This is a genomic window from Amycolatopsis sp. M39, from assembly GCF_001651785.1.
Lineage (GTDB): Bacteria > Actinomycetota > Actinomycetes > Mycobacteriales > Pseudonocardiaceae > Amycolatopsis > Amycolatopsis rubida.
Map to the genome: position 1 here is coordinate 145288 of NZ_LWSF01000004.1, position 114360 is coordinate 259647.

General features: G+C 70.8%; 107 protein-coding genes, 2 pseudogenes and 1 riboswitch (1 of these 110 only partly in view). Of the genes and pseudogenes, 38 read left to right on the top strand and 71 right to left on the bottom strand.

Annotated features, from left to right (window positions below; translation table 11 throughout):
- Window positions 1-177: 177 nt before the first annotated feature.
- The 10 genes from A4R44_RS11260 to A4R44_RS11305 form a co-directional block, all read right to left on the bottom strand.
- Window positions 178-900, bottom strand: coding sequence for an HAD-IA family hydrolase (locus tag A4R44_RS11260; RefSeq protein ID WP_067579052.1), 723 nt, complete (start codon window positions 898-900; stop codon window positions 178-180).
- Window positions 890-1852, bottom strand: a complete 963-nt coding sequence (locus tag A4R44_RS11265; protein WP_043840299.1) for a class I fructose-bisphosphate aldolase — start codon at window positions 1850-1852, stop codon at window positions 890-892. Before A4R44_RS11265 ends, A4R44_RS11260 begins: the two co-directional genes overlap by 11 nt.
- Window positions 1849-2862 carry a class II fructose-bisphosphatase gene (glpX, locus tag A4R44_RS11270; protein WP_067579054.1) on the bottom strand — a complete coding sequence of 338 codons (1014 nt, stop codon included), beginning with the start codon at window positions 2860-2862 and terminating at the stop codon, window positions 1849-1851. The genes A4R44_RS11265 and glpX overlap by 4 nt, the downstream gene beginning before the upstream one ends.
- Window positions 2863-2873: 11 nt before the next feature.
- Window positions 2874-3794 carry a LysR family transcriptional regulator gene (locus tag A4R44_RS11275; RefSeq protein WP_043840302.1) on the bottom strand — a complete coding sequence of 307 codons (921 nt, stop codon included), beginning with the start codon at window positions 3792-3794 and terminating at the stop codon, window positions 2874-2876.
- A 28-nt stretch (window positions 3795-3822) separates the two neighbouring features.
- Window positions 3823-4494: a ribulose-phosphate 3-epimerase gene (gene rpe / locus A4R44_RS11280; protein WP_095213281.1), complete on the bottom strand. Its 672-nt coding sequence runs from the start codon at window positions 4492-4494 to the stop codon at window positions 3823-3825.
- Window positions 4494-5492 carry a class I fructose-bisphosphate aldolase gene (locus A4R44_RS11285; protein ID WP_043840304.1) on the bottom strand — a complete coding sequence of 333 codons (999 nt, stop codon included), beginning with the start codon at window positions 5490-5492 and terminating at the stop codon, window positions 4494-4496. The genes rpe and A4R44_RS11285 overlap by 1 nt, the downstream gene beginning before the upstream one ends.
- Complete coding sequence (cbbX, locus tag A4R44_RS11290) at window positions 5489-6481, bottom strand: CbbX protein (RefSeq protein WP_067579056.1); 993 nt, start codon at window positions 6479-6481, stop codon at window positions 5489-5491. The genes A4R44_RS11285 and cbbX overlap by 4 nt, the downstream gene beginning before the upstream one ends.
- On the bottom strand, window positions 6478-6909 hold the full coding sequence (locus A4R44_RS11295) for a ribulose bisphosphate carboxylase small subunit (RefSeq protein WP_043840309.1): 432 nt from the start codon (window positions 6907-6909) through the stop codon (window positions 6478-6480). The genes cbbX and A4R44_RS11295 overlap by 4 nt, the downstream gene beginning before the upstream one ends.
- A gap of 10 nt (window positions 6910-6919) precedes the next feature.
- Window positions 6920-8350 (bottom strand): form I ribulose bisphosphate carboxylase large subunit, encoded by a 1431-nt coding sequence (locus tag A4R44_RS11300; RefSeq protein WP_043840311.1) that lies wholly within the window; start codon window positions 8348-8350, stop codon window positions 6920-6922.
- Between the two features lie 117 nt (window positions 8351-8467).
- A complete protein-coding gene (locus A4R44_RS11305) occupies window positions 8468-9172 on the bottom strand; it encodes a putative 2OG-Fe(II) oxygenase (RefSeq protein WP_067579058.1) in 705 nt (234 codons plus the stop codon).
- A 56-nt stretch (window positions 9173-9228) separates the two neighbouring features.
- Here A4R44_RS11305 and A4R44_RS11310 point away from each other — a divergent pair, with 56 nt between their 5' ends.
- Genes A4R44_RS11310 through A4R44_RS11335 form a run of 6 tightly spaced genes read left to right on the top strand, consistent with a single transcriptional unit; the run spans window position 9229 to window position 13330 of the window.
- Window positions 9229-10173: an XdhC family protein gene (locus A4R44_RS11310; RefSeq protein WP_067579060.1), complete on the top strand. Its 945-nt coding sequence runs from the start codon at window positions 9229-9231 to the stop codon at window positions 10171-10173.
- A 60-nt stretch (window positions 10174-10233) separates the two neighbouring features.
- Window positions 10234-10503, top strand: coding sequence for a hypothetical protein (locus A4R44_RS11315; protein ID WP_043840315.1), 270 nt, complete (start codon window positions 10234-10236; stop codon window positions 10501-10503).
- Window positions 10500-11375 (top strand): MoxR family ATPase, encoded by an 876-nt coding sequence (locus tag A4R44_RS11320; protein WP_043840318.1) that lies wholly within the window; start codon window positions 10500-10502, stop codon window positions 11373-11375. Before A4R44_RS11315 ends, A4R44_RS11320 begins: the two co-directional genes overlap by 4 nt.
- On the top strand, window positions 11368-12525 hold the full coding sequence (locus A4R44_RS11325; RefSeq protein WP_067579062.1) for a VWA domain-containing protein: 1158 nt from the start codon (window positions 11368-11370) through the stop codon (window positions 12523-12525). The genes A4R44_RS11320 and A4R44_RS11325 overlap by 8 nt, the downstream gene beginning before the upstream one ends.
- Before the next feature lie 15 nt (window positions 12526-12540).
- The gene (locus A4R44_RS11330) at window positions 12541-12849 is read left to right on the top strand and encodes a hypothetical protein (RefSeq protein WP_043833785.1); all 309 of its coding nucleotides are present in this window, start codon (window positions 12541-12543) and stop codon (window positions 12847-12849) included.
- A gap of 10 nt (window positions 12850-12859) precedes the next feature.
- Entirely contained in the window at window positions 12860-13330 is a 471-nt protein-coding gene (locus A4R44_RS11335; RefSeq protein WP_067579065.1) for a hypothetical protein, read from the top strand.
- Window positions 13331-13437: 107 nt separating this feature from the next.
- On the opposite strand, the gene A4R44_RS11340 is transcribed toward A4R44_RS11335, so the two are convergent.
- The 11 genes from A4R44_RS11340 to A4R44_RS11390 form a co-directional block, all read right to left on the bottom strand.
- Entirely contained in the window at window positions 13438-13836 is a 399-nt protein-coding gene (locus A4R44_RS11340) for a hypothetical protein (protein WP_051172424.1), read from the bottom strand.
- A 3-nt stretch (window positions 13837-13839) separates the two neighbouring features.
- Window positions 13840-14127, bottom strand: coding sequence for a hypothetical protein (locus tag A4R44_RS11345; protein WP_043833786.1), 288 nt, complete (start codon window positions 14125-14127; stop codon window positions 13840-13842).
- A gap of 1 nt (window position 14128) precedes the next feature.
- On the bottom strand, window positions 14129-14377 hold the full coding sequence (locus tag A4R44_RS11350) for a hypothetical protein (protein ID WP_043833788.1): 249 nt from the start codon (window positions 14375-14377) through the stop codon (window positions 14129-14131).
- 11 nt (window positions 14378-14388) lie between these two features.
- Window positions 14389-14616: a hypothetical protein gene (locus A4R44_RS11355; protein ID WP_043833789.1), complete on the bottom strand. Its 228-nt coding sequence runs from the start codon at window positions 14614-14616 to the stop codon at window positions 14389-14391.
- Window positions 14617-14630: 14 nt separating this feature from the next.
- Window positions 14631-14882: a hypothetical protein gene (locus A4R44_RS11360; protein ID WP_043833791.1), complete on the bottom strand. Its 252-nt coding sequence runs from the start codon at window positions 14880-14882 to the stop codon at window positions 14631-14633.
- 29 nt (window positions 14883-14911) lie between these two features.
- Window positions 14912-15493, bottom strand: coding sequence for an SRPBCC family protein (locus A4R44_RS11365; RefSeq protein ID WP_043833792.1), 582 nt, complete (start codon window positions 15491-15493; stop codon window positions 14912-14914).
- Window positions 15494-15506: 13 nt separating this feature from the next.
- Entirely contained in the window at window positions 15507-17921 is a 2415-nt protein-coding gene (locus A4R44_RS11370; RefSeq protein ID WP_369805874.1) for an aerobic carbon-monoxide dehydrogenase large subunit, read from the bottom strand.
- The gene (locus A4R44_RS11375) at window positions 17918-18496 is read right to left on the bottom strand and encodes a (2Fe-2S)-binding protein (RefSeq protein ID WP_043833794.1); all 579 of its coding nucleotides are present in this window, start codon (window positions 18494-18496) and stop codon (window positions 17918-17920) included. The genes A4R44_RS11370 and A4R44_RS11375 overlap by 4 nt, the downstream gene beginning before the upstream one ends.
- Window positions 18496-19371, bottom strand: a complete 876-nt coding sequence (locus tag A4R44_RS11380; RefSeq protein ID WP_067579067.1) for a xanthine dehydrogenase family protein subunit M — start codon at window positions 19369-19371, stop codon at window positions 18496-18498. Before A4R44_RS11380 ends, A4R44_RS11375 begins: the two co-directional genes overlap by 1 nt.
- 12 nt (window positions 19372-19383) lie before the next feature.
- Window positions 19384-19683 carry a hypothetical protein gene (locus A4R44_RS11385; protein WP_043833798.1) on the bottom strand — a complete coding sequence of 100 codons (300 nt, stop codon included), beginning with the start codon at window positions 19681-19683 and terminating at the stop codon, window positions 19384-19386.
- A gap of 143 nt (window positions 19684-19826) precedes the next feature.
- Window positions 19827-20786: a LysR family transcriptional regulator gene (locus tag A4R44_RS11390; protein ID WP_198545251.1), complete on the bottom strand. Its 960-nt coding sequence runs from the start codon at window positions 20784-20786 to the stop codon at window positions 19827-19829.
- Between the two features lie 26 nt (window positions 20787-20812).
- Here A4R44_RS11390 and A4R44_RS11395 point away from each other — a divergent pair, with 26 nt between their 5' ends.
- The gene (locus A4R44_RS11395) at window positions 20813-21766 is read left to right on the top strand and encodes a LysR family transcriptional regulator (protein WP_067579070.1); all 954 of its coding nucleotides are present in this window, start codon (window positions 20813-20815) and stop codon (window positions 21764-21766) included.
- Here the strand turns inward: A4R44_RS11395 and A4R44_RS11400 are convergent.
- The 8 genes from A4R44_RS11400 to tsaA form a co-directional block, all read right to left on the bottom strand.
- Entirely contained in the window at window positions 21723-23033 is a 1311-nt protein-coding gene (locus tag A4R44_RS11400) for a VWA domain-containing protein (protein WP_095213282.1), read from the bottom strand. The genes A4R44_RS11395 and A4R44_RS11400 overlap by 44 nt on opposite strands.
- A complete protein-coding gene (locus A4R44_RS11405; RefSeq protein ID WP_067579072.1) occupies window positions 23030-23902 on the bottom strand; it encodes a MoxR family ATPase in 873 nt (290 codons plus the stop codon). Before A4R44_RS11405 ends, A4R44_RS11400 begins: the two co-directional genes overlap by 4 nt.
- Window positions 23899-25422: an NTP transferase domain-containing protein gene (locus A4R44_RS50190; protein WP_232791569.1), complete on the bottom strand. Its 1524-nt coding sequence runs from the start codon at window positions 25420-25422 to the stop codon at window positions 23899-23901. Before A4R44_RS50190 ends, A4R44_RS11405 begins: the two co-directional genes overlap by 4 nt.
- A gap of 19 nt (window positions 25423-25441) precedes the next feature.
- Entirely contained in the window at window positions 25442-27820 is a 2379-nt protein-coding gene (locus A4R44_RS11420; protein ID WP_043833807.1) for an aerobic carbon-monoxide dehydrogenase large subunit, read from the bottom strand.
- The gene (locus A4R44_RS11425) at window positions 27817-28326 is read right to left on the bottom strand and encodes a (2Fe-2S)-binding protein (protein ID WP_043833808.1); all 510 of its coding nucleotides are present in this window, start codon (window positions 28324-28326) and stop codon (window positions 27817-27819) included. The genes A4R44_RS11420 and A4R44_RS11425 overlap by 4 nt, the downstream gene beginning before the upstream one ends.
- A 2-nt stretch (window positions 28327-28328) precedes the next feature.
- Complete coding sequence (locus tag A4R44_RS11430) at window positions 28329-29219, bottom strand: xanthine dehydrogenase family protein subunit M (protein ID WP_043833840.1); 891 nt, start codon at window positions 29217-29219, stop codon at window positions 28329-28331.
- A gap of 111 nt (window positions 29220-29330) precedes the next feature.
- Window positions 29331-30380 carry an XdhC family protein gene (locus A4R44_RS11435; protein WP_369805876.1) on the bottom strand — a complete coding sequence of 350 codons (1050 nt, stop codon included), beginning with the start codon at window positions 30378-30380 and terminating at the stop codon, window positions 29331-29333.
- Between the two features lie 103 nt (window positions 30381-30483).
- Complete coding sequence (gene tsaA, locus A4R44_RS11440; protein ID WP_043833810.1) at window positions 30484-30993, bottom strand: tRNA (N6-threonylcarbamoyladenosine(37)-N6)-methyltransferase TrmO; 510 nt, start codon at window positions 30991-30993, stop codon at window positions 30484-30486.
- 807 nt (window positions 30994-31800) lie between these two features.
- Here tsaA and A4R44_RS52290 point away from each other — a divergent pair.
- From A4R44_RS52290 to A4R44_RS50205, 3 genes are all read left to right on the top strand, one after another.
- Complete coding sequence (locus A4R44_RS52290; protein WP_067579075.1) at window positions 31801-32208, top strand: transposase; 408 nt, start codon at window positions 31801-31803, stop codon at window positions 32206-32208.
- A 271-nt stretch (window positions 32209-32479) separates the two neighbouring features.
- Window positions 32480-33181, top strand: a complete 702-nt coding sequence (locus A4R44_RS50200; protein ID WP_232791570.1) for a hypothetical protein — start codon at window positions 32480-32482, stop codon at window positions 33179-33181.
- 38 nt (window positions 33182-33219) lie between these two features.
- Complete coding sequence (locus A4R44_RS50205; RefSeq protein WP_232791571.1) at window positions 33220-33588, top strand: hypothetical protein; 369 nt, start codon at window positions 33220-33222, stop codon at window positions 33586-33588.
- A gap of 89 nt (window positions 33589-33677) precedes the next feature.
- On the opposite strand, the gene A4R44_RS11455 is transcribed toward A4R44_RS50205, so the two are convergent.
- Window positions 33678-34151 carry an ATP-binding protein gene (locus A4R44_RS11455; RefSeq protein ID WP_051172429.1) on the bottom strand — a complete coding sequence of 158 codons (474 nt, stop codon included), beginning with the start codon at window positions 34149-34151 and terminating at the stop codon, window positions 33678-33680.
- Between the two features lie 571 nt (window positions 34152-34722).
- On the opposite strand from A4R44_RS11455, the gene A4R44_RS11460 reads away from it, so the two are divergent.
- On the top strand, window positions 34723-35328 hold the full coding sequence (locus A4R44_RS11460) for a TetR/AcrR family transcriptional regulator (protein WP_067579077.1): 606 nt from the start codon (window positions 34723-34725) through the stop codon (window positions 35326-35328).
- Here the strand turns inward: A4R44_RS11460 and A4R44_RS48940 are convergent.
- Together A4R44_RS48940 and A4R44_RS45490 are read right to left on the bottom strand one after the other, a co-directional pair.
- On the bottom strand, window positions 35325-35462 hold the full coding sequence (locus A4R44_RS48940; RefSeq protein WP_107648840.1) for a zinc-binding dehydrogenase: 138 nt from the start codon (window positions 35460-35462) through the stop codon (window positions 35325-35327). The genes A4R44_RS11460 and A4R44_RS48940 overlap by 4 nt on opposite strands.
- A 243-nt stretch (window positions 35463-35705) precedes the next feature.
- Entirely contained in the window at window positions 35706-36122 is a 417-nt protein-coding gene (locus A4R44_RS45490; RefSeq protein WP_232791572.1) for an alcohol dehydrogenase catalytic domain-containing protein, read from the bottom strand.
- Between the two features lie 161 nt (window positions 36123-36283).
- Here A4R44_RS45490 and A4R44_RS11470 point away from each other — a divergent pair, with 161 nt between their 5' ends.
- Entirely contained in the window at window positions 36284-36490 is a 207-nt protein-coding gene (locus tag A4R44_RS11470; RefSeq protein ID WP_067579081.1) for a hypothetical protein, read from the top strand.
- A 41-nt stretch (window positions 36491-36531) separates the two neighbouring features.
- Here A4R44_RS11470 and A4R44_RS48945 read toward each other — a convergent pair whose 3' ends face one another.
- Window positions 36532-37536, bottom strand: a complete 1005-nt coding sequence (locus A4R44_RS48945; RefSeq protein ID WP_067580112.1) for a YafY family protein — start codon at window positions 37534-37536, stop codon at window positions 36532-36534.
- A 79-nt stretch (window positions 37537-37615) separates the two neighbouring features.
- Here A4R44_RS48945 and A4R44_RS11480 point away from each other — a divergent pair, with 79 nt between their 5' ends.
- Window positions 37616-38059, top strand: a complete 444-nt coding sequence (locus A4R44_RS11480; RefSeq protein WP_067579083.1) for a nucleoside deaminase — start codon at window positions 37616-37618, stop codon at window positions 38057-38059.
- A 1-nt stretch (window position 38060) separates the two neighbouring features.
- Here the strand turns inward: A4R44_RS11480 and A4R44_RS11485 are convergent, their stop codons facing one another.
- Entirely contained in the window at window positions 38061-38714 is a 654-nt protein-coding gene (locus A4R44_RS11485) for an NIPSNAP family protein (RefSeq protein WP_067579085.1), read from the bottom strand.
- 371 nt (window positions 38715-39085) lie between these two features.
- On the opposite strand from A4R44_RS11485, the gene A4R44_RS11490 reads away from it, so the two are divergent.
- Window positions 39086-40057 (top strand): chitinase, encoded by a 972-nt coding sequence (locus tag A4R44_RS11490; RefSeq protein WP_067579087.1) that lies wholly within the window; start codon window positions 39086-39088, stop codon window positions 40055-40057.
- 634 nt (window positions 40058-40691) lie between these two features.
- Here the strand turns inward: A4R44_RS11490 and A4R44_RS11495 are convergent.
- The 9 genes from A4R44_RS11495 to A4R44_RS11535 form a co-directional block, all read right to left on the bottom strand.
- The gene (locus tag A4R44_RS11495; protein ID WP_067579089.1) at window positions 40692-40961 is read right to left on the bottom strand and encodes a hypothetical protein; all 270 of its coding nucleotides are present in this window, start codon (window positions 40959-40961) and stop codon (window positions 40692-40694) included.
- A gap of 102 nt (window positions 40962-41063) precedes the next feature.
- Window positions 41064-41669, bottom strand: a complete 606-nt coding sequence (locus A4R44_RS11500) for a TetR/AcrR family transcriptional regulator (RefSeq protein ID WP_067579092.1) — start codon at window positions 41667-41669, stop codon at window positions 41064-41066.
- 124 nt (window positions 41670-41793) lie between these two features.
- Window positions 41794-42960, bottom strand: coding sequence for an acyl-CoA dehydrogenase family protein (locus A4R44_RS11505; RefSeq protein WP_095213283.1), 1167 nt, complete (start codon window positions 42958-42960; stop codon window positions 41794-41796).
- Window positions 42957-44909 carry a biotin carboxylase N-terminal domain-containing protein gene (locus tag A4R44_RS11510; protein ID WP_067579094.1) on the bottom strand — a complete coding sequence of 651 codons (1953 nt, stop codon included), beginning with the start codon at window positions 44907-44909 and terminating at the stop codon, window positions 42957-42959. Before A4R44_RS11510 ends, A4R44_RS11505 begins: the two co-directional genes overlap by 4 nt.
- Before the next feature lie 5 nt (window positions 44910-44914).
- Window positions 44915-46516, bottom strand: coding sequence for an acyl-CoA carboxylase subunit beta (locus A4R44_RS11515; RefSeq protein WP_067579096.1), 1602 nt, complete (start codon window positions 46514-46516; stop codon window positions 44915-44917).
- A complete protein-coding gene (locus A4R44_RS11520) occupies window positions 46513-47664 on the bottom strand; it encodes an acyl-CoA dehydrogenase family protein (RefSeq protein WP_067579098.1) in 1152 nt (383 codons plus the stop codon). The genes A4R44_RS11515 and A4R44_RS11520 overlap by 4 nt, the downstream gene beginning before the upstream one ends.
- The gene (locus A4R44_RS11525) at window positions 47661-49355 is read right to left on the bottom strand and encodes an acyclic terpene utilization AtuA family protein (protein ID WP_067579100.1); all 1695 of its coding nucleotides are present in this window, start codon (window positions 49353-49355) and stop codon (window positions 47661-47663) included. The genes A4R44_RS11520 and A4R44_RS11525 overlap by 4 nt, the downstream gene beginning before the upstream one ends.
- A complete protein-coding gene (locus tag A4R44_RS11530) occupies window positions 49352-50143 on the bottom strand; it encodes a TIGR03084 family metal-binding protein (protein ID WP_067579102.1) in 792 nt (263 codons plus the stop codon). The genes A4R44_RS11525 and A4R44_RS11530 overlap by 4 nt, the downstream gene beginning before the upstream one ends.
- Window positions 50144-50251: 108 nt before the next feature.
- On the bottom strand, window positions 50252-50617 hold the full coding sequence (locus A4R44_RS11535) for a VOC family protein (protein WP_093574308.1): 366 nt from the start codon (window positions 50615-50617) through the stop codon (window positions 50252-50254).
- Window positions 50618-50676: 59 nt separating this feature from the next.
- On the opposite strand from A4R44_RS11535, the gene A4R44_RS11540 reads away from it, so the two are divergent.
- The 8 genes from A4R44_RS11540 to A4R44_RS11575 all read left to right on the top strand — a co-directional run bounded on the left by A4R44_RS11540 (window position 50677) and on the right by A4R44_RS11575 (window position 63514).
- Complete coding sequence (locus A4R44_RS11540; RefSeq protein WP_067579104.1) at window positions 50677-51510, top strand: enoyl-CoA hydratase-related protein; 834 nt, start codon at window positions 50677-50679, stop codon at window positions 51508-51510.
- Window positions 51507-52112: an acetoacetate decarboxylase family protein gene (locus A4R44_RS11545; RefSeq protein ID WP_067579106.1), complete on the top strand. Its 606-nt coding sequence runs from the start codon at window positions 51507-51509 to the stop codon at window positions 52110-52112. Before A4R44_RS11540 ends, A4R44_RS11545 begins: the two co-directional genes overlap by 4 nt.
- 218 nt (window positions 52113-52330) lie before the next feature.
- Entirely contained in the window at window positions 52331-55294 is a 2964-nt protein-coding gene (locus tag A4R44_RS11550) for a ribonucleoside-diphosphate reductase subunit alpha (RefSeq protein ID WP_067579108.1), read from the top strand.
- A 10-nt stretch (window positions 55295-55304) separates the two neighbouring features.
- Window positions 55305-56378 carry a ribonucleotide-diphosphate reductase subunit beta gene (locus tag A4R44_RS11555; RefSeq protein WP_067579110.1) on the top strand — a complete coding sequence of 358 codons (1074 nt, stop codon included), beginning with the start codon at window positions 55305-55307 and terminating at the stop codon, window positions 56376-56378.
- A gap of 302 nt (window positions 56379-56680) precedes the next feature.
- Window positions 56681-56844, top strand: a riboswitch (cobalamin riboswitch).
- 108 nt (window positions 56845-56952) lie between these two features.
- A complete protein-coding gene (metE, locus tag A4R44_RS11560) occupies window positions 56953-59226 on the top strand; it encodes a 5-methyltetrahydropteroyltriglutamate--homocysteine S-methyltransferase (RefSeq protein WP_067579112.1) in 2274 nt (757 codons plus the stop codon).
- A gap of 256 nt (window positions 59227-59482) precedes the next feature.
- Window positions 59483-60886 carry a cytochrome P450 gene (locus tag A4R44_RS11565; RefSeq protein ID WP_067580119.1) on the top strand — a complete coding sequence of 468 codons (1404 nt, stop codon included), beginning with the start codon at window positions 59483-59485 and terminating at the stop codon, window positions 60884-60886.
- A 264-nt stretch (window positions 60887-61150) separates the two neighbouring features.
- The gene (locus A4R44_RS11570; RefSeq protein WP_067579114.1) at window positions 61151-62986 is read left to right on the top strand and encodes a diguanylate cyclase domain-containing protein; all 1836 of its coding nucleotides are present in this window, start codon (window positions 61151-61153) and stop codon (window positions 62984-62986) included.
- Between the two features lie 69 nt (window positions 62987-63055).
- On the top strand, window positions 63056-63514 hold the full coding sequence (locus tag A4R44_RS11575; protein ID WP_067579116.1) for a peroxiredoxin: 459 nt from the start codon (window positions 63056-63058) through the stop codon (window positions 63512-63514).
- A gap of 400 nt (window positions 63515-63914) precedes the next feature.
- Here the strand turns inward: A4R44_RS11575 and A4R44_RS11580 are convergent, their stop codons facing one another.
- From A4R44_RS11580 to A4R44_RS11595, 4 genes are all read right to left on the bottom strand, one after another.
- On the bottom strand, window positions 63915-64439 hold the full coding sequence (locus A4R44_RS11580; RefSeq protein WP_198545254.1) for a GNAT family N-acetyltransferase: 525 nt from the start codon (window positions 64437-64439) through the stop codon (window positions 63915-63917).
- 73 nt (window positions 64440-64512) lie between these two features.
- Entirely contained in the window at window positions 64513-65706 is a 1194-nt protein-coding gene (locus A4R44_RS11585; RefSeq protein ID WP_067579120.1) for an LCP family protein, read from the bottom strand.
- 108 nt (window positions 65707-65814) lie between these two features.
- Window positions 65815-67068, bottom strand: a complete 1254-nt coding sequence (locus A4R44_RS11590; protein ID WP_067579122.1) for a cyclopropane-fatty-acyl-phospholipid synthase family protein — start codon at window positions 67066-67068, stop codon at window positions 65815-65817.
- An 89-nt stretch (window positions 67069-67157) separates the two neighbouring features.
- On the bottom strand, window positions 67158-67898 hold the full coding sequence (locus tag A4R44_RS11595; protein WP_232791574.1) for an alpha/beta hydrolase: 741 nt from the start codon (window positions 67896-67898) through the stop codon (window positions 67158-67160).
- A 66-nt stretch (window positions 67899-67964) separates the two neighbouring features.
- Between A4R44_RS11595 and A4R44_RS11600 the strand changes: the two genes are divergently transcribed.
- Complete coding sequence (locus tag A4R44_RS11600; RefSeq protein WP_067579124.1) at window positions 67965-68693, top strand: SIS domain-containing protein; 729 nt, start codon at window positions 67965-67967, stop codon at window positions 68691-68693.
- Window positions 68694-68747: 54 nt separating this feature from the next.
- Here the strand turns inward: A4R44_RS11600 and A4R44_RS11605 are convergent, their stop codons facing one another.
- Window positions 68748-70613, bottom strand: a complete 1866-nt coding sequence (locus tag A4R44_RS11605) for an ABC transporter ATP-binding protein (RefSeq protein WP_067579126.1) — start codon at window positions 70611-70613, stop codon at window positions 68748-68750.
- A gap of 257 nt (window positions 70614-70870) precedes the next feature.
- On the opposite strand from A4R44_RS11605, the gene A4R44_RS11610 reads away from it, so the two are divergent.
- Window positions 70871-72181 (top strand): glycosyltransferase 87 family protein, encoded by a 1311-nt coding sequence (locus A4R44_RS11610; RefSeq protein ID WP_198545277.1) that lies wholly within the window; start codon window positions 70871-70873, stop codon window positions 72179-72181.
- Here the strand turns inward: A4R44_RS11610 and A4R44_RS11615 are convergent.
- The 7 genes and pseudogenes from A4R44_RS11615 to A4R44_RS11635 all read right to left on the bottom strand — a co-directional run bounded on the left by A4R44_RS11615 (window position 72168) and on the right by A4R44_RS11635 (window position 79828).
- Window positions 72168-72377, bottom strand: a complete 210-nt coding sequence (locus A4R44_RS11615; protein ID WP_003071237.1) for a helix-turn-helix domain-containing protein — start codon at window positions 72375-72377, stop codon at window positions 72168-72170. The genes A4R44_RS11610 and A4R44_RS11615 overlap by 14 nt on opposite strands.
- A 179-nt stretch (window positions 72378-72556) precedes the next feature.
- Window positions 72557-73531: an ABC-F family ATP-binding cassette domain-containing protein gene (locus A4R44_RS52295; RefSeq protein WP_369805896.1), complete on the bottom strand. Its 975-nt coding sequence runs from the start codon at window positions 73529-73531 to the stop codon at window positions 72557-72559.
- A gap of 75 nt (window positions 73532-73606) precedes the next feature.
- Window positions 73607-74194: pseudogene (locus A4R44_RS52300) on the bottom strand (ATP-binding cassette domain-containing protein); the annotation flags it as partial.
- A 158-nt stretch (window positions 74195-74352) separates the two neighbouring features.
- On the bottom strand, window positions 74353-74493 hold the full coding sequence (locus tag A4R44_RS47845) for a hypothetical protein (protein WP_157904857.1): 141 nt from the start codon (window positions 74491-74493) through the stop codon (window positions 74353-74355).
- Between the two features lie 177 nt (window positions 74494-74670).
- Window positions 74671-77430: a S8 family serine peptidase gene (locus A4R44_RS11625; RefSeq protein ID WP_067580123.1), complete on the bottom strand. Its 2760-nt coding sequence runs from the start codon at window positions 77428-77430 to the stop codon at window positions 74671-74673.
- Between the two features lie 317 nt (window positions 77431-77747).
- Window positions 77748-78248 carry a GNAT family N-acetyltransferase gene (locus tag A4R44_RS11630; protein WP_232791575.1) on the bottom strand — a complete coding sequence of 167 codons (501 nt, stop codon included), beginning with the start codon at window positions 78246-78248 and terminating at the stop codon, window positions 77748-77750.
- 17 nt (window positions 78249-78265) lie between these two features.
- Window positions 78266-79828 carry a deoxyguanosinetriphosphate triphosphohydrolase family protein gene (locus A4R44_RS11635; protein ID WP_067579132.1) on the bottom strand — a complete coding sequence of 521 codons (1563 nt, stop codon included), beginning with the start codon at window positions 79826-79828 and terminating at the stop codon, window positions 78266-78268.
- 38 nt (window positions 79829-79866) lie between these two features.
- Here A4R44_RS11635 and A4R44_RS11640 point away from each other — a divergent pair, with 38 nt between their 5' ends.
- Window positions 79867-80973, top strand: a complete 1107-nt coding sequence (locus tag A4R44_RS11640) for a lycopene cyclase family protein (protein ID WP_067579134.1) — start codon at window positions 79867-79869, stop codon at window positions 80971-80973.
- Between the two features lie 144 nt (window positions 80974-81117).
- Window positions 81118-82797 carry a GGDEF domain-containing protein gene (locus A4R44_RS11645; protein ID WP_067579137.1) on the top strand — a complete coding sequence of 560 codons (1680 nt, stop codon included), beginning with the start codon at window positions 81118-81120 and terminating at the stop codon, window positions 82795-82797.
- Here A4R44_RS11645 and A4R44_RS11650 read toward each other — a convergent pair.
- Complete coding sequence (locus A4R44_RS11650) at window positions 82781-83425, bottom strand: response regulator transcription factor (RefSeq protein WP_067580127.1); 645 nt, start codon at window positions 83423-83425, stop codon at window positions 82781-82783. The two genes, A4R44_RS11645 and A4R44_RS11650, sit on opposite strands and share 17 nt — an antisense overlap.
- On the bottom strand, window positions 83422-84621 hold the full coding sequence (locus A4R44_RS11655; RefSeq protein WP_067579138.1) for a sensor histidine kinase: 1200 nt from the start codon (window positions 84619-84621) through the stop codon (window positions 83422-83424). The genes A4R44_RS11650 and A4R44_RS11655 overlap by 4 nt, the downstream gene beginning before the upstream one ends.
- Before the next feature lie 83 nt (window positions 84622-84704).
- On the opposite strand from A4R44_RS11655, the gene A4R44_RS11660 reads away from it, so the two are divergent.
- Window positions 84705-85430: a class I SAM-dependent methyltransferase gene (locus A4R44_RS11660; RefSeq protein WP_067579140.1), complete on the top strand. Its 726-nt coding sequence runs from the start codon at window positions 84705-84707 to the stop codon at window positions 85428-85430.
- A 53-nt stretch (window positions 85431-85483) separates the two neighbouring features.
- Here A4R44_RS11660 and A4R44_RS11665 read toward each other — a convergent pair whose 3' ends face one another.
- Complete coding sequence (locus A4R44_RS11665; protein WP_067579143.1) at window positions 85484-86032, bottom strand: snapalysin family zinc-dependent metalloprotease; 549 nt, start codon at window positions 86030-86032, stop codon at window positions 85484-85486.
- Window positions 86033-86204: 172 nt separating this feature from the next.
- On the opposite strand from A4R44_RS11665, the gene A4R44_RS11670 reads away from it, so the two are divergent.
- Window positions 86205-88121 carry an AarF/ABC1/UbiB kinase family protein gene (locus tag A4R44_RS11670; protein ID WP_067580129.1) on the top strand — a complete coding sequence of 639 codons (1917 nt, stop codon included), beginning with the start codon at window positions 86205-86207 and terminating at the stop codon, window positions 88119-88121.
- Between the two features lie 337 nt (window positions 88122-88458).
- Here A4R44_RS11670 and A4R44_RS11675 read toward each other — a convergent pair whose 3' ends face one another.
- From A4R44_RS11675 to A4R44_RS11710, 8 genes are all read right to left on the bottom strand, one after another.
- A complete protein-coding gene (locus A4R44_RS11675; RefSeq protein WP_067579145.1) occupies window positions 88459-88881 on the bottom strand; it encodes a hypothetical protein in 423 nt (140 codons plus the stop codon).
- A 127-nt stretch (window positions 88882-89008) separates the two neighbouring features.
- Window positions 89009-89407 carry a metal-sulfur cluster assembly factor gene (locus A4R44_RS11680; protein WP_067579147.1) on the bottom strand — a complete coding sequence of 133 codons (399 nt, stop codon included), beginning with the start codon at window positions 89405-89407 and terminating at the stop codon, window positions 89009-89011.
- An 82-nt stretch (window positions 89408-89489) separates the two neighbouring features.
- A complete protein-coding gene (gene sufU, locus A4R44_RS11685) occupies window positions 89490-89939 on the bottom strand; it encodes a Fe-S cluster assembly sulfur transfer protein SufU (RefSeq protein ID WP_067579149.1) in 450 nt (149 codons plus the stop codon).
- The gene (locus tag A4R44_RS11690) at window positions 89936-91237 is read right to left on the bottom strand and encodes a cysteine desulfurase (RefSeq protein ID WP_067579151.1); all 1302 of its coding nucleotides are present in this window, start codon (window positions 91235-91237) and stop codon (window positions 89936-89938) included. Before A4R44_RS11690 ends, sufU begins: the two co-directional genes overlap by 4 nt.
- A gap of 50 nt (window positions 91238-91287) precedes the next feature.
- Window positions 91288-92058: a Fe-S cluster assembly ATPase SufC gene (gene sufC, locus A4R44_RS11695; protein WP_067579153.1), complete on the bottom strand. Its 771-nt coding sequence runs from the start codon at window positions 92056-92058 to the stop codon at window positions 91288-91290.
- 32 nt (window positions 92059-92090) lie between these two features.
- Window positions 92091-93263 carry a Fe-S cluster assembly protein SufD gene (gene sufD / locus A4R44_RS11700; RefSeq protein WP_067579155.1) on the bottom strand — a complete coding sequence of 391 codons (1173 nt, stop codon included), beginning with the start codon at window positions 93261-93263 and terminating at the stop codon, window positions 92091-92093.
- A 2-nt stretch (window positions 93264-93265) separates the two neighbouring features.
- Window positions 93266-94714 carry a Fe-S cluster assembly protein SufB gene (gene sufB, locus A4R44_RS11705; RefSeq protein ID WP_067579157.1) on the bottom strand — a complete coding sequence of 483 codons (1449 nt, stop codon included), beginning with the start codon at window positions 94712-94714 and terminating at the stop codon, window positions 93266-93268.
- Window positions 94711-95562 (bottom strand): metalloregulator ArsR/SmtB family transcription factor, encoded by an 852-nt coding sequence (locus tag A4R44_RS11710; protein WP_067579159.1) that lies wholly within the window; start codon window positions 95560-95562, stop codon window positions 94711-94713. The genes sufB and A4R44_RS11710 overlap by 4 nt, the downstream gene beginning before the upstream one ends.
- Window positions 95563-95973: 411 nt before the next feature.
- On the opposite strand from A4R44_RS11710, the pseudogene mptB reads away from it, so the two are divergent.
- From mptB to A4R44_RS11735, 5 genes and pseudogenes are all read left to right on the top strand, one after another.
- Window positions 95974-97609: pseudogene (gene mptB / locus A4R44_RS11715) on the top strand (polyprenol phosphomannose-dependent alpha 1,6 mannosyltransferase MptB).
- Window positions 97610-97615: 6 nt separating this feature from the next.
- Window positions 97616-98542, top strand: a complete 927-nt coding sequence (locus A4R44_RS11720; RefSeq protein ID WP_067579161.1) for an ABC transporter ATP-binding protein — start codon at window positions 97616-97618, stop codon at window positions 98540-98542.
- Complete coding sequence (locus A4R44_RS11725) at window positions 98539-99327, top strand: ABC transporter permease (protein WP_067579163.1); 789 nt, start codon at window positions 98539-98541, stop codon at window positions 99325-99327. The genes A4R44_RS11720 and A4R44_RS11725 overlap by 4 nt, the downstream gene beginning before the upstream one ends.
- Window positions 99328-99475: 148 nt before the next feature.
- Window positions 99476-100447: a heme A synthase gene (locus A4R44_RS11730; protein WP_067579165.1), complete on the top strand. Its 972-nt coding sequence runs from the start codon at window positions 99476-99478 to the stop codon at window positions 100445-100447.
- 210 nt (window positions 100448-100657) lie between these two features.
- A complete protein-coding gene (locus A4R44_RS11735; RefSeq protein ID WP_067579167.1) occupies window positions 100658-101587 on the top strand; it encodes an acyl-CoA desaturase in 930 nt (309 codons plus the stop codon).
- Here the strand turns inward: A4R44_RS11735 and A4R44_RS11740 are convergent.
- Window positions 101584-102447, bottom strand: a complete 864-nt coding sequence (locus tag A4R44_RS11740) for a RimK family alpha-L-glutamate ligase (RefSeq protein ID WP_067579169.1) — start codon at window positions 102445-102447, stop codon at window positions 101584-101586. The two genes, A4R44_RS11735 and A4R44_RS11740, sit on opposite strands and share 4 nt — an antisense overlap.
- Window positions 102444-102761: a hypothetical protein gene (locus A4R44_RS11745; RefSeq protein WP_067579171.1), complete on the bottom strand. Its 318-nt coding sequence runs from the start codon at window positions 102759-102761 to the stop codon at window positions 102444-102446. The genes A4R44_RS11740 and A4R44_RS11745 overlap by 4 nt, the downstream gene beginning before the upstream one ends.
- 92 nt (window positions 102762-102853) lie before the next feature.
- Here A4R44_RS11745 and A4R44_RS11750 point away from each other — a divergent pair, with 92 nt between their 5' ends.
- Entirely contained in the window at window positions 102854-103825 is a 972-nt protein-coding gene (locus tag A4R44_RS11750; RefSeq protein WP_067579173.1) for a quinone oxidoreductase, read from the top strand.
- A 1-nt stretch (window position 103826) separates the two neighbouring features.
- On the opposite strand, the gene A4R44_RS11755 is transcribed toward A4R44_RS11750, so the two are convergent.
- From A4R44_RS11755 to A4R44_RS11765, 3 genes are all read right to left on the bottom strand, one after another.
- The gene (locus A4R44_RS11755) at window positions 103827-104342 is read right to left on the bottom strand and encodes an FKBP-type peptidyl-prolyl cis-trans isomerase (RefSeq protein ID WP_067579175.1); all 516 of its coding nucleotides are present in this window, start codon (window positions 104340-104342) and stop codon (window positions 103827-103829) included.
- Window positions 104343-104351: 9 nt separating this feature from the next.
- Window positions 104352-106592, bottom strand: coding sequence for an AAA family ATPase (locus tag A4R44_RS11760; RefSeq protein ID WP_067579177.1), 2241 nt, complete (start codon window positions 106590-106592; stop codon window positions 104352-104354).
- Window positions 106593-106680: 88 nt separating this feature from the next.
- A complete protein-coding gene (locus A4R44_RS11765; protein WP_067579179.1) occupies window positions 106681-107661 on the bottom strand; it encodes a heme o synthase in 981 nt (326 codons plus the stop codon).
- Between the two features lie 440 nt (window positions 107662-108101).
- Between A4R44_RS11765 and tkt the strand changes: the two genes are divergently transcribed.
- The 4 genes in view from tkt to zwf are tightly spaced (at most 18 nt apart) and all read left to right on the top strand, a layout consistent with a single transcriptional unit that may run on beyond the window.
- The gene (gene tkt / locus A4R44_RS11770) at window positions 108102-110201 is read left to right on the top strand and encodes a transketolase (RefSeq protein WP_067579181.1); all 2100 of its coding nucleotides are present in this window, start codon (window positions 108102-108104) and stop codon (window positions 110199-110201) included.
- Between the two features lie 18 nt (window positions 110202-110219).
- Window positions 110220-111329, top strand: coding sequence for a transaldolase (gene tal / locus A4R44_RS11775; RefSeq protein WP_067579183.1), 1110 nt, complete (start codon window positions 110220-110222; stop codon window positions 111327-111329).
- Between the two features lie 10 nt (window positions 111330-111339).
- Window positions 111340-112959, top strand: coding sequence for a glucose-6-phosphate isomerase (locus A4R44_RS11780; RefSeq protein WP_067579185.1), 1620 nt, complete (start codon window positions 111340-111342; stop codon window positions 112957-112959).
- Window positions 112956-114360 carry the 5' portion of a glucose-6-phosphate dehydrogenase gene (gene zwf, locus A4R44_RS11785; RefSeq protein WP_067579187.1) on the top strand. Its footprint extends 125 nt past the window's final position, so only the first 1405 of its 1530 coding nucleotides appear in the window; the start codon lies at window positions 112956-112958; its stop codon lies beyond the right edge, outside the window. The genes A4R44_RS11780 and zwf overlap by 4 nt, the downstream gene beginning before the upstream one ends.

Consider the following 114360-nt stretch of genomic DNA (forward strand, 5'->3'; position numbering starts at 1 on the left):
CCCGCAGCCACAGCATGACCAGCACGCCCGAACGCGCGGAACTGATCGCCGCACCACGGCACCACAGACCCAGTCACCGCGCCGATCGCGCAAACACCGCCAACCCCGCAGCCACAGCATGACCAGCACGCCCGAACGCGCGGAACTGATCGGCACACCACGGCACCACAGTCCTCGTCACCGTGCCGATCGCGTGAACACCGACAACCCCCGCACCGGACCGCTCCGGTCGGAGCGGAACCGGGCGAACCCGGGATACACCGCGAGCGCACCAGTGAAATCCTGCCCGCGCGTGTAGTCGTTGGCGACCACGACGCAGTCGAGCCCGGCGGCCAGCGCGGCACGCAGCCCGACCGCCGAATCCTCGACCGCGAGCACGTCCGCCGCCGGGAGACCCAGTTCGGTCAGCACCTTCAGGTACGCGGCGGGGTCGGGTTTCTTCGCGGGCACGTCGTCGCCGGTCACCACCACCGGGAACGTCGTCGCGCCGAACAGCTTCCCCAGCAGCGGCGCCACCCACTCCCTGCTGCCCGTGGTGGCGACCGCGAGCCGCACTCCGGCCAGCGCGAGGTCGAGGATCAGCTCGCGCACGCCGGGGCGCGGGCTGATCGCGCCCTGCGCGACCATCCACCGCAGCCGCCTGGTCTTGTCGGCGTGCAGTGCCGCGGCGAACTGGGCGACCTGCTCCGGCGGATGGCCCTTGGACTCCAGGTAGCCGGTCAGCCGCTCCCGCCCGCCCGCGACCCCGAGCAGGTCGCCGTACTCCGCGACGTCCCAGCGGTAGGGCAGGCCGGCCGAGGCGAAGGCGGCGTTGAACGCCAGCCGGTGCCCGTCGCGTTCGCTGTCCACGAGGGTGCCGTCCACATCGAACACGACGGCTGCCCAGTCCTCACGCGACACGGTCGTCCGCCTTTCCGTTGAACGCGCGGACATCCGCTCGAAGAACGCGCTGCGCGGCGGCGATCTTGTCCGCGCGACCCCGCCAGACGGCGAATGCCCGGGCGGCGCCGACGGAAAAGGTCACCGGCCACGGCGCCGGGATCGCCCGCAGCGCGGCCACGGTCTCCTGGTCGCCGCGGCGGACTGCCACGCAAGCGACGGTGCCGGGCACCGCGGCGCGCAGCACGCCGATCGTGGCCTCCGCGATCTCGCCGGCGCTCCGGCGCTCGCCGGACTCGTCGCCTGGCGACATCACCGTGGGGGCGAGCACGACGGCGTGCCGCCGCAGCCCGGCCGCGCGCAGTTCGCCGAACACGTCGGACAGGACCACCGCGGCCGCGGCGCAGCAATGTGCGAGCGAGTGCGTACCTTCCGCGGACAGTTCCGGTTCGAGGACCGGCACGATGCCCGTCTCGTGGCACAGCGCGGAGAAACGCGCCATCGCGTGCGCGTTCGCGCGGCTCGCGGGGCGGCTCGGCAACCGGTCCCCTACCCGCAACACCGAGCGCCACGTGGCGAACCGGGCACCCCGCGAGGCGAGGTCGGCGAAGCGGATCCGCAAGCCGTCCAGCCCCTCGGTGACGTGTTCGCCGGGGAGTCCCGCGAGCGGATGGACGCCGGTGTCGACCCGTACCCCCGCCGCGATGCCCGCTCTAATCAGTGCCTCCGCGTACGGCTCCCCATCGGGCAGCGTCCCGCCGAAGGCCTCCTCGGTCAGGACGACCCCGCTGATCCCCGCCGCGAGTCCGGGCGCGGTCAGCACCAGCTCGTGATAGGCGCGGCGGGTTTCCTCGTCTGCGTGCGCGCCCGCCTCGGCCAGCCGCGCGGACACGGTGGCGGCGTCGTCGTCCAGCGCGAGGATCCCGCGGCCGTCGCCGGCCAGGTTCGCCGGCAGCCGGTGCACTCCGCTCATGCCAGCGCCTCCCGTCCGGTCCGCAGGTAGTCGACGGCGCTGTAACTCGCGAGCCGGTCGAGCCGGTGTTCGCTGCGCAGGAAGCGGATCGTGCCGCTGCGGGCCCGCATGACGAGCGACTCGGTCGTGGCCCGGTGCGCGCCGTACCGGACGCCGCGGATGAGATCCCCGTCGGTCACGCCGGTCACGACGAAGAACGCGTCCTCGCCGCGGACGAGATCGTCGGTGACGAGCACGCGGCCGAGGTCGTGTCCCGCGTCGAGCGCGCGACGGCGTTCGGACTCGTCCCGCACGACGAACCGGCCCTGGATCACCCCGCCGAGGCACTTCATGGCGCAGGCGGCGAGCACGCCCTCCGGGGTTCCGCCGACACCGAGCAGCAGGTCGATGCCGGTGCCCTCCCGGGCAGTCATGATCGCGCCCGCCACGTCGCCGTCGGCGATGAACGAGATGCGCGCGCCCGTCTCCCGCACTTGGCGGGCCAGTTCCGCGTGCCGGGGCCGGTCGAGCAGGCAGACCGTGACGTCGCGCGGCTCGCCGCCCTTGGCCTTCGCGACCGCGCGGACGGTGTCGGCGACCGGCGCGTCGAGGTCCACCGCGCCCGCCGCTTCCGCGCCGGTGACCAGCTTTTCCATGTAGAACACCGCGGACGGGTCCAGCATGGCGCCGCGCGGGGCGGCCGCGAGCACCGACACCGCGTTGCCCATGCCCTTGGCGGTGAGCGTGGTCCCGTCGATCGGGTCGACGGCGATGTCGCACTCCGGCCCGCGGCCGTCGCCGATCACCTCGCCGTTGAACAGCATGGGCGCCTGGTCCTTCTCGCCCTCGCCGATGACGACGACGCCCCGCACCGGCAGCGTCGAGGCCAAGGCGCGCATGGCGTCGACGGCCGCTTGGTCCGCGCCGTCTTTGTCGCCGCGGCCCGCCCAGCGGCCCGCGGCCATCGCGGCGGATTCGGTAAGGCGGACGAGATCCAGTGCCAGGTTTCGGTCAGGTGCGATCGTAGGCATGCCGGGCGACGCTACGGACCGGACCGGTCCTCGCGGCTCCCCCGCGCGGTGGAACGGCCGGGGGAACGCCAGCCGTCCTCGGCACCGCACAGGTGCTCGACGAACAGCCGGGAACCCGCGGTGAGCCGTCGCTGCCCGACCGCGTGCCACGGCCTGTGCAGCGGGGTGCCCGCCATGGGCACGGGCACCAGCTCGCCGCTCGCCAGCTGACGCTCGACCGCGTCCCGCGACACCAGCGTGGCGCCGAGCCCAGCGACCGCACCCGCTACCACCGCGCCGTTCGACCCGAGGGTGAGCGCGGGCGGATCGAGGTCGCGCGCGGCCAGCAGCGCCTCGCTCGTCGCACGGGTGCCCGAACCCGGTTCGCGCTGCAGCCAGGTCGTGGTCGCCGGGTCGAACGCGGGCGCCAGCGCGGGCGCGGCCACCACCAGGAGTTCGTTGTCCCGCACCGCGAACACCCGCGCCTCCCGCACGGACGCGGGCGGCCGCCCGCCGATCGCCAGATCGATGTCGTGGTTCGCGAGCGAGGCCCACACCTGGTCGCTGGTGCCGACATTCAGCCGCAGCTCCACCCGCGGGTGCCGGTCGAGGAACCGGGCCAGCACCGACGGCAGCACGTGCTCGCCCGCCGTGGTGACGGCCGCGAGCCGCAACAGCCCGCTCCCGGGATCGGCTTCGCCGCGCGCGGCGACGACCGCTTCCTCGTGCAGGCCGAGGATGACGCGGGCGTGGCCGGCGTAGGACTCGCCTGCTCGCGTGAGCCGTACGCCGCGTCCCTCCCGCTCCACCAACGGCACGCCGACGTCCTTGCTCAGCGCCGACACCGCCGCCGACACCGCGGACTCGGTGAGCGCGAGCCGCCGCGCCGCCGCCCACACCGACCCGGTCTCGGCCACCGCGACGAACGCCCGCAACCGCGCTGATGTCGTCATAGCGGGCAGTATGGAGGACCGGGCGGGGTCAGCGGCGGGCTTCCGCGGCGAGGCGGCGCAACTCGGCGACGCGTTCGCCGATCGCGTCCCGGTCGGCGAACAGGGCGGAGCCCGCGCAGAAGGTGCGCGCCCCCGCCGCGCTCGCGGATCCGATGGTGTCCGGGGAGATCCCGCCGTCGACCTCGACCTCGATGTCCCGGCCGGTGGCGTCCACCAGCTCGCGCACCCGCCGGATCTTCGCCGCCATCGACGGCAGGTAGCGCTGGCCGCCGAAGCCCGGGTTCACCGTCATCACCAGGACCAGGTCGACGAGGTCCAGCACGTGCTCGACGGCCGACGCCGGAGTCGCCGGGTTCAGCGCGACCCCGGCGCTCCCGCCGCGTTCGCGGATGTCGCCGAGCGTGCGATGCAGGTGCCCGGCGGCTTCGGCGTGCACGATGACCATGCCGCAGCCCGCGTCGAGCCACCGCGGCAGCAGCCGGTCCGGATCGGCCACCATCAGATGTGCCTCGAACGGGAGGGTCACCAGCGGCCGGACGGACGCGATGACGTCCGGCCCCATCGTCAGGTTCGGCACGAACCGGCCGTCCATCACGTCCCACTGGATGCGGTCCACGCCCGCCTTCTCCAGCAGCCGGACCTCCTCGCCCAGCCGGGAAAAGTCCGCCGGCAGCACCGATGGCACGATGCGCGTGGTCATCACGGCGCCACGGCGGCTGTTTCGCCGAGCACGGCGGAGTTCGCCCGCACCCGCTGCGAGAGCGCGCGCTGTCCTTCGTGGACACGGCCGGGATCGCCGCGCCACGCGGCCAACGCCGGCTGGACCAGTGCGCGGCCGAAGGAGAAAGTCAGCGGCCACGGCGCGTCGATCTCCTGCAGCGCGGCGAGGTTCGCGGTCGCCTGCTCCGGGCTCTGCCCGCCGGAGAGGAACGCGACCCCGGCAAGGTCGTCCGGCATGGTCTGCCTCAGCACCGCTGCCGTCGCCTCGGCGATCTCGCCCGGCGCGGCCTGCTCGGGGCAGGACGCGCCCGGCACGACCATGTTCGGCTTCAGCACCATCGCGGCGGGATCCACGCCGAACGCGGCCAGTTCGCCCGCGACCGCGCCCAGCACGCGAGTCGTCACCTCGGCACACCGCGCCAGCGAGTGCGTGCCGTCCATCAGCACCTCGGGCTCCACGATCGGAACCAGCCCGGCGTACTGGCAGGCACTCGCGTACCTGGCGAGCGCGTGCGCGTTGGCGTGCACGGCGGCACGGGACGGGCACTGGTCGTCGATCACGTACACGCCCCGCCACTTGGCGAACCGCGCGCCCAGCGCGACGTACTCCCGCAGGCGAGGGAACAGCCCGTCGAGCCCTTCGGTGACCGTCTCGCTTTCGTTGCCGGGCAACGGTTTCGCGCCGGTGTCGACCTTGATGCCGGTCAGCATGCCGAAATCGGCGACGGCCGCGGGGAACGGCCTGCCGTCGGCGAGGCGCTGCCGCAGTGTCTCCTCGCACAGGATGACGCCGCTGACACCGGCAGCCAGCTCCGGCGTGCTGACGAGGAGTTCCCGGTAGTCCCTGCGGTTCTCCTCGGTCGGCGCGACCCCGGCCTTCTCCAGCCGCGCGGACATCGTGGCGACGCTCTCGTCCGCGGCGAGCACGCCCTTTCCCGCGGCGACCAGCACCGCGGCTGTCTCGACGAGCGAGTTCATCCAGTTCCCTCCACTGTGGACATCCGGTCCGCGAATACGGTGCTGGCGAGGAAATCCTCCGGTTCGATGCGCACGAGCCGCGCCCGGTCGGCCGCGCCCTCCCGCACGAGCCGGTTCGCCTGCCGCAGCCGTGCGCGCTCGACGGCGTTGCGCACGCTGCGCGCGTTCGCGAACCGCGGCCGGCGCACGCGCAGCTCCAGGTACTCGCGGAAGACAGCCCGGGCCGCGCCTGACAGCTCGTAGCCGAGCGCGGAGACCATGAGCTGCCCGATCCGCTCCAGCTCCGCGACGGTGTAGTCCGGGAACGCGAGGTGGTGCGCGACCCGCGAGCTGAGACCGGGGTTGGAGGCGAAGAAATCGTCCATCCGGTCCGCGTAGCCGGCGAAGACCACGACCAGGTCGTCCCGGTTGTTCTCCATGACCTGCAACAGGATCTCGATGGCCTCCTGCCCGTAGTCCCGCTCGTTCTCCGCGCGGTAGAGGTAGTACGCCTCGTCGACGAACAACACCCCGCCCATCGCGCGCTTCACGACCTCCGCGGTCTTCGGCGCGGTGTGGCCGACGTACTGGCCGACCAGGTCGTCCCGGGTCACCGCGACGAGATGGCCGCGCCGGAGATACCCCAGCCGCTTCAGCAGTTCCGCCATGCGGAGCGCGACCGTGGTCTTGCCGGTGCCCGGATTCCCGGTGAACGACATGTGCAGATTCGGCCGTGCGGCGCGGATCCCGAACCGCTCCCGGGTGCGGTCCACGAGCAGCAGCGCGGCGATCTCCTCGACCCGCCGCTTGACCGGGGCGAGCCCGACGAGGTCCCGGTCGAGTTCGGCGAGCACCTCGCCGACGCCGGCTCGCGACCGCACCTCGGCGAGGTCGACGACAGCGTCCCCGGGCAGTTCGGCGTCCTCGGCGGGAGGCGGCTCGTCCTGCGCCGTCGCCGCGGGCGAGCCCGGACGGTGCATGACGAAACCGGACCGCCCCGGCTCGCTCATGTCCCCGCTGGGCGGTACCGCTCGCCCACCGGCCGGTCGGCGGCGTAGGCGTGGGTGCGGTACTGGACGCGGCGGTCGCCGGTTTCCTGGCGGTCCAGCCGGAAACCGGGCTCGCCGGCAGGCCGCTGCACGAGGAACGACAGCGCCGTGGTCTGCCGCCCGAGCCGGGCGTCGTAGGCGTTGACCTTGACGTAGTGGTTCGGGAACGCGGTGCGGCAGGCGTCGATCTCCAGCATGATCGCCGCCGCGTCGGTGTTGTCGAACATGGGCAGCCCGAACATCTCCCAGTACACGTTGCGCGGGTGCGGATCGTCGGTGAACTCCACCGAGATCGGCCAGCCGTTGCCGAGCGCGTACTGGACCTGGGTGGTGATCTCTTCGTCGGTCAGGTCCGGCAGGTAGGAGAAGGTGCCCTGGGTGACGCGCATGTCTGGCTCCTCACACGGTGCTCGGCGTCGCGACGACGTCCGGGGTGTCGGTGGACTCGTAGTTGAACGTGATGTCGCCCCACGTCGCGAGCGCCACGTCCAGCTCTCGGCTGCGCTTGGCGGCCGCGCGCAGGATGTCCTTGCCCTCGGCGAGGTAGTCGCGGCCCTCGTTGCGCGCCTTGACCATCGCTTCGAGGGCGACCCGGTTCGCCGTGGCTCCCGCCGCGATGCCCATCGGGTGGCCGATGGTGCCGCCGCCGAACTGCAGCACCACGTCCTCGCCGAGCAGGTGCAGCAGCTGGTGCATCTGCCCGGCGTGGATCCCGCCGGAGGCGACCGGCAGCACCGGGGCGAGCGAAGCCCAGTCCTGGTCGAAGTACAGGCCCTTCACCGGATCCGCGGGCACGTGGTCGAGCCGCAGCGTGTCGTAGTAGCCGGCGGTGGTGTGCGGGTCGCCCTCCAGCTTGCCGACCACGGTTCCCGCGTGGATGTGGTCCACCCCGGCCAGCCGCATCCACTTGGCGATCACCCGGAAGCTCACGCCGTGGGACTTCTGCCGCGTGTAGGTGGAGTGCCCGGCGCGGTGCAGGTGCAGCAGCACGCCGTTCCTCCGCGCCCACGCCGACATCGACTGGATGGCGGTGTACCCGACGGTCAGGTCGATCATCACCACGACGCTGCCCAGCTCGCGGGCGAACTCGGCGCGCTCGTACATCTGCTCCATCGTGCCCGCGGTGACGTTCAGGTAATGGCCCTTGATCTCGCCGGTGGCCGCCTGTGCCCGGTTGACGCCCTCCATGCAGAACAGGAACCGGTCACGCCAGCGCATGAACGGCTGGGAGTTGATGTTCTCGTCGTCCTTGGTGAAGTCCAGCCCGCCGCGCAGCGCCTCGTAGACCACGCGGCCGTAGTTCCGCGCGGAGAGCCCGAGCTTCGGTTTCGTGGTGGCGCCGAGCAGCGGGCGGCCGTACTTGTCCAGGTACTCCCGCTCCGTCACGATCCCGTGCGGCGGTCCCTGGAAGGTCTTCACGTAGTGCGTCGGGATCCGCATGTCCTCCAGCCGCAGCGCTTTCAGCGCCTTGAACCCGAACACGTTCCCGATGATCGAGGAGGTCAGGTTCGCGATGGACCCCTCCTCGAACAGGTCGAGGTCGTAGGCGATGTGCGCGATGTACTGGCCGGGGGTGTTCGGCACCGGCTCCACCCGGTAGCATTTGGCCTGGTAGTGCTCGTAGGCGGTGAGCCGGTCGGTCCACACCACCGTCCAGGTCGCGGTCGAGGACTCCCCCGCGACCGCCGCCCCCGCCTCCTCCGCGGGCACTCCGTCCTGCGGGGTGATCCGGAAGGCGGCCAGTACGTCGGTGTCTTTCGGCTCGTAGTCCGGCTGCCAGTACCCCATCTCCGCGTACGGGATGACGCCGGCTCCCCATCGATCCACCACTGCTCCTCCGGTCTGGCCGGGAACTGCTGACCCGGCTCAGCATGACGGGGGAACAATCAACACGTCTATCAAGGATTTCGCGGAAAGATTGAGCTTTTGTTCAGCAAAAGCCGGGCCTCAGCGGGCGCCGTAGCCGAAGAGCTGGTCGCCGCCGGAGCCGTGGATGCTCGCGTTGAACGAGATGATCACCCGGTCCCTGGTCCCGCTGTAGGCCATCGCCTGGTGCATCAGCCACGAGGGGAAGACCAGCAGCTGGCCCTCGACCTGGTCGACGTCGAGGTGCGGCTGCTGGAGATACGCGTTGCCGACGTCGACGAAGGCGCCGCCCAGCGTGGCGAAGTGCGGGCCGTACAGGCGCGTGACGCCGTTCGCCTCGCCGTACACCGGATGCTGCGCGCGCTCCTCCGGCGGGTCGATCTGCACGATGTAGACCCCGGACCACGAGCAATTGCCGTGGGTGTGGATGTCGTGCGCGGTCCCGCCGGTCGCCGCCTGGAACCACAGGCCTTCGATGTTCACCGTCAGCTTTTGCACCTGCCCGGCCCAGTAGTCGAGGTTGGCCTGTTCGACGGTCTTGGCGATCCCGTTCACGAGGAACTGGACGAGGCGCTTCCACCCGTCCAGCTCGACCCGTTCGAGGAGGTCGTCGTCGCTGGCGAAGAACGGCGCGCCGGGCTCCGCGCCGCGGCTTCGCTCCTGCTCGGAGCGGATCCGGGCGAACTCCTTCACCAGCGCCGGGTTGACCTCCCCGGCGCGGTCGTAGCGGTAGAGGCCGACGGGGGTGGGCCACAGCAGGTGCAGGCCGGTGGACAGAACGCTCATAAGTGGAAGGTTAAGAAGCACTGGCCTCTCGTAAAGAGCGGATTTAGCTTGCCCTCATGTACGAGATCTCGGTGAGCGTCGCGGCGTGTGTCCGATCCGGCACCCACGTCGACGTCGCGTGGATCGTGTCCGCCGACGGCATCGCGGGACGGCGTCCGGACGAGGCGCTGGCGCTGACCCCCGGCGGCGGCCGCATGGGCGGGCTGCTCGGCGGCGCCCTCGACGAGCAGGTGGCCGGGCTCGTCGCCGGCGGCGTCACCCGGCGGCTCGTGGACGTCGCCGTGGACGAAGTGGGGTCGCTCGTCGCCGGGGTGCCCGCCGGTGCGCGCACCCGCTGCCTGATCGTGCCCGCGGCCGGCTTCCCCGAGGGCACGTGGGACGAGCTGTGGGCGGGCCACGCCGTCTGTCTCGTCGTCCGCCTCGACGGCGACCGGGTCACCGGCGTCGAGGCCTACGACTCCACCTCGGTGGCCTCGCTCGGCGAGGAGACCGCCCGGCTCTTCTCGGGCGGCGTCACCGACTCGGCGGTGGCGGCGGACCGGGTCGTCACCGTGCTGTGGCCGGTGCCCCGGCTGGCCGTCGTCGGCGGCGGGCCGATCGGCGACGCGCTCGAATCGGCCGCGGGCCCGCTGGGCTGGCAGGTGCTCCGGTTCGCCAACCCCGCCGAGGCGGCACCGATCCTGCTCGGCCTCGGTGCCCTCGACCTGGTCGTGGTCGGGATGCACGACCTCGGCGCGGCGGGCAACGCGCTCGCCGCCGCCCTCTCCGGCGGCGCGGGATACGTCGGCGCGCTCGGCACGCCCGCGATGAACGACGCGCGCCTGGACTGGCTGACCTCGCGCGGCGTCGAGGGACTCGAACGGATCCACGGCCCGGCCGGACTCGACATCGGCGCGAGCCGGCCGGCGGAGGTCGCGATCGCGGTGCTCGCGGAGGCGCTCGCCGTTCGGGAGGGACGGACCGGACGCCCCTTGCGCGAGGTGAGTTCAGGGGTCGCTTAACACTCGTGGCGTCCGGCGCCCGCCCCGGCCTACCGTGAAGGGCCCGATGAGAGGAACGACATGAACGACGACGCGGACCCCCGGCCCCCGGGCGACGCCGCCTCCGACGTGCTCCGTTCGATCTGGCAGGTCGACCGCGACAACGCCTCCGACGTCGGCGAGCTGTGCGGCAACACGACGGTGTGCCGCAACATGAAGGACGTCAGCTTCGAGGAGATGGTCGGGCAGGGCACCGACCTGCGGACCGCGTGGCGCGAGCAGCTCACCCGCGACGGCAAGCTGAACACCTCCGACGGCACCATCGGCGACATCGTCGCGGGCCGCCGGTGACCGGCCCGGTCACCGGCCTCGCCGAGTTGACCGAGCGGCTGAAGGGCGTCGGCTACCTGGCCGACCGCGGCCTGTCCACCGCCGCGTACGTGTCGCTGTCGCTCGGCCGGCCGCTGCTGCTCGAAGGCGAAGTGGGCGTCGGCAAGACGGAGATCGCCAAGGCGCTCGCGACGGTGCTCGGCCGGAAGCTGATCCGGCTGCAGTGCTACGAAGGCATCGACGTCCACCAAGCGCTGTACGAGTGGGACTACGCGCGCCAGCTGCTGCAGATCCGCGCCCTCACGGGCAACGACCTGGGCGGGGAGGAAACCGTCGCGAACCTCTACGGCCCGGAGTTCCTGCTTGAGCGGCCGCTGCTGGAGGCGGTGCGCGCGGGCGGCTCGGCCGTGCTCCTGCTCGACGAGATCGACCGCGCCGACGACGAGTTCGAAGCGTTCCTGCTCGAACTCCTCTCCGACTTCCAGGTGAGCATCCCGGAGATCGGCACGATCCGGGCGGACAGCCCGCCGCTGGTGGTGCTGACCTCCAACCGCACCAGGGAACTGCACGACGCGCTCAAACGACGCTGCCTCTACCACTGGGTGGGCTACCCGGACGCCGATCGCGAGCTGGAGATCGTGCTGACCCGCGCCCCCGGCGTCCCCGAGGTGCTCGCCCGCAAGGTGGTCGCCGCGGTCAACCGGCTTCGCGAACTCGACCTGGCCAAGCCGCCCGGCGTCGCGGAGTCCATCGACTGGACGCGCACGGTCGAGGTAGTAGGCGGTCACGACCTCGATCCGGGGATCGCCGCGGACACCCTCGGCGCCGTGGTGAAGGACCGCGACGACCTCGACCTGGTCTACCCGCAGCTGGAGCGGGTCGTCGGTGGCTGAGGACGCCGGTTCCGCGACGGGCGCCGGCTTCACGCGGACGCTCGTCGGCTTCGGCCGCGAACTCCGCCGCGCGGGCCTGCCGGTCGGCACCGGCGACATCATGACCTACGGCGCGGCGGGCGCCCTGCTCAACCCGGCCGACCTGGTCGACCTCTACTGGGCCGGGCGCACCACCCTGGTCACCCGGCGCGAGCACCTCCCGGTCTACGACGTCACGTTCCGGCGCTACTTCCTCGACGAGCCGGACGAACCCGAGGACCCGCCGCCGTTCTCGGTGCAGCAGCGGGCGGAAGCGAACGCGACGCTGCAACTGCCGGACCCGGAGCACGGCCCGGAAGGCACCCCGGAGGACGAGCGGCAGGCGCGGATGGGGCTGGTGGCCTCGGCCGCGACCACGGCTCGGCACCGCTCGTTCGCCGACTGCACGCCGGAGGAGCTGGCGGTGCTGCGCCGGATCATGCGAGGCATCCGCCTGGTGCCCCCGCGCCGCCGCTCGCGCCGCACCCGGCCGGCCCGCGCCGGGCGCACCCCCGACCTGCGGCGGGTCGTCCGGTCGGCGGTGCGCCGGCACGGCGAGCCCGGCGAACTCGCGTGGCGCGCGCGGCGGCTGCGCGCCCGGCCGCTCATTCTGATCCTGGACGTCTCGGGGTCGATGGCCGGCTACTCCCGCGCGCTGCTGCAGTTCGCCCACGGCACCAGCCGCTCCGCGCGCAAGGTGGAGGTCTTCTGCTTCGGCACCCGGCTGACCCGGATCACCCGGCAGCTCGACCGCCGCCGCCCGGACGACGCGCTCCGCGCCGCCGCCGAACGGGTCGTCGACTGGGAGGGCGGCACCCGGATCGGCGACTCGCTCGCCGCGTTCGTGCGCGACTGGGGCCGGCGCGGGATGAGCCGGGGCGGGATCGTGGTGATCTGTTCCGACGGGCTCGACCGCGGGTCCCCCGAACACCTCGACGGCGCGCTGCGGAAACTGACCCGGTTGAGTCACCGGATCGTGTGGCTCAACCCGCACAAGGGCGACCACGGCGAAGACTGGGTGCCGAGCAGCCTCGGCATGATGGTCGCGGCGCCCTACATCGACGAGCTGCTGTCCGGGCACGACCTGGCCAGCCTGGAGAAACTGGCCGCGGTGCTGCCGCGGCTGCGATGAGGCGAGGAGACGAAGATGCCGAGCTGGAGCGTGACCGTCGAGGCCGACGGCGATCGGCCGTTGGGCCGCGAGGAGATCGTGGCGCTGGCCGACGCCGTGGCGCGGCACGACGGGGTCGCCTCCGGGATCGGCCAGCAGACCTACGGCGTCCAGATCCTCGTCGAGGCGCCCAGCCGCGACGAGGCGGCAGAGCGGGCGAAGGAGCTTTTCGCCGAGGCGGTCAGGGAGGCGGGCCTGCCCCCGTGGCCGGTGTCGAGCTTGATTCCGATGTCCGAACAGGACGAACTGGAGGAGCTGTTCGCCCACGAGCAGCGCGAGGCGTGAGCGGGCCCCGATGATCCGTCTCGGCACGCTCGCCGGCTACTCGTTCGAAGGACCCCGGGTCCTCGCCGGATGGACCCCGCCCTCCGCGAGCGGGGTGTACGCGATCTTCTACCCCGATCCGGGCCGTCCCGGATCGGAGCGGCTCGCGGTCTGCTACGTCGGGCACACCGACGACTTCACGACCGCGGGCTTCCCGTTCCGGCATCCGGCCGCGCCCTGCTGGATCGCCCGCGCCGGCACCAAGTTCCGGCTCAAGATCGCCACGTTCGAGGTGCCCGGCGGCACCGCCGCGCACCGGGAGCAGATCACCCAGGAACTGATCGCGGTCTACCGCCCCAGCTGCAACGAACAGCAGTACGACCAGGCGTGGGAGCGGCACTGGATCGGCGATTACGACGCGCCGAACACCACCGGCCCCCTCACGACAGGACTCACCCCAGACCAATCGCGGCGCACACCCCGCCTCGACCGCGAGCCCTGACCCACCCGCATTTCGCACGCGGAAAGTCCGTGAGGGGAGCCCTGAAGGAATCTGATTCCTTCAGGGCTCCCCTCACGGACGGCTGCGGAAAAGGAGCGCGCCTGTGGTCAGGCGCCTGAGCGCGGCGGGCCGTGGCCCGCGGCGGCGGGCACGCCCTCGGGGCGGTAGCCCACGCCGTCATGCAGACGCGAGCGGCGAGTGCCCGAAGCCGGACGCGCGGGCAGGCGGTCGTCCGGGTCGGGATCGCGCCGCGGCGAGACGCCGGTGACGATGCCCTCGGCGAACCCGTAGAGCAGCGGCAGCGCGCCCGCGACGACTCCGCCGGTGCGGTTGATGTGGTCGAGACCGGGCCGGATCGGCTCGGCGTTCGCCTTGATCGCGCGCACCAGCTCCGCGCACTCCTCCAGCAGCGCCGCGACCCGGGTGAGCTGGCCGCCGACCACGAACAAGTAGCCGGCCAGCACCGCGATCAGCGCGACGATGACGAGGACGCTCGTCAGGACCATGGCTCAGGACCTCACCTTCTCGTAGACCCGGCCGAGGAACAGGTGGTGCTTGAGGCCCTCGCCCAGCACCGCCTCGACCCCCGCCGCCGTCTCGGCGATCAGGGCCGTGTCTTCGGTGTTGGCGGCGGCCGCCTTGAGCTTGTCGCGTACCTTCGTGACGCGTTTCTCGATGGTGGCGACCAGCACGACCAGGACGGTCAGCAGCCCGGCGACCGCGAGCACGACCACGATGCCGCCGATGTTGGCGATGGTCCAGAGGGTTTCGTCGGTTTCGGTGAGCGCGAGGCTCATGTCAACCACCCAGCCTTTCGCGTCCGCGCCGCAGGCCGGCGACGATGACCCCGGCGTGGTCGATGGTGGTGCGCAGTCCGGACAGGGCGGCGGTGTTGGCGACGGACTCGGCGAGCGAGTCGTCGATGTCGCCCGCCTGGCGGCCGATGCGGCGGGCCAGCAGCAGGATCGGCACCACGAGCGCGACGACGACGAGAACGACGACGATCGCGATCACGTAGCCGAGGGTCCATCCGGCGGTGGAGCTCATCGGAGGCCTCCTCAGATCGTTTCGGTGAAGTCGCGGACGGGCTTGAGGCTGGCGTTGACCGACGGCACGACGGCGGGCACCGGCCGGGTGCGGTCCGCGATCACGCGGACCCCGTCGATGACGCCGTCGAGAGTGGCGGCGGTCGCCCTCAGGTGGAAGATGACGCGGGTCAGGCCGAGTGCGGCGGCCGCGATGATCAGCGCGGCGAGGACCAGGGTGACCCAAGCTTCGGCAGGCATCCTCAGTACTCCCCTCAGCCCAGCAGCTTCGCGACGGAGCCGCCGTACCGCGCGGCGCCGACGGCGACCTCGCGCACGGTCCGGTCGGTCACCGCCAGCTGTTCCGGCACGCCGTCCAGCTCTCCGGCGAGCGCACCGCCGCCGGCGAGGATGTCGTCGGCCGCGCCGCGGATGCGCTCCAGCGCCGCCAGCACGCGGTTGAGCAACGCGACCAGGATGGGCACCACGGCCACCAGCAACAGCGCGTTGCCGATCCACCACAGCATCGGGTTCTCCTTCGATTGAGAGCGGAGCCTCAGCGCGGCTGGGGCTGGTAGGGCAGGAAGAAGCGGCTGAAGACGCGCAGCAACGCGAGCTTCACTGCCTGCAAGCCGATCGCGAGACCGCTCGCCGACTTGGCTTCGAGCTTGGACAGGTCCTCGCCGCGCTCGATCGCCTCGATCCGCCGCTGGGCGTTGTCGGCGAACTGTCCGATCAGGACGGACGTCACGTCCGAAACCATGCCGCGGCCGTACTGCGCCGCGGCACCGGACAAGGTCAGGTCGATCGAGAGATCCACCTTGGTGCCCTTCGCGACCGACAGCAGCTGTGCGGTGAGCATCAGCGAGGCGTTCCCTCGGCCCTTCTCGTCGGAGCCCGCGCCGTCGACGACCAGCTTCTTCGCCGCGTCGTCGCGTTCGAGCACTTTGGCCAGGCCGCCGAAGGCCAGCTTGACCGGGCCCATGCTGATCATGACCTTGCCCTTGTACTGGTCGTCGCCGAGGTCCTCGTTCAGGTCGGCTCCGGGCAGGCTCGCCGCGACCTGCGGGATGTCGTTGAAGAACGCCCACACCTTGTCGATCGGCTGCGGCACGACGACGTCTTTGTTGATGAGCATCGCGCGGCTCCTCTCAGTCCGTCTTCACCGGCGGCGCGCCGGACACGTCGACGCCCCTGGACAGGGCTTCGTAGACCCGGTCCGGCAGCATCGGCATGTCGACGTTGCGCACACCCAGGTGCGAAAGCGCGTTGACCACCGCGTTGACGAAGGCCGCGGGACCGCCGACGGTGGCGCACTCCCCGACGCCCTTGGCGCCGATCGGATGGTGCGGCGAGGGCGTGACGACCTCGTGCAGCTCCCAGCCCGGGGTCTCCCAGGCGGTGGGCAGCAGGTAGTCCATGAAGTTCGAGCCGACGCAGTTGCCGTCGGCGTCGAAGGTGATGAACTGCATGCTCGCCATCGCGTAGGCCTCGGTCAGGCCGCCCTGGATCTGGCCCTCGACGATGAGCGGGTTGATCCGGACGCCGCAGTCGTCGACGGCGACGAACCGCAGCACGTCCCACACCCCGGTCTCGGGGTCGATCTCGACCGTGCAGACGTACGCGGCGAACGGCCAGGTCAGGTTCGGCGGGTCGTAGTAGGAGACCGCTTCCAGGCCGGGTTCGAGTCCGTCGGGCATGTTGGAGTACGCCGCCAGGCACGCTTCCTGGATGGTCACTCCGCGCGAGGGCTGGCTGCGCACGTAGAACCGGCCGAGTTCCCATTCGACGTCCTCTTCGGACACTTCGAGCAGGTGCGCGGCGATCTTGCGGGCCTTGGCCTTGACCTTGCGCGCGGCCATCGCGATCGCGGCTCCGGCCACCGGCGTGCTCCGGGACGCGTAGGTGCCCATGCCGAACGGCGCGGTGTCGGTGTCGCCCTCCTCGACGACGATGTCGTCGGCGGGCAGGCCCAGTTCGTGGGCGACGATCTGCGCCCACGTGGTCTCGTGGCCCTGGCCCTGGGTCTTCGCGCCGGTGCGCAGCAGCGCCTTGCCGGTCATGTGGACCCGCAGTTCGGCCGAGTCGAACATCTTGATGCCGAGGATGTCGTACTCGCGGCTGTTGCCCGCGCCGAGCGGCTCGGTCATCGTCGAGATCCCGATGCCGAGCAGCCTGCCCCGCTTGCGGGCCTCGGCCTGTTCGACGAGGAAGCCCTCGTAGTCGATCTCCTTGAGCGCCAGGTCGAGCGCCTTGCCGTACTGGCCGGAGTCGGTCAGGAAGCCGTACGGCGTGCGGTGCGGGAAGTCGTCGTCCTTGACCAGGTTGAGCCTGCGGAACGCCGCCTGGTCGATGCCCGCGTCCTCGGCCGCGGCCTGGACCATCCGCTCCTGGAAGAACATCGCCTCGGTGACCCGGAACGAGCACCGGTAGGCGACGCCGCCGGGCGCCTTGGTGGTGTAGACGCCGCGCGCCGCGAGGTGGGCATACGGGACGTCGTAGGCCGCGAACGCCGAGTGCATCAGCCCGATCTTGAACTTGCTCGGCTGCGCGTCGGCGAAGAACGCCCCGTGGTCGGAGGTGGTGTTCATCTTGACCGCGAGGATCTTGCCGTCCTTGCGCATCGCGACCTGGCCGTCGAGGTAGACGTCCCGGCCGAACCCGGTCGAGATCAGGTTGCCGGTGCGGTCCTCGACCCATTTGACCGGACGCTCGGCGAGGATCGAGGCGAGGATCGCGACGACGTAGGACGGGTAGACCGGGACCTTGTTGCCGAAGCCGCCGCCGAGGTCCGGCGAGATGATCCGGATCTGGTGCTCGGGCAGTTCGGCGATCAGCGCCACGGCGGCGCGCACGATGTGCGGCGCCTGCGTGGTGAGGTAGACCGTGAGCTTCCCGGTCGACCGGTCGAAGTCCGCGATCGCCCCGCAGGCCTCCAGCGGGGAGGGATGCGAACGCGGGTAGTGCAGCTTGACCCGGGACACGACATCGGCCTCGTCGAAGGCGCGCTCGGTGCCCGCCTTGTCGCCGACCTCCCAGTCGAACACGACGTTGTCTTCCTGGCCGAGCTTGTCGTCGCGGATGAGCGGCGCGTCGGCGGCCAGCGCCTGCTCCGGGTTGACGACCGGCGGGAGGGGCTCGTACTCGACCTGGATCGCGGTGACCGCGTCCTTCGCGATGTACGGGTCGTCCGCGACGACCGCGGCGACCTCCTGGCCCTGGAACCGGACCTTGTCGGTGGCGAGCACCGCCTGCGTGTCGTAGCTGAGGGTGGGCATCCACCCGAGGTTGCGGGTCGCCAGCGCCTCGCCGGTCAGCACCAGGCGCACGCCGGGGATTTCCCAGGCCTTCGAGGTGTCGATCGACTTGATCCGGGCGTGCGCCATCGGGCTCCGCAGCACCTCCATGTGGAGCATGCCGGGCAGCACGACGTCGTCGAAGTAGTTGCCCTTGCCGCGGATGAACCGGTTGTCCTCCACGCGACGGCGGCTGGCGCCGAGGCCGCCCAGCTTGATCTCGTCCAGCGGCGGCGGCGCCGTCGGCCGTGGTTCTGCCGTCTGGGTCACCGGTGTGCTCCGTTCTGCTGTGCCGCGGTGTAGTCCGCGACGGCGTTGTGCGGGTCGTCGCCGCGTTCCTTCGCGGCGGCCCACAGCACTGCTTTGACGATGTTCTGGTAGCCGGTGCAGCGGCAGAGGTTGCCCGAGAGCGCGAACCGCACTTCGTCCTCGGTGGGGTTCGGGTTCTCGTCGAGGAGGGCGCGGGCGGACAGCATCATCCCGGGGGTGCAGAAGCCGCACTGCAGGGCGTGCTCGTCCTTGAAGCCCTCCTGCACCGGGTCGAGTTCGCTGCCCTTCGCCATGCCCTCGACGGTGGTCACGTCGCGCCCGTCGGCCTGGACGGCGAGGACGGTGCAGCTCTTGACCGGCTTGCCGTCCAGCAGCACGGTGCACGCGCCGCAGTTGGTGGTGTCGCACCCGGTGTGCGTGCCGGTGAGCTTGAGCCCCTGGCGCAGGAAGTGGGCGAGCAGCAGCCTCGGCTCGATGTCGGCCGTGCGCCGCCTGCCGTTGACCGTGACCGTGACGCGGTTGACCGGGACGTCGTCGGGAACGGGCTCGGCGATTTCGTCGAACAGGCTGGTCATCACGCCGCCCTTTCTTGATCGGTGCCAATGCCGGCCAGGATCCGCCGGACGAAGGTGTGCACGACGTGCCGCTTGTACTCGGCGCTGCCCCGGTGGTCGGATTTCGGGTTGGCGGCCTCGGCCGCGAGGTCCGCGGCGCGGGCGACGGTGTCGGCGCCGATAGGCCGGTCGAGCAACGCGCCCGCGGCGGCCTCGGCGTTGATGGTCGCGCTGCCGACGCCGGTGAGCGCGATGCCTGCCCGGACCACCCGGCCCCCGGCCAGTTCCAGGCCGACCGCGGCGCCCGCGGTCGCGAAGTCGCCGACCCGGCGCTCCAGTTTGAGGAAACCGCCGGCGACCGACCCCTTCGGCGCGGGAATCCTCGCCTCGATCGCGATCTCGTCGTAGGAGAGCACGTTCTGGAAGGGCCCGGTCACGAAGTCCCTGACCGCGATCGTGCGCCTGCCTTCGGGGCCGTACGCGACGACGGAGCCGTCGAGCGCGATCATCACCGCCGCCCAGTCGCCCTGCGGGTCGGCGTGGCACACCGAGCCGACCAGGGTGCCGCGGCTGCGCACGATCGGGTCCGCGATCAACGGCGCGGCCGCCGCCGCGGTGGGCTGGCGCCTGCCGATTTCGGCGGAGCGTTCGAGCATGCCGTGCCGGGCGAGCGCACCGATCCGGAAGGATCCGTCCGCCTCGACCTCGATGCGGTCGAGGCCCGGCAGGTTGTTGATGTCGACGAGGATCGAGGGGCTCGCGAACCGCAGTTTGAGCAAGGGGATCAGGCTCTGGCCGCCGGCCAGCACCTTGCCGTCGCTCTCGGCCTTCTGGAGCAGTTCGACGGCCTCGTCGAGCGCGCGGGGCGACGCGTAGCGGAAGCGTCCGGGGTACATGCGGGCTCTCTCCTAGCTCGTGGGGGCGCCGTCCGGGCCGTCGATGGACAGCCTGCGGCGGGGGACGTACTCGGACTGCGGGTCCGGCACGGCGACGGGCCCCGCCTCGGCCTCGGCGGGATCGGGCCGGGGCTGCTGGTGCGGCGGCCACGGGCCCTGCACCGGCTGCCCGGCGATCTTGAAGAAGTCGACCAGCTGCGAGTACGCGAAGATCGTCGGCGAGACGCCGGTGCCCTCGCGGGGCGCGTTCTCGATCAGCTCGTAGATGCGCGGGTTGCCCGGACTGTGACCGTCGGACTCGATAGCCGGCATGGGTGCGGCACCTCCTGCTGGATCTCGGCGCAGCAGCCCCGGGGAGCGCCGTCGCCACCTGAGATCCCAACCTCCCAGCGCGCACGTCGTGCGTCTATTCGCGGCTAAGCGAACGCTGAGTGCGGTCGAGGGCGCGACGGGGGTCAGGACCAGAGGGTCACGTGGACCGCCGGGCGGAACCGGCCCACGCCGGCCCCTCGGCGCTGGAGCATCGCCCTCGTCGCCCGCGGCGTCGCGACGAAGCGGCACAGCTCCGCCGCGGACGAGGGCGCCCGGTCGCCGACGAGAGTGGCGATGCTCCACCCGCCGCGGCCGCTCAGCAGCGGTCCTTCGACCCGGGCGAGCGCGCCGTTTTCGAGATCTTCGGTCACCGCGAAGCGGACGGTGAGCGCGACTCCGTGACCGCGCTTGGCCTCCTCGATCGCCGCCGCGTGGCTCTGGAAGATGCGCTGCCGCTGCTCGGGCACGCCCAAGCGGCGCAGCATCTCGGTGACCGTCCCGCCGCGCTCCATCGCCGACGGCCCGAGCAGCCAGGGCTGTTCCCGGAGCAGGCGAACCGACGGCGGCGAACTCACCGCCGGATGCCGCGGCGCCGCGACCGTGATCACCTCGTAGTTGAGGAAGTGGTTGCTCTGGACGTCGCGCCCGCCGAGCTGGTCCCGGGGCGCGATCACCACGTCCAGGCTGCGGGTGACGAGCAGGGTCTCGAACCGCCCGCTCCCGTCCGTGCTGAGCTCGACGTCGAGGTCCGCGGCCCGCTGGGTGAACGCCTCGATCAGCCCCGGCGCGGCGTATTCGGCGAAGAGTCCGGAGGCCCCGAGCCGGAGAAGGCGACGGCCCCGGCCCGCCTGTTTCACCTCCTGTATGGTGCGGTCGCGCAGGCCGAGCAGCTCGACCGAACGGCTCGCCAGCCGCAGTCCGCCCGGGGTGAAGGCGAGGCCGGAACCGGTACGGGTGAAGAGCGGGTCGCCCAGTTCCTTCCGGAGCTGGCCGACGTGCAGCGAGACCGCTGCTTCGCTCACGTCGAGTTCGGCCGCGGCCGCCTTGACCGAGCCGAGCCGCGCCACCGCGGAATACGCTTTGAGCTGCGACGGAGTCATCATCGGGTGAACGTCCTAGGAGTGAGTGGGTGACGATCCCGCAACTGCGCGCCTTCGCCGCCGTCGTGCGGTACGGCTCGGTCAAATCGGCCGCGGCGGCGCTCGGCGTCTCGGAGTCCACCGTTTCCATGCACGTCGCCCAGCTCCGCAAGGAACTCGGCGATCCGCTTTTCACGCGCACCGGTTCCGGCCTGGCGTTCACCCCGGGCGGGTTGCGGCTGGCGAGCCGTTCGGTCGAGCTGCTCGGGCTGCAGAACCGCACCGTGGAGGAGATCGGCCAGGCCGCACAGGGGCTCCGGCTGCTGCGTGTCGGCGCGACGTCGCTGTTCGCCGAACACGCGGCGCCGGGGCTGATCGAATCCTTCACCCAGCGCGCCACGGATCTCGAAGTCGAGCTGAGCGTGCACCAGGCGAGCGAGTTCGAGGAACTCCTCCGGACCAGGGCGATCGACGTCGCGATCGGGCCGCCCGTCGCGAGCCCCCGCCCGGGCCTCGTCCAGCGCGCCTTCCTGGCCTACGACGTCGAGGTCGTCACGACGCCGGACCACCCGCTCGCCGGGCGCCCGGTCTCGGCGGCCGAGCTCGCCCGCGCGACCTGGCACCTCGGCCCGTCCGCGGTCGGCCCGGCGGGTGCGATCCCGGCGATGCTCCAGCGGCTGCGCGTTCCGGAGTCGCATCAGCGGATCTTCCAGAGCGAGGCCTCGGCGCTGGAGGAGGTGCACCACGCCGCGGCGGTCGCCCCCGCGGTGGTGTTCTCGGTCTCGGCCAACCTGGCCGCGGGCAGGCTGGTGCGGGTGACCGGGCAGGGCACGAAACAGCGCGGGGTCTGGGTCGCCTCCGCCCGCGAGGAGGACCGCGAGCAGACGAGCGCGGAACTGCTGCGCTTCCTGCAGACGCCTCGGGCAACCCAGGCGATGATCAAGGGGTCCGGGGTGCCCATCAGGAGGTTCCGCCCCGCGGTCTACGTGACGCTGTGGAGCTGAGCTCGTCGACGACGCCGGCCAGTTCGGCCAGCGTCGCGGCGGGGAGCACCGAGTCGCAGTGCGGCAGCGCGGCGGCCATGCCGCCGACGAGCGGCCGGTAGCCGGGTTCTCCCGCGCGCGGATTGATCCACACGACGCGGTGCGCGCGGCGCGCGATCCGGGCCATCTCCGCCGCGAGCCGCTCCGGCGGATCGGTGTCCCAGCCGTCGGACGCGACCACCACCACGGCGCCGCGGAGCAGTTCCGCGTGGGGCGAGCGGATCAGGGTCCGCAGGCTCGAAGCGATGCGCGTGCCGCCGTACCGGTCGCCGACGAGCACGCTCGCCTCGGCGACCGCCTCGGCCGGAGTGCGCCGCCGCAACGCGGGCGAAAGCCGGGTGAGCGTGGTGCCGAACGCGAAGGTCTCCCCCGCCTCCACCGAGGCGGCCCGCATCAGGTGCAGGAACGCGGTGACATAGGGCCGCATCGACTCGCTCACGTCGCACAGGACCACCAGCCTGCGCGGGCGGTGCCGCGGCCGGGTCCGGACCAGGTGCAGCGGCTCGCCTCCGGTACGCCGCCAGCGGCGGGCCGTGCGCCGCAGGTCGAGGCGGCCGTATCGGCTCGCTTCCCGCCGCCGGGTCCGGCGCCGGTGCGCGGCGTCGCGCAGCCGGGCCCCGAGATCGGCCAGCATCCGCTCGTCGAGGTCGTCGAACGAGGCCGGGGCCGCTCGCGCTGCCGCCCACCCCGGGGCGGGCACCGGGACGGCCCGCCCGTCGGGACGGCCGGGCCCGCCGGCCGCGGTCTGGCGCGGACGCGTCACCCACGGCACCGCGCCCTCCGTTTCCGTCCCGGCCGGGGCGTTCGGCACGGCGCGGCGCGCGGCGGCGGGCCGGGTCGCCGCCAGCGTTGCGCCGGGCGCGGGCGACCCGCCGGACGGGACGCCGACGAGATCGTCGAAGACCCGGTCGTAGGCGGCGAGGTCGCCGGGACCGCACACGAGCGTGACCCTGGCGGTCCAGTACAGCCTCGAACGCCGGTCGCCCGGAGCCGCGAAGACGCCCGGCAGCGCGGCGGTCAAGGCCGCCGCGCCGCGCGGGTCGGCCGCCACTCCCGCCTCGCGGAGGCGGGCGAGGAGCAACGACGCCAGTGCCGCCAAGTCGGGCCGGTCCGGCCGTTCGGGACCAGGTGCGGCGGGGACGGCCGGGTCCGCCCGATCGCCCGCGCGCGGCCGGTTCGCGGCGCCTTTCCCTGCCTCGCGGCCGGAAAGCTCTCGGCCTGAGTTCATCCCAGCGCTCCCTCCCGGATGGCGCGCCCGACCGCGGCCAGGTCGTCCGGGGTCTTGGCGATCGCGCCGAGCGAAGGCGCCACGGCGGCGGGATCGGGGACGTCCGCCCCGAGCGCGGCGAGCACCCGTGCCCAGTCGATCGCTTCCGCCATTCCCGGCGCCTTGTCCAGGTCCAGCTCCCGCAGGCGGCTGACGCCGCGGCCGATCGCCGCGACCAGGTCCCCCGACGCGTCCGGGACCCGGTGCCGCAGGATCGCCGTGACCTGGTCGGGCCCGGGGAAATCGATCCAGTGGTAGAGGCATCGGCGGCGCAGTGCGTCGTGGAGTTCGCGAGTGCGGTTGGAAGTGAGCACGACCACCATCGGTCCCGCGGCGCGGACAGTCCCGAACTCGGGAATGGTGATCGCCCGTTCGCCGAGGAACTCCAGCAGCAGTGCCTCGAACTCGTCGTCGGCCCGGTCGATCTCGTCGATCAGCAGCACCGGCGGCACCGGCCCGTCGTGGCGCAGGCAGGCCAGCAGCGGCCGGTCTTCGAGGAATCGCTCGCTGAACAGGTCTTCCTCGCCGATGGCCGAACCCTGGGCCTCGGCCAGCCGGATCGCGAGCAGCTGCCGCTGGTAGTTCCACTCGTAAAGCGCCTCGTGCGGTCCCAGCCCCTCGTAGCACTGCAACCGGTGCAACCGCGACCCGAGCGCGCGGGCGAGCGCGGCCGCGGCGCCGGTCTTGCCGACGCCCGGCTCTCCCTCAAGCAGCAGCGGCAACCCGAGGTCGACGGCCAGGTGCAGGGCAGTCGCCAGCCCCTCGTCGACCAAGTGGTCCTCGGCCAGCAGTGCGCGTCGCACCGCGTCGGGACTGTCGAGGCGGGTCACCGCGCCTCCCTCGCGCCGCCGACGAGCCGCTCGTAGTCGGCCCAGGTGTCCACGTCCGGCGGCACCGGCCCGGCGGCGCGATGGACCGCGAGGTCGTCGCCCGCCCGGTCGACCAGCTTCCAGACGCCCTTGTCGCCGTGCAGGGTCGCGAGTTCGCCGAACAGCTCGCGGCCCAGCCAGAAGGGATGCCCGATACCGTCGTCATACGCCGTGACGCCGATCGGGCGGTGCGCCGCGACCGCGACCAGCGCGGCGACGTCGGCGGGCCGCACCGTCGGCTGGTCGCCGAGCAGAAGTGCGACGCCGTGCGCGCTGTCGTGCACGGCCGGGAGCGCCGCCGCGATGGACGACGAGCATCCCTCGCCGTACGACGGGTTGCGCACGACCTCCGTGCCGGACAGGTCCACCGTCTCCTCGACCTGCTCGGCCGCCCCGCCGAGCGTCACGAGGAGCTGGCCGAACCCGCATCGGCGGGCGGTCGCGAGAGTCGCGTCCAGCAGTGTGCCGCCCGCATAGGGCAGCAGCTGCTTCGGCCTGCCGAGCCGGCGCGAGCCGCCCGCCGCCAGTACCAGGCCCGTCACCCGGCCGAGAGCTGCTCCGTCCCCGGTCATCCCACGCTCACGCTGTGCTCGGCCTTGAACGCGTCGCGGCAGCCTGGGCGGCAGAAGTAGTAGTCGGTCCCGTCGACGTCGAGATGGATCGCGTCCGGCGCGACCANCGACCACGACGTTCATGCCGCAGACCGGGTCGGTCGCGACCGCAGGCCGGGCGGACGGCGGCGGCTCCGAGCCCTCGTGCCCGGCGGCGTCCCGGGCGCGCAGCACGGACACGATCTCGGCGAGGATCGACAGCGCGATCTCCTCCGGCGTTCCCGCGCTGATCGGGAGACCGGCCGGGGTGTGCACCCGGGCCCGCTGGTCCTCGTCCAGCCCGGTCTCGTCGAGCACGGCGTGCCCGCGCACCGTGCTCGCCACCAGTCCGACATACGGCACCTCGGCGGCCAGCGCCGCCCGCAGGTCGTCGGGCTCGGGACCGCCGTGCCGGGCGATCACCACCGCGGCCGCCCCGGCGGCGGTCGCGCCGTCCTCGTCGCTGGTCGCCTCGTACCCGACCGCGCCGGCGAGGTCGGCGACCGCCCGGGCGATGGGCGAGGTGCCGACGACGTGGACGACCGGCGCGGGCAGCACCGGCTCAAGGTAGATCTCCACCGCGCCGCCGGACAGGCAGGGGTTGACCTCCACCCGGGCGCCATCGGTCGCGGGGAACTCCGGACCGCCCTCCGGCAGCACCCGCAGCAGCAGGCTGGCGCCGTCGCGGAGCACGTCCAGCGCGGCGAGCTTCACCGAGGCGAGGGTGCACTGGCCGCCGACGAATCCCTCGAGGGTGCCGTCCTCCAGCACGATCGCGTGGTCGCCGGTGCTCACCGACGTCGGCGCCGCGGCACGGACGACAGTCGCGTGGACGAACGGCCTGCGGGCCGCGACCAGTTCGGCTTGGCGCCGGGCAAGGTGTGTGTTCATCGCGCTCCTCCTTGAGCGGTCAGCTGGGTGGCGTGGGGTTCCCCTGCATGGCCTCCCACACCCGGCCGGGGGTGAGGGGCATGTCGGCATGACGCACGCCGTAGGGCTGGAGCGCGTCGAGCACGGCGTTGACCACCGCGGGCGGCGAGCCGACCGTGGAGGATTCGCCGACGCCTTTGGCTCCGATCGGGTGGTGCGGCGAGGCGATGTAGGTCGCGCCGGTCTCCCAGTCGGGGACCTCCAGCGCGGTCGGGATGAGGTAGTCCATCAGCGAACCGGCGAGGCAGTTGCCGTCCTCGTCGTAGCCGACGTACTCCATCAGCGCGATCCCGACGCCGTCGGTGAGCCCGCGGTGCACCTGCCCCTCGACCACGGCCTCGTTGATCCGGGTGCCGCAGTCGTCCACCGCGATGAAGCGGCGCACGGCGACCTTGCCGGTGCCCGGGTCCACGTCGACCACGCACAGGTAGGCGCCATAGGGGTAGGTGAGGTTCTCGGGGTTGTAGGAGACGCTCGCTTCGAGGCCGCCCTCCAGCGGCTCGCCGTCGGGTCCGGCCGGCAGGTCGCGGGCGCCGTACGCGCGGGCCGCGACCTCCGCGATGGTCACCGCCGTGCCAGGGTCGCCCTTCACCCGGTAGGCGCCGTCGGCCCACTCCATGTCGGCCACCGCCGCCTCCAGCACGGACGAGGCGAGCAGCCGGCCCTTCTCCCGCACCTTCCGCGCGGCGAGCACGGCGGCGGCACCCGAGACAGGGGTCGACCGGCTGCCGTAAGTGCCGAGCCCGAACGGCGTCAGATCGGTGTCGCCGTGCACGACGTCCACGTCGTCGACCGGGATTCCGAGTTCCTCGGACACGATCTGGGCGAACGTGGTCTCGTGGCCCTGGCCCTGCGACTGCACCGAGATCCGGACCACCGCCTTGCCGGTCGGGTACACCCGCAGCTCGCAGCCGTCGGCCATGCCGAGGCCCGCCATGTCCATGTCCTTGCGCGGGCCGGCCCCGACCGCCTCGGTGAAGAACGAGACGCCGATCCCCATCAGCTCGCCCCGCGCCCGGCGCTCGGCCTGTTCGGCGCGCAGCTCGTCGTACCCGGCGATCCGGACCGCCTCGGCCATCGCGGCCGGGTAGTCCCCCGAGTCGTAGACCCAGCCGGTGCGGGTGGTGTAGGGAAACGCGTCGGGCCGGATGAAGTTGCGGCGCCGGAGCTCGACCGGATCGATGCCCAGTTCGCGGGCGAGCAGGTCGACCATCCGCTCGACGAGGTACACCGCCTCGGCGATCCGGAACGAGCAGGCGTAGGCCACCCCGCCCGGCGCCTTGTTGGTGTGCACCGCCGTGACCGCGCAGTGCGCGGCCTCGATGTCGTAGCTGCCGGTGAACACCCCGAAGAACCCGGCGGGGTATTTCGTCGGCGTCGCGGCCGCGTTGAACGCGCCGTGATCGGCCAGCACCTGGCTGCGCAACCCGAGGATCCGCCCGTCGCGGGTGGCGGCGATCTCGCCGCGCATCACGTAGTCGCGCGCGAAGGTCGAGCTGACCAGATTCTCGGTGCGGTCCTCCATCCACTTCACCGGACGGCCGGTGAGCATCGACCCGACGATCGCGCACAGGTAGCCCGGATAGATCGGGACCTTGTTGCCGAAACCGCCGCCGACATCGGGCGAGATCACCCGGATCCGGTGTTCCGGCAGCCCCGCGATGACGGCGTAGAGCGTGCGATGGGCGTGCGGCGCCTGGCTGGTGGACCAGAGAGTGAGCCGCCGGTCGATGCGGTCGTAGTCGGCGACCGCGCCGCAGGTCTCCATCGGCGCCGGGTGGATCCGCGGGTAGACCATGTCCTGGGCGAGGGTGACCTCGGCCCGTTCGAACACCGCCGCGGTGGCGGCGGCGTCGCCGCTCTCCCACTCGAAACAGAGGTTGTCGGTGCGCCCTTCGACGTCGTCGCGGACGAGCGGCGCGCCGGGGGCGAGGGCGGTGCGGGCGTCGACGACCGGCGGCAGGACGTCGTACTCGACTTCGATCAGCTCCAGCGCGTCGCGCGCGGAGTACCGGTCCTCCGCCACGACGAACGCGACTTCCTGGCCCTGGAACCGCACCTTGTCGGTCACCAGCACCGCCTGCGTGTCCGCGGACAGCGTCGGCATCCAGGCGAGGCCGCGCTCGGCGAGGTCGGCACCGGTGACGACGGCCTTCACCTTGGGATGCGCCTGCGCGGCGGTCGTGTCGATGCTCGCGATCCTGGCGTGGGCCACCGGTGCCCGGAGCACCGCGAGGTGCAGCATGCCCGGCAGCTGGACATCGTCGACGTACGTGCCGCGGCCGCGGACGAAGCGCGGCGCCTCCCGCAGCGTCCGCCTCCCGAACCCGTGTTCCGCTGGATCGAGGGCGGCGCTCATGTCGCGGTCCCGACGACAGGCCACGGCAGGTCCGGTTCGGGCACGACCTCCGGGTGCTCGGCCGCCCAGCGGACCGACCGGACGATGCTCGCGTAGCCGGTGCACCGGCAGATCTGCCCGGAGATCGCCTCCCGGATCACGGGCTCCTCCGGGTCGGGGTCGCGGTCGAGGAGGGCGCGCGCGGTCATCAGCATCCCGGGCGTGCAGAAGCCGCACTGGAGCCCGTGGCATTCGATGAAGCCCTGCTGGACGGGGTCGAGGAACCCGTCGCGTTCGAGATCCTCGACGGTGCGCACGTCATGCCCGGAGGCCATCGCGGCGAGCACTGTGCACGACTTGACCGGCTCGCCGTCATAGAGCACCACACACGTGCCGCAGTTGCTGGTGTCACAGCCCCAATGCGTGCCGGTCAGGCCGAGCACGTCGCGCAGGAAGTGGACCAGCAGCAGCCGCGGCTCCACCTCGCGGACGACGTGTTCGCCGTTGACCGTGATTCCCACCTGCATCGTCAGGCCCTCCCCTCGGCCCTGGCGAGGATCCGGTCGCGGGCGGTCGCGAGCGTGCGACGGGTGAGCTCGGCGGCGAGGTGGCGCTTGTACGCCGCGCTGCCCCGGCTGTCGGTGACCGGCTGGCAGCTCTCGGCGGCGATCCGGCCGGCGATGTCGAACGCCCCGGCGTCCGGCTCGCTCCCCCGCAGCGCGGCGGAGATCTCGGGAATGCCGGTGGTGCTCGGCCCGACCGCGGCGAGCCCGACCCGCGCGTCGGCGATCCGGCCGTGCCGGTCGAGCCACAGCGCGGCGCCCGCGGCGGTGACCGCCCAGGCGCCCGAGCGGAGGTCGACCTTGGCGTAGGCGTTGCTGCCGCCCGGGCGGATCGGGAGCCGGACCTCGATCAGCATCTCGGCCTGGCCGACCGCGGTCTCGTAGGGCCCGCGGTAGAACTGCTCCATCGGCACGACCCGGTCGCCCCGCGAATCCCGGATCACGCAGCTGGCGTTCAGCGTCGTGCACACCGACAAAAGGTCCTCGGCCGGGTCGGCCTGGCACAGCGCGCCGCCGAGGGTGCCGCGGTTGCGCACCGGCGGGTCCGCGATGACCCGCTCGGCGTCGCGGAAGATCGGGAAGTGCTCGTGCAGCTCGTCCGATTCGAGCAGCTCGCGGTGCCGGGTCATGGCCCCGATCCGGACCTGCTGCCCGACCCGCCGGACGTAGCCGAGCTCGCCGTGCAGGTCGTTGATGTCGACGAGGTATTCCGGGTTGGCCAGCCGCAGCTTCATCATCGGCAGCAGGCTGTGCCCGCCCGCGATGATCCGTGCCTCGCCGCCCAGCCGCTCCAGCAGCCGGATCGCGTCGGCCGCGCTCGTCGCCCGCTCGTATTCCAGTGGCGCCGGGACCTGCATGTCCACCTCCGTTCCGCAACCCGCTCGAAGCGTTCGACCGGGCTTTGTGACCGTACGCTCGGGCGGGTCACTCCGGTCGTGCGTGGATCGGGCCGCTGGTGACGCCGAGGCTCACGGCGGCGCCGTCGCACTGAGCCGCGATGATCTCGGCGGCGATCGAGACAGCGGTCTCGGNGGGCTGTGCAGCCGGGCGAAGTCGGTCTCGGCGGCGCCGGCCTCGCGCAGCCGGCGAAGCCGGTCCTCGTGCGTGCGCCGCGAGCCCATCGCCCCGAGGAAGCAGCCGGCCGGCATCCGGAACGCCTCCATCAGGACCGGCACGTCGAACTTCGGGTCGTGGGTGAGCACGCAGACGACCGTGCGGTCGTCGACGCGGCCCTCGTCGATCTCGCGGGCGAGATACCGGCTCGGCCACTCGACGACCAGTTCGTCGGCGTCGGGGAACCGGGCCCGGGTAGCGAAGACCGGCCGCGCGTCGCAGACGGTGACGTGGAAGCCGAGCAGCTTGCCCTGCCGGGCCGTCGCCGCGGCGAAGTCGATGGCACCGAACACGAGCATTCGCGGTGCGGGGGCGTACGAGGCGACGTACACCTCGATGCCCTCGCCCTGCCGCTCCCACCCCGGGCCGTACTCCAGAGTGGTGTTGAGGCCCGCCGCGAGCAGCCCGCGGGCGTCGGCGGCCACCAGGCGGTCGACTTCCGCGGCGCCGAGGCTGCCCTCGGCCGAACCATGGCGTACGACGAGACGCCGGCCCACCTGCCGCGGATCGGGGTGCCGGATGACCGTGACCGTCCCGACCGCCCGCCCCGCCGCGATGTCGTCGGCCACCCCTTCGAGTTCCGGGTAGCGCGTGCGGTCGACCGGCTCGACGAACACGTCGAGAATTCCGCCGCAGGTGAGGCCGGCCTCGAACGCCTCGTCGTCGCTGACCCCGTAGCGCCGCAGCACCGGGACGCCCGTCTCGACTACCTCCGCGGCGAGTTCGTAGACCGCGCCTTCGACACAGCCGCCGGATACCGATCCCACCGCCGCGCCGTCGGCCCGGCGCAGCAAGGAAGCGCCCACCGGACGTGGCGCCGACTTCATAGTGCGCACGACAGTGGCCAGACCGGCTGCCCGGCCGGCTCGCCAGTCCTCGACGAGTTCGGGCACGACTTCCTGCATGCTGCGATCGTGACGGCCGCCACGCCCCCTTTCAACGACGACCTCAGCATTTACTGAATCCGCCGCCCGAGCCTCCGGCGCGGACCCCGCGAACGGGCACGCGTCACTGCGCGCCGGGCGTGAGATCCGCCGGAGTGGCGCCTTCGCGGAGCGGGACGGTGTCGAGCCATCCGCAGCGGGGTTCGCCGGGCGGCCGGTCGAATTCCGCGACATACGGTTTGAGGTCGATGACCGGCGTGCCGTCGACCAGATCGACGCCCGCGAAGCGCACGTTCCGGCCGGTGACGTCGAGAATCCGGACCAGGCTCAGCCCGATCGGGTTGACCCGGCGCGGCCCGCGGGTGGCGAACACCCCGATCTGCCGCGGCGTGGGCCGCAGCAGGAAGGGCACCTGGGTCATCGGCGGCGGGCCGCCGGGATCGTCATTGCGGTGCAGCCAGCTCAACAGCCAGGCGTAGTCGAAGCCGTCGAGGTCGGCGAGCCCGGCGGCGTAAGGCTCGGCGATTTCGAGGACGCCCTCCTCGGCACGGTTGAGCGCGGCCTGCACCGGCGTCCGGTCCCGCCGCCGCCGGGGCGTGCGGACGACCCCGATCGGCTCCAGCGGGCAGCTCACCGGCCCGCCCGGGCGAGAGGGGTCCCGACGAGGTGCCCGGGGTTGCGGATCGACATCGAACCTCCGTTTCGCGAACGTGCGCCCAGGATAGGGCTCGCGACAGCGGGAGCAACGCGGCGCGGCCGTCTCGGCGGCGCCGGGCAGGGACGACCCCGCGCTGCTTCGCGTTCATCAGGTTCCCGGCGGCTTCCCCGCGCCCGGGCATGCTCGGCAGCTTCCCGGAGCCTCGGTTCGCGGTCGCCCGGCCCCTGTCGCTCCGGGGGACACAGCACCGGATTCCTCCACTGAGCGAGCCGTTCCCCCGCGCTTCGTGAACGCGGGGCGGTCGCACCCCGCGCCTCTTCAGCACCTCCCGGAACGGACCGGTTCGCGATTCCGGTTGCTTGCCGCCCAGCCACGGAACCAGGACGGTCCGTTCCTCCGGGTTCGAGGTCTCGGCCCAGACCCGCTCGACCTCGGCCACCGGCACCGCCCGGGGGCCGCAGGGAGCCCTTGGCGATCTCCCCGGCGAGGGCAGGCAGTTCGGCCAGGATTCCGCGCAGGCCCACCGAACCCTGGCCGCTGCCGACGATCTGCAGGCCCGACGCGCGCAGAGCGGCCGACGGAACCGGTGCCTCCGCTCCCGCGACCGAGCCGATCTGCACCCAGGACAACGGTTTTCCGCGATCGGCGCGGCCGGTCACGACCGCGCCGATCGCGTCCGACGCGGGCTTGCCCCAGAGGTAAGCGACCTCAGCGTGCTGCCCTGGCAGCGGGAACCCGACACCGCCTGGGCGCGGGAAGGCAAGCGCCGCCGCGCGGGTCCCGGTGTCCTGGCCCGCCGCCGAGGGCGACCGGGTCGCCGGCTTCAGCCTGCGGCGCGTGCGCGAGGCCGGAATCCCGGCCCGGCGACGAGCCTCGAAAGCCGGGACCGCCCTGCTCGACCGCTGGCTGCTGGTCCAACGGGACAACGAGAAACCCGCCACGCCCGCGCACCTGTGGCTGGCCAGCTTGCCCGGCACCGCCCGCCCCGCCCTCCAGCGCCTGATCCGGCTCGCCAAAACCCGCTGGGCCATCGAAACCGGCTACCGCGAACTCAAAGACACCCTCGGCATCGACCACTTCGAAGGCCGCACCTGGCCCGGCTGGCACCGCCACGTCACCCTCGTCACCGCAGCACTGCTCTTCCTCGCCGAACACCGCGCCCGCACACCAAAACACGCGGCCCCGGCCTGACACTCGGACAGACCGCCCTGCTCCCGCAGAACCTGCTCACCAGCTGGACCGGGGCCTGCGCACTATGCCAACAACAACCCCCACCCGGACAAAGCCCTATCAGATTCCCTCAAGGGCCTTCACGGAGCGTCCGCACCGCGTGACGTCGACGGCGCTGTCGCGGCATCTGGGGGGCGAGGTTGCGTTTCGGTGTGCAGTCACACGGACGCGCCACCCGAGGCTGCGCCCGGCGTCTTCCCCTCAGGGGGAAGATCCGGGCAGGGGGTGGGAAATGGCACGCTTGGCCGGCAAACCGGGAACGTGGTTGTCGGTGGCCGTCGCGGTGGCGCTGGCGGCTGTCGCACTGGTGGTGCTCGACGGCCGTCCGCCGCCGGACGGAAAGCCGCTGCCCTCAGCGGCCCCGCCGTCCCGGGACGCGGCGTGGATGCACAGACTGGCACCGGGCGAGAAGCCGCCGCAGTTCGTGCTGTTCTCCTTCGACGGCGCGGGATCCCACGAGCATTGGCGACGCGTGCTGCCGCTGGCGAAGTCCGTGCACGCGCACTTCAGCGGGTTCCTGTCGGGCATCTATTTGCTGCCCGATTCCCAGCGGGACCGTTACGCCGGGCCGGGGCATCGGCCGGGCAAGGCGTCGATCGGGTTCGGCGGTTCCGAGGACGACGTGCGCACGCTCGTGGCGGACCTGAACACGGCCGTGGACCAGGGCGAGGAGATCGGCACGCACTACAACGGCCACTTCTGCACCGGCTCCGAGCCGAGCGCGGACGCTGGAACACGACCGCATGGGACAACGAGCTGCGGCAGTTCTTCGCTTTCGTCGACGCCGCACGCGCCGGGCGCGGCCTGCGCGTCGACCCGGCGACGATCAAGGGCGGCCGCACCCCGTGCCTGGAGGGCGATTGGGCCCAGGCGTTCCCGGCGATGCGCCAGGCGGGGCTGCGCTACGACTCCAGCCAGCCCTCGGACGGGGTGAGGTGGCCGGCCCAGGCGAACGGCATCTGGGAGTTCTGGATGCCGTATGTGAAGGTTCCGGCGCTGCACAAGAAAGTCATCATGATGGACTACAACCTGTGGTTCCAGTTCAACCACGCGCGGGAGGACAGCTCCCGCACCGCGGAGTACACCCAGGACACTTTGGACACCTACCGCAGAGCCTACGAAGCGGCGTTCACCGGCAACCGCGCACCGCTGGTGGTGGCCAACCACTTCAACGACTGGGCGGGCGGCGCCTTCGCGAAGGCCACGGAAAGCTTCATGGGCGAGGTGTGCGTCAAACCGGAGACCGTGTGCGCCACCTACAGCGAGGTCATGCGGTGGATGTCGCTGCAAGACCCGGCCACGCTGGACAAGTACCGTGCTATGCCCGCGGCACAACCCTGACCGGACCGGGCAGCCGCGCGCTGACGGTGCGGGCGGGGTCGGCTTCCTCTCCTCGCGCGCCGCTCCGCAGCGGCTGGAAAGACCGCCCGTCAGGAAGCGCTCAGGGCACCATCGGGATGGCCCGGTGACACGCTTCGTCCCTGCTCAGGCGAAGCGGCGGCGTCGAGCGCGAACTCGGCCCAGACTGTCTTGTGCCGCGCGAAACTGCGGACCCCCCAGCACGAGGCGAGCCGATCGACCAAGACCAGCCCCCGTCCGCCGGTGTGGTCAGGAGACCGCAACCTGGGCATCGCGGACGACGCGTCGTCGACCTCGATCCGGAACACGCCGCGCCCATGATCGGCGGTCAGGCGGCACTTCGCCGGGGCCGCCCCGTGCCGGCAGGCGTTGCCGGCGAGCTCGTCGGCGACGAGGACCGCGTCGGAAGTCAGGAAACCGTCCCGGCCGGCCAGCAGCCGCTGAACCGCGCGGCGGATCTCGCGCAGCGACGTCGGCCCCAGATCACAGCAGAATTCCACGGACAACGACTCGCGGTCTGCGGTGCGGGGAATGCGTGCCAGCATATTTCACCCACCCTCGACTATCGCGACAGACACCAGGACGTGCAGCGAATCGCAAAGTACCCGAGCGGCGAAGGCAAACAGACGAGCCAGCCCGTGGCTGTCTTCCCCTCCAGGTCTTGATCGAACTCCTGGAAGACCCGACCGCGCCCGCCGAAGCGGCATCAGGACCATGTCCGTCACCGGCTCACGATGGACGCCGCGTACCGCGCCTGCCACGGTCAGGCTTGGCACCAAGCTCCCCGGCACAGCTCACGGCCTGGACCGAACGCGCTGCTGCGACCCGAGCCGCCGGCCGCCACCGCTGTATACACCCGCCAATGCCGCAGTTCAGCCCCGATCGACCTTGATTCCGGCACCCCGGCGGCTGGCTCCAGCGACTGCACAATGCGAGCCCCGCGACCACCAAAGGCGCTATTTTTCCCGGCCGCAGTCGCGTGGCTCGGCTAGGCTCATCGGCAGGACATCCCCGAGTGCGGGATGCATCACCGGATTCCTCCACTGAGCGAGCGCTTACAATGAAGCCCGACGGGCGGACTCACCGGCCGGCGCGGGACTAGAGGAGGATCGCCGGATGACCACGCTCTCGGCCGACCTGTGGCCCGACGTGCAGCCTGAGACCGCGCGCCGGCTGATGCTCGCCGGGGTGGAGTCGTTCGCCGAGCGCGGCTACCACGCCACCACCACGCGGGACATCGCCGGCGCGGCGGGGATGAGCCCGGCCGCACTGTACGTGCACTTCCCGTCCAAGGCCGCGCTGCTTTTCGCGATCAGCCGCAACGGTCACGAGCAGACGCTCGCCCTCGTCGAGGACGTCCTCGGGCGCGTCACCGGCCCGATGGAGCGGATGCGGTTGCTCGTCGAGGATTTCGTCGCCTGGCACGCGCGGCGGCACACCGTCGCGCGGGTCGTGCAGTACGAGCTGAATGCGTTGCCGGAGAAGGAATACCAGATCGTCGCGCAGCTTCGGCGGAAGATCGAGCAGCGCGTGCGCGAGGTGATCGCCGACGGGGTCGAGTCCGGCGCGTTCACCGTCGGCGACGTCGGGATCGCGGCGCGCGCGGTGCTGTCGCTGGGCGTCGACGTCGCGCGCTGGTACAGCGAACGGACCCGGCAGACGCCCGCCGAACTCGGCAAGGAGTACGGCGAACTCGTCCTCCGCATGCTCGGCGCGAGTTAGACCGCCAGCACCAGCTTGCCCCGAGCCTGCCGCGGCTGGCTCAGTTCGAGCGCGGCCCGCCCGTCGTCCAGCGGAAAGACCCGGGACACCGGAATCGAAAACCGTCCTTCCGCCGCGGCGAGCTCGCCGGGAATGTCGTAGCGCGGCTGAGCGCCCGAACTGACAAATGGTCCGGACCCGGGCTAGTCCGAGCCGAGGTCGGGCGTCAGCATGACCGTGCGGACGAGTTCGGCCACCTTGCCGCTGAACGGTGTCGCGGCCAGCACGCGATCGACCGGCCAGCGCCGTCACGCGTTCGGCGATTCCGTCCCGGTAGCCGGTGACTTCCGCACCGGCCGAGCGAAGCGCAGCGGCGTGCGTTTCGCCCGCGGTGACGATCACACGCGCCCCGCGCAGGAGCGCGATCTGTGCCGCGGCGAACCCGATGGTGGTGCACGAGCAAGGTGCCGGAGCCGAGTGCGTTCAGTGCCGCGTAAGCCGTTCCGACTGTCATCGGCAAAGCCGCTGCGTGCGTCCGGCCGGGGGAACCACGTGTCGGGCAGCGCCTGCTCAGACGCCCCGGTGAACGGCGCGGTGCCGAAAACCGGGTCGCCGACCTCGACTCCAGTCACGCCTTCGCCGCGCGCGTCGACCGTGCCGGACACCTCCAGGCCGATCCCCCGCGGCAGGTCACCGGCGAACAGGCCCTCGCACAACGCCCAGTCCGCCGGGTTCACGCCGCATGCCTGGACCGCAGTGCCGTAGGGTGCGCATCTGGCTGTCTCCTCGTGAGTGATGACAGCATCTGCTGTCATCACTCTGGCCGCGTAGCGCGATGGGAGGGCAACACCCGGAACCGGCTCAAGCAGGCCGCGCTGGCGTTGTTCGAGGAACAGAGCTACGACAGTCGCGCAGATCGCACAGCGCGCACCTCGTCGAGCCGTCGTTCTACCGCTGGTTCGCGGACAAGCGGGAAGTGCTGTTCGGCGGCGGCCAGCACCTGGAAACCGAATTCGTCACCGCGATCGGCGCCGTCCCGCCCGCGCTGCCAACGCTGCTGGCCGCCTTCGCCGCCGCGCGTATTCCGTCCACGCGAATTCCTGCTGCGCCGAGCGACGGTGATCGCGGCCAATCCGGGGCATTGACCCCGAAACAGCCCGGCTGCCCACCGAACGCTGAATGACTGAGGAACACCGTGCCGGCAGCGGTTTTCCCGAGGCACGGTCAGCTGCCGCGGCGGATTTGCTCGCCGTCGCCACCGGCGGAATTCCGGCCTGACGTCGCCCGCGCGAATCGTTCCGCGATGTGCGCCAGCCGGTCCAGCAATTCCGGTGGCGCGTCCTCCACCACGAAGTCGAATTCCCACTGCGCCAGGTAGAACGGAATGTAGTCGAAGGTTTTCGCACCGGTGCGCAACCGGCAGGTTTCGTCGTCGATCGGCTCGATCACCGCAGTTGTCGGGGCAACCCGCGCCGCCAGCGCTTCCGCCGGAGCCGACACGCGCAGCGTCACGATGTGCGGATACGGCGCGGTCGCGATCCGGCTCGACACATAAGCGGCCAGGTCTTCGGCCGGCGGTTCCCTTGGCGTGAAACGGAAACTCGGCGTCGGAAGACCGTCGATGCGGTCCAGCCGGAAGGTGCGCCAGTCGTCGCGGCCGAGGTCCCACGCGACAAGGTACCAGCGCCAGCCGGTGTGTACGAGCCGCAACGGTTCCACGTCGCGCTCGGCCACGTCGCCCGCCTGAGTGCCGTAGGTGAACCGCAGCCGTTCGTTGTCCCGGCAGGCCGCGGCCACCACGGTGAGCAGCTCCGCGTCGATCATCGGCCCGCGTCCCGGCATCCGGACCAGCGCCGAGTCCATCGCCCGCACCCGGTGCCGCAGCCGCGCGGGCAGCACCTGTTCGAGCTTCGCCAACGCCCGCACGGACGTCTCCTCGATGCCCGACACGGTGCCGTTCGCCGCCGTGCGCAGGCCGACCGCCACCGCGACCGCCTCGTCGTCGTCCAGCAGCAGCGGCGGGAGCGCCGCGCCGGAGCCCAGCCGGTACCCGCCCGCGGCCCCGGGCGTCGCGTGCACCGGATAGCCGAGCTGCCGCAGCCGTTCGATGTCGCGGCGGATCGTCCGGATGTCGACCCCCAGCCGGCCCGCGAGGTCCGGACCAGGCCAGTCGCGGCGCGCCTGCAGCAGCGAGAGCAGGCGCAACAGGCGTTCGGAGGTTCCGTACATGCCGAGCACTCTGCCACGCTTCGCGGACAGCTCCGGCCCTCGATCGCCGGGACCTCGCCGCGCCGTGCGAAAGTGACGCATGCTCGACGACCTGCTCGCTGTCGCCCGCGAAGAGGCGGAAGCCGGAAAAGCCGAGGGCGGCGTGCCGATCGGCGCGGCCCTGTTCGACCGCGACGGGAAGCTGCTCGGCCGCGGCCACAACCGCCGCGTCCAGGACGGCGACCCGTCCCTGCACGCCGAAACCGCCGCGTTCCGCGCCGCAGGCCGCCGCCCGCACTACCGCGACACGATCATGGTCACCACGCTGTCGCCGTGCTGGTATTGCAGCGGGCTGGTCCGGCAATTCGGCATCCCGCACGTGGTGATCGGCGAATCCCGCACCTTCACCGGCGGCCACGGCTGGCTCGCCGAACACGGCGTCCGCGTCGACCTGCTCGACGACCCCGCCTGCGTCGCCCTGATGACGGAATTCATCGAACGGGCACCGGCCCTGTGGTTCGAAGACATCGGCGAACCGACGTAACTCAAGCCAGCGGCGAAAACTCCGTCGGCAGCGCGATGATCGAGTCCGCGTCGAGAATCTCCTCCGGCGCACCCGGCGGCGGCCACATTCCCTTCGCGTAGAGGTCCCGGCGAATCGCGAGCCGTTCGTCCAGGCTCGCGAACGGCCAGATCTGGATGATCCGGTCCGGCCCGTCGAGCGCGTACATCACCACAGTCAGCGGATCGAGCACATGCCGCGCGGGCAAGGCTTCGCGCCAGCCGCCGATCGTCGCGGTCAGCCCGCCCGGACGGAGGTGGTAGTCGCGGATCTCGTACACCGAACCGTACTTTCCCGGCCGCACCGGCGGAACGAACGGGAACGGCGCGAAACTCCGCAGCGACAGATCTGTCAAATAGTCGCCGCCGAACGGCTTACGGCTGCGGCGGGCCCGCATCCGTTCCTCGTCCAGCGCTTGCTGATTCTCGAATCCGCGCAGCACGACCAGCCTGCCGAGCGGGCCGTTCTCCGTCTGCCAGCAGCCGAGCAGTTCGCCGTGCCCCTCGACCCACGGCAGCACGCCCTCGGCGGCTTTCGGCCCGTCGAGCAGCTGGAACGACAGGATCGCCAGCTCGTACCGGACAGCCTGCTGCTCCGGGGCGACGTCGGCTCCGCTGATCCGGACCGGTTCGGTCATGACGCTCCCGTTCGTTCGAGGATCGGCCGCTCCGGGGGCGCCGACGACCGGGGAGCCATTCCAGCGTGACACAGCGGTCCGGCGGCGCACGCCGGACGGTTTCGCGCCCGCGTCGTTTGCCCTCCCGTCCCCGCACGGCTTCCCGATAGTCCCGCTCACCGGCACTCCCGAATATCCCCGGCGACCTCGACACCCTCAGTGAGGTTTTTTCCCACTCCCGCCCCTGTCTTGACACATCTCAATGGTCTAGTCCATTGTGACTGCGCACACACTCCCCCGAGTGCCTGCGGGGCGCCGCCGCCACGTCCGGCTTCGCCAGGTGCTCCGATGACGCGTGCCGCCGGGTGCGCGTTTCCCCCGTTGGAGGACCCATGAAATCCTTGCGCCGCACCACTTCCCGCCGGAAGCTCGCCGGACGGCTCGGCGTACTGGCGCTCGCCGCCGGTGCCGCTTTGTCCACCGCGACCGGCACCGCCGCAGCCGCGGGAGACCCGGTACTCGCGGCGCCGTATCTGTACCAATGGGGCGGCCAGAGCGATCCGTCCGCCGCGATGGACGCGACCGGCGTCAGCGCGTTCACCCTCGCGTTCATGCTTTCCGGCGGCGGCTGCACACCCGCCTGGGACGGCAACCGCCCGCTCGACGGGACCGACTCCGCGATGATCCAGAAGATCCGCTCCGCGGGCGGCGACGTGATCCCGTCGTTCGGCGGCTGGCAGGGCAACAAACTGGGCCCGAACTGCGGGTCGCCGGAGGAACTGGCCGGCGCGTACCAGCAGGTGATCGACGCCTACGACCTCAAGGCGATCGACCTCGACATCGAGAACACCGACGAGTTCGAGAACGCGGCCGTGCAGGACCGGATCCTCGGCGCGGTCAAGATCGTCAAGGAGAAGAACCCGAACGTACGGGTCGTGATCACCATGGGCACCACGCCGCAGGGCCCGAACGACTGGGGCAAGCGGCTGCTCGCGCAGGCGAAGGCGCTGGGCGCGGACGTCGACGTGTGGTCGCTGATGCCGTTCGACTTCTCCGACGGCGGCGACATGGTCGCGATGACGAAATCCGCGGTGGACGGCCTGGTCGGGGAACTGAAGTCGACGTTCGGCTGGGACGACGCGACCGCCTACCGCCGCGCCGGGCTGTCGTCGATGAACGGCAAGACCGACCGGGCGGGCGAGGTCGTGTCCGTCGCGGACTTCACCGCGATCCGCGACTGGGCCGCGGAACACCACCTTGGCCGCGTCACGTTCTGGGCGACGAACCGGGACTGCGGCGGCTGCAGCGGGATCGACCAGGAGAACTACGCGTTCACGAAGGTGGTGGCCGGGTACAACGGCTGATCCTTGGGCGGACTGGCGGCGGTTCGGCCGGTCTCGGAGCGAGCAGGCAGCGACTCGGCCGGTCTCGGAGCGGACCGGCGGTGATTTGGCCAGTCTTCGAGGTGAGCAGGCAGTTGGTTCGGCCGGTCTCGAAGTGAACTGACAGCGGTCCGACCGGTCTCGGAGCGGACCGGCGGTGATTTGGCCAGTCTTCGAGGTGAGCAGGCAGTTGGTTCGGCCGGTCTCGGAGCGAGCAGGCAGCGGCTCGACCAGTCTCGGAGCGAGCTGGCAGCGGCTCGAACCAGCCTCCAGAGTGGGCTGGCAGCGGTTCGGCCAGCCTCACCGCGGACCAGCAGCGGTTCCGCCGAGCCGAGTCCGGCTGGCAGCAGTTCGGCCAGCTTGGCCGAGGTGGCGGCAGTCCGGCTGGCCGGAGCCAAGTTGCCAGCGGTCCGGCTGAACGAATCAGCCACCGCCCGGCTGAACCTCGCGCGCCTGCCGACCGACGTCTGGATGGACTGAACCATCCGTCTCACGAGAGGCGCGCCCGCCCGTCATCCGGCTGCCGGAACACGGCGACGGGGACCTTCCCGCCCGGGAGGTCCCCGTTCCGCCGCCCGTCACACTATGTGCACGCATTAGGCCGAACGAGTGAAGATCAGGCCGCAGCCGTCACCGACAGCGCGGCCACGCCAGCCTCGGTCAGCTCGGCGGGAACCCGGCCGACGGCAGCGGAGCCCGTGCCCGGACGGACGTAGCCGCCCTTGGCGAGCGCGTGCGCGGTCATCTGGTCGCAGCAAGCGAAACCGTCGACGAACAGGTCGGGCTCACAGCTGGTGGACATCTCCGCGCGCTGCTGCGCGACCGCCTTGAGCATGGCCATCGCGCGATGGGTCAGCTCGACGGTCGCCCCTTCTGCACCGAACACCGGGATCGCCTTCTTCCTCGTGGGCTACTTACTCAACGTTATCGCCCGTTGGGCCGAATGTGTTAACAACCACACTGTAGCAATTCGGGAATGTGCCGAGGACTAGACCTGTTCAGTTCCCGCCAGGCGGGATTCGAGCGTCCGGGCCCACTCGCGCACGATCTGCTCGCGGCGGCGGGTGTCGTCGGTGAGCAGGTTGGCGAGGCCGAGCCCGCGCCCGAGGTCGAGGGTGGCCTGGACCAGTTCGCGCACGCCCGGCTGTGCCTCGTCGACCCCGAGCAGCTCGACCGCGACCCGGTGCGCCTCCCGACCGACGCGCGCCTCCAGCGGCACGAGCACGTCGCGCAACTGCTCGTCCGTCGACGCGACGGCCCACAGCTGCAACGCGGCACGGAACATCGGCCCGGTGTAGAGGGTCAGCAGCATCTCGACGACCCACTCGATCCGCGACGACCCGCCCGGCGACCCGGCCGCGCGCGTGCGCAGTTCGTCCAGCTGAGCCTCGCCGAGCAGCTCGACCGCCGCGGCGACCAGCGATTCCCGGGTCGGGAAGTGGTGCTGCGCGGCGCCTCGGGAAACCCCGGCCCGCTCCGCGATGACCGCGACGGTCACCCCGTGCCAGCCCCGCTCCCCGATGCAGTCCATCGCGGCTTCGATCAGCCGCCGCCGGGTGGTGCGGCTGCGTTCTTGTTGCGGTTCGCGGAGCATCAGGCCGCACCTGCCCCAGCCAGCCCGCTCCCGTAAAAGTCCGTGAGGGGGACCCTGCGGGAATCTGATTCCCTCAGGGCAACCCTCACGCACCTCCGATCAGGCCTCATGGCGTCACCGCTGCTCAGTACGACTTCGGCAGCCCAAGGCTGTGCTGCCCCACGAAATTCAGCACCATCTCGCGGCTCACCGGCGCGATCCGGCCCAGCCGCACGGCCGTCACCAGGCTTCCCAGGCCGTATTCGGTTGCCAAACCGTTTCCGCCGTGGGTTTGCACTGCCTGGTCGACCGCCCGGATCGCGACCTCCGCCGCCGCGTATTTCGCCATGTTCGCCGACTCCCCGGAGGCGAAATCATCGCCCGCGTCGTACCGCGAGGCGGCCTTCTGAGTCATCAGTTTCGCCAGCTCAAGCTCGATTTTCACCTGCGCGAGCGGATGCGCCAGCCCCTGGTGCGACCCGATCGGCGCGCCCCACACCCGCCGTTCGTTGGCGTAGCCGACCGCCTTGTCCAGGGCGTACCTCGCGGTGCCCAGCGAGAACGACGCGCCCATGATGCGTTCCGGGTTCAGGCCCGCGAACAGCTGCGCGATCGCCGCGTCCTCCTCGCCCACCAGGGCTTCCGCGGGCAGCCGCACGTCGTCCAGGAACAACGAGAACTGGTTTTCCGGCGCGACGATGTCCATGTCGATTTTCGTGAACTCGAACCCGGGCGTGTCCGTCGGCACCACGAACAGCGCCGGCTTCAGGCGTCCGGTCTTCGCGTCCTCGGTGCGGCCGACGACGAGCACCGCGTCCGCCTCGTCGACGCCCGAGATGTATACCTTGCGCCCGGACAACACCCAGTCGCCGCCGTCTCGGCGGGCGGTCGTCGTGATCTTGTGCGAGTTGGATCCGGCGTCCGGTTCGGTGATCGCGAAGACGATCTTCTTGCTGCCGTCCGCGATTCCCGGCAGCCACTGCTTCTTCTGGTCCGGCGTGCCGAAGCGCGACAGCACCGTTCCGACGATCGCCGGCGACACCACCATCAGCAGCAGCGGCGAGCCCGCGGCCGCGAATTCCTCCAGCACCGCGGCGAGATCGGCGATCCCGGCTCCCCCGCCGCCGTACTCCTCCGGCAGGTTCACGCCAAGGTAGCCGAGCCGTCCGGCTTCGTTCCACAGCTCGTCGGTCTTCTCGCCCGCGCGAGCCTTCTTCGCGTAATACTCGTGTCCGTACTTGCCCGCCAGGTCGGCCGCGGCCTTCCGCAGCGCCACCCGCTCCTCGGGCTCGACGAAGTTCATCGCGTTCATTCGGTTTCTCCCACCACAGCCAGCACCGCGCCTACCTCGACCTGCTGCCCGGCCTCGACCGGCAGTTCGGCGACCACGCCGTCCGCCGGGGCCGAGATCCGGTGTTCCATCTTCATCGCTTCCAGCCACAGCAACGGATCGCCCGCCCGCACACTGTCCCCCGCGGACACCGCGAGCCGCACGACCGTGCCCGGCATCGGCGCGAGCAGGGAGCCCGCCGCCAGTGCCGAATCCGGATCGGCGAACCGCGGCTCGGCGGTCAGTGCGACCGAACCCAGCGGCGAATCCACATAGGACACCGAACCATACCGGGCGACCGCGAAGGTCCGGCGCACTCCGGCGATGTCGAGGACCACTTGTTCCGGCGTAGCGGCGACCAAGACGACGTCGTCGTAGCCCTCGGCACGCAGCCCGTCGCGAGCCAGCGAATAGACGACCTCGTAACGGTTGTCTCCCTTGGCGAATACCTTGCGTTGACCGGCGGAGCGGACGTTGCGCCAGCCGCTGGGCAGTCGTCCCAGGGTGGTCGCGGAAGCCCGGTTTCCGGCGGCATCGGCCAGTGCGGCAGCCAGTGCGGACCAGCGTTCGGCGTCCGCCGTGGCCAGGGGAGCGGCCAAAATGTCCAGTCCGTGCCGGTCGAAGAACGCGGTATCCGTTTCTCCGGCGAGGAAAGCTTCGTGGCGCAGGATCCGGACCAGCAGATCGCGGTTGGTCACCACGCCGTGGATCTTCGCGCAGGCCAACGCACCGGCGAGCCGGCGCGCGGCTTCCGCCCGCGTCGGCGCCCATGTGATGACCTTCGCCAGCATCGGGTCGTAGTGCACGCCGATCACCGAGCCGGATTCCACGCCGGAGTCCAGGCGCAGTCCGGAACCGTGGGTGAACTCGCGGTCCACTCCGGACACTTCGAAGGTGTGCAGCGTTCCGCTCTGCGGCTGCCATCCGGCCGACGGGTCTTCCGCGTACAGGCGAACTTCGATCGAATGTCCGTTGGCAGCAGGCGGTTCGGCGGGCAACCGAGCACCTTCGGCCACCGAAAGCTGCAACGCCACCAGATCCAGTCCGGTGACGTTCTCGGTCACCGGATGCTCGACCTGCAGCCGCGTGTTCATCTCCAGGAAGTAGAACCGGCCGTCCGGGCCGGCCAGGAATTCGACGGTTCCCGCGCCGACGTAGTCGATCGCCTGCGCGGCCTTGCGCGCCGCGTCGAACAACTCGGCCCGCATGGCATCGTCCACAACGGGCGACGGCGCTTCCTCGACCACCTTCTGGTGCCGCCGCTGGATGGAGCACTCCCGCTCCCCCACCGCCCAGACGGTGCCGTGCGAGTCGGCGAGCACCTGGACCTCGATGTGCCGTCCGGTTTCGAGGTACCGCTCGCAGAACACCGTCGGGTCGCCGAACGCCGATCCCGCTTCCGCGCGAGCGCTCTCGACCGCCTCGGCCAGTTCGTCCAGCGAGCGGACCACGCGCATGCCGCGACCGCCGCCCCCGGCGGAAGCCTTGACCAGCAACGGAAGATCCGCCCCGGTCACTGATGCCGGGTCCAATTCGGACAACACCGGAACCCCGGCGGCGGCCATCAGGCGTTTCGACTCCACTTTGGAGCCCATGGTCTCGATCGCCGCGGGCGGCGGGCCGATCCAGGTCAGCCCGGCGTCGAGCACCGCGCGGGCGAAACCGGCGTTCTCGGACAGGAAGCCGTACCCGGGATGGACCGCGTCGGCGCCGGTGTCCGCCGCGGCTTTGACGATCAGTTCGCCGCGCAGATACGTCTCGCCCGGCGCGTTGCCCGGCAGCCGGACGGCGACGTCGGCTTCCCGCGCGTGCGGCGCTCCGGCGTCCGCGTCGGAGAACACCGCGACTGTGCCGATTCCGGCGTCCCGGCAGCTGCGGAACACGCGACGGGCGATTTCGCCCCGGTTGGCGACCAGCAGATTCTGGATCATGGCCCTCACATCCGGAAGACGCCGAAGCCGCCTTCGACGCCGTTGACTGGTCCGTTGTGGATCGCCGACAGGCTCAGCCCGAGCACCGTGCGGGTGTCGCGCGGGTCGATGATGCCGTCGTCGTAAAGCATGCCGGAGAGGAACATCGGCATCGATTCCGCCTCGATCTGGTTTTCCACCATGGCGCGCATCGCGGCGTCGTTTTCCTCGCTGTATTCCTGGCCCCGGCTCGCCGCCGCGGCACGGGCCACAATGGACAGCACACCGGCCAGCTGCGCCGGCCCCATCACCGCGGATTTCGCGCTCGGCCATGCGAACAGGAACCGCGGATCGTAGGCCCGGCCGCACATCCCGTAGTGCCCGGCCCCGTAGGACGCTCCCATGAGGACGGACAGATGCGGCACCTTCGAGTTCGAGACCGCGTTGATCATCAGCGCGCCGTGCTTGATGATGCCGCTCTGCTCGTATTCCTTGCCGACCATGTAACCGGTCGTGTTGTGCAGGAACACCAGCGGCGTGTCGATCTGGTTGGCCAGCTGGATGAACTGCGCGGCCTTCTGCGATTCCTCGCCGAACAGCACGCCTTGGGCGTTGGCCAGGATTCCCACCGGGTACCCGTGGATGTCCGCCCAGCCGGTGACCAGGCTCGGCCCGTACAGCGGCTTGAACTCGTCGAAGTCCGAACCGTCCACGACCCGCGCGATCACCTCGCGCGGGTCGAACGGGATCTTCAAGTCGGCCGGCACGATGCCGAGCAGGTCTTCGGCGTCGAACAGCGGCTCGGCGTAGCCCGGTTTGGGGGCCGGACCCTGCTTGGTCCAGTTGAGCCGCTTGATGATGCCGCGGCCGAGCCGGATCGCGTCCTCCTCGTCGACCGCGAGGTAGTCGGCGAGCCCGGACGTCCGCGCGTGCATTTCCGCGCCGCCGAGGGATTCGTCGTCGGATTCCTCGCCGGTCGCCATCTTGACCAGCGGCGGTCCGCCGAGGAACACCTTCGCGCGTTCCTTCACCATCACGACGTAGTCGGACATGCCCGGCAGATACGCGCCGCCCGCGGTGGAGTTGCCGAACACCAGCGCGACGGTCGGCACCTTCGCCGCCGAGGACCTCGTCAGATCGCGGAAGACGCGGCCGCCGGGAATGAAGATTTCCTTCTGCGTCGGAAGATCCGCGCCGCCGGACTCGACCAGGTTGATCACCGGGAGCCGGTTCTGCGCCGCGATGTCCGCCGCCCGGAACGACTTCTTGGTCGTCCACGGATTGCTCGCACCGCCCTTGACCGTCGGGTCGCTCGCCGAGATCAGGCATTCGACCCCTTCCACGACACCGATCCCGGTGATCACGCTCGCGCCGACCTTGTAGTCCGAACCCCACGCGGCCAGCGGCGACAATTCCAGGAACGGCGAATCCTCGTCCAGCAGCAATTCGATCCGCTCGCGCGCCAGCAGCTTCCCGCGCTTGCGGTGGCGTTCGACGTACTTTTCCCCGCCGCCGGCGACCGCCTTGGCCTGTTCGGCGTCGATCTCCGCGAGCTTGTCCAGCATCGCCTCGCGGTTCGCGGCGAACTCGTCGGCGCGGGTGTCCACTGTGGACCTGATAGTGGTCATGCGGTGTATCCCAATCGCTTCGCGGCCAGTCCGGTCAGGATTTCGGTGGTGCCGCCGCCGATGCCGAGAATGCGGACGTCGCGGTAGTGCCGTTCCACTTCGGACTCGCGCATGTAGCCGAGCCCGCCGTGCAGCTGCACCGCCTCGTTCACGACCCATTCGGCGGCCCGCACCGCGGTGTTCTTCGCGAAGCACGCCTCGGCGATCACTTCTTCGCCGGACACGTGCCGGAGCGCGACCTGCCGGGCGTACGTCCGCGCGACGTCCACCTTGCAGGCCATCTCGGTGAGCTTGTGCTGCACCAGCTGCCGCGAGATCAGCGGACGCCCGAACGTCTCGCGCATCCGGCACCAGTCCAGCGTCAAATCCAGTGCCCGCTGCGCGTGCGCATACGCTTGCACCGCCAGCGATAGCCGTTCGGTCACGAACTGAGTGGCCACTTGGGCGAACCCGCTGTTTTCCGCGCCGACCAAGTTCTCCGCCGGAACCCGGGCGTCCACATAAGACAGTTCGGCGGTATCCGAAGCCGCCCAGCCCATCTTTTCCAGCTTGCGCGACACGATGAACCCCGGCGTCCCGCGCTCGACCACGATCAGCGAAAGGCCGTGCGCACCCGCTTCGCCGGTCCGGACCACTGTGGTCACGAAGTCCGCGCGGCACCCGGAGGTGATGAACGTCTTGGCCCCGTTGAGCACATACTCGTCGCCCTCGCGCACCGCAGTGGTGCGAATCCCGGCGACGTCGGAACCGCCGTCCGGTTCGGTGACCGCCAGCGAGCCGATCTTCTCGCCTTCGAGCGTCGGCCGCACCCAGCGTTCGAGCTGCACCGGATCGCCGGCCTCGACGATGTGCGGCACCGCGATCCCGCAGGTGAACAACGACGCGAACAGCCCGCCGGACCCGCCCGCGTAGTGCATTTCCTCGGCGACGACGAGCGCGTCGAGGTAATTGCCGTCGCCGCCGCCCGCGGATTCGGGGAACGCGACCCCGAGCAGGCCCAGCCGCCCCGCCTTGCGATGCAGGTCGCGCGGGAGTTCCCCGGCCCGCTCCCAGTCGTCCAGGTGCGGCAGCACATCCTTCTCCACAAACCGGCGCACCGTCGCGCGCAGTTCGGTGCGTTCGGGCGTGCGGAACGGATCCACGGTCACAGCAGCGCCTCCGGGACGTCGAGTTCGCGCGCCCGCAGCCACTCGCCGAGCGCCTTCGCCTGAGGATCGAACCTGGCCTGCGAAGCGACGCCGTCGCCAAGAATGCCCTCGACCACGAAGTTCATCGCCCACAGGTTCGGCAGCAGATGCCGGGTGACCGGCAGTCCTTCGGTTTCCGGCAGCAGACGGCGGAATTCCCCGACCGTCAGCCGGTGCACGAGCCAGCGCCACGCTTCCTCGGACCGCACCCACACGCCGAGGTTCGCGTTGCCGCCCTTGTCGCCGCTGCGCGCCCCGGCGACGAGCCCGAGCGGCACCCGGCGCACCTTGTCCGTCTGCAACGGTTCCGGCAGCGCCGGTTCATCCGCTTCGGACAGTTCACCTGTCTCGGAAGCCGGCGCGATGTCCACCTTGGACCCGTCCGGCAGCACCGCGACGTGCGGAACCGCGGCAGCGTCCACAAAGGCCGCCGAATACACCCCGAACAGCGAAGCCTCCGAAGGCGGCGCGGTCACATGGAATCCCGGGTAGCTCGCGAGCGCCAGCTCGATCGCCGCTCCGCTGAACGCGCGGCCAGCGATCTTCGGATCGTCGTCCTTTACTGCGACGTGCAGCAGCGCGCTGGCGCGTTCCTCGGTGTCGGCGTCCGCGTGATCAGTGCGCGCGAGTGTCCACCGGACCTCGGCCGGCGGACGCTTCGCCAGTGCGCCTTCCAGCTGTTCCCTTACCAGCGCGGCTTTTTCCTCGATATCCAGTCCGGTAAGGACGAACGTCGTCTCGTTCCGGAAGCCGCCGAGCCGGTTGAGACACACCTTCAACGTCGGCGGCGGCGCTTCCCCGCGAACCCCGCTGATCCGCACCCGGTCCGGCCCGTCGTCCGACAGCGACAGTGTGTCGAACCGCGCCGTCACATCAGGATTCGCATACCGCGCACCGGTGATTTCGTACAACAGCTGCGCCGTAACGGTTCCTTTGTTGACCACGCCACCGGTGTCCGGGTGCTTCGTGATCACGCTGGACCCGTCCGCGTGGATTTCCGCGATCGGGAATCCCGGCACGCCGATCGGCTGGTCCCGGAAGAACGAGTAGTTGCCGCCGGTCGCCTGCGCACCGCATTCGATGACGTGGCCCGCCACGACCGCTCCGGCGAGCGCGTCGTAGTCGTCGCGGGCCCAGCCGAAGTGCGCCGCCGCCGGTCCGACGATCACCGACGCGTCCGTGACGCGCCCGGTCACCACGATGTCGGCACCGGCCTCAAGACACTCCGCGATGCCCCACGCGCCGAGATATGCGTTGGCAGTCAACGGTTTCCCGAAGCCGAACTCCTCGGCGCGCGCGATCAGGTCGTCGCCTTCGACGTGCGCCACGCTGACCTCGAGACCGAGCTTCGCGGCCAATTCGCGCAACGCGCCGGCCAGCCCGGCCGGGTTGAGCCCGCCCGCGTTCGCGACGATCCGGACGCCCTTGTCCTTCGCCAGGCCGAGGTTCTCCTCCATCTGCCGGAGGAACGTCTTGGCGTAGCCGCGCGCCGGATCCTTCATCCGGTCGCGGCCGAGGATGAGCATGGTCAGCTCGGCGAGGTAGTCGCCAGTCAGGACGTCGAGCGGGCCGCCGGTCAGCATTTCCCGCACGGCGGAGAACCGGTCGCCGTAAAACCCGGACGCGTTCCCGACGCGCAACGGCGCGCTCACGCGAACTGCCCCGGCTCGCGGCCCGCCCCGGGCGGCCCGGCGAACGCCTGCGCGATGCCCAGCCATTCCTCGACATCCGCGCCGGTCGCGACGAGATCAGTGTCCGCCGGATGCCGCCGCTGCGTCGCGACCAGGCAGAAGTCGAGCGCGCTGCCGGTCAGCCGCTGCTCCGCGTCCTCCGGCCCGAACGCCCAGGTGCTGCCGTCCGGCGCGGTCAGCTCGACCCGGAATTCCTCGGCCGGCGGCGCGAGCGAGTGAAGCTTGTACGCGAAATCGCGCGTGCGCGTGCCGAACCGGGCGATGTGCCACAGCCGTTCGGTGGGCTCGCGCGTGATGCCGAGCGCGTCAGCGATGTCCTGGCCGTGCGCCCAGTTTTCCATCATCCGCGCGGTCGCCATGGACGCCGCGCTCATCGGCGGGCCGTACCACGGCAGCTTCTGCCCGTCCGGCACCGCCGCGAGCGCCTCAGCGAGCGCGGCCCGGCCCGCGCGCCACTGCGCCAGCAACTCGTCAGGAGGCAGCTGCGCCCCGTCCTCGGCACCCTGGTCGACGTAGTTTTCGCCGATGCTCAACAGGTTTTCGACCTCGGACTGCCAGTCCTCCGGCCGGCTCGCGGAGATCAGCGATTTGCCGTCGGTCCATGCCAGATGCGCGATCTGATGCGCGATGCTCCAGCCGGGCGCGGGCGTCGGCCGCGTCCACCCCTGCGCGGGCAACCCGGCGACCAGGTCGTCGACCGCCTGCGATTCGGCCGCGAGATCCCGGAGGATCCCCGCGAGATCAGCCATTCCTGCGCCTCCCTGCGTCCGCCGCACCACCTCGTGCGGACCCAGCGTGGCCCCTGGCGACAGAAAAATCAAGCGCGCCTGATTGTTTTTGCCCAGGACGGACCCCGGTCAGCCGCGCGAAGTGTCGATCACGCAGAACCGGTTGCCTTCCGGATCCGCCAGCACCACGAAATCCGGATCGTCCGGGTAAAGCGGCCAGTCCACCCGCCGCGCCCCCAGCTCCACCAGCCGAGAGACCTCCGCCGCCTGGTCCGTCGCGTCCCCCGCGTACAGGTCCAGATGCACCCGCGGCACCTCCTGCGCCGGCACCGAACTCCGCTGGAACGCCACCCTCGGCCCGGCGTCGTCAGCAGACTGCAGCACCACGAAGTCCGTCGCGTCGTCCCGCCGTACATACCCCAGCGCCGCGCTCCAGAACGAGACCGCGCGCTCCAGGTCCTCGGCTCCCAGCACCACCGTGCCCACCTTCAGCATCGCCCCAGCATGCTCCAGCTCTATTGACACTGCGAAAACAAGCGCCCTACCGTCCTTCCATGGACTCCTACGCGGAGATCGCCTACGAGGTCGCCGCCAAGGTCGCGACCGTCCTGCTCGACCGGCCCGAAGCCCGCAACGGCTACACGATCCGGATGGCCGGCGAACTCGCCCACGCCCTCGACCGGGCCGACCGCGACGAGGACGTCCGCGCGGTCGTGCTCGGGACCACCGGCAAGGACTTCTCCGTCGGAGCGGATCTCTCGTCCGGCGGCTTCGCCTTCGGCGACCGCCCGCCGGACGACTGGCAGGAACCGGCCGGCCGCGTGTCGAAGCGGATCTTCACCATGAACAAACCGGTGCTCGCCGCCTTGCGCGGGGCGTCCGTCGGCGCGGGCATCACCATCACGCTGTCCTGCGACTACCGGTTCGCCTCCAGCGACTCCAAGTTCGGCTTCGTCTTCACCCGCCGCGGCATCTACCCCGAAGGCGCGTCCGCGTGGTTCCTCCCCCGCCTCGTCGGGATGGGCGCGGCCGTCGACTGGATGGTCAGCGGACGGCTCTTCGGACCCGGCGAAGCGCTCCAGGCCGGGCTCGTCCACCAGATCCACGACCCCGGCGACGTCCTCGCGCAAGCACAGGCCAAGGCGAAGGAGATCGCCGAGACCACCGCCCCGGTCGCGGTGGCGGTCACCCGGCAGCTGCTCTACCGGATGGCCTCGGCCCCGTCGCCCTTCGACGTCCACCAGGTGGACTCGAAGCTCATCTCCCAGCTGGGCTCGAACCCCGACGCCGTCGAAGGCATCGCCTCCTTCTTCCAGAAACGCGCGCCCGAATTCCCGTTGCGCGTGGACCGGGACCTGCCGCCGTACCTTCCGTGGAGCAGCGAATGACCGAGTACCCGCCCGAACCGTGGCACCTCGCCGCCGACGCGTGCATCTCGATGTGGCGGGTCCCGGTCGACGAACTGCCCCGGCTGCCCGCCGAGCCCCTCGTTCTCGGCAACCAGGCCGCCGTCTTCACCGCCTGGATCGACTACCTGCCGTCCGGCCAGCTGAGCTACCACGAACTCCTGTCCTGCGTCGCCGTGCGCGGCCGCGGGCTCGCCGCGTCGATCACCGACATCTGGGTGGACAGCGAGATCTCGCGCGCGGGCGGGCGCGAACTGTGGGGCATCCCGAAGGAGCTGGCGGCCTTCACCTTCACCGGCGGGCGCACCTTCACCGCGGCGACCTCCGACGACTGGATCGCCACCGCGGCCTTCACCCCGCGCGCCGGGCTCCCGATCGCCCTCCCGGTACGCTTCGAGATCGCTCAGGACCGCGGCGGCAGCCCGCTGCGTACCCCGGTCGAGTGGCGTTCGAAGCCCCGCGCGGCGGCCGCGGACTGGTCGGTCAACCCGGCCGGACCGCTGGCGTATCTGGCCGGAAAACGGCCTGTGGCCAGTGCGGCGCCGGCTGCGACGAGGCTCCGTTTCGGATCTTGCCCTCGGTGATCGGATAACCCGCCAGGGTGAGACCGACACGCCATACCTTGGGGCGCGTGCGTGCCCGAACCCCAAGATGTAGTCTCTGGGAACCGGCAGCCCCCAGCGACGGGGAGACCGCTTGACGAGGGCGGCCGGGCTGTTTCGACGAAACCGCAGCGCATGGCCTTGCCTGGCCTTGTGCGGCTCGAACGCGCCCATTTTTCGAGGAACTGTTGGAGACACGTATGTCAGTGGAAACCGGTCAGCGGCCGCCGTCGGCGGCGGAGGGGGCCCCGAGCGCGGTCCGCGTCATCCGGCGGGACGGAAGCGTCTCGCCCTTCGACGCGGGCAAGATCTCGGTGGCGCTGACCAAGGCCTTCCTCGCGGTCGAGGGCGGCGACGCCGCCGCGTCCTCCCGCGTGCACCACGTCGTCGCCGAACTGACCGAGCAGGTCGAGGCGGCGCTGCTGCGCCACGCCGTCCCGGAGGCCGCGCTGCACATCGAGCAGATCCAGGACCAGGTCGAACTCGCCCTGATGCGCGGCGAACACCACAAGGTCGCCCGCGCCTACGTCCTCTACCGCGACGAGCGCGCGAAGGCCCGCGAGGCCGCCGCCCCGGAGTCGGCCGAGGTCACGCTGAGCGTGAAGGGGGCCGACGGCATCGTCCGCCCGCTCGACTGGGCCCGGGTGTCGCACGTCGTCGGCGAGGCCGTCGCCGGGCTTGACGACGTGTCCGCCGAGCCGGTGCTGGCCGAGGCCAAGCGCAACCTCTACGACGGCATCAGCGCCGACGAACTGGCGCTCGCGCAGGTGCTGGCCGCGCGCGTGCTCGTCGAGCAGGAGCCGAACTACTCGTTCGTGTCCGCCCGCCTGCTGCTGGACAAGCTGCGCGGCGAAGCGCTGAGCTACCTGGCGCGGAAGCCGCGTCAGGCCAGCCAGGACGAGATGGCGAGCGAGTACCCGGCGTACTTCCGCGCCTACCTGCGCCGCGCGGTCGAACTGGAACTGGTCGACGGCGAACTGCTGGGCTTCGACCTGGACAAGATCACCGCCGCCATTCACGCCGAGCGCGACCTCGACTTCGGCTTCCTCGGCCTGCAGACGCTGTACGACCGGTACTTCCAGCACCACAACGGCGTGCGGTTCGAGCTGCCGCAGGCGTTCTTCATGCGCGTCGCGATGGGCCTGGCGATCCGCGAGGACAACCGCGAAGCCCGCGCGATCGAGTTCTACGAACTCCTGTCGACGTTCCACTTCATGGCGTCCACCCCGACGCTGTTCAACAGCGGCACCAACCGCGCCCAGCTGTCGTCCTGCTTCCTGACCACTGTGGACGACGACCTGGACTCGATCTTCCAGGCGTACAAGAACAACGCGCTGCTGGCCAAGTACTCCGGCGGCCTCGGCAACGACTGGACCCCGGTCCGCGGCCTCGGCGCGCACATCAAGGGCACCAACGGCCAGTCCCAGGGCGTCGTGCCGTTCCTGAAGATCGCCAACGACACCGCGGTCGCGGTCAACCAGGGCGGCAAGCGCAAGGGCGCGGCGTGCGCGTACCTGGAGACCTGGCACGTGGACATCGAGGAATTCCTCGACCTGCGCAAGAACACCGGCGACGACCGGCGGCGCACGCACGACATGAACACCGCCAACTGGGTCCCCGACGAGTTCCTGCGCCGCGTCGAGGCGAACGCCGAGTGGACGCTGTTCTCGCCGAACGAGACGCCGGACCTGCACGACCTCTACGGCAACGCGTTCGCGCAGCGCTACCGCGAGTACGAGGCGGCCGCCGCGCGCGGCGAGATCAAGGTGTTCCGCAAGGTCCGCGCGGTCGAACTGTGGCGGCGGATGCTGACCATGCTGTTCGAGACCGGCCACCCGTGGATCACCTTCAAGGACCCGTGCAACCTGCGTTCGCCGCAGCAGCACGTCGGCGTCGTGCACTCGTCCAACCTGTGCACCGAGATCACGCTGAACACGAACGCCGAAGAGGTCGCGGTCTGCAACCTCGGCTCGGTGAACCTGCTCAAGCACGTCACCCCTGAAGGGCTCGACACCGAGCGGCTTGAGAAGACCGTGCGCACCGCGGTCCGGATGCTCGACAACGTGATCGACATCAACTTCTACACGATCCCGGAGGCGCGCCGTTCCAACCTGCGCCACCGTCCGGTCGGCCTGGGCATCATGGGCTTCCAGGACGCGCTGTTCGAGCTGGGCGTGCCGTTCGCGTCCGCCGACGCGGTGAAGTTCGCCGACGTCTCGATGGAGCACCTCTCCTACTACGCGATCTCGGCCTCGACCGATCTCGCACAGGAGCGCGGCCAGTACCAGACGTTCGAGGGTTCCTTGTGGAGCAAGGGAATCCTGCCGATCGACTCGATGCAGCTGCTCATCGACGCCCGCCAGGGCGACGGCCTCGACGTCGACACCTCCACGACGCTGGACTGGGCCCCGCTGCGCGAGCGCGTCAAGACCGTCGGCATGCGCAACTCGAACGTGATGGCGATCGCGCCGACCGCGACGATCTCCAACATCTCCGGCGTCGGCCAGTCGATCGAGCCGCTGTTCCAGAACCTCTACGTCAAGTCGAACATGTCCGGCGACTTCACCGTCGTCAACCCGCACCTGGTCAAGAGCCTCAAGGCGCGCGGCCTGTGGGACGAGGTCATGGTCAGCGACCTGAAGTACTTCGACGGCAGCCTCGGCCAGATCGACCGCGTGCCCGACGACCTCAAGGCGCTGTACGCGACCGCTTTCGAGATCGAGTCGAAGTGGATCGTGGACGCCGGTTCGGTGCGGCAGAAGTGGATCGACCAGGCGCAGTCGCTGAACCTCTACATCGCGGCTCCGAGCGGCCGCAAGCTCGACGAGCTGTACCGCTACGCCTGGCACAAGGGCCTCAAGACCACGTACTACCTGCGGGCGCAGTCCGCGACGCACGTGGAGAAGAGCACCCTGCGCGGCACCGACGGCAAGCTGAACGCCGTCTCCGCCACCCCGGCCCCGGCCGCCGCGCCGTCCCCGGCCCCCGCCCCGGCGGCTTCGCCGTCGCCGTCGCCTTCCGCCGCGGTTCCGGCTGCCTCCCCCGCGCCGTCGCCCTCCCCGGCCGCGGAGCCGAAGGAGATGCCCGCGACCGACGTCGACTTCGTCGCGACCGAGGGCGCGGCCTGCCGGATCGACGACCCCGACTGCGAAGCCTGCCAGTAAGGAAACCCTGATGACCAACGTGGAAACGACGGACGCGACCGGTCTCGGCGAGATCGAGGTCGGCGCGGCCCGGATCAACGTCGACGACAAGCGCATGATCAACGCGCGCGCCGACGTCAACCAGCTGCTGCCGATGAAGTACCGGTGGGCCTGGGACAAGTACCTCGCGGCGTGCAACAACCACTGGATGCCGACCGAGGTCGCGATGCAGGCCGACATCGCGCTGTGGAAGTCGACCGACGGCCTCACCGAGGACGAGCGGCAGATGCTCAAGCGCAACCTCGGCTTCTTCGCCACGGCGGAGTCCTTGGTGGCCAACAACATCGTGCTCGCGGTGTACCGGCAGATCACCAACCCGGAGTGCCGCCAGTACCTGCTGCGCCAGGCCTTCGAGGAGGCCGTGCACACGCACACCTTCCAGTACATCTGCGAAAGCCTCGGCCTGGTCGAGGGCGAGCTGTTCAACATGTACCGCGAGGTCCCGTCCATTTCGGAAAAGGACGCGTGGGCGCTGAAGTACACGCAGAACCTGGAGAACCCGGACTTCGAGACCGGCACGCCGGAAGCCGACCAGGCGTTCCTGCGCGACCTCGTGGCGTTCTACGTGATCTTCGAGGGCATGTGGTTCTACACCGGTTTCGCGCAGATCCTGTCGCTGGGCAGGCGGAACAAGATGGTCGGCATCGCCGAGCAGTACCAGTACATCCTGCGCGACGAGTCGATCCACCTGAACTTCGGCATCGACTGCATCAACCAGATCAAGATCGAGAACCCGCACCTGTGGACCGAGCAGTTCCAGGCCGAGGTGCGCGGGATGCTGCAGGACGCGTGCGAACTCGAGGTCTCCTACGCCCGCGACACCATGCCGCGCGGCATGCTCGGCCTGTCGGCCGACCTGTGCGAGCAGTACATGCACTTCATCACCGACCGGCGCGCCCAGCAGATCGGCCTGTCCCCGATCTACGGCGAGAACGAGAACCCGTTCCCGTGGATGTCGGAGGCGATGGACCTGAAGAAGGAGAAGAACTTCTTCGAAACCCGCGTCATCGAATACCAGTCCGGCGGCGCCCTGGACTGGGACTGACCACACGATGAAACTCGGCCGTGCCCTGGCAACCAGCCAGGGCACGGCCGAGTTCTTTCACCCGAACAAAACCGCACAGCCCGCCCACACCCCCGTGCAGCCAGCCCCCGCCCTGCACCCCGATACGAAGCCTCCCTGCACAATCCGGCTTCGGGGTGCTCCACGCCCCCAGCGCAATGTCGCCGCCAGGCGACGAGCAGCTTCTCACCCCCCGAGACACCCACCCCGCCTTGTACCAAACCCGCTAAACTCGCCTACGCCACTGGTTCGCCAGGACGCAGCCAAGCTCTCCCGACGGCCGCGTCCTGACGAGGCAACAGGGAACCCGGTGCGATTCCGGGACTGCCCCGCAGCGGTATGTGGGAACGAAAGCTGTCACCGCGAACGCGGTAAAGCACTGGGCGCCCCGCCCGGGAAGCGACAGCCGGTAGGCACGAGCGGTACGCCCACGAGTCCGAATACCTGCCACTGGCACGCACGCCGACGGCGTGCGTGAGTCCGGGCCTCGCGGGACAAGGCGCGACCGAAGCACGGTGTTTTCGCGTGCCCGGGCTCTTCCGGCGAGCACGTGAGGATGCATGCTGTGAACACGATCGGCACCACGATTCTCGGCTACCCGCGAATCGGCCCGTCCCGGGAGCTGAAACGGGCGCTGGAGTCCTACTGGGCGGGAAAGAGCGCCGAGGAAGACCTGCTGACCACCGGGCGGCAGCTGCGCGAACAGACCTGGACCACCCTGCGCGACCAGGGCCTCGACTCGATCCCGTCCGGCACTTTTTCGCTTTACGACCAGGTATTGGACACCGCCGCGCTGTTCGGCGCGCTGCCGGAGCGCTTCACCCGGCTCGGGCTGTCGCCGCTGGACACCTCCTTCGCCGCCGCGCGCGGGGTACCGGACGCGCCCGCGCTCGAAATGACGAAGTGGTTCGACACCAACTACCACTACCTCGTCCCGGAGCTGGGCCCGGATTCCCGGTTCTCGCTCACCGGCACCGCGCCGGTCGACGAGGTCCGCGAGGCTCGCGCGCTCGGCATCACGCCGCGTCCGGTGCTCGTCGGACCGGTCACTTTCCTGCTGCTGTCGAAATCGACCCAGCCCGGGTTCGAACCGCTGGAACTGCTGGACGAACTGCTGCCCGCGTACGCCGGACTTCTGGGCAAGCTGGCCGACGAGGGCGTCGAGTGGGTCCAACTGGACGAACCGGCATTCGCCGCGGACCGGACGACACCGGAGTTCAACGCGCTCACTCGCGCGTATCACGTGCTGGCCAAGGAAAAGCACCGGCCGAAGCTGCTGGTGGCCGGGTATTTCGGCGGCCTCGGCCGGGCACTGGGCGTCCTGGCCCGCTCCCCCGTCGAAGCGGTGGCCGTCGACCTGGTGACCGATGAGTCCTTTGTGGATCAAGTCGCGGCGGAAGGAGCCTTGCGAGACAAGGAGGTCCTCGCCGGTGTCGTGGACGGGCGGAATGTCTGGCGCACGGATCCAGGCGTCGCACTGTCCCGCGCGGCGCGCTTGAAGGACGCCGCGGCACACGTGAGCGTGTCGACGTCGTGCTCGCTGCTGCATGTGCCCTACGACGTGGAAGCGGAGACAGATCTCGACCCGCGGCTGAAGAGCTGGCTCGCCTTCGCGCGGCAGAAGGTCGACGAGGTCGTCCTGCTCGGCCGGGCGCTGCGCGGCGAAGACGTCGACCTCGGTCCGGCACGGGCCGCAGTCGCCGACCGGGCCGGAGCCGCCGAGCTGAGCGACGCCGACGTCCGGGCCCGCGTCGCGGCACTCCGACCAGAGGACACCGTCCGCGCACCCTACGCGGAACGGGCCGCGGCACAACAGAAATCCCTGAACCTGCCACCCCTGCCGACCACCACGATCGGCTCCTTCCCGCAAACCGGCGAGGTGCGCCGAGCCCGAGCCGCACACCGCGCGGGCAAGCTCGGCGACGGCGCGTACCGCGACGCGATGCGCACCGAGATCGAGCGCGTCGTGCGGTTGCAGGAAGACCTCGGCCTCGACGTCCTCGTGCACGGCGAGCCCGAGCGCAACGACATGGTCCAGTACTTCGCCGAACAGCTGACCGGCTTCGCGGCGACGGCCCTCGGCTGGGTCCAGTCGTACGGATCCCGGTGCGTCCGGCCGCCGATCCTGTTCGGCGATGTCTCCCGGCCGAAACCGATGACCGTGGACTGGGCGCGCTACGCGCAAAGCCGCACCGACCGTCCGGTGAAGGGCATGCTGACCGGCCCGGTCACCATCCTGGCGTGGTCGTTCGTCCGCGACGACCAGCCGCTGGCCGACACCGCACGCCAGGTCGCGCTGGCCGTCCGGGACGAGGTCGCGGACCTGGAGGAGGCCGGGATCCGCATCGTGCAGGTCGACGAACCCGCGTTGCGCGAACTGCTGCCGCTGCGCGCGGCGGACCGCGAGGCGTACTTCGGCTGGGCGGTGCCCGCGTTCCGGCTGGCCACCTCGGGCGTCGCGGAAACGACGCAGATCCACACGCACATGTGCTACTCGGAATTCGGCGACGTGCTGCCCGCGATCGACGCCCTCGACGCCGACGTCACCAGCATCGAAGCTGCCCGCTCGAAGATGGAAGTGCTCGCCGATCTGAACGAAGCGGGCTTCGGCCGCGGCGTCGGGCCCGGGGTGTACGACATCCACTCGCCGCGCGTGCCGGACCGGGACGAGGTGGCCGGCCTGGTGCGCACGGCGCTCGGCGCGGTTCCGGCGGAGCGGTTGTGGATCAACCCGGACTGCGGCCTCAAGACCCGCGGTTACGCCGAGGTCGAACCGGCGCTGCGGCATCTGGTCGGCGCGGCCCGGGAACTGCGCGCCGAACCTCGCTGACCCGCACCGGTGCCGGGCAGCGCGGCCCGCTGCCCGGCACCGGTCCGAGGATCACCCGAACGGCAGCCCGCGAGGTATTGTCATCGCGTCAATAACAGGGGACCGTGGAGGCGGCCGATACCCGTGCCGGGAGGTGGTCGCCATGGCGGACGTGACCGGAAAGACGAGACTCCCGACGGCGGGCGGCGCGCTCGGCAAGGTCGCCAACGCCGGGAGCGACGGCGTCACGCGGCTGTCGGAAAACCTGCGCGGGAAAATGCCGCCGCTGACCGCGATCCCGTTGCCGCGCAAGGTCGACGAACGCTGGCTCGGCGCGCGCTGGCCGGTCCGCGAACTCGCGGCTCCCCCGGCGGGCAGCGGCCTGGAACCGGTGCTCGGCGACGACGGGCCGCCGCTGATCGGCCACACGCTCGACGGGATGCGCTTCGGCCTCGACTTCAGCCTGCACCGCTTCGAACAGTTCGGCCCGGTGTCGTGGATGGGCGTGTTCGGCCAGCGGATCGTGACGCTGTCCGGGCCCGAGGCCACCCAGGCCGCGCTCGTCAACAAGGACAAGGCGTTTTCCCAGGAGGGCTGGAAGTTCTTCATCGAGCGGTTCTTCGAACGCGGGCTGATGCTGCTCGATTTCGGCGAGCACCGCCTGCACCGGCGGATCATGCAGGAGGCGTTCACCCGCGACCGGCTCCGCGGCTACGTCGCGCAGATGGGTCCGGCGCTGCGCGAAGGAGTCGCCGCGCTGCCGTCCGGCCGGCCCCGGCTGTACTGGGCGTTCAAACAGCTGACGCTGGACGTCGCGACGCAGGTTTTCATGGGCATGCGCTCCGCCTCCGACGCCGAGCGCATCAATCGCGCGTTCGTGGCCGCTGTGCGCGCCGGTACCGCCGTGGTGCGTTATCCGGTGCCTGGCGGTCGCTGGGCCGCGGGTTTGCGCGGCAGGCGGACGCTGGAGCGCTATTTCGGCGAGAACCTGGCGGCCAAGCGCGAGGCGGACGGCGACGACCTGTTCTCCGCGCTCTGCCACGCGGTTTCCGAGGACGGCGACCGGTTCAGCGACGCCGACATCGTCAACCACATGATCTTCCTGATGATGGCCGCGCACGACACGACCACCATCACCGCCAGCGCGATGGCCTACTACCTCGCCAAACACCCCGAATGGCAGAACCGCGCCCGGGAGGAGTCGCTGCGCCTCGGCGACGACCTGCCGGACCTCGAAGCACTGGAAAGCCTCGAAACGCTGGATCTGGTGATGAAGGAGGCGCTGCGGCTGCGCGCGCCGGTGCCGTCGCTGGCGCGAAAGACCACAAAGGACACTGCCGTCCTCGGCCATTACCTGCCGGAAGGCACGATGGTCGCCGTGTCGCCGACGCTGAACCACTACTCCCCCGAGCACTGGACCGAGCCGCGGCGCTTCGACCCCGAGCGGTTCGGCCCGGACCGCCGAGAGGACAAATCGCACCGGTTCGCGTGGATGCCCTTCGGCGGCGGCGCGCACAAGTGCATCGGGCTGCAGTTCGGCGGCCTGGAGGTGAAAGCGCTCCTGCACGAGCTGCTGCGGGCGCACCGCTGGTCGGTGCCCGAGGACTACGTCGCCAAGTGGGACTACGTCTCGCTTCCGGTGCCCGCCGACGGACTGCCGGCCCGGCTGGCCTATCGTTGACGGCCGCCGAGCGGGACAGAAAGGTCGACAGCTGGAGACAAAACCGCAGTACAAGCCACCTTCGTGTACTCAAGGTGACTTGATGTCACCAGTTGTGTAGTACCCATCACTCGTTCAGCCGGTAGACACCCTGTTTGGTCCGTGATGCCGTGGCATCACTTGCGGCCAACTCGTACCCAGTGTGGGTCTTCGGATCCTCCGCACCGGGCCTGAGCTGGTCTTTGTCCGCGTATGAAGAGGTGGAGTGTGCCGGAGCCTGGTGCCATGCCAGGGTTGGTCGACGTCGCGCGCAAGTACGCGGCGGCGCTGACCGACACCAACGGAGTAACGCTCCCTCCCGCCGAGGTGGAGCGGCTCCTGCTCGACTTCGCCGGCGAGGTCGCCGCGCGTCCCGAGGACGCGGGCGCCACGCGCCGGTTCACCGCGCTCTTCTCCTCCGCGCCGCTGGGCATCGCGCTCACCGACCCGGACGGGACCGTCGTCGAAGCGAACGGCGCGCTGGCCCGGTTGCTCGGCACGTCGACGACCGCGTTGCGGGACAAGCACATCGCGGATCTCGCCGCCGGTCCGCAGGACGCCGAACGGCTGCGCGCCGCGCTTGAGGGCCTGCCGCTCACCGCCGACGCGCGCCGGACCGTCCAGAGCGTGCAGCTCGGCCACAGCCGCGACGGCGAACTCACCACGAACGTCACGCTCGCCGCACTGCCCGGCGACCGGCCGGGCACGTACTTCCCGGTGGTCATGGCCGCCGATGACGACGACCTGCACCTGCTCGGCGAACGGCTGCGCCACCAGAACCTGCACGACCCGCTGACCGGACTGCCCAACAGCGCCGCGTTCACCGCCCAGCTGGAGCTCGCGCTCGGCTCGGGCGGCTCCGACGAGATCGCCTTGCTGTACCTGGACATCGACGGGTTCAAGGTGATCAACGACGGACTCGGCGCCGGCATGGCCGACCAGGTGCTGAAGGCGATCTCGCGGAAGCTGAAGGCGGTGTTCGCCGGCCAGCACGACGGCTACGTCGCGCGGCTGTCCGGCGACGGCTTCGCGGTGCTGCTGCTCGGCCCGGAGCTGACCGCGCAGGAGACGGTCGTGCTGGCCGACCGGGTGCTGGAGGAGTTCAGCGAGCCGGTGTACGTCGGCGAGCACGGCATCGGCGTCAGCGCGAGCATCGGGATCGTCGTGCGCCCGGCGAACGAAGGCAGCCACGGCGATCTGCTGCGCGCGGCCGAGCTGGCGCTGCACCGCGCCAAGGAGGCGGGCAAGGCGCAGTGGATGCTGTTCGACCCGCAGCTCGACGCACGGGACCGCAGCCGCTACCAGCTCGGCGCGGTGATCGCCGGTGCGCTGGAGAACGGCGAGTTCTCGCTGATCTACCAGCCGACGGTCAAACTCGCGAAGCCGGACGAGATCGCCGCGGTGAACGCCGGACTGCTCTGGAGCCACCCCGAACGCGGCGAACTCGGCCCCGAGGAGTTCTACCCGCTCGCCCAGACCACCGGAATGACCGTGCCGCTCGGCAAATGGCTGCTGCAGGAATCGCTCGGCGCGACCGCGCGCTGGCGCGAGCAGTACGGCCCCGCCGCGCCGGACGTCTGCATCCGGCTGCCGAAGCGGCTGGCCATCGACCAGGACCTGGTGCTGCTGGTCAAGGACCAGCTCGACCGGCACCGCCTGCCCGCGCGAGCGCTGCGGCTGTGCATCGACCGCGCGTCGATGTTCGACGGCGAGGGCGAGGTGCTGGACTCGTTCACCGTGCTCGCCGACCTCGGCGCGCAGCTCGTGCTCACCATCTCCGGATCGTCCGACCTTGAGCTGATCCCGCGCTACCAGCTCCCGGTCAAGCACGTCATCCTGAGCGGCCCGGTCGTCGACGCACTGGCCGGCCCCGACCCCGCCGAGACCGACGTGCGGCATCTGTCGCAGCTGGTCACGCGGGCGAAGGAACTGGGGCTGCGGATCGGCGCGGAGGGCGTGCGCGACGACGCTCATGCCGGACGCCTCCGGGAACAGGGCGTGCTGGCGGCGCGGGGTTCGTTCGTGGCGGAGTCCGCGACCGGCGACGAGGTCGACGAAATGATCGCCCGGCACGCCAGCTGACCCATCCGCCGCCTGCCCGGCTCCGAACTACTGGGCACGACGACCTTTTCCTGGAAGGACCCCTCCGCGATGCAGCCCGGCGACCTCGCCCCCGATTTCACCCTCCCCGACGACCAGGGCGCCGAACGCACCCTGTCGGCCCTGCTCGCCGACGGCCCGGTCGTGCTGTTCTTCTACCCGGCCGCGATGACGAGCGGCTGCACCGCGGAAAGCTGCCACTTCCGGGACCTGGCCGCGGAATTCGCCGAGGCGGGCGCCCAGCGGGTCGGCATCAGCCCGGACGCCGTCGGCAAGCAGCGCGAGTTCTCCGCGAAGCACGGTTTCGACTACCCGCTGCTGTCCGATGTGGACGGCACGGTGGCGAAGCAGTTCGGCGTGTGGCGCAAAATCCTGCCCCTGCACACGAAACGGCAGACGTTCGTGATCGGGACGGACCGGCGGGTGCTGGACGTGATCAAGAGCGAACTGAACTTCACGACGCATGCTGACCGGGCGTTGCAGGTGCTTCGGGAGCGCGCGGACGCCTGAGCGCCCCCAGCTCGCGGAGCGAAAGCCACGCGCCTGTCCGCCAGCCGGTGCTCCGCGTCGCCCTGGCGAGCGCCGCTACCGCGAACCCGCCACACACCGCGCTATCGAGAAAACCCCGATGCGGCATTGGGCGCACGCAATGCGCCCCATGCGGCAGTGGGCGCGAGCGACGCACCCAATGCGGCGTTCGGTGCGTCAGACGCATCCCAATGCGGCACTGGGCGCATTGGCCGAAGCGGCGCGCCACCCTCCGCGGAGGGTGGCGGAAAGTCGGCGGCACGCGGTTTCTCCTCCCAACCGCCGCGCCGGGCGCGTGAACGTCCGTGAGGGGAACCCTGAGGGAATCTGATTCCCTCAGGGTTCCCCTCACGGACTTCTGCCGGAAGCAGCGGCAGAACGCCTACCCGGCCCGCTCAAGCCGCCACACCACATTCACCCCGCTGCAGGCCGACGGAAGCCTCCCCTCGGCTTTCTCCTCCCCCGCCCGCGCGAACCCCAGCCGCTCCGGAACCGCGCCGCTGCGGACGTTCCGCGCATCGTGCTTGATCAGCACCTGCGAAGCGCCCAACCGCCAGGCCAGCGCGACCAGCAGAGCGCTCGCCCGGGTCACATACCCCTTGCCGGTCTGGCTCTTCGCGAGCCAGTACCCGATCTCCCACCCGTCCTCGCGACGCATCAGCCCGCAACTGCCCGCCAGCTCGGCATCCGGGCTATAGATCGCGTAGTTGTACTCCTCGCCGCTCTCCCACTGCGCGGCCGCGCGCGCCAAGAACTCGTCCCCCTTGGCCTGGTCGTAGCCGTCGATCGCCCAGGGCATCCAAGCGGCCAGATGGTCCAGGGATCCCACGACGGTCTCCACCTGCACGTCGCGATGGTCCGGGCGCCAGCGAACGAGGGTGACCACACCGTCGGCGAGAGTGTCCATGCGAGCCATCCTGACAGCAGAAACGGCGGCAGGCTCGCGAATTTCGCGAAGCCCGCCGCCGTCCGGCCCACTGTCAGTTCATCACGACGTCCGGCGGCACCTCAGTGTCGTTCTTCAGCGCGTCGAACAGCTGCGCGGACTTCTTCTTGTCCCAGTGCTGCGCCGAAGCGTCGGTGATCGGCATCGTCGTGGTCGTGACGCCGTCGGACGAGATGCCGCGCATCGCGATCGCCAGGCCGGCCAGGTTGTGCACGTGGTCGCCGGTGTCCATGGTCAGCGCGTCCGGCGCGGAGCCGAGCAGCGGGAAGAAGTCGAACGGGTTCAGCAGCGTCCCGGGACTCGCCACCTGGCTCACCAGCGCGCCGATGAACTTCCGCTGGTTCGCGACCCGGTCGAGGTCCGAGCGCGGCGTCGCCTCGGCGTGCCGCATCCGGACGAAGCCGAGCGCCGAGCGTCCGTCGAGCTTCTGGCAGCCCGCCTTGATGTCGATGCCGGTCATCGGGTCGTTCATGTCCTTGTCGATGCACATGTCGACCCCGCCGATCGCGTCGACGATGTTCGCGAAGCCGCCGAACCCGATCTCCGCGTAGTGGTCCATGCGCAGGCCGGTGGCCTGCTCGACCGTCTGGACCAGCAGTTTCGGCCCGCCGAGCGCGAACGCGGAGTTGATCTTGCCCGTGCTGTGGCCGGGGATCTTCACCTGCGAGTCGCGCGGCAGGCTCAGCAGCGTCGGCTTCGTCGAGTTGTCCGGCAGGTGCGCGATCATGATCGTGTCGGTGCGCTGGCCGCCCGCCTCGCCCTCGTCGCCGGTGGCCAGCCGCTCCTCGTCCTGCGCGGTCAGGCCCTGGCGGCTGTCCGAGCCGACGATCAGCCAGTTCGTGCCGGACGCGGCGGCCGGGCGCCCGGAGTAGTCGCCGATCGCGTCCACCCGGTTGATGCTGAACTCCAGATACGCCCAGATCGCGCCGACGAACAGCACGACCACGATCAGCAGCGTCATCAGGATCTTGCCGACGCTCCATCGGCGGCGACGGCGCGGCCGCGGCTGCCGGCCCCCGTACTCCGGCGGGTCCTGCCTCGGCGGGGCGGGCGGCGGAGCCGGGGCCTCGCCGCGCGAGCCCATCGGCCGGGTGCGGGCGTCGTAGGGACTCTGCCCTCTCCCCGGCAGCGGCAGCATCTGCGCCCGCTGCTGCTGGCGCGGGCGTGCGGGGGGCTGCGGTGGCCTGGGCGGCATCCGCCGCCTGCCGTCGTCGCCTCCGTACGTCATGGCCTGTCTCCCCGATCCGGTGGGTGTGGCCGCGCAGGATCCTGCACGGTCCTCCTGCGGTGGACGTGCGGGACCCTACGCGGGTTGTCCCGGCGGGGTGCGGCGGCCTCAGCGCGGGTCGGCGAACCCGAACTGGTGGACCTTCAGATGCCCCGACCGGAACCCGGCCTCGGAGTAGGCGAGGTAGAACTCCCACATCCGCCGGAACACGTCGTCGAACCCGAAGCCGCGGATGTCGTCCCAGCGCTGCTGGAAGCGGTCCCGCCACAGCTTGAGCGTGCGGGCGTAGTCCTGGCCGAACTCGCGCATCCCGGCCAGCTTCAGCCGGGTGTTGTCCCGCATCCCGTCCTCGATCGCCTGCACCGACGGGATGATGCCGCCGGGGAAGACGTACTTGTGGATCCACGTGTAGGACCTGGCCGAGGCCAGCATCCGGTCGTGGTCCATGGTGATCGCCTGGAGGCCGAACTGCCCGCCGGGGCGCAAGCGCTTGCCGATCGTGGAGAAGAACGTCGGCCAGTAGGACGCGCCGACCGCCTCGATCATCTCCACGCTGACCACCGAGTCGTACTCGCCGGTGGCCTCGCGGTAGTCGCACAGCCGCACGTCGACGCGGTCGGACAGGCCGGCTTCGGCGATCCGCGCGTCGGCGAGCGCCTTCTGCTCCTGCGAAATGGTCAGCGACGTGACCTTCGCGCCGCGCGAGGCCGCGCGGATGGACAGTTCACCCCATCCGGTGCCGATCTCCAGCACCTCGCTGCCTTGGCGCACGCCGGCGTAGTCGAGCACGCTGTCGAGCTTGCGGTGCTGCGCCCGGGTGAGCGTGTCCCCGGGCCCGAACAGCGCCGAGGAGTACATCATCGACTCGTCCAGGAACGCGCTGAACAGGTCGTTCGACAGGTCGTAGTGGCGGTGGATGTTCGACCGCGCGCCCTCGATCGTGTTCTCTTCCGCGGAGGGCTGCATGCGCTCGGCGAACCGGCGGAACCGCTGCAGGAAGGGCGGCACGAGCGTGGCGAGCCGCTCGGCGAACGGCGTGAGGACGCCTGCCAGGTCGTCCGCGGTCCAGTCGCCGACCAGGTATGCCTCGCCGAAGCCGATCTTCGCGTCGGCTCCGAGCCGGTGGAAGAACGCCGAGGGCCGGTGGATGCGCATCTCCGGCGCGTCCGGGCCGCCCGCGCCGAGCACCGTGCCGTCCGGGAACGACACCCGCACGTCCAGCGTTTTCACCGCGTGCCGGAACAGTGCCTCGGCCGCGCGCGCCCGCAACGGCGAATGCGGCGGCTCGGCGAGACCGGGCCATCGGGATTCGTCGGGCACCGGCTGCGAGACCACCGTCGGATCGACTCGTGACGTGGACAAGACACTCCCTCCGAACGGGCTTTCGAGCCCTTCCCCATGATATTCCCGCTTCGTCCCCGCTGCCCTCGCGACCGGGCCGCGCCCTCCGGTTACCCCGGAATGCGCAACCGGTCGCCGGAAGGGCGGGACCAGGCCTGACGAAGAGTCTCGTCCGTCTCGCCCACTCCGATCCGGTCCAGTGTGAAAGCACACATCAGCCGGGTCCAGACCGCGGGACGGCGGACCATCGAGTGCCCCTCGCCCGCGATCTCGAACCGCGCGACCAGGTCGGTGACCTCGCGGGCGCGCGCGGCGAAGGCGTAGGACTCGGCGGGTGAGGTCATCCGGTCGCGGGTGCCGTGCGCGATCAGCACCGCGCGACCCGCGACGGCGTCCACCGGCTCGCCCTGCGGCGTCCACGGAGCCATCGCGCACACCCCGGTCACCGCCGGATCGTCGGCGACGCGCAGCGCGACCCGGCCGCCCATCGAATGGCCGACGAGGACCACGGGCAGCCCGGGATGGCCGGCGCGGATCTGCTCCAGGGCCCATCGGGCGTCCGGCACCGGGCTTTCCGCCCGCCCGTTCCAGCCGTACAGCCGGTTCCGCATCAGCCGGACTTCCAGGCCGTGCCGTTTTCCGGCGCGGTGCAGCGAGCGGGCCAGCGGCACCATCCGCTGGTACGCCAATCGCCACGGCCGGACGGCCGCCGTGCTGCGTTCGGCCCCGCCGTGCAGCACGAGCGCCACCGCGCGGGTCTGCCCGGGGGCCCGCCACACCCGCACGGCCGGCTCCGCCCGGCCGCTTTGCCGCTTCCCGTTCACCGGAACCCCCGTTTCGATCAACTCCACGGTAATCCACCACGAAGCGTGTCCACCCGATAGATTCGGTGCCCGGACCCGTGAGGAAGGGCAGGTGTGGTGAGCGCCACGGATCTCGTGAAGAGCACTTCGGACCAGCTTGCGGCGGCCGCGGAGGCCAATGCCGCGCAGGTGTCCGCCGCCGCCGATCTGCTGCTGGGGGTGATCCGGGCCGACGCGCTGGTCTTCACCGCGGGCGCCGGGCACTCGCTCGCCGCGGTCGCCGAGACGTTCTACCGCGCGGGCGGGCTCGCCTGCGTGTATCCGGTGTACCACCCGGAACTGCTGCCGCTGCACGGCGCGCGGCAGAGCACGCGGACCGAGCGCCGTTCCGGGCTCGCCGAGGAGGTGCTGGCCGAACGCGCGCCGGGACCGGACGACGTGCTGGTCGTGTTTTCCACCTCCGGGGTGAATCCGTACCCGGTCGAACTGGCCGCCGGGGCGCGCCGCCGGGGCGCCTCGGTGATCGCCGTGACGTCGCGGGCGTGCGTGGCCGCCGCGCCGCGCCGGTCCGCCACGACGCTGGCCGAGGAAGGCACGGTGGTGCTGGATTCGCTGGTGATTCCCGGCGATGCCAGCTATCCGGCGTCCGCGCCGAGGACCGGCCCGCTGTCCACTGTGGTCAATGCGTTTCTGTGGAACTTGATCCTGGCCGAGGTGCATGACCGGGGTGCCGCCGAGGGGCTCGACGTTCCGTTGTGGCGCAGCTCCAATGTGGAGGGTGGCGACGCGGCGAACGCGGCGCTGCTGGCCAAGTACGGGCCCCGGGTGCCTGCCCTGCGCTGAGGAGATCGGGAGTGTTGATCACGGTTCTCACCGTGATCAACACTCCCGAGCCCCCTACGCCGCGGCAGGTTCCTCCGCGAACTGCGTGTGGTACAGCTCCGCGTACCGCCCCTCCCGCTCCAGCAGTTCTTCGTGCGTCCCGCGCTCCACGATGTCCCCGTTTTCCACCACCAGGATCAGATCCGCCGCCCGCACGGTCGACAGCCGGTGCGCGATCACCAGCGACGTCCGGCCTTCCAGCGCGCCGGTGAGCGCTTCGCCCACGGCGGCCTCGGATTCCGAGTCCAGGTGCGCGGTCGCCTCGTCCAGCACCACGACCTTCGGCTGCGCCAGCAGCAATCGCGCGATGGTGAGCCGCTGCCGTTCGCCGCCGGAGAGCCGGTAGCCGCGTTCGCCGACGGTCGTGTCCAGTCCGTCCGGCAGCGAATGCACCAGCGCGCCCAGCCGCGCCTTCTCCAGCGCGGCCCAGATCTCGTCGTCGGCGACGTCCGGGCGCGCGTAGCTCAGGTTGGCGCGGATCGTGTCGTGGAACAGGTGCCCGTCCTGGGTCACCACGCCGACGGTTCCGCGCAGCGAACCGAAACTCAGGTCCTTGACGTCCACATCGGACAGCCGGACCGAGCCGGCGTCCACGTCGTAGAGCCGCGGCAGCAGCGAAGCGATCGTCGACTTGCCCGCACCGGACGAACCGACCAGCGCGACCATCTGCCCGGCTTCGGCTCGGAAGCTGATGCCGTGCAGCACCTCCTCGCCGCCCCGGCTGTCCAAAGTGGCCACGTCCTCCAGCGAGGCGAGCGAGAACTTGTCCGCCGCCGGGTACCCGAACTTCACGTCGGAGAACTCGACCGAAACCCCGCCCTCGGGCAGCTTCTCCGGCTCGGCGGGCTCCTTGATCATCGGTTCCAGGTCCAGCACCTCGAAGACCCGCTCGAACGACACCAGCGCGGTCATCACGTCCACGCGCACGTTCGCGAGCGCGGTCAGCGGCGTGTACAGCCGGGTCAGCAGCAGCGCCAGCGCCACCACGGTGCCCGGTTCGAGCTTGCCGGTGAGCGCCAGGTAGCCGCCGAGGCCGTAGACCAGCGCCTGGGCGAGCGCGGACACGAGCGTCAGGCTCGTCATGAACCAGCGCGTCAGCATCGCGGTGCGGACGCCGATGTCGCGCACCCGTCCGGCGCGCTGCCCGAAGTCGGCGACCTCCTGGCGCGGCCGCCCGAAGAGCTTCACCAGCGTGGCGCCCGGCGCGGAGAACCGTTCGGTCATCTGCGTGGTCATCCCGGCGTTGAGCTGCGCGGCCTCGCGCTGCAGTCCGGCCATGCGGCGGCCGAGCCGCCGGGCGGGCAGTACGAAAATCGGCAACAGCACCAGGGCGACGAGGGTGACCTGCCACGAGAGCGACATCATCACCACGAGCGACAGCACCAGCTGGATCACGTTGGTGACCAAACCGGACAAAGTCGCGGTGAAGGTGCGCTGCGCGCCGATCACGTCGTTGTTGAGCCTGCTGACCAGCGCACCGGTGCGGGTGCGGGTGAAGAACGCGATCGGCAGCTTCTGCACGTGCTCGAACACCGCCACGCGCAGGTCGTAGATGATCCCCTCGCCGATCCGCGCCGACTGCCTGCGTTCGGCGAGGCCGAACCCGGCGTCGAGGATCGCGAGCACCGCGATCACCACCGACAGCCAGACGACCACGTTCAGCTCGTGCCCGCCGACGATCGCGTCGACCACCTTGCCCGCGAGCACCGGCGTCGTCACCGCCAGCACCGCCGAGATCACGGTGAGCACCAGGAAGGCCAGCAGCCGCTTCCAGTGCGGCCGGGCGAACCGCGCGACCCGGCGGACCGTGCCGCGGGTCAGCGCTTTCGGCTCGTCGCCCGCCCGCATCGCGGAGCTCAGCAGCGCCCAGGTGTTGTCCATCGGAAGGTCCCCCCAGCGGTAAAAACCTCTAGATTACTTGAACTTTTTTCCGGAGATGCCCTGCACAACACCGGGGCGACCGGCATTCTTCCCGAAGTCGGTGAAGGACTCCCCGGAAGACCCGGATTCCCTCAAGGAGTCCTTCACCGGCCGGGGGGCCAGCGCGGGCCACAGGCGGTGGGATCCGGCGCGGCCCGGCTCGGTAGCCTGGCGTTTCGGGTCGGCGAGCCGGGGAGGAAACGCGGGTGCAACTGCTGATGGCCCCTGCGCGCGCCGAGGCGGCCCATCCGGTGCGCGTCGCCGCCTGGGATCTCGTCTTCTATCTCGGCTGCTTCGCCTTCGCGCTCGGCACCGCGCTCGCTTCGGAGTTCTACGGCTACCGGATCTGGGGCGATTTCGCCGTCGCCGGATACGGATTGGCCGCCGCGCACAGCGCCTGGCTGACGATTTCCGCGCGCCGCGGAAGGCAAACTAACGGCAAATTCGGCTCGCGCTGGATCGGCATCGGGGCGGTGGTCGTGCTCGCGATGTGCGCGCCGCTGCTCATGCTCGTGGTCCGGCGGCTGACCGGAACCGACTGGCTGATCACCCCGTTCTCCTGGGCCGCGCAACCCGAGGTGTGGGTGATCGAACGCAGCGCGGACCTGTTGCTGCGGAACGGAACCCCGTACATCGACATCGCCGCGCTCCACCGCGCACCGGAAGTGAACGACTACACGCCGTACGGCCCGGTGATGACCGTTTTCGGGCTGCCGCGCGCGTTGTTCGGCGGCAGTCCAGTCCTCAATGCACTGACCGACGCGCGCTGGATGTTCGCGCTGGCCGCGGCGATCTGCGCGTACGCGTCGTGGCGGCTGCTGAACCGGCCCCGGGTCCCGGTTTTCGCCGCACAGCTCGCGATCGCCTGTCCGCTGACCGCGCTGACCTGGGCGGTGGCCGGACCGGACCTCGCGATCGTGGGCCTGCTCGTGCTGACGTTCGCGCTGGCCGCCTCCGGCCGTCCAGGATGGACCGGGTTCGTGCTGGCGCTGGTGATCAGTGCGAAACTCATCGTCGCGCCTGCCGCCGCGGTGCTCGCGGTATTCGTTTATTGGCGTGCTCGCGGCGAAAATCCTTGGGCGGCACCAGGTCGCTTCGCGGGTGCGCTGGCCGCGACGACGATCGCGCTGCATCTTCCGGTGTATCTGGCGAACCCGGCGGCGTTCACCGAGCACGTGATCCGGTTCCCGCTCGGCATAGGGGCGGTCCGCTCCCCCGCGGCGAGCCCGCTGCCCGGGCATCTGATCGCACAGGCCGGGCCGGCCGGCACCGTGATTTCCCTGGTGCTGGTGGGTCTCGCGGCGGTGGCGATGCTGATCTGGCTGGCGCGCCGGCCCCCCGCGACGGGATCCGCTGCACTGACGCGAACCGCCGTCGGACTCGGCGCGTTGATCCTGCTTACCCCGGCCACCCGGTACGGCTACCTCGTGTACCCGCTGGTACTCCTCGGCGCCGCGCTGACCTTCCGGACAACCGGTCCGACCGTGCGCCCCCCGCGCAGCGGCCGCGCTGACGCTACTTCTTCTTGACTCGCGTGGCCCCGCCGCGCCCCCGCAGCTGGACCCCGGACTCCGACAGCACCCGGTGGACGAACCCGTAGGACCGTCCAGTGGATTCGGCCAGCGCCCGGATGCTCGAGCCCTTCTCGTATTTCTTCTTCAGGTCAGCGGCCAGCTTGTCGCGCGTGTTGCCGGTGATCCGCGCGCCTTTCTTGAGATCAGCCACGTCGATCGCCTTCCCGCCGAGTGGTTGTTCCGGGCCATTCGCGGCCCCTGCCGGGGCAATGATCGAACACTACGCGCCGGATTGCCAGACGACAGCCGTAAAACGATCGAAACCGCGATCACATTGGGCCATTCCAGTGCCGTGCCCGACACGGTAAGCACCCGAACGGACGCACTCGGTCAGGCAAGTTGGACAAGTTCCAGATACTCCGCGGACCAGTGGTCCTCGGTTCCGTCCGGAAGCAGGATCACGCGCTCGGGTTCGAGCGCCTCGACCGCGCCCGGGTCGTGCGTCACCAGCACGACCGCGCCGGCGAAGCTGCGCAGCGCGTCGAGCACCTGGGCGCGGCTGGCCGGGTCCAGGTTGTTCGTCGGTTCGTCCAGCAGCAGCACATTGGCTTGGCTGGACACGAGTCCAGCGAGCGCGAGCCGGGTCTTCTCGCCGCCGGACAGGGTTCCGGCGGGCTGGTCCAGCTGTTCCCCGGTGAAGAGGAACGAGCCGAGCAGGTTCCGCAGCTCCTGCGCGCCGGTGTCCGGCGCGAGATGGCGGATGTTTTCCCACACCGACGCTTCGTGGTCGAGCGTTTCGTGTTCCTGTGCGTAATAGCCCAAACGCAATCCGTGACCCGGTTCGACAGAGCCGGTGTCCGGCGTTTCCATTCCGCCGAGCAGCCGGAGCAATGTCGTCTTTCCGGCTCCGTTCAATCCGAGCACCACGACCTTCGAGCCGCGGTCGATCGCCAGATCGACGCCGGTGAAGATCTCAAGCGAACCGTACGACTTGGACAGTCCGTCGGCGGTCAGCGGCGTGCGCCCGCACGAGGCCGGGTCCGGGAACTTGATCCGGGCGACCTTGTCCGCCTGGCGCGTCTCGTCCAGCGAGGAGAGCATCTGCTCCGCACGCCGGGCCATGTTCTTGGCCGCGACGGCCTTGGTCGCCTTCGCGCCGAGCTTCGCGGCCTGCGCCTGCAGCGCGGACGCCTTCTTCTCGGCGTTCGCGCGCTCGCGGCGGCGGCGCTTCTCGTCGGTGGCGCGCGCGTCGAGGTAGCGCTGCCAGCTCATGTTGTAGATGTCGATCTCGCCGCGCGTGGCGTCGAGGAACCACACCTTGTTCACGACGTCGCCGAGCAGTTCGACGTCGTGGCTGATCACCACGAGCCCGCCGTCGTGCTGCTTGAGGAAGCCGCGCAGCCAGTTGATCGAATCGGCGTCGAGGTGGTTGGTCGGCTCGTCCAGCAGCAGGATCGTCTCGGATTTGCCGCCCGCGCCCGCCTCGGCGGCGGCGAACAGGATCCGTGCCAGCTCGACGCGGCGGCGCTGGCCGCCGGACAGCGTGCTGAGCGTCTGGGACAGGATGCGGTCGGCGAGGCCGAGGTTCGAGCAGATCCGCGCCGCCTCGCTCTCCGCGGCGTACCCGCCGAGCGAGGAGAACCGCTCTTCGAGCCGCGCGTAGCGGTTGATCGCCTTGTCCCGCTGCTTGTCGTCGACAAGCTCGGACATCGCGGTCTGCGCCTTTTCCATGTCGCGCAGCAGGGTGTCGAGCCCGCGCGCGGACAGCACGCGGTCCTTCGCGGTGACCGACAGGTCGCCCTCGCGCGGGTCTTGCGGCAGATAGCCGAGTTCGCCGCTGCGCCGGACGTCGCCGGCGTGCGGTTCGCCCTCGCCCGCGAGGACCTTCAGCGAGGTGGTCTTGCCCGCGCCGTTGCGGCCGACGAGGCCGATGCGGTCGCCGGACTGGATGCGGAGGGTGGCGCCGTTGAGCAGGATGCGCGAACCGGCGCGCAGCTCAAGGCCAGTAGCCGTGATCAAGAGAACTCCCGGAGACGGGGGTGGTCAGATGGACGTGCTGAAGCGCCCCGGCACCGCGTGCGATGCGGGGCGGGCGGCTACTCTCTCTGAATCCACACCAATGCCCGGATGACCACGAACCCAGTGTACGGGTCGGCGTCGAACGGTTTTCGCGGCCGTGTCCGGATTCACTCGCGCCCTGCTGTTCGATCCCTCACCACCAGCTCGACGGCACGCGCTCGCTGCGCGGCTTCGGCCGGCACCTGGTGGAGCGGTTCGGCCCGGTCGAACAGCTTCCCCAGCCGCCGGCCGAGCACCGCAGCGTCCACTTCGGACAGTCTGGACGGCAGGGCTTCGCGTCCCGGGCGGCTGAATGCGGTGCGGCCCGCGCCTGGCCTTCGCGGCGGCGGGCGAACGAGCCGTTCGGACGGGAGTTCCCCCGCCGGTGGCCTGCCCTGCCGGAAGCGACGCGGGGCCGCCGCGCAGTGCGGCGGCCCCGCATCGTTTCAGGCCAGCTGAGGCCGCACCGGCCCCGTGGTCACCGTCTTGTGCGCGTCCGCCGGACGCCCGGCCGGCACGTACCCGTTGACGTGCAGCGAAACGCTGCGGAGGGAACCGGTGTCGCCGCCCGCGGTGTCGACGACCTTGAACGTCCACGTGCCGTCCGCCGAAGCGCCCGGCTGACCCTGCGGCGCGACCGGCCGGTAGGCGCCGGTGTACGGCGCGTCCGCGGACCCGGCCGTGCTGAACAGCTTGGTCACGGAATCGTCGAACACCACCTGGCAGAGGTTGTTGCCGCTGCCGCCGCTCTTCTGGAACAGCGTCGCTGTCGCGCCGGACGGCGAGGTCAGCGTGCCGACCAGATCGTTGACGTAGGTGTGGTCGATGCCGACCGTGGTCGCCTTCTCCGCCGTGGTGCAGGTGGTGCCGTCGATCGAAAGCGACACCTTCGACGCGGGACCGACGCCGCTCACCACGAGCGGAACCGACGCGCCGAGCGGCGAGTTGTCCGGGATCGCGACCGCCGGACCGGCGTAGGCGAACGCCTGCGAAACCGGCGACGGCGTGCCGACCGGCAGCGAGAACGTGCTGCTGCGCGGCGAGTACGAGCCCGCGAAACTCACCTTCGCGTTGAGCACCACCGGCGAGCCGAGCTGCTGGCTGGCCGGGATCGTGACGGTGAAGTCGTTGATTCCGGTCTGTCCCGGGCTGATCGTGCCGTACGACTTCGCCCGCGGCTCGATCGTGACGCCCTGGGTCGGCGAAGTGAGCACGACGCTCGTGGACACCGCCGTGCCGTCGCCGGTGTTCTTCACCGGCAGCGTGACCGTCGCGGTGTCACCGGGGTTGAGCGTGCTGCCGCCGTTGGGGCCGCGGACCGTCGGCTGTCCCGCCTCCGCGTACGGCTGCGGGCTCGCTCCGGTATACGCAAGCACCTTGTCCGCCAGCAACACTCCGGCACCGGTGAGGTTGTCCGTGCCGGGTGCTTCGATGTCCACCGCGGTCTTGAGGAACGCCTCGCGAATGTCCGAAGAGGACAGTCCGGGGTTGCCGGACAGCACCAGGCTCGCGATCGCGGCCGCGTGCGGCGCGGCCGCCGAGGTGCCGAAGAACGGGTCGAACCCGCTGACCGACGTGTGCACGCCGTCCGCCGCGGTGATTTCCGGCTTCTGTCGGACCTCTCCGCCGGTCGACGACACATCGCCCGGCGTGATCGGCGTTCCGTCGGCTTCGTAGAACACGCGCCGCGGACCGTCCGAACTGAACCGTTCCGCCTTGCTGGCCGCGGAATACGCCGCCGGATACGGTCCGGCCGGGTTCGCCGGGTCGCCCGGTTCGAGCGGCCGTCCGAACGCCGCCTCGGCCGGCGCCGCGGCGACCGCGAACGCCTTGCGCGCCGCGGCGTGGCCCACGACCGCGCCAGGCGTGGAGTACGCCTTGAGCCCGTCCGCGGAATCGCGGAACCGGCTGCCGAACGCGGTCAGCGAGAGATACCGCCCGGCCCCGGAGAACTTCACCACGGCGAGCCGCAGCCCGGTGCCGCCGAACAGCGGGGTGGCCAGCTGCTCGTACGGGTCCTGGGTGCCGTTCTGGACGTCCTGGCTGAAGCTCACGACGTTGCCGCGCGCGTCGAGGAGGTAGAGGTCGTAGTCGTCCGCGGCCGCGCCGATCGGGTCGGACCAGTGCAGCGTCACCGGGATGCTGGCCGACGACGCGTCCGAGATCGGCTCGAACACCTGCGTTCCGGCTGCGCCCGCGAAGTTGTGCGCGGTGCCGGCGAACTTGCCGATCGAGATTCCCGAATCGACGAAGTCGCCCTCCCAGTGCGCCGCGGTGCCGTCGGCGACATTGCCTTCATTGCCCGCAGAGGAGAAATAGAGCGCGCCGTCGGCCGTCACATCGTTCACCGCTTGCGCGATGATCCAGTCCTGGAACGGGGATTCCTTGAAGTAAATGACGTCGTCGACGATGACGTCGCAATGTGCTTCGAAACGGAGCTTGCGGATGTTGTCGGCGAAACTCGCGTCGGAGGTGAACGCTGTCGCAAACCCGAGCTTGGCGTTCGGCGCGAGGTCGTGGATGATCTCCAGCATCGCGGTGCCCTCGTCGCCGCTGCCGGCTTGTCCAGTCAGGACATCGACCGCCGGAAGCTCGCCCTTGGTGCGGGAAACTTCCAGGGAGTCAACCCCATCGGACAGTGCGCACGCCTTCACGCCGGTGCCGGTCACGCCGAACTGCTGACGCGCCGTGTCCGCGTTGTGCGCCCGGTCGCCCGCGCTGACCACCTGCGTTTTGGTCCCGATCGCTTCCTTGAGCTGCCGATCAATGCGATCAGCCTTTTGCTGCTTGGTTTCCGAGCCGTCTTTGTTTTCCTGCTGCCGCGCTGTCATCGCCTGATCCGCGGTTTCGACGTGCTTCACGTCGCCGCGTTTCGCGATCTCCGGCAACGCGGCCAACGGCACTTCGGCCCGGATGCTCGCCGCCGTGCTCGACACCGCACGCACCTCGGCCCCGGCCTTGCCCAGGTCGTTGACGAGCCCGTCGCTGACCTTCGTGACCCGGATGTCGACCAGCGCCTTGTCCGCGGTCTTGGCGATTCCCGGCAATGCGGCCGCGCTCAGGGTCCGCGTGCGCATCTTCTCCTGGACGAGCAACTTGCTGTCTATTTTGGACTCAGCCGCGGTCTGTCCTGCTTTCACCGCTTGCAATGCGGCGATCTGACTGTTCGCCGTGGAATCCACAGCAGACTCCTGCGCGGTTGCCATGGGCGGTGTCGCCAGCCCGGCGGCAAGCACCGCCGCGGCGACCACGCCCGTCCGTCTTCTCGCGGTTCTTGTCGAGGCTCCAGGTGAACGGGTACGACGCACGTGCGCCTCCGATCTCACACCGCGTGCCCCGACTCACGCTGGCCAACGCCGGTGATCACCGGCTGAATCCAGCTAAGTACCACTTCTGTCCGGGAAAAACGGCCGTTGGAGTGACGTTGGTCAGGCAATATCCGTTGCCAGCCGGACGTCGTAGGCCGTTCGGCGGAGCTTCTGCCGCCTCGGTTGTCCCGATTGGTCGTTCGTGAGGGTTCCCCTCACGACCCGTGGCTGCATCGCGTTGCGCCGCGCAACCCGACCCGCCCCTCGACCGGTTGCCGGAAAGCCCCGGGCGCGACCCCCAGCGTCACGAACCCCACACTCTCGTACAGCCGGATCGCGTGGACATTGGTCTCGACCACCGCGTTGAACTGGACAGCCGCGAAACCCGTCCGCCGGGCCCAAGCGATCAGGTCCGCCACCAGTGCCCGCCCGACCCCGGAACCGCGTGCGTCCCGGGACACCATCAGGCTTCCCGAAGCGACATGGCTGCCCGGACCCGGCCGGTTGGCGTACATGTTCGCAGTGCCCGGCACCCGGTCGCCGTCGACCGCGACGACCACCCGCGCCGGGGCGGGAACCAGCCACTGCCGACAGGCCTCGGATTCGCTCATGGCCGGGCCGCAGGGGAACGTCCGCTGCTCGGTCACCACATCCCGGACGATCGGCCAGATCCCCGGCCAATCACCGGTACCGGCTTCCCGGATCGTCAACGGCACCCGTCCCCGCAACCTATTTACAGCACAAAGGAATCCGACCAAGGCTGGCTCGACCGGCCCGACAAAGCGTCCAGCAAGGTCACCGCCTGCTTGTCCGTCAGCGAAGCCACGAAATCCACGACCGCGCGCCCCCGGGCAAGTCCGCGCACCTCGTCCGCGCCTTCGATTCGCTCCCCCGTCGCGCCCACGAGCAGCTCCGGCGCGATCCGGGCGAGGTCCGAGTACTCGCCGTGCGCCAGTTCCATCAGGTCGTGCAGCCGGCGCGGCAAGCGGGAAGCCTCGTCGCGGTCCAGGAGCCACGCGTCCAGCGCGTCGACCAGCGTCGTGACCAGGCTGGCCTGGCCGCGCTGGTGCAGGGCGAGATCGGGGCGCAGCAACACGAACCGCCGGTGGACGAACTTCAGGACCTGCACCTCGTGCCACTGCGCGGGCCGCAGCGACACGTGGCCGGACCGCGTCGGAGGCGACGACAGGACGAAAACCCCGTCCACCAGCCGCGCCATCCAGTTCGCCGAAAACGCGGCCGTCGCTTGTTCGGCTTCGGTCGAGCCGTCGAAGCCGTCCGCGAGCAGGCCGTCGACCAGTTCTCGTTGGACTCGGGCGACGGCCGCGGCGAAGGCGTCGTCGTCCACGATCCAGCTGTCCTTCAGGTGCATGCGACGGCGCATCCGCTCCAGGGAACGGCCTGGGCGGCGAATTTCCGCGGTCAGCCGGGCGTCGTCCAACGAAGCCAGCTCGACGGCGTGCGCCAGCCACTCCCCCAGTTCGGCGGCGACGGGGGCGTGTTGCAGGACGCCGATGCGGTGGAAGTCCTGGAGATCGTGAATCGCGTACGCGATGTCGTCGGCAGTGTCCATCACGGACGCTTCCACCGTCTGCTGCCAGGGCTCGATCCGTCCGGCGAACGGGGCCCGCGACTGCTCGAAGTCGTCCAGTTCCGTGACATACGCGGAAAATTTGCTCGCGCCAGTGCCGGGAGCGTCGTCCGGCTCAGCCGCGCCGCGGGGCGGCAGCGGCATCGCGGTCGGATGCGGCTGCGGATAGTGCAGCCGCGCCCACGGGTACTTCAGGACCGCGGCGCGGACCGCGGTCGTCAGGTCCAGGCCGATGGCGGACGGGCCGCGCACGTCCGTCGTCGTGAGGATGCGGAACGACTGCGCGTTGCCCTCGAAACCGTCGGCCAGGCCGAACCGGTGCCGCGCGATCCGGTCCAGGATCTGCTCGCCGAGATGCCCGAACGGCGGGTGCCCGAGGTCGTGCGCCAGCGCGGCGGCCTCGCACGCGTCCGGGTCGCAGCCGCCGAGTTTCGCCGCGAGTTCGGCGGACTCGCTCGATCCGGTGATCCGCTCCGCGATCCCGCGCGCGACCTGCGCGACCTTCAGGCTGTGCGTCAGCCGGTTGTGCAGCAGCCCGGCGCCGCCGGCGCTGACCACCTGGGTGACCCCGCCGAGCCGCGCGAAGAACGGCGACGCGGTGATCCGGTCGCGGTCGACGCGGAACGGGCTGGTCGCCAGATCGGTGAACCCGCCTGCCCCGTTCTCCGGGTCCCGGCGCGCTGCCCTCGGATCGGTCTCGTCCATGCGTCCCACCGTATCCGGCCGTCCGGCAGGATTGCGGGATGACCGACGTGCTGGTGGCGGGCGGCGGCCCGGCCGGACGGGCGCTGGCGGCCGCGTGCGCCCGGCGGGGGCTGGAAACGGCCGTGCTCGACCCCGATCCGCACCGGAAGTGGCCGAATACTTACGGACTGTGGGCAGACGAAGTGCCTGAGCTGCCGGGCAAAGCGATCGCCGCGGCTCCGGCGGCGACGCTGGCGTTCGGGACCCGCGAGCACCGCGTCGGCCGGGCGTACCGGGTGCTCGACAACGGCGGGCTGCGCGAGTGGCTCACCGAACCGAAAGTCCAGGTCGTCACGGGCAAGGTGACCGGCGCCGAACACGGTCCGCACGGTTCGACGGTCCTGCTCGCCGACGGTCGGCGCCTCGCGGCCGCCGTGTTCGTCGATGCCTCAGGAGCGCCCAAGCTCCGCGGCCCGCGCGCCGAGCAGACCGCCTACGGGCTCGTGCTGCCCGCGGACCAGGCCGAACGGCTGGCCCCGCCCGGCACTGCTGTCTTCATGGACTGGCGCGACGGCACCGGCAGCTTCCGCTATCTGCTGCCCCTCGGCGACGGCTCCGTGCTGGTCGAAGAGACATCGCTGGCGCGCAGACCCGGGCTCCCGGTGTCCGAGCTGGGCCAGCGGCTGCACGCGCGGCTCAACGCGGCGGGAATCCGTCCGGCGGGCCGGGTCGAACAGGTGCGGATCGTGCTCGACGTCCCGCTGCCGAAGCGCGGACAGGCGGTGCCGTTCGGGGTCGCGGGCGCGCTCGTCCACCCGGCGACCGGCTACAGCCTCGCGACCGCACTGCAGCTCGCGCCTCGCGTCGCGGAGGCTCTCGCGGACGCGTTCGACGCAGGTCCGGCGGCCGCGGCCGGCGCCGCCCGGAAGGCATTGTGGCCGCCCGAAGCCCGTGCTGTGCATGCCTTGCGCCGCCACGGACTCCGTGCATTGTGCGGAATGTCACCTGGCCAGTCGGCGCAATTCTTCGACCTGTTCTTCAGCCTCCCGATCCCGGCGCAGCGCGCGTTCACCTCGGGCCGCGCCGACCTGCCCGGCACCGCCGCGACCATGGCGAACTTGTTCCGCGCGGCCCCGCCCCGCCTCCGGCGGCGGCTGCTCGGCTGACCACGTGCGGTGAATTTTCCCGCTTCCGATCGGAGGAAGGGAAAACCATTTTGTTACTCCGTTCCGGTGGCCGAAGTGCCGCGCTGGTGAACATCAGCTGACAACGGTTTCGCCGCCCCCTTCGGCGGTGCGAGTATCGCGTCCGTGACGACGCTGCGTGCGGTCCGATTCGCCTTCCAGCCGATGTACAGCTTGCACACCGGCGGGGTCGTCGCGTACGAAGCGCTGGCCCGGCCGGGCCGGGGCACGGCGCACGAACTGCTCGCCGAGGCCCGCCGCGCGGGCAGGCTCACCGAGGTCGACCTCGGGCTGGCCGCCGCCGCGGTGCGCCAGGAAGCGGAGCGGCCCAGCGCGCTTCCGCTGCACCTCAATGTCTCCGCGCGCACGCTCGCGGCGCCGCTGGAGGCGTTCGACGAGCTGGTCGCCGAACTAGGCGCGGCCGCACGGCGCACCCGCGACGTGGTGCTCGAAGTCGGACCGCCGTTCACGCACCTGCCTACCGGCCGCCTGCTCGACGGCATGCGCGCGCTCACCGAACAGGGCTTCCGGCTCGCACTCGACGGGCTCGGCCGCGGCGACCTGCCGCTGGCGCTGCTCGCGCAGTCGCCGGTGGACCTGGTGAAACTCGACCGCAGCGTGCTGCGCGGACTTCCCGGCGACCCGGCGTCGACGGCGGTGGTCGAGGCGCTGCTGCACTACACGACGCGCACGAACATCCGGCTGGTCGCGACCGGGATCGAAACCGAGTCGCAGCTCGACGCGGCGCAGCGCCTCGGCGTCCGGATCGCGCAGGGCAACCTGCTCGCGCCGCCCGCCGCACACCGGTCCGCGCCCGCCTCCGGCGCAGTCCTCCCGGAGGACCGGCGCACGCCCGCGCCGCCGCAGGCCCCGCGCGTCGGCGATTTCCTCCGCCCGGCCACGACCCTGCCGGTCGACGCCACCTGCGACGACGTCCGCGAGGTGCTCGCCGCCGCGGACGCGCCGAGCGGCGTGGTCGGCGTCGACGCGGACAACCGTCCACAATGGTCAGTCGACCGGACGCGATTCCTCGTCACCATCACCGGTCCGTACGGACACGCCTTGCACGCGAAGCGCTCCGCCGCACGGCTGGCGGACAAACCGCACCTGATCGAGGCGGGCGCGAGCGCGCTGGAATTCCTCGAACTGGTCACCGACGCCGACTGGGGCCGCACCGGCGACGACGTCGTGGTGGTCGACGCGTCGGGGCACTGTCTCGGCGTGGTGCTGGTGACCGAGGTCGTGCGCGGGGTCGTCGAGGCGAAGGTCGAGGAGGCGGTCACGCTCAGCCCGCTCACCCGCCTGCCGGGCAGTGAAGCGGCGGCCCGCGACGTCGAACGCCGGATCGCGAGCGGCGAGCAGTTCGTAGCGGCGTGGCTGGACGTCGACGCGTTCAAGTCGGTCAACGACAACGCCGGTTTCGCCGCCGGCGACGACCTGATCCGCGCCTTGGGCGAAACCCTCGCCGACCTCTCCCGGCGGCTGCCGCGGATGCGGGTGAGCCACGTGGGCGGCGACGACTTCCTGATCGTGTGCGACGTGGACGAGATCGGCACGGTCGCCGCGGCTTTGCTGGACACGCGCTGGTCCGCCGAGGGCATGCCGGTCACGGTTTCCCTGGCGACGCTCGTGTGCGGCAGCGGCACGATTCCGTCCTACCGGGACGCTTCCCGGCTGCTCGCGCCGCTCAAGAAACGCGCCAAAGCCGTTCCCGGTTCGAGCTGGGTGCTCAGCCGCCCCGGCAGCGACCGCGTCGAAGTCCTGCGCGGCATCGGCCGGGACGTCGCCGTCAGCCGGTCGGCCTGACGAACCCCGACTCGTAAGCCCGGATCACCGCCTGCGTCCGGTCCCGCGCGCCCAGCTTCGACAGCACGTTCCCGACGTGCGTTTTCACCGTTTGCAGCCCCAAAAACAGCTCCGCCGCGATCTCCCCGTTGGACAGTCCCGCCGCCATCAGCCGCAGCACGTCGCGTTCTCGTTCGGTCAGGAAGTCCAGCGCGACGGCGGCGCCCGGCGCGCGGCGAGCCGCCATGCCCCGGATCGCGGCCGGGAACAGCAGCGAATCCCCCGCCAGCACCGTGCGGATCCCGGCGACGATCTCCTCCGGGCGCGCGCGTTTCAGCAGGAATCCGCTCGCCCCGGCGAGCAGCGCGTCGTACACGTAATCGTCGTTTTCGAAAGTGGTCACCACGATCACCTTCGGCGGATCCTCCACAGTGGACAGAAGATGCTCCGTCGCGCGGATCCCGTCCACCGCGGGCATCCGCACGTCCATCAGCACGACGTCCGGCCGCAGCTGCCCGACGAGACCCGGCACCTCCGCGCCGTCGGACGCCTCGCCGACCACGGTCAGGTCCGGTTCGCTGTCGACGATCGCGCGCAGCCCGGCCCGGATCAGCCGTTCGTCGTCCACCAGCAGAACTCGCACGCTCACCGGTTCCCCCACGGCACCGTCACCACGACCTCCCAGCTTTCGCCCACCGGTCCCGCGGACAGCTTGCCACCCACCAGTTCCGCCCGCTCCGCCATGCCCCGCAGACCGCGTCCGCCGCGGCCGCGCGACGGCCGGGCCGAGCCGAGCGGATTCGCGACCGCCGCCCGCAGCTGCCCGTCCGCGACCGCCAGCGCGACGGTGACCGGCACCTTGCCCGCGTACCGCACCGCGTTGGTGAGGCATTCCTGCAAGATCCGGTACACCTCGCGGGAAACCACCGCTGGCACCTTCTCGACATCGCCTTGCACTTCGACGCGGCACTCCGTCCCCGACTGCTGCGTCACGGTGATCAGCGCGGGCAGGTCGGCGAGACCCGCGTGCGGCGTCCGGTCGCGTGCTTCGTCGCGGAGCAGGCCGAGCACGTGGTCGAGATCGTCGAGCGCGGTGCGGGCCGATTCCTCGATCGCGGTAAGCGCTTCCTCGGTGAAACCCGGGTCGGTGTGCAACGTCCGCCGCGCCGCACCGGCTTGCAGCGTGACCACCGAAAGCGCGTGGCCGACCGAATCGTGGAGTTCGCGGGCGAGCCGGGTGCGTTCGGCGAGCTGGCCGGTACGGCGTTCGAGCTGCGCGATGCGTTCGGCGGCGGACCAGCCGAGCAACCGGGCGGCCGCGCGGCGCAGCACTGCGCCGAGGGCCCACACGAAGTAGATCAGCACGACGAAAGCCGCCACGAACGCCGCGGGCAGCCACGCCGAAGCCCAGCCGCGCGGAACCGTCAGCTGGAAATCCGGAGTGTCGACAAGCCGGCCGGTGAAGACCGCGTTGATCGCGAACCCGAATCCGGCGGGCAAGGCGAGCGTCGCGAGCCCGGTGACCAGACCGGCCATGACGTGCAGCACGAACATCGCCGCGCACCGCAGCCCTCCGCGTCCCGGCGCGGGCTGGGCGAGCAGTTCCCGCACCGCCGCCGCCTCCAGCACCCGCACCGCGGGCAGGAACGCGGTCGCGGCCAGCACGACGAGCATCACGACGAATCCGGCCAGGCTCGCCCAGCCCATCGTCGTGGCGAACGGCACCAGCGAGGGCATCGCGACCACGGCGAGCAGCAGGTACGGCACGCTGAGCGCGGCACCGAGGATCAAGTACACCCACCGGCGATAGGTGACCCCGCTGACCAGCGGACGGAAGAAACGCACCCGCCAATCCTGACAGGCCGCCCCGGCGGGCGCCTCCCTCCGGAGCGGGACCCTGGCGCTGGCTTTCTGGCACCGTGGAGCGCATGCCTCCTGAAGAGAGCACCGTCGTCAACGACTACGACCGGCTGGCCGACACCTACACCGTCAGGTCGGACACCGAGATCCAGAACGCCTACTACGAGCGGCCCGCCGTGCTGGCGCTGGCCGGGGACGTGGCCGGGCGGCGAATTCTCGACGCGGGCTGCGGCGCCGGGCCGCTGACCGTGTCGCTGCGCGAACGCGGTGCCGAGGTGTCCGGATTCGACCTCAGCAGCAGCATGCTCGAAATCGCCCGCCGACGGCTGGGACCGGACGTGGACCTGCGCGTCGCCGATGTCGCCGAGCCGCTTCCCTACGCCGACAACGCGTTCGACGATGTCGTCGCCTCGCTCGTCCTGCACTACCTCGAAGACTGGGGCCCGGCGCTCGGCGAGTTCCACCGCGTCCTCAAGCCCGGCGGACGGCTGATCGTGGTGGTCGACCACCCGTTCGCGATTCACCTGTCGCAGCGCCAAGCCGGGCACCAGACCGACTATCCGGCCACTTACCAGTGGACCGAAGACTGGGAAGCCGGCGGCCGCGCCCTGCCGATGAGCTTCTGGAACCGGCCGCTGCACGCGATGACCGACGCGTTCACCGCGGCCGGATTCCGGATCTCGGCGATCAGCGAACCGAAACCGGTGCCGGAGGCGGAAAAGCTGTTCCCGGAGGACTACCGGATGCTGTGCGTCAGCCCGAGCTTCCTGTTCTTCGTGCTGCACGCCGGGTAGGGGGTCGTGTGAGTGCTGGCACCGGTCAGAACCGGCGCCAGCACTCACGACCCTCAGTAGACCGTCGTGGTGACCCGCGTGCCGTCGCCCTCGGCACGGAACCCGTTGGCCCACAACTGCTGCACCTTCGCCGACTCCTGCGAGTCCGGCTTGGCGTTCGTGCACGACGTGCCCGGACCGTGCCCCGACATCAGCTCAGTGCACGGCCCCTCGTAGTGGTCCGGCAGCCCGAGATTGTGGCCGAGTTCGTGCGCGGCGATGCGGGTCGGGTCGTAGCCCTCGGCGACCTGGCTCGTGTCCAGGTAGACGTCGCCGTTGCCGTGCCCGTCGGTCTGCGTGTACGAGCCGCCGCTGTGCACCTCGTGGAGCACGACTGTCGCCTTGCCCTCGTCCTTGACCAGCCGCACGTCGCTGACCGCGGCGTTCCAGTTCGCCGCGCCCTGGTCGATCTGCGCGACGTAGTCCGGCGCGCCGGTCGAGCTGTAGTAGACGGTGGTCGCCGCGGCGGCGGACGCGGCGGGTGCGGTCGCCAGGCCGAAGCCCAGCGGAGCAGCGGTCGCCACGGCCAGTGCGGCGATCCGCCGGAACCCTCGTGCGTGCATCGTGTCCTCCGTACGTCATCGAGAAAGCAAGCAACCCTTTATCCGCTCGATGACGTTAGAAGTTCACCACGGGACCGACTACGTCCGAAAGTAGGACGCTCCCCCGCGAGAGGGAGGCCCGTCCCGCCCCGGCTGGATCCGCGGGCACCGCCGGGCTGGTGTGCTCGTCGGCATGCAAACGCTGCTGCTCGGCCTGCTGGCCTACTTCCTCGTGCTGTGGCCGCTGGTCGCCGCGGCCCGCAAGGTGCTCGGGGTGCGNGGTCTCGCGCGGGCGCTCGGCGCGGCGCTCACCGGCTGGCTCGTCGCGGGGACCGTCATCCGGCTGTTCCCGATCGCCGTGCTGACCAACGCCGGGGTCGCGATCGGGCTGCTGATCCCGCTGGCCGGCAGCGCGCTCGCGGTGACCCTGCTGGTCCTTTTCGTCGCCGAACTCGCGATTCCGTCCGGCGGACCGGGCCTGTTCGCCCGGATGCGTTCGCTGCGGTCCCGCGCCGCCCGCGCCCGCCGTTACTCGCGGATCATGCGCATCGCGATCCGCCACGGCCTCGGCTCGTTCCTCACCGGCCGGCGCACCGCGGGCCCCGACGGCTCGGCGAAACTCGCGCGATCGCTGCGGCTGGCGCTCGAAGAAGCGGGCGTGACGTTCGTGAAACTCGGCCAACTGCTCTCGACGCGCGCCGATCTTCTGCCGCCGGTCTACATCCGCGAACTCAGCAAGCTGCACGATCAGGTCCCGCCCGCGCCCGAAGACGAGGTGCGCGCGTTGCTGCGGGAGGAAATCGACCTCACCGCCTTCGCTCACATCGACGACGAACCCTTTGCCGCGGCGTCGATCGCGCAGGTTTACCGAGCCCGGCTGCGGTCCGGCGCCGAGGTCGTCGTGAAGGTGCAGCGGCCCGGGATCCGCGAGCAGGTGGAACGCGACATCGACATCGTCCGCCGCCTCGCCGCCGTGCTGTACGAACGCGCCGGCTGGGCACGTTCGCTCGGCGTACGGGAACTGGCCGACGGCTTCGCCGAATCCCTTGAGGACGAACTCGATTTCCGCACCGAAGCCGCGAACATCGAAGCGATCGTGGCGCATCCGGTCCCCGGCGTCACGCTTCCGACTGTCCACAAAGCACTGTCCACGGAGCGCGTCCTGGTGATGCGAAGGCTGGACGGCACACCGCTCTCCGCCGGTTCCGGGTGCTCCCGCGAGGACCTCGCCCGCACCTTCCTGCGCGGCCTGCTCGACCAGGTGCTGCTGGGCGGCGTTTTCCACGCGGACCCGCACCCTGGCAACGTTTTGCTGCTCGAAGACGGCACCCTCGGCCTGCTCGATTTCGGCTCCGTCGGCCGCCTCGACACCGGCCTGCGCGCCGGTCTGCAAGCCCTGCTGCCCGCCATCGACCGCGGCGACCCCGCCGGCGTCCGCGACGGCTTGCTGGAAATCGTCAACCGTCCCGACGATCTCGACGAACAACGCCTGGAACGCACCCTCGGCGCCCTGCTGGCCCGGCACTTCGGTCCCGGCCGGACACCAGGTCTCGACCTGTTCACCGGCCTGTTCCGCGTCGTCGCCGACTTCCGCCTCGCCGTCCCGCCGCCGATCGCCGCGGTGTTCCGCGCGCTGGCGACCATGGAAGGCACCCTCGCGACACTGGCCCCGGACTTCGACCTGGTCGCCGAATCCCGCGCGTTCGCCACCGAACGCATCGGCCTGCGCCCGGAAACCTTGCGCCGCACCGTCACCGACGAATTCACCGCCTTGCTGCCGGTGCTGCGCCGCCTCCCCCGCCGGGTGGACCGGATCGGCGCGGCGTTGGAAAACGGCAGGCTGTCGGTGAACCTGCGGTTGTTCTCCGACGAACGCGACCGCGACCTGGTGACCGGCCTGGTGCACGAGGTGCTGCTCGCGCTGGTCGGCATCGCGACCGGGCTCATGGCCGTGCTGCTGCTGGGCAGCTCCAGCGGCCCGCGACTGGTGCCCGGGCTGACGCTGAACCACGTGTTCGGCTACAACCTGCTGATGATCAGCGCACTGGCGGGACTGCGGCTGCTTTTCGTCGTCTTCCGGCGCTCCGGACGACGGCCCCGAACCCGATGACCCGCCCCTGCGGCCAGGCAGGGTAGGTGAGGGGGACCCTGAGAGGGTGTTTCGAAACCCGCGTGGTCAGTCGCTGGATCCGTGTGTTACGCGGAAGCTTGCACACAACCGCCCAGCGAGCGGCGCGCCACGCCGAAATCACAGTCAACGCCCGACCACGCCACCGGGTTTCGAAACACCCTCTGAGGGAATCTGATTCCCTCAGGGTCCCCCTCACCTACCACCAGAAGTACCGAGGACCCGTTGCGCGGCCGGGGATCGTCCGGGCGGATCGCGCCGCTCTGTCCACAACGGACGCGTGCGACCCTCCGCAGCCGTATAGGTCGTTATACGGACTTCACCGGGTGAGAATCGAGTTGAGCGGCCGCCCGCCGTCGCCGTAGGCCGGCAGCAAGCCGGGGCTCACCGTGAACGCGATCGTCCCGGCCAGCGCCACCACCACCGTCAGCCCGCCCAGCAGCGAGCCCGTGCGGGCCAGGTCGCCGGCGGGCCGCTTTCCTCCCCCGAGCCGCCCCAGCACTACCGCCAGCACCCCGGCCAGCAGCGCCAGGAACCACAGCGCGCCGAGCACCAGGACGAACACCTCGGCCACGAGCGGGTAGACGCCGCTCACGAGGAGCCGGGGCCGGACCAGCAGCCAGGCCAGCCAGGTCAGCACCGCGAGCGCGAAGCTCACCGCGGCCACGGACACCGCTCCCACGGCCAGGGCGCGGCTGGGTCTTTCCTCGGGAGACACGGATGCGGAGTCAGGTTCGGTCATCGATCAGTAATAGCACCCAACCCCGACAGAATCCGGCGTTCCGCCCGCCTGCGGCCGAACGCACCCATCCCGGATGCGCCGAAGGCCGCCCCCGGCGAACCGGAGGCGGCCTTCGCAGCGGCAAACCTCAGACCGTGAAACCGAGCGCCCGCAACTGCTCGCGGCCGTCGTCGGTGATCTTCTCCGGACCCCACGGCGGCATCCAGACCCAGTTGATCCGGAAGTCGCTCACGAGGCCGCCGGACGTCAGCGCGGCCGACGTCTGGTCCTCGATCACGTCGGTGAGCGGGCAGGCCGCGGACGTGAGCGTCATGTCGATCGTCGCGGTGTTGTCGGTCTCGACCCGGATGTCGTAGACCAGGCCGAGGTCCACGACATTGATGCCGAGTTCCGGGTCCACGACGTCGCGCATCGCTTCCTCGACGTCCTCGATCTTGGCGATGTCGGCGGGGACGGCGGCGGACTGCTCGGGCAGGTCCGCGGCGGTGCGCCCCTCGCGCGGGTCGGTGGCCGTCTCTTCGCTCATGCCGTCGCCTCCTTAAGGAGTTTCACGCTCGCTGCCCGGGCGGCGACGGCATGAATAACCATGATTCGCTTGCAAGCTGCGCTCATGCCTTCTCAGCTCCTGTGGTGGTGCTGGACACGGCGTCCTTGAACGCCATCCAGCCGAGCAGGGCGCACTTCACGCGCGCCGGGTACTTCGCGACGCCGGCGAACGCGACGCCGTCCTCCAGTACGTCCTCGTCCGGTTCGACTTTGCCCTTGCCCTGCATCAGTTCCACGAAGGCGTCCATGGTCGTGAACGCCTCCTCAAGGGTGTGCCCGACGACCAGGTCGGTCAGCACCGACGCGGACGCCTGGCTGATCGAGCAGCCCTGCCCGTCGTAGGACACGTCCTCGACTTTGCCGTCGCTGACCTTCACCCGCAAGGTGATCTCGTCCCCGCAGGTCGGGTTGACCTGGAACGACTCCGCGTCGAACGGATCGCGCAGGCCGCGCCCGTGCGGGTTCTTGTAGTGGTCCAGGATGATCTCCTGGTACATGCTCTCCAGGTTCACTGGTCCACCCCGAAGAACTTCTGCGCCTCGCGGATCCCGGCGACCAGAGCGTCCACTTCGGACAGCGTGTTGTACAGGTAGAAGCTCGCCCGCACCGTCGCCGGCACCGAACAGGCCCGGTGCAGCGGCCACGCGCAGTGGTGCCCCACCCGCACCGCGATGCCGAGACTGTCGAGCACCTGGCCGGCGTCGTGCGGGTGCACGCCGTCGATCACGAACGCGACGGTGGCGCCGCGGTCTTCCAGGTCGGTCGGCCCGACGATGCGCACGCCCGGGATCGCGCTGATGCCCGCGATCGCGGCCGCGGCCAGCTCGTGCTCGTGCGCCGCGACGCGGTCCATCCCGACGGCGGACAGGTAGTCCACCGCCGCGCCGAGGCCGATCGCCTGCGACGTCATCGGCACCCCGGCCTCGAACCGCTGCGGCGGCGCGGCGAACGTGGTGCGCTCCATCGTGACCAGCTCGATCATCGAGCCGCCGGTGAGGAACGGCGGCATCGCTTCGAGCAGTTCGGTCCGGCCGTAGAGCACGCCGATCCCGGACGGGGCCAGCATCTTGTGCCCGGAGAACACCGCGAAGTCGACGCCGAGCGCGTGGAAGTCCACCGGGAAGTGCGGAACCGACTGGCAGGCGTCCAGCACGGTCAGCGCGCCGGCCTCTTTCGCCTTGGCCACCAGTTTGGCCACCGGGTTGACCGTGCCGAGCACATTGGACTGGTGCGCGAACGCGACCACCTTCGTGCGCGGCGTGATCAGACTGTCCATATCGGACAGATCGAGGCGGCCGTCGGGGGTGACCTTGAACCACTTCAGCGTCGCCCCGGTGCGCTGGCACAACTGCTGCCACGGCACCAGGTTCGCGTGGTGCTCCATCTCGGTGATGACGATTTCGTCGCCCTCGCCGAGCCGGAAGCGTTCCGCTTCCGGTCCGGCGGTGGCGGCGTTGCTCATCGCGTACGCCACGAGGTTGATGCCCTCGGTGGCGTTCTTGGTGAACACCAGCTCCTCCGGGTCCGTGCCGACGAACTCCGCGACCTTGGCGCGCGCGGATTCGTAGGCGTCGGTGGCCTCTTCCGACAGCTGGTGGGCACCGCGGTGCACGGCCGAGTTCGACGTGAACACGTACCGCCGTTCCGCGTCGAGCACCTGCACCGGCCGTTGCGAGGTCGCTCCGGAATCCAGGTACACCAAGGGTTTCCCGTCGCGCACAGTGCGCGTCAGGATCGGGAAGTCGGCACGCAGTGCCGCCACGTCAAGGGGAACAGAGTTGGTCGGGCTGTTCGAAGCCGTGGTGGTCATCGAGCCAACTCCTCTCTCGGTGTCGTCGGGAACGGGGCGCGGGAAGCGCCTCAGGCCTTGGCGGGCTCGGCGGAGCCGGCGTACTTGACGTAGCCGTTCTCCTCCAGCTCGTCGGCCAGCTCGCGGCCGCCGGACTCGACGATGCGCCCGTCGGCGAAGACGTGCACGAAGTCCGGCTGGATGTGGCGCAGGATGCGGGTGTAGTGCGTGATCAGCATGACGCCGACCTCATTGCCCGCCGTGTACTCGTTGACGCCCTCGGACACGACGCGCAGCGCGTCGACGTCCAGGCCGGAGTCGGTCTCGTCGAGGATGGCGAACTTCGGCTTGAGCAGCGCCAGCTGCAGGATCTCGTGGCGCTTCTTCTCGCCGCCGGAGAAGCCCTCGTTCACCGAGCGCTCGGCGAACTCCTGGGAGATGCCGAGCTTGCCCATCTCCTCCTTGACCTCCTTGACCCAGTGGCGCAGCTTGGGAGCCTCGCCCCGGACCGCGGTGGCCGCGGTGCGCAGGAAGTTCGACATCGAGACGCCGGGCACCTCGACCGGGTACTGCATGGCGAGGAAGAGGCCGGCGCGGGCGCGCTCGTCGACGCTCATCTCGAGCACGTTCTCGCCGTCCAGCAGCACCTCGCCGGAGGTCACCGTGTACTTCGGGTGGCCGGCGATCGCGTAGGACAGGGTGGACTTGCCGGAGCCGTTCGGGCCCATGATCGCGTGCGTCTCGCCGGACCGGATGGTCAGGTTGACGCCCTTGAGGATCTCCTTGGCGCCCTCGTCGGTGGTGACCGAGGCGTGCAGGTCCTTGATTTCCAGGGTAGCCATTCTTCGTTTCCTAAAGTCTGCGGTGGAGGGCGTCAGGCGCCGACGGCTTCGAGTTCGGCCTCGATCGCGGCTTCGAGGCGCTCGCGCACCTCGGGGACGTCGATCTTCACCAGGATCTCGTGGAAGAACCCGCGCACGACCAGACGGCGAGCGGCTTCTTCGGCGATTCCGCGCGACTGCAGGTAGAACAACTGCTCGTCGTCGAACCTTCCCGTCGCGCTCGCGTGGCCGGCGCCTTCGATCTCGCCGGTCTCGATTTCCAGGTTCGGCACCGAGTCCGCGCGCGCCCCGGGCGTGAGCACCAGGTTGCGGTTGAACTCGTAGGTGTCGGTGGATTCGGCCGCGGCCCGGATCAGCACGTCGCCGATCCACACCGCGTGCGCGCCCTCGCCCTGCAGCGCGCCCTTGTAGCCGACCCGCGACTTGCAGTTGGGCACCGCGTGGTCGACGAAGAGCCGGTGCTCCTGGTGCTGGCCGCCGTCGGCGAAGTAGACGCCGAGCATGTCGACGTCGCCGCCCTTGTCGGTGAACGTCGCCGTCGGCGAGACGCGGACCAGATCGCCGCCCAGGGTGATCACCGTGTGCCGCAGCGCGGCGTCGCGGCCCAGCTGCAGGTGCTGCTCGGAGACGTGCACCGCGTCGTCGGCCCAGTCCTGGACGCTGACCACGGTGACCTTCGCCCCCTCGCCGATGACGAACTCGACATTGTCGGCGTAGGTGCCGGAGCCGACGTGGTCGAGCACGATCACGGCCTCGGCGAACGCCTCGGCGCGCACCTGGAGGTGGCCGTAGGCGACCTTCCCCTCGCCCGGACCGTGGATCCGCAGCACGGACGGCTGGGACGCCTTGGTCTCCTTCGGCACGGTGACGATCGTGGCCTTGGCGAAGGACGAGTACGCCTGCGCCGCGATGCGGTCGCTCGGCACGCCCGCTTCGCCGAGGCGCGCGTCGTCGCGGCCGACGGTCTCGATCTTCAGCTCGGGCGCGGCCTCGGCCTCCAGCGTGATCTCGCCGGAGGCGACGGCGGACCCGTCGTGCAGGCCGCGCAGGCGCTTCATCGGAGTGAAGCGCCAGTTCTCCTCGCGACCGCCCGGGACCTCGAAGGCCGCGACGTCGTAGGAGGTGAACCGCTCCGCGCGGGAGGCCGCCGGAATGACGGCGCCCTCCCGCAGCGACTCGGCGACGTTGTTCTCGGTAACCGACATGACTAGCCGACGGACCCTTCCATCTGGAGCTCGATCAGGCGGTTCAGCTCGAGCGCGTATTCCATCGGCAGCTCGCGCGCGATGGGCTCGACGAACCCGCGCACGATCATCGCCATCGCCTCGGCCTCGTCGAGGCCGCGCGACATCAGGTAGAACAGCTGCTCTTCGCTGACCTTGGACACGGTGGCCTCGTGGCCCATGGACACCTCGTCGTTGCGGATGTCCACGTACGGGTACGTGTCCGACCGCGAGATCGTGTCCACCAGCAGGGCGTCGCAGACCACGCTGGAGCGCGAGTGGTGCGCCCGCTTCGCGACCTTGACCAGGCCGCGGTAGGAGGTCCGGCCGCCGCCGCGGGCGACCGACTTCGACACGATGGTCGAGGAGGTGTGCGGCGCGAGGTGCTCCATCTTGGCCCCGGCGTCCTGGTGCTGGCCCTCGCCCGCGAACGCGACCGAGAGGACCTCGCCCTTGGCGTGCTCGCCCATGAGGAAGACCGACGGGTACTTCATGGTCACCTTGGAGCCGATGTTGCCGTCGACCCACTCCATGGTCGCGCCCTCTTCGCACTTGGCGCGCTTGGTGACCAGGTTGTAGACGTTGTTCGACCAGTTCTGGATCGTCGTGTAGCGGCAGCGGGCGCCCTTCTTCACGATGATCTCGACGACCGCGGAGTGCAGCGAGTCCGACTGGTAGATCGGCGCGGTGCAACCCTCGACGTAGTGGACGTAGGCGTCCTCGTCGACGATGATCAGCGTCCGCTCGAACTGGCCCATGTTCTCGGTGTTGATCCGGAAGTAGGCCTGCAGCGGGATCTCGACGTGCACGCCCTTCGGCACGTAGATGAACGAGCCGCCGGACCACACCGCGGTGTTCAGCGCGGAGAACTTGTTGTCGCCGGCCGGGATCACGGAGCCGAAGTACTCCTGGAAGATCTCCGGGTGCTCCCGGAGCGCGGAGTCGGTGTCCAGGAAGAGAACGCCCTGCTCCTCCAGGTCCTCGCGGATCTGGTGGTAGACGACCTCGGACTCGTACTGCGCGGCGACGCCGGCCACGAGGCGCTGCTTCTCCGCCTCGGGGATGCCCAGCTTGTCGTAGGTGTTCTTGATGTCCTCGGGCAGGTCTTCCCAGCTGGCCGCCTGCTTCTCGGTGGACCGCACGAAGTACTTGATGTTGTCGAAGTCGATCCCCGAGAGGTCGGCGCCCCAGTTCGGCATCGGCTTGAGGTCGAACAGCTTGAGCGCCTTCAAACGGGCGTCGCGCATCCACTCGGGCTCGGACTTCTTCGCGGAGATGTCGCGGACGACATCCTCGTTCAGGCCGCGGCGGGCGGTGGAGCCAGCCTCGTCGGAGTCCGCCCAGCCGAAGGCGTAGTTGCCAAGGGACGCGATGGTCTCTTCCTGGCTCAACGGCTCGGTGGTGGGAGTGCGCTGCTCGGCAGCGGCAGTCATGCGGGTTTCCCTCCATTCGGGATCCGTGGTGCGTGCCCGTCGGGCGGCGCGGCCGCGGCTCCGGGCGTCGTGCGGTCCGGCTCGGGATGGGCCGGGATACCCGCCGGTCCGGCGGGTACGTGTGTGGTGCACGCGTTGTCTCCGCGCGCGATGGTCGCCAGCCGCTGGACGTGGGTGCCCAGCAGCTTCGCGAACGCTTCCGTCTCGGCCTCGCACAGCTGCGGGAATTCCGCGGCGACATGCGCGACCGGGCAGTGGTGCTGGCACAGCTGCGCACCGACGTTCGAGGCTGGGGCTCCCGCGCCGATCTGGCGGGTCGAGGCAGCGTAGCCCTCCCTGCTCAGCGCGGTGGCGAGGGCCTCGGCGCGCTCGACCGGATCAGCCGATCCGGTGATCGCCTGCCGGTGCGGCCCGACGAGTCCTTCGACCCGGCGCTCGGCGAACGCGCGCACCGCGTCCGGGCCGGCGTGCTCGGCGAGGAAGCGGATGGCCGAGGACGCGAGGTCGTCGTAGGCGTGCCCGAACCGGGCGCGGCCCGCTTCGGTGAGCAGGAACAGCTTGGCCGGGCGGCCGCGTCCGCGCGGGCCCCTGCGCGGGGCGTCACGGGTCTCGGCCTCGCCGTCGGCCTGCAGCGCGTCGAGGTGCCGCCGGATCGCCGTGGGGCTGATCCCGAGCTGCTCGGCGACCACCACGGCGGTCATCGGGCCCTGCTCCAGCAGCAGCCGGGCGACCTCGTGCCGGGTACGGCCCTCGGCCACGTTCGCGGTGCTGACCTGCACGGGAACGCCGACAGACCCGGTGCGCGGCTGCTCGCCGCGCCCCTCGCCGGTGGCCCCGTTCTTTTTCACAACACAAGTGTGTCTTATTTCCGCTCAGCAGGCAAAGGCGGGGTGTCGCCCAGTGACCCGGCTCACCCCGGATCCGGCTCGCCGCGGCAGCACCCGCCCCAGGTCCGTGCGGGAATCCGATTCCCGCAGGCAGGCCCTCACGGGCGACAATCCGGCCCGGGAGCCAAGTCCGGCAGGAGCCGCGCCGACCCGGCCCGGCACTCCTCGGCCGCACCCGCGGCACGCCCCGAGTCCCGGAAGGGACCCTTCACCGGCCGACGGAGCAGCCTGCCCGGAGCCGGGGACCGCACGGCTCGATGCTCCGCGCGAACCGGACTCGATACGCTTCCGGGCGTGGCAGTCGGCGAACACCCGGACCAGCGGGCACCGGAACCGGACTTATCCGGCGGCTCCGACAGTGCCGCCGGCGCCGTGGCCGCTCCGCCGGCCCCCGCGCCGTCCCCGGTCGGCCCGCGCCGCACCGAACCGCTGAACGCCGCCGAGACCCGCGGCCTCGACGTGGTCCGCCGCTTCGGCACGGTCGGCTCGTTGTTCCTCGCGCTCGGCTCGCTCGGGGCCGGGGCCGCGCCGGTGATCAACCCGGTGCAGGACCTGCCGGTGCTGCGGCTGTTCATCCGGATCCCGACCGTCTCGCTCGCGATCGCCTTCTCCGGGATGGGCATCCTGGTGCTGAGCTGGCTCCTGCTCGCCCGGTTCGCCCGCCCGGCCAGCGCGCGGCTGGCCACCAGCGGCCAGCTGGCCCGCACCGTCGCGATGTGGGTCGCGCCGCTGCTGCTGATCCCGCCGCTGTTCTCCCGCGACGTCTACAGCTATCTCGCGCAGAGCGAGATCGTGCACCGCGGCATGGACCCCTACCAGCTGGGCCCGGCGCAGGCGCTCGGCGTCGCGGACCCGCTCACCGCGGGCGTCACCAACATCTGGCGCGAGACGCCCGCCCCGTACGGCCCGCTGCTGCTGCGGCTCGGCGGCTGGCTGGCCCCGGTCGGCGGCAACAACATCGTCGTCGGCGTGCTGCTGCAGCGCGGTCTCGCGATGGTGGGCGTGCTGCTGATCGTGTGGGCGGTGCCGCGGCTGGCCCGGCGGTTCGGCGTGCAGCCGGCCACCGCGCTGTGGCTCGGCGCGGCGAACCCGTTGCTGATCTTCCATTTCGTCGCGGGCGCGCACAACGATTCGCTGGCCATCGGGCTCATGGTGGCCGGACTGGAGATCGGCATCCGGCGGCTGCCGGTGCGGGTGAAGGGAGACAGTCCGCCGCCGTTGGCGAAGGGCGAATTGCTCTTCATCGCGCTCGGCGTCGCCATCATCACCGTCGGCGCCACCGTGAAGATCCCGGCGGTGCTGGCGCTGCCGTTCCTGTCGGTGATGGTCGCGCGCAGATGGCACGGGCGGCTGAAGGACCTGGTGTGGGCGGGCGCGCCGATGGCGGTGCTGTTCGGCGTGGTGCTCGCCGCGATCTGCGCCGGCACCGGGCTGGGCTTCGGCTGGATCGGCGCGACGGCGAGCACGCCGGGGCTGGTGCGGTCGTTCATCTCCCCCACCGCGGAGATCGCGAACCTCAGCGGCGTCCTCGGCATCACGCTCGGGCTCGGCNGGGCTCGGCAACCACACCGACGCGCTGGTGCCGATCCTCGGCACGCTCGGCAACGTGATCACCGCGGCCGTCACGATCAAATTCCTGTGGGCCAGCTTCAAATGGCGGTACCGGCCGATCATCGGGCTCGGCGTTTCGCTGGGCGCGGCGATGATCCTGCAGATCAACCTCCAGCCCTGGTACCTGCTGTGGGCGGTGATCCCGCTCGCCGCCGCGGCCGGGACGTCGCGGTTCCGGGTGGCCGCCACGGTCGTCAGCGCCGGGCTGCCGTTCCTGCTGCCGCCCACCGGCGGCACCTTCGACGGCCGCTCGTACGTCCTGCCGTGGGCCTACGGCGCGGCCGCTCTGGTGACGCTGGCCGGCCTCGCGATCGTGTACCGGGTTTCGCCGCTGCTGTTGTCCAGGACACCTCCAGCGTCCCCGGCACCGCGCGCGCCCGCCGACGTCGTATCGTGATTCGTTGTGGACAACCCCGCCGTCGAGATCTCCGGCTTGGCGAAAAGCTACGGCTCCACCACCGCGGTCGACGGCGTCGACCTGCGCATGGAGCGTGGTTCCCTGCTGGCCCTGCTCGGGCCGAACGGTGCCGGGAAAACGACCACTGTCGAGATTTGCGAGGGTTTCCGCAGACCTGACGCGGGCCAGGTGCGCGTGCTCGGCCTCGACCCCGTCGCGGACAGCTCCCGGCTCCGCCCCCGCGTCGGCATCATGCCTCAGGGCGGCGGCGCGTACCCGGGCGTGCGCGCGGAGGAAATGCTGCGGCTAGTGGCTTCCTGCGCGGCGAACCCGCACGATCCGGCGTGGCTGCTCGACGTGCTCGGGCTCGCCGGCGCGAAGCGGACCCCGTTCAAACGGCTCTCCGGCGGGCAGCAGCAACGGCTTTCCCTGGCGTGCGCGCTGGTCGGCCGTCCGGAGCTGGTGTTCCTGGACGAGCCCACCGCGGGCATGGACCCGCAGGCGCGGCGGCTGGTCTGGGACCTGCTCGCGGCCCTGCGCACCGACGGCGTGAGCGTCCTGCTCACCACCCACCTGATGGAGGAAGCGGAAACGCTGGCCGACCAGGTGGTGATCGTCGACCACGGCAAGGTGGTCGTCGAAGGCACCCCGCATTCGCTGACGCTGGAGGCGGGCGAGGCGGCGCAGCTGCGGTTCCGCGCCCGCACGAAACTCGACACGACGCTGCTCGAAGCGGCCCTGCCGGAGGGGTACCGGGTCAGCGAAACCGCGCCCGGTTCGTACCTGGTGGAGGGCGCGGTCGACCCGCAGGTGGTCTCCGCCGTGACCGCTTGGTGCGCGCAACAGGGCGTACTGCCCGAACAACTGCAAGTCGGACGGCGGACGCTCGAAGAAGTGTTCCTCGAACTCACCGGACGGGAGCTGCGCGCATGAGTTCTCCGTTCCCCGCAGGCACTTTCGCCCCCGCGCCCGGCCGCGGTTCGCTCGGCAGGATGCTGCGCACCCACGCGCGGGTCGAAGCCGGTCTGACCCTGCGGCACGGCGAACAGCTGCTGCTCACCCTCATCATCCCGCTCGCGCTGCTGATCGGGCTGAGCCTGCTGGACATCCTGCCCGCGAGCCAGCTCGGTTCGACGTCCAAAGTGGACTGGATGACGCCGAGGATCCTCGCGCTGGCGGTGATGTCGTCGGCGTTCACCGGCCAGGCGATCGCGCTCGGCTTCGACCGCCGCTACGGCGTGCTGAAGCGGCTTTCGGCGACGGCGCTGCCGCGCTGGCTGCTGGTGGCCGGACGGGTCGTGGCGGCGCTCGTCGTGGCGGCGCTGCAGTCCGTGGTGCTCGGCGTGGTGGCGGCTTTCCTGGGCTGGTCCCCTTCGGCCGCCGGCATCGGTTCCGCGGTGGTGCTGCTGGTGCTCGGAACGCTGGCTTTCGGCGCTTTGGGCGTGCTGCTGGGCGGTGCGTTGCGCGCGGAAGCCGTGCTGGCGCTGGCGAACATCGTGTGGTTCGTGCTGCTGCTGGCGGGCGGGATTCTGCTGGCCCCGTCGGCACTGCCGTCCGGGGTCGGTGGGGTGGTGTCGCTGCTGCCGTCCGGCGCGCTGGCCGAAGGGATGCGCGCGGCGCTGGTGGACGGCCAGTTCCCGCTCGGCCCGGCGGCGGTGCTCGTGGTGTGGGCCGCGGTGGCCGGAGTGCTGGCGACGCGGACTACGAAACTCACCTGAATCCCACACCGATTTCCGGATCACCGCGCGGAAATCGCGGGCCGAATGTGACGGCCGCCGCACCCGATTCCTTGCGCACGCTGGCAAATCCGTGCGGAGCAATACCGCCGCGTGAAGGCGGGAAAACGCGCGCGAGTATTCTTTCCGCGTGTCCCTTCGCAGTTTGATCGCCCGCCTGCCGTATCCGTCCGCCGCGGTCCAGCGCGCGGTCGGGATCGCCGCGGTGGTCGCGCAGGCAGGCATCGGCGTCACCGGTTCCGTGGTGCGCGTGACCGGGTCCGGGCTGGGCTGCCCGACCTGGCCGCAGTGCGTCGCGGGCAGCCTGGTGCCGGTGCGGCACCCCGGCATCGACGCGGTCACGCAGTGGATCGAGTTCTCGAACCGGATGCTGACCGGCGTCGTGATCGTGGTGGCCGCGCTCGCCGTGCTCACCGCGTGGCGGATCCAGATCGACCACCCGGAGCGCAAGCGGCTGGTGAAGCTCGCCTGGACGATGCCCGGCGGCGTCGTGCTGCAGGCGGTCCTGGGCGGGCTGACCGTGCTGGCGAAACTGGAATGGTGGACGGTCGCGATCCACTTCCTGGCTTCCACGCCGCTCGTCTGGCTGGCGGTCCTGCTGCTGAAGGCGTTCCGCGAAGGAGACGAACCCGCGCGCCCGCTGGTCCCGAAGCTGGGACGGCAGATGCTGGTCCTGCTGACAGTCCTGATGTGGGCGGTCCTCGTCGCCGGCACGACGGTCACCGGCGCGGGCCCGCACGGCGGCGACGCGAACACGCATCGCCTCGCCGCTCCGATCGAGCAGCTGGCGCGGATCCACAGCGGCCTGCTCATCGCGTACCTGGTCGTGCTGGGCGTCTTCGGGCTCACGCTGATGCGGGCCGGTGCGCCGAAGAGCGTGTGGCAGCGATATGCGTGGGCGTGGATTGTCGCGCTGCTGCAGGGCGTTCTGGGGACGGTGCAGTACGCGCTGGGCGTGCCCGAGGCGATGGTGTCGTTCCACGTGCTCGGCTCGGCGCTCGTGATCGTCGTGACGGCGGTGCTGTGGACGGGAACTCGCGACCGCGGGCCGGTGACGTCGCTGGAGCCCGCGCAGACGCGGGAACTCGCCGCCGCGAACTGACGGCCTCGCGCCGCAGGGTCTCGGCCTGGGAATCACCGGGGCGAAAGGGCCCGCCCCTGCGTGCGGCCTGACCTCCTGGCAACGGACCGGAGGTCAACCCGCCACCGCGAACTGACGGTCATCCGGGCGTAACTGCGCGTCGGCCCGGCGGACAGGTCGGCGGCTTACCGTCGTCGCCGTCCGGCTTTCCGAAAAGCCCGAGGTGCCGCCATGCCGACCGCCCCTGCCCGCGCCGCCAAACCCCTTCTCTCCGGCCGGCGCGGAACCGCCGAGATGCTCGTGCTCAAGACGTTCCTGCTCGTGCCGTTCGCCGCGCTGATCGCTGCCGTGCCGCTGGTGTGGGGGTGGGGCATCGGCTGGACCGACCTGATCCTCGCGACCGTCTTCTACGTGCTCGCCACGCTCGGCGTGACCGTCGGTTACCACCGCTACTTCACCCACGGCGCCTTCAAAGCGAGCCGCCCGCTGCGGATCGCGCTCGCGATCGCGGGCAGCATGGCGGTGCAGGGTTCGGTGATTTTCTGGGTCGCGAGCCACCGTCGCCACCACGCGTTCTCCGACCGCGAGGGCGATCCGCATTCGCCGTGGCTCTTCGGCACCTCGCCCGCGGCGCTGCTGCGCGGGTTCTGGCACGCGCACATGGGCTGGATGTTCCAGCGCGAGGTCACCAACGCCGACCGCTTCGCCCCGGATCTCGTCAGCGACCGCGACCTGCGCCTGGTGAACCGGTTCTTCTGGCTGTGGATCACGCTCAGTCTCGCCCTGCCCGCCGCGCTCGGCTGGGCCTTCAGCGGCACCTGGCCGGGCGCGCTGACGGCGTTCTTCTGGGCCGGACTGGTGCGGATCGCGTTCCTGCACCACGTGACCTGGTCGGTGAACTCGGTGTGCCACCTGATCGGCGACCGCCCGTTCGCGAGCCGCGACCGCGCGGCGAACTTCTGGCCGCTGGCGCTGCTGTCCATGGGAGAGTCCTGGCACAACTCCCATCACGCCGACCCGACCTGCGCCCGGCACGGCGTGCTGCGCGGGCAGGTGGACGTCTCGGCGCGGGTGATCTGGGCGTTCGAGAGGTTCGGCTGGGCCAGCGACGTCCGGTGGCCCCGAGCGGAACGGCTGGCGGCGAAACGGCGTCCGGGCTAGGCCAGCTGCTGCCGCACCGCGGAGGCGAACCGCAGCGGCGCACCCGCGTCCGCATGCCGGAACCCGAGCGACGGTTCAGTCAGCTCCAGCTCCAGCACCAGCGGACGACCGTCGTCCCCGCGAACCAGATCCACCCGCGCATACAGGAGTTCCGCCCGCAAAATCCCGAGCAGCCCGCACGCGGCGTCCAGCGCGTCCTCCGCCACCGCACGCACCTCCGGCGCCGGGACGGCAGCCGCCAGCCGCTCCTCGCGATACAACCCGGAAGTGTCCATTGAGGATTCCAGCGGCGCGAATTTCGTGAAGGCGTGCGAATAAACGCCGCCGAAGTACGTCACCGCGATCTCGCCCTGAGTGTCCACACTGGACTGATACGGCTGAACAAGACCCGTGCGGCCCTCGTCGTGCAAAGCGCGCAGATGCTGCTCCGCGTCCGCACCGGCAGAGGAGAACCGGGCAGCGCCGCGACCTCCCGCGCCCACCGAGGGCTTCACCACGAACGGCTTCTTCGGCCAGCGCGGCTTCTCCCCCGGCGGCACGATCTCGACCGGCACTGCCGGCACGCCCGCGTCGAGCAGCTCGCCGAGATAAGCCTTGTCCGTGTTCCACCGCACGACCGCGGCCGGATTGCTCAGCCCGGGCACGTCCTCGCACCAGCTGAGGAATTCTTCGCGGCGCTCCGGGTAGTCCCAGGCGGCGCGCAGCACGACGATGTCCGCCGAAGCGAAGTCGGCGGCCGAATCCCAGGCCGCCCAGCTCACGGTGAATCCGAGGTCCGCGAGCGCGGGCAGCACCGCGGCTTCGTCGCCGTCGCCCTCGGGCAGCGCGGCGCAGCCGACGAAAATCGCCGAGCGGGTCACCGGCCCGCTCGCGGCCCGGCCATCTTGCGCCGGTGCGCGGCACCGATTTTGACCGTCTTCACCGTTTCGCTGTCCCACTCCGCGGCCTCCAGGTCGTCGACCTGCTCGACCAGCGCGTTCCCGGTCTCGACCCCGGCGACCAGCACGTCGCCCATCGCCCCGTCCTGGCCCACGAGCACGACCCGCGCGCCGGCCAGGCCGATGTTCTCGACCACGGCGCGCGACGGTTTGCCGTGCTTGGCCACGAACTCGCGGGCGGACGCCAGCTGGCGGGCAGTCGGCGCGGTCGGCGGGTTTTCGGTCTCCTCAGCCACGTCCGGAGCTTAACCCGAGACCCCCGCCCCCGCGGCCCGACCGTGTTCTCGGCCATAGTGGACGCCAGACGCGCCCATCTTGAGGAGGAACGATGCCGACCGCAGTGCAGGTGACCCGGACCGGCGGCCCGGAAGTGCTGGAACTGGCCGAGATCGAGCCCGGCCCGCCCGGCGCGGGCGAGTTGCTGGTCGACCTCGCCGCCGCGGGCGTCAACTACATCGACACCTATCAGCGCCAGGGCATCTACCCGATCGACCTGCCGTTCGTCCTCGGTTCCGAGGGTGCCGGGACCGTCGTGGAGACCGGCGAGGGCGTCACCGAATTCGCTCCCGGCGACCGCGTGACCTGGCAGGGTGTGCTCGGCAGCTACGCCCAGCGCGCAGTGGTCCCGGCCAGCGCCTCGGTGAAGGTGCCGGACGACGTGTCCGACGAGATCGCGGCCGCCACGATGCTGCAGGGCATGACCGCGCACTACCTGGTGCGTTCGACCTACGAAGTGCGGGCAGGCGACGACATCCTCGTCCACGCAGCGGCCGGCGGCGTCGGTCTGCTGCTGGTGCAGCTGGCCAAGGCGCGCGGCGCCCGAGTCCTATGCACCGTGTCCACCGACGAGAAAGCCGAGCTGGCCCGCGGGGCCGGCGCGGACCACGTGATCCGCTACGACCGGGAAGACTTCGCCGCCGCGACCCGCGAGCTGACCGACGGCGAAGGCGTCGCCGCGGTCTACGACGGCGTTGGCAAGAGCACCGTCGACGGCAGCCTCGCGAGCCTGAAGATCCGCGGCACGCTGGCGCTGTTCGGCGCGGCCAGCGGCCCGGTGCCGCCGATCGACCCGCAGCGGCTCAACTCCGGCGGCTCGCTCTTCCTGACCCGCCCGACGCTCGGCCACTACCTGCGCACCCGCGAGGAACTCGACTGGCGCGCCGGCGAACTGTTCGCCGCTGTGCGGGACGGTTCGCTGAACGTCCGCATCGGCGGCCGCTACCCGCTCGCCGACGCCCGCAAGGCCCACGAGGACCTCCAGGGGCGCCGGACGACCGGGAAGCTGCTGCTGATCCCTTAGGTCAGGAAACCGAGAGGGCGTCGGTCACGAACACCAGCGTTTCGTTGGGCGCGATGCCGCGTCCGCCGTCCTTGTAGGCGAGGGCGGGCGGGATGATCATCAGCCGCCGCCCTCCCTGTTTGACGCCGACGAGGCCCTGGTCCCAGCCCTCGATCACCTGGCCGGCGCCGAGGTCGAGGCCGAACGGCTCGCCGCGGTCGAACGAGCTGTCCAGCTTCTTCTTGTTCGACCAGGTGACGACCAGGTAGTTCATGGACAGCTTCGACCCGGCGGCCGCGGCCTTCCCGGCGCCCGCCGAAAGGTCCTTGGTGAGCAGCTTCTTCGGCGGGGCGCAGTCGTCCGGGATGGTGATCGCCGGCGCCTGGCCGAAGTTCCCGGTGGTCTTGATGTCGTCCGCGGTGCACTCGCGGCTCGGGGCCGCCGGGGCCGCGCCGCTGTCGCCGCCGCAGGCCGTGAGGCCGAACGCGGCGACTGCCGCGACCGCGCCGATGACGGCCGTCCTGCCGATTTTCTGCATGCCGGAAGATTAGCCAAGCCCGCCGAGAGCGGGCACCGCCGGACCAGTCCGCACCACGCCGAGCCGCTGCGTAGCCCGGGTCAACGCCACGTACAGGTCGTTGAGCCCGCGCGGCGAGCCCGCCACGATCTCGTCCGGCGACACCAGCACGACCCCGTCGAACTCCAGTCCCTTGGGCCGGTCGACGGTCAGCACGCTCAGCCGCTCGTCCTCCGGAAGCAGCTTCCGCACCTCGTCGATCCGGCCGCCCGGCACCAGCACCGCGACCGTCCCACCGTCCACAGCGGACAGTTCCGCGGCCACCAGCGACGGCAGTTCCTCCTCCAGCGAAGCGGCCTCCACGCCCCACGGCGGCACCCCGGTCTCCCGCACCGACGCGGGCGCGGCCAGGTCCACGTCCAGTTCGGCGAGCACGCCCGCCGCGACCGCCATGATCTCCGCCGCGGTCCGGTAGTTCACCGTCAGCTGCTCCAGCCGCCAGCGGTCCGCGACGTACGGCGACAGCACCTCGTCCCAGGTCCGCGCTCCCCCGGCGGCCCCGGTCTGCGCGACGTCGCCGACCAGCGTCATCGACCGGTTCGGCGTGCGGCGCATCAGCAGCCGCCAGTCCATCGCGGACAGTTCCTGCGCCTCGTCCACGATCACGTGCCCGAACGTCCACGTCCGGTCCTGCGCCGCCCGCTGCGCCGCGGTCAGTTCGCTGCGCGCCTGCTGGCGTTCGGCGAACAACTCCGCGTCCAGGACGTCGGACACCCGCAGGATCTCCTCGTCCTGGATTTCCTCGTCCTGCTCAAGGATGTCCAGCACGCCCTCGGCGTAGGCCCGCTCGACGCGTTCGCGGCGCTTCTCCTCGGCCGCTTCTTCGGAGTCGTCAGTGCCGAGCAGCTCGGCCAGTTCGTCGAGCAGCGGCACGTCGGCGGGCGTCCACTTCGCGTCGCGGCCGCTCTCCAAATGCTTCCGGTCCTCTTCGGACAGCAGCTCGCCCGCCGCCCGGCCGAGGTGTTCGCGGTCGGCGAACAGGTCGTCCAGCAGGCCCGACGGCGTGAGTTTCGGCCACAGCGAGTTCAGCGCGGCGGCCACCGCGGGGCTCGACGCCAGCTCGGCGCGGATGTCCTGGACATCCTGCGCGTCCAGCAGGTCCTCGCCCAAAGCGCGGGCAGCCTGCCGGGTGAGCGCGTCGAGGACGTCGGAGACGAACAGCCGCCGCGCGAGGTTGTGCGGGCGCCGCGAACGGCGGGCCCGGGCGCGCGCCTGCGTGCAGGTCTTCCGGTCGAGCTTGAGGATCTCGCGTTCGTGCTCGATCTCGATCACCGGATCGGGTACACCTTGCCGGTCGCGGACGGCCTTGGCGAGCACCTCGGCCATCACCAGCCTGCCCTTCACCTCGGCCGCTTCCGGCGACTCGGCGCCGTCCGCGTCCAGGCCCGGCCACAGCTGGCCGATGGTCGACAGCAGCACACCGGTCTCGCCGAGCGACGGCAGCACCTGACCGATGTAGCGCAGGAAGGTCGAGTTCGGGCCGACGACGAGCACGCCGCGCGTGGTCAGCTGCTGGCGGTGCGTGTAGAGCAGGTACGCCGCGCGATGCAGCGCGACGGCGGTCTTGCCCGTGCCCGGCGCGCCCTGCACCACCATGACCCCGCCGAGCGGCGCGCGGATGATCCGGTCCTGCTCGGCCTGGATGGTGGCGACGATGTCGGCCATCTCGCCGGTCCGGCGGCGCTCCAGCGCGGCCAGCAACGCGGCTTCGCCGGCCAGCCCGAGGTCCTGGCCCTGGTCGGCGGCAGTCAGGTCGAGGATCTCGTCGTCGAACCCGGTGACGCGGCGGCTCAGCGACCGCAGATGGCGACGGCGGCGCACGCCGTCGGGCGAAGCGGCGGTGGCGAGGTAGAACGGCCGCGCGACCGGCGCGCGCCAGTCGATCAGCAGCGGCCGGTAGTCGTCGTCCTCGTCGAACAGCCCGAGCCGTCCGATGTAGGCGGTTTCCTCGTCGCTGCCGCCGGGCACGAAATCCAGCCGCCCGAAGCACAATCCCTGCTCGACCGACCCGAGCTGGGCGAGCCGGTCGCTGTGCAGGTTCGTGGCGGCTTCGCGTTCGGTCCGCGCCTGCGGGGTCCCGCCGGTCTGGCGCAGGGTCTCGTCCAGCCGGCGCTGGGTCTGGGCGCGTTCGGCGTCGAGCTTCGCGAACAGGGCGTCGGTGTAGGCCTGCTCGCGGCGCAGCTCGGCTTCGTAGGCCGGTTCCTCGGGCAAGGAAAGGTCCTGCTTTCAGGTCGGGATCGGGGCCGCAAGAGTGCAACCGGCGAGGATCCCGGGCCATTCCTGCCCGGTCCGAAACGGATCAGAACGGGAGGCCGAGGACCGGCAAGCCGATCGCCGAGTCGACCGCCAGCGCGACGAACACGATCATCAGGTACGTGTTCGACCGGTGGAACAGCGCCATCGGCTTGGTTTCCTCGCCGCGGTGCACGGCGGCCTGCAGCCGGTGCGCGTAGAAGAGGAACCAGCCGCCGGCCAGTATCGCGAAGGTCGCGTACAGCCAGCTGGTGACCGGGAGCAGCAGCAGCGTCCAGGCGACCATCACCCACGAGTAGATGACGATCTGCCGGGCCACGTGCTCGGCGGTCGCGACGACCGGGAGCATCGGCACGCCCGCGCGCTCGTAGTCGTCGCGGTACTTCATGCCCAGCGCCCAGGTGTGCGGCGGGGTCCAGAAGAAGATCACGCCGAACATCACGAACGCCGGCCACTGCACGGTGCCGGTGACCGCGACCCAGCCGATCAGCACCGGCATGCAGCCCGCAGCTCCGCCCCAGACCACGTTCTGCGACGTCCGCCGCTTGAGGCCGAGGGTGTAGACGAAGATGTAGAACAGGATGGTCGCGATCGCGAGGACCGCCGCCAGCAGGTTCACCGTGAAGTACAGGACGGCGAACGAGGCGACGCCCAGGACGAGGCCGAAGACCAGCGCGTTGCGCCGCGGCACCGCGTCCTTCACCAGCGGCCGCCGCTTGGTGCGGTTCATGACCTTGTCGATGTCGCTGTCGATCACGCAGTTGAGCGCGTTCGCGCTGCCCGCGGCCATGGTGCCGCCGACCAGCGTCGCGATCACCAGCCACGGGTTCGGCACCTCGCGCCCGGCGAGGAACATCGCGGGGATCGTGGTGACGAGGAGAAGCTCGATCACGCGCGGCTTCGCCAGCGCGGCGTACGCGCCGGCCACCTGGCGGAAGCTTCGCCGGGCCCCGCTCGGCCGTCCGCCGTCCGGGGGTACGGCGCTGGTGTCTTCACTGCGTCCGTGCGCAGCGTTCACCAACGACATTTCTCTCCCTGAGTCAGTCCTGGGCCGGGCGGCCCGGAAGAAAGAGGTGGTGCTCCTGGAGAACTCCCGTGCCTGGCCCGCGATCGATGTTAGACGTGACGGACCGGCCCGACGCCCGCGGGTCCGGGACACGCCCGGCGGTGTTCTCTCCGTCACGTCCGCCGCGCCGGGCCGCGATGAGTCGGGACGGCCCGCGGCGGGTAGCCGGGTACGGACAGGCGGGCAGGATCACCTCACCCGCAGGGTGCGCGCCCGCGCTCGCGCGCACGCGTACGCACTAGGGTGACAGCGACGGGCCGCTCGCTCCGCCTGCACAGCGCCGCCAGCAGGAATATCGTCTCTTCGGGATCGATTGAGATAACTGAGGGCGCACACCGCAGCACCTGAGCGGCACGCACGGAATACAGCCACCACTTCACCGACGCAGGAGTTCGAGTTCAGTGTCCGAAACCTCTAGCAGCGAGACCAACCCCTTGCTCCGGCGCACCGTGCCGGCCGACTGGACCGAGACCGACACCCGCGCCGTGGACACCGCCCGTGTGCTGGCCGCGGACGCCGTCGAGAACTGCGGCAGCGGACACCCGGGCACCGCGATGAGCCTGGCCCCGCTGGCGTACACGCTGTTCCAGCGCACCATGCGGCACGACCCGGCCGACCCGGAGTGGCCCGCCCGCGACCGGTTCGTCCTCTCCGCCGGGCACTCCAGCCTGACCCTCTACATCCAGCTGTACCTGGCCGGGTTCGGCCTGGAGCTGGAAGACCTCGAACAGCTGCGCCGCTGGGGCTCCAAGACCCCGGGCCACCCGGAGTACCGGCACACCAAGGGCGTCGAGACCACCACCGGACCGCTGGGCCAGGGCCTGGCGAACGGCGTCGGCATGGCGATGGCGGCGCGGCGCGAGCGCGGCCTGCTGGACCCGGACGCCGCTCCCGGCGAGAGCATCTTCGACCACCGCATCTACGTGATCGCCTCCGACGGCGACATCGAAGAGGGCGTCACCTCCGAGGCCTCGTCCATCGCGGGCCGCCAGCAGCTGGGCAACCTGATCGTCTTCTACGACGACAACAAGATCTCCATCGAGGACGACACCAACATCGCGCTGTCCGAGGACGTCGCGAAGCGGTACGAGGCCTACGGCTGGCACGTGCAGACCGTCGAGGGCGGCGAGGACGTCGTCGCGATCGAGGCGGCCATCAAGGCGGCGCAGGCCGAGACCGAGCGGCCGTCGTTCATCCAGCTGCGCACGATCATCGGCTACCCGGCCCCGACGAAGATGAACACCGGCAAGGCGCACGGCGCGGCGCTGGGCGCGGAAGAGGTCGCGGGCGTCAAGAAGGCGCTGGGCTTCGACCCGGAGAAGAACTTCGCCGTCGAGGACGCCGTGCTCGCGCACACCCGCCAGGCGATCGAGCGCGGCGAGAAGGAGCGCGCCGAGTGGCAGGAGCGCTTCGAAGCGTGGGCCGCGGCGAACCCGGAGCGCAAGAAGCTGGCCGACCGGCTGTCGACCCGCACGCTGCCCGAGGGCTTCGCGGACAACCTGCCCTCCTGGGAGCCCGACGCCAAGGGCATCGCCACCCGCAAGGCCTCCGGCGAGGTGCTCACCGCGCTGGCCGAGCCGCTGCCCGAGCTGTGGGGCGGTTCCGCGGACCTCGCGGAGAGCAACAACACCACCATGAAGGGCGCCGACTCGTTCGGCCCGGCCGCGGCCGGCACCGACATGTGGAAGACCAACCCGTACGGCCGCACGCTGCACTTCGGCATCCGCGAGCACGCGATGGGCTCGATCCTCAACGGCATCGCGCTGCACGGCGGCACCCGCCCGTACGGCGCGACCTTCCTCACCTTCTCCGACTACATGCGCCCGCCGGTCCGGCTCGCCGCGCTGATGAAGGCCCCGGTCATCTACGTGTGGACGCACGACTCGATCGGCCTCGGCGAGGACGGCCCGACGCACCAGCCGATCGAGCAGGTCGCCGCGTTGCGCGCCATCCCGGGCCTCAACGTCGTCCGCCCGGCGGACGCCAACGAGACCGCGTACGCGTGGAAGGCCGTGCTGGAGGACGTGCACCACCCGTCCGGCTTCGCGCTGACCCGGCAGAACGTGCCGGTGCTGGAGGGCACGAACGCCGAGGGCGTCAAGAAGGGCGGCTACGTGCTGGCCGAGGCGTCCAACGGCACCCCGGAGGTCGTGCTGATCGCGACCGGTTCCGAGGTCCAGCTGGCCGTCGAGGCGCGCAAGACCCTTGAGGCCGACGGCGTCCCCACCAGCGTCGTGTCGATGCCGTGTGTCGAGTGGTTCGACGCGCAGGACCAGGACTACAAGGACGCCGTCCTGCCGCCGGCGGTCAAGGCCCGCGTTTCGGTCGAGGCCGGGATCGCGATGCCGTGGCAGCGCTTCACCGGCGACGCCGGCGAGAACGTGTCGATCGAGCACTACGGAGCCTCGGCCGACGCCGCGACGCTCTTCCGCGAGTTCGGCTTCACTGCCGAAGCCGTGGTCGACGCCGCCCGCCGCTCGATCGCCAACACCAAGAACTGAACTGAAGGGAGTGCCCTCATGACTGACCGACTCGCACAGCTGTCCGAAGCAGGCGTCTCGATCTGGCTGGACGACCTCTCGCGGGAACGCCTGAACTCGGGCAACCTCGCCGGGCTCATCCGCGACAAGCACGTCGTCGGCGTGACCACCAACCCGACCATCTTCGCGAACGCGCTGTCGAAGGGCGCCGCCTACGACGAGCAGGTCAACGACCTCGCCGCGCGCGGTGCGGATCTCGACGGCACCGTCCGGGAGCTGACCACCACCGACGTGCGCAACGCCGCGGACCTGTTCCGCGACGTGTACCAGGCCACCAACGGCGTCGACGGCCGCGTGTCCATCGAGGTGGACCCGCGCCTGGCGAAGGACACCGAGAAGACGGTGGCCGAGGCCAAGGACCTGTGGAAGACCGTCGACCGGCCGAACGTGCTGATCAAGATCCCGGCGACCGAAGAGGGCCTGCCCGCGATCACCGCGGTGCTCGCCGAGGGCATCAGCGTCAACGTCACGCTGATCTTCTCCGTCGAGCGCTACGAGGCGGTCATCAACGCCTTCTTCGCCGGTCTGGAGCAGGCGAAGGCCAACGGCCACGACCTCAAGGGCATCCACTCGGTCGCGTCGTTCTTCGTGTCCCGCGTGGACAGCGAGGTCGACAAGCGGCTGAACGCGATCGGCACCGACGAGGCCAAGGCGCTGCTGGGCGAGGCGGCCATCGCCAACGCCCTGCTCGCGTACGCGGCCTTCGAGAAGCTGTTCGCCACCGATCGCTGGAAAGCGCTCGCCGCGGACGGCGCGAACGCGCAGCGTCCGCTGTGGGCCTCCACTGGCGTGAAGGACCCGGCCTACTCCGACACCCGGTACGTCGACCAGCTGGTGGTCAAGGACGTCGTCAACACGATGCCCGAGAAGACCATGGACTCGGTCGCCGACCACGCCGAGATCACCGGCGACACGGTTTCCGGAAAAGGCGAGCAGGCGCGGGCGATCTTCGACAAGCTGTCGGCGGCGGGCATCGACGTCCCGGACGTGTTCCTGACGCTGGAGACCGAGGGCGTCGAGAAGTTCGAGAAGTCCTGGCAGGAACTGCTGGACACGGTGACCGGGCAGCTGAACAAAGCGAAGGGCTGAACCAGAGACCATGAGCGGGGACGAAACCGGCGTCGTGATCGTCGACGCCGAACTGGCAGAAAAGGCGGCGCCGCTGGCGCAGCGGCTGGCCGCCGACGGCGCCGCTGCCAAGCTCGCCGCCAAGGACTCCACGCTGTGGGGTCCAGACGCCGAGTCCGAAGCGTCGATCCGATTGTCCTGGACGACGTTGCACAAGTCGTCGCGTCCGTTGATCGGGGAAATCGAAGCGCTGCGCGCGGAACTGCACAGCGAGGGCGTGGACCGCGTGGTGCTCGCCGGCATGGGCGGCTCGTCGCTCGCGCCGGAGGTCATCACCGCCACCGCCGGCGTCCCGCTCACGGTGCTCGACACGACCGACCCCGGCCAGGTGGCCGACGCGCTCGCGGGCGACCTCGAGCGCACGGTCATCGTGGTGTCGTCGAAATCCGGCGGCACGGTCGAGACCGACAGCCACCGCCGGATCTTCGCCAAGGCGTTCGCGGATGCCGGGATCGACGCGGCGAGGCGCATCGTCGTCGTCACCGATCCCGGCTCCCCGTTCTCCGAACTGGCGGAGAAAGAGGGCTACCGCAAGACCTTCCTGGCCGACCCGCACGTCGGTGGCCGCTATTCCGCGCTGACCGCGTTCGGCCTCGTGCCGGCCGGTCTCGCGGGCGCGGACGTCGCGCGGCTGCTCGACCAGGCCGCGTCGGTGGCGGAAACGCTCGCCGAGGACACCGCTGAGAACCCGGCCGTGCAGCTGGCGGCGGCCTGGGGCGCGGCGCACGAAGCCGGTGCGGAGAAGGTCGTGCTGGCCGACACCGGTTCGGGGATCAAGGGCTTCCCGGACTGGGCCGAGCAGCTGATCGCCGAGTCCACCGGCAAGCTCGGGACCGGGTTGCTGCCGGTGGCCGTCGAGGGCCCGGACGCACCCGGGTTCGCCGACCACGGCAAGGACACGACCGCGGTCGCGATCGGTGCCCCGGAAGGCGCGGCGCAGATCTCGGTGACCGGCCCGCTCGGCGCGCAGTTCCTGGTGTGGGAGTTCGCGACCGCGCTCGCCGGACGGCTGCTGGAGATCAACCCGTTCGACCAGCCGGACGTCGAGGCGGCCAAGAAGGCGGCGCGGGCGCTGCTGGACGACCCGGAGAAGCTCAAGGGCGGCGAGACACCGGCCACTGTGGACGGTGCGGTCGAGGTCTTCGGCAGCGAAGGTGTTGTCACTGAAGGGAAACTCGCCGACATCCTGCGCGCGTTCTTCGGTTCGGTGGCCGACGGCGGGTACATCGCGGTGCAGGCGTACCTCGACCGGCTGGACGACGCGTCGACTTCGCTGCTGCGCGGCGAAATCGCCAAGCGGACCGGCGTGCAGACCACGTTCGGCTGGGGCCCGCGGTTCCTGCACTCCACCGGGCAGTACCACAAGGGCGGCCACCAGAACGGCAGCTTCCTGCAGATCACCGGAGCCGTCGAGGACGACCTCCCGGTGCCGGACCGCCCGTACACGCTGGGGCAGCTCCAGCACGCGCAGGCGCTCGGCGACGGCCAGGTGCTCGCCGAGCACGGGCGTCCGGTGCTGCGGCTGCACCTGACCGACCGCGCCGCCGGGCTCGCCGAGCTCGTGCGGGCAGTGCAGGAGGCCGCTCAGTGACCACCTGGCGCAACCCGCTGCGGGATCCCCGCGACAAGCGGCTGCCGCGGATCGCCGGGCCGTCGAGCCTGGTGATCTTCGGCGTCACCGGCGACCTGGCGCGCAAGAAGCTCATGCCCGCCATCTACGACCTCGCCCACCGCGGGCTGCTGCCCGCCGGGTTCTCGCTGATCGGCTTCGCCCGCCGGGACTGGGAACACCAGGACTTCGGCGAGCTGGTGCACGACTCGGTGAAGGAGCACGCGCGGACGCCGTTCAAGGAGTCGGTGTGGAACCGGCTCGCCGAAGGAATCCGGTTCGTCCAGGGCACTTTCGACGACGACGACGCCTTCGACCGGCTCGCGCAGACCGTGCGCGAGCTGGACGAGGAACGCGGCACCGGCGGCAACACCGCGTTCTACCTGTCGATCCCGCCGGGCGCGTTCCCGGTGGTGACCAAGCAGCTGGCGCGTTCGGGCCTCGCGCAGGCCGACGAGAACACCTGGCGGCGCGTGGTCATCGAGAAGCCGTTCGGCCACGATCTCCGCAGCGCCAAGGAGCTCAACGCGATCGTGAACGACGTCTTCCCCGAGGAGTCGGTGTTCCGCATCGACCACTACCTCGGCAAGGAGACGGTGCAGAACATCCTGGCGCTGCGCTTCGCGAACCAGCTGTTCGAGCCGATCTGGAACGCGAACTTCATCGACCACGTGCAGATCACCATGGCCGAGGACATCGGCCTCGGCGGGCGCGCGGGGTACTACGACGGGATCGGCGCCGCGCGCGACGTCATCCAGAACCACCTGCTGCAGTTGCTCGCTTTCACCGCGATGGACGAACCGCTGTCGTTCGAGCCGAAGGCGCTGCGCTCGGAGAAGGCCAAGGTGCTGGCGGCGGCCAAGCCGATGCTGCCGCTGGACGAGACCACCGCGCGCGGGCAGTACGCGGGCGGCTGGCAGGGCGGCACCAAGGTGCCGGGGCTGTTGCAGGAAGCCGGGTTCGCGAAGGACTCGACGACCGAGACCTACGCCGCGGTGACGCTGGAGGTGCAGAACCGCCGCTGGGCGGGCGTGCCGTTCTACCTGCGCACCGGCAAGCGGCTCGGCCGTCGCGTCACCGAGATCGCGGTCGTGTTCAAGCGCGCGCCGCACCTGCCGTTCGACTCCACGCAGACCGAGGAGCTGGGGCAGAACGCGCTGGTCATCCGCGTGCAGCCGGACGAGGGCATCACGCTGCGGTTCGGCTCGAAGGTGCCGGGGACCACGATGGAGGTCCGCGACGTCACGATGGACTTCGGCTACGGCCACGCGTTCACCGAATCGTCGCCGGAGGCCTACGAGCGGCTGATCCTCGACGTGCTGCTGGGCGAGCCGTCGCTGTTCCCGGTGAACGAGGAAGTCGAGCTGTCCTGGGAAATCCTCG

Coding starts and splice junctions, on each gene's coding strand:
- A4R44_RS11265 (WP_043840299.1), bottom strand. CDS start 1,852: ATGAGCGGAGTGCACCGGCTGCCGGCGAACCTGGCCGGCGACGGCCGC.
- glpX (WP_067579054.1), bottom strand. CDS start 2,862: ATGCCTACGATCGCACCTGACCGAAACCTGGCACTGGATCTCGTCCGC.
- A4R44_RS11275 (WP_043840302.1), bottom strand. CDS start 3,794: ATGACGACATCAGCGCGGTTGCGGGCGTTCGTCGCGGTGGCCGAGACC.
- rpe (WP_095213281.1), bottom strand. CDS start 4,494: ATGACCACGCGCATCGTGCCATCGGTGCTGCCGGCGGACTTTTCCCGG.
- A4R44_RS11285 (WP_043840304.1), bottom strand. CDS start 5,492: ATGAACTCGCTCGTCGAGACAGCCGCGGTGCTGGTCGCCGCGGGAAAG.
- cbbX (WP_067579056.1), bottom strand. CDS start 6,481: ATGAGCGAGCCGGGGCGGTCCGGTTTCGTCATGCACCGTCCGGGCTCG.
- A4R44_RS11295 (WP_043840309.1), bottom strand. CDS start 6,909: ATGCGCGTCACCCAGGGCACCTTCTCCTACCTGCCGGACCTGACCGAC.
- A4R44_RS11305 (WP_067579058.1), bottom strand. CDS start 9,172: ATGAGCGTTCTGTCCACCGGCCTGCACCTGCTGTGGCCCACCCCCGTC.
- A4R44_RS11310 (WP_067579060.1), top strand. CDS start 9,229: ATGTACGAGATCTCGGTGAGCGTCGCGGCGTGTGTCCGATCCGGCACC.
- A4R44_RS11315 (WP_043840315.1), top strand. CDS start 10,234: ATGAACGACGACGCGGACCCCCGGCCCCCGGGCGACGCCGCCTCCGAC.
- A4R44_RS11330 (WP_043833785.1), top strand. CDS start 12,541: ATGCCGAGCTGGAGCGTGACCGTCGAGGCCGACGGCGATCGGCCGTTG.
- A4R44_RS11335 (WP_067579065.1), top strand. CDS start 12,860: ATGATCCGTCTCGGCACGCTCGCCGGCTACTCGTTCGAAGGACCCCGG.
- A4R44_RS11340 (WP_051172424.1), bottom strand. CDS start 13,836: ATGGTCCTGACGAGCGTCCTCGTCATCGTCGCGCTGATCGCGGTGCTG.
- A4R44_RS11345 (WP_043833786.1), bottom strand. CDS start 14,127: ATGAGCCTCGCGCTCACCGAAACCGACGAAACCCTCTGGACCATCGCC.
- A4R44_RS11350 (WP_043833788.1), bottom strand. CDS start 14,377: ATGAGCTCCACCGCCGGATGGACCCTCGGCTACGTGATCGCGATCGTC.
- A4R44_RS11355 (WP_043833789.1), bottom strand. CDS start 14,616: ATGCCTGCCGAAGCTTGGGTCACCCTGGTCCTCGCCGCGCTGATCATC.
- A4R44_RS11360 (WP_043833791.1), bottom strand. CDS start 14,882: ATGCTGTGGTGGATCGGCAACGCGCTGTTGCTGGTGGCCGTGGTGCCC.
- A4R44_RS11365 (WP_043833792.1), bottom strand. CDS start 15,493: ATGCTCATCAACAAAGACGTCGTCGTGCCGCAGCCGATCGACAAGGTG.
- A4R44_RS11375 (WP_043833794.1), bottom strand. CDS start 18,496: ATGACCAGCCTGTTCGACGAAATCGCCGAGCCCGTTCCCGACGACGTC.
- A4R44_RS11380 (WP_067579067.1), bottom strand. CDS start 19,371: ATGTACCCCGGACGCTTCCGCTACGCGTCGCCCCGCGCGCTCGACGAG.
- A4R44_RS11385 (WP_043833798.1), bottom strand. CDS start 19,683: ATGCCGGCTATCGAGTCCGACGGTCACAGTCCGGGCAACCCGCGCATC.
- A4R44_RS11390 (WP_198545251.1), bottom strand. CDS start 20,786: ATGATGACTCCGTCGCAGCTCAAAGCGTATTCCGCGGTGGCGCGGCTC.
- A4R44_RS11400 (WP_095213282.1), bottom strand. CDS start 23,033: ATGAACTCAGGCCGAGAGCTTTCCGGCCGCGAGGCAGGGAAAGGCGCC.
- A4R44_RS11420 (WP_043833807.1), bottom strand. CDS start 27,820: ATGAGCGCCGCCCTCGATCCAGCGGAACACGGGTTCGGGAGGCGGACG.
- A4R44_RS11425 (WP_043833808.1), bottom strand. CDS start 28,326: ATGCAGGTGGGAATCACGGTCAACGGCGAACACGTCGTCCGCGAGGTG.
- A4R44_RS11430 (WP_043833840.1), bottom strand. CDS start 29,219: ATGCAGGTCCCGGCGCCACTGGAATACGAGCGGGCGACGAGCGCGGCC.
- A4R44_RS50200 (WP_232791570.1), top strand. CDS start 32,480: ATGGCACGCTTGGCCGGCAAACCGGGAACGTGGTTGTCGGTGGCCGTC.
- A4R44_RS50205 (WP_232791571.1), top strand. CDS start 33,220: ATGCCGTATGTGAAGGTTCCGGCGCTGCACAAGAAAGTCATCATGATG.
- A4R44_RS11455 (WP_051172429.1), bottom strand. CDS start 34,151: ATGCTGGCACGCATTCCCCGCACCGCAGACCGCGAGTCGTTGTCCGTG.
- A4R44_RS11460 (WP_067579077.1), top strand. CDS start 34,723: ATGACCACGCTCTCGGCCGACCTGTGGCCCGACGTGCAGCCTGAGACC.
- A4R44_RS45490 (WP_232791572.1), bottom strand. CDS start 36,122: ATGACAGCAGATGCTGTCATCACTCACGAGGAGACAGCCAGATGCGCA.
- A4R44_RS48945 (WP_067580112.1), bottom strand. CDS start 37,536: ATGTACGGAACCTCCGAACGCCTGTTGCGCCTGCTCTCGCTGCTGCAG.
- A4R44_RS11480 (WP_067579083.1), top strand. CDS start 37,616: ATGCTCGACGACCTGCTCGCTGTCGCCCGCGAAGAGGCGGAAGCCGGA.
- A4R44_RS11485 (WP_067579085.1), bottom strand. CDS start 38,714: ATGACCGAACCGGTCCGGATCAGCGGAGCCGACGTCGCCCCGGAGCAG.
- A4R44_RS11490 (WP_067579087.1), top strand. CDS start 39,086: ATGAAATCCTTGCGCCGCACCACTTCCCGCCGGAAGCTCGCCGGACGG.
- A4R44_RS11500 (WP_067579092.1), bottom strand. CDS start 41,669: ATGCTCCGCGAACCGCAACAAGAACGCAGCCGCACCACCCGGCGGCGG.
- A4R44_RS11505 (WP_095213283.1), bottom strand. CDS start 42,960: ATGAACGCGATGAACTTCGTCGAGCCCGAGGAGCGGGTGGCGCTGCGG.
- A4R44_RS11510 (WP_067579094.1), bottom strand. CDS start 44,909: ATGATCCAGAATCTGCTGGTCGCCAACCGGGGCGAAATCGCCCGTCGC.
- A4R44_RS11515 (WP_067579096.1), bottom strand. CDS start 46,516: ATGACCACTATCAGGTCCACAGTGGACACCCGCGCCGACGAGTTCGCC.
- A4R44_RS11530 (WP_067579102.1), bottom strand. CDS start 50,143: ATGGCTGATCTCGCGGGGATCCTCCGGGATCTCGCGGCCGAATCGCAG.
- A4R44_RS11535 (WP_093574308.1), bottom strand. CDS start 50,617: ATGCTGAAGGTGGGCACGGTGGTGCTGGGAGCCGAGGACCTGGAGCGC.
- A4R44_RS11540 (WP_067579104.1), top strand. CDS start 50,677: ATGGACTCCTACGCGGAGATCGCCTACGAGGTCGCCGCCAAGGTCGCG.
- A4R44_RS11545 (WP_067579106.1), top strand. CDS start 51,507: ATGACCGAGTACCCGCCCGAACCGTGGCACCTCGCCGCCGACGCGTGC.
- A4R44_RS11550 (WP_067579108.1), top strand. CDS start 52,331: ATGTCAGTGGAAACCGGTCAGCGGCCGCCGTCGGCGGCGGAGGGGGCC.
- A4R44_RS11555 (WP_067579110.1), top strand. CDS start 55,305: ATGACCAACGTGGAAACGACGGACGCGACCGGTCTCGGCGAGATCGAG.
- metE (WP_067579112.1), top strand. CDS start 56,953: ATGCATGCTGTGAACACGATCGGCACCACGATTCTCGGCTACCCGCGA.
- A4R44_RS11565 (WP_067580119.1), top strand. CDS start 59,483: ATGCCGCCGCTGACCGCGATCCCGTTGCCGCGCAAGGTCGACGAACGC.
- A4R44_RS11570 (WP_067579114.1), top strand. CDS start 61,151: ATGCCAGGGTTGGTCGACGTCGCGCGCAAGTACGCGGCGGCGCTGACC.
- A4R44_RS11575 (WP_067579116.1), top strand. CDS start 63,056: ATGCAGCCCGGCGACCTCGCCCCCGATTTCACCCTCCCCGACGACCAG.
- A4R44_RS11580 (WP_198545254.1), bottom strand. CDS start 64,439: ATGGACACTCTCGCCGACGGTGTGGTCACCCTCGTTCGCTGGCGCCCG.
- A4R44_RS11585 (WP_067579120.1), bottom strand. CDS start 65,706: ATGACGTACGGAGGCGACGACGGCAGGCGGCGGATGCCGCCCAGGCCA.
- A4R44_RS11605 (WP_067579126.1), bottom strand. CDS start 70,613: ATGGACAACACCTGGGCGCTGCTGAGCTCCGCGATGCGGGCGGGCGAC.
- A4R44_RS11610 (WP_198545277.1), top strand. CDS start 70,871: ATGGCCCCTGCGCGCGCCGAGGCGGCCCATCCGGTGCGCGTCGCCGCC.
- A4R44_RS11625 (WP_067580123.1), bottom strand. CDS start 77,430: ATGGCAACCGCGCAGGAGTCTGCTGTGGATTCCACGGCGAACAGTCAG.
- A4R44_RS11635 (WP_067579132.1), bottom strand. CDS start 79,828: ATGGACGAGACCGATCCGAGGGCAGCGCGCCGGGACCCGGAGAACGGG.
- A4R44_RS11640 (WP_067579134.1), top strand. CDS start 79,867: ATGACCGACGTGCTGGTGGCGGGCGGCGGCCCGGCCGGACGGGCGCTG.
- A4R44_RS11660 (WP_067579140.1), top strand. CDS start 84,705: ATGCCTCCTGAAGAGAGCACCGTCGTCAACGACTACGACCGGCTGGCC.
- A4R44_RS11665 (WP_067579143.1), bottom strand. CDS start 86,032: ATGCACGCACGAGGGTTCCGGCGGATCGCCGCACTGGCCGTGGCGACC.
- A4R44_RS11675 (WP_067579145.1), bottom strand. CDS start 88,881: ATGACCGAACCTGACTCCGCATCCGTGTCTCCCGAGGAAAGACCCAGC.
- A4R44_RS11680 (WP_067579147.1), bottom strand. CDS start 89,407: ATGAGCGAAGAGACGGCCACCGACCCGCGCGAGGGGCGCACCGCCGCG.
- A4R44_RS11690 (WP_067579151.1), bottom strand. CDS start 91,237: ATGACCACCACGGCTTCGAACAGCCCGACCAACTCTGTTCCCCTTGAC.
- sufC (WP_067579153.1), bottom strand. CDS start 92,058: ATGGCTACCCTGGAAATCAAGGACCTGCACGCCTCGGTCACCACCGAC.
- sufD (WP_067579155.1), bottom strand. CDS start 93,263: ATGTCGGTTACCGAGAACAACGTCGCCGAGTCGCTGCGGGAGGGCGCC.
- sufB (WP_067579157.1), bottom strand. CDS start 94,714: ATGACTGCCGCTGCCGAGCAGCGCACTCCCACCACCGAGCCGTTGAGC.
- A4R44_RS11725 (WP_067579163.1), top strand. CDS start 98,539: ATGAGTTCTCCGTTCCCCGCAGGCACTTTCGCCCCCGCGCCCGGCCGC.
- A4R44_RS11735 (WP_067579167.1), top strand. CDS start 100,658: ATGCCGACCGCCCCTGCCCGCGCCGCCAAACCCCTTCTCTCCGGCCGG.
- A4R44_RS11750 (WP_067579173.1), top strand. CDS start 102,854: ATGCCGACCGCAGTGCAGGTGACCCGGACCGGCGGCCCGGAAGTGCTG.
- A4R44_RS11755 (WP_067579175.1), bottom strand. CDS start 104,342: ATGCAGAAAATCGGCAGGACGGCCGTCATCGGCGCGGTCGCGGCAGTC.
- A4R44_RS11765 (WP_067579179.1), bottom strand. CDS start 107,661: ATGTCGTTGGTGAACGCTGCGCACGGACGCAGTGAAGACACCAGCGCC.
- tal (WP_067579183.1), top strand. CDS start 110,220: ATGACTGACCGACTCGCACAGCTGTCCGAAGCAGGCGTCTCGATCTGG.
- A4R44_RS11780 (WP_067579185.1), top strand. CDS start 111,340: ATGAGCGGGGACGAAACCGGCGTCGTGATCGTCGACGCCGAACTGGCA.